This window comes from Streptomyces sp. NPDC049040, from assembly GCF_043197715.1.
Taxonomy (GTDB): Bacteria; Actinomycetota; Actinomycetes; order Streptomycetales; family Streptomycetaceae; genus Actinacidiphila.
Genome location: NZ_JBICTO010000002.1, coordinates 205,617 through 320,959, shown reverse-complemented (window position 1 = coordinate 320,959; position 115,343 = coordinate 205,617). Strand labels below are relative to the sequence as shown.

General features: G+C 73.0%; 89 protein-coding genes and 3 tRNA genes (1 of these 92 only partly in view). 50 read left to right on the top strand and 42 right to left on the bottom strand.

The window, feature by feature from the left end:
* From clpX to ACGFMP_RS06270, 5 genes are all read right to left on the bottom strand, one after another.
* Positions 1–792, bottom strand: partial view of an ATP-dependent Clp protease ATP-binding subunit ClpX gene (gene clpX, locus ACGFMP_RS06290; RefSeq protein ID WP_393670628.1) — the 5' portion only. The gene continues 492 nt to the left of window position 1, outside the view; only the first 792 of its 1,284 coding nucleotides appear in the window; it begins with the start codon at positions 790–792; its stop codon lies beyond the left edge, outside the window.
* Between the two features lie 163 nt (positions 793–955).
* Positions 956–1,630: an ATP-dependent Clp protease proteolytic subunit gene (locus ACGFMP_RS06285; protein WP_393671345.1), complete on the bottom strand. Its 675-nt coding sequence runs from the start codon at positions 1,628–1,630 to the stop codon at positions 956–958.
* 69 nt (positions 1,631–1,699) lie between these two features.
* Positions 1,700–2,308, bottom strand: a complete 609-nt coding sequence (locus ACGFMP_RS06280) for an ATP-dependent Clp protease proteolytic subunit (RefSeq protein WP_393671343.1) — start codon at positions 2,306–2,308, stop codon at positions 1,700–1,702.
* A gap of 378 nt (positions 2,309–2,686) precedes the next feature.
* Positions 2,687–4,084, bottom strand: coding sequence for a trigger factor (gene tig, locus ACGFMP_RS06275; RefSeq protein ID WP_393670627.1), 1,398 nt, complete (start codon positions 4,082–4,084; stop codon positions 2,687–2,689).
* Between the two features lie 191 nt (positions 4,085–4,275).
* A tRNA-Pro gene (locus ACGFMP_RS06270) sits at positions 4,276–4,352 on the bottom strand.
* A 111-nt stretch (positions 4,353–4,463) separates the two neighbouring features.
* Here ACGFMP_RS06270 and ACGFMP_RS06265 point away from each other — a divergent pair.
* A tRNA-Gly gene (locus ACGFMP_RS06265) sits at positions 4,464–4,534 on the top strand.
* 78 nt (positions 4,535–4,612) lie between these two features.
* On the opposite strand, the gene ACGFMP_RS06260 is transcribed toward ACGFMP_RS06265, so the two are convergent.
* Positions 4,613–4,831 (bottom strand): hypothetical protein, encoded by a 219-nt coding sequence (locus tag ACGFMP_RS06260; protein WP_393670626.1) that lies wholly within the window; start codon positions 4,829–4,831, stop codon positions 4,613–4,615.
* Positions 4,832–5,110: 279 nt separating this feature from the next.
* Here ACGFMP_RS06260 and ACGFMP_RS06255 point away from each other — a divergent pair, with 279 nt between their 5' ends.
* Entirely contained in the window at positions 5,111–5,578 is a 468-nt protein-coding gene (locus ACGFMP_RS06255; protein WP_393670625.1) for a cupin domain-containing protein, read from the top strand.
* Positions 5,579–5,666: 88 nt separating this feature from the next.
* On the opposite strand, the gene ACGFMP_RS06250 is transcribed toward ACGFMP_RS06255, so the two are convergent.
* On the bottom strand, positions 5,667–6,119 hold the full coding sequence (locus ACGFMP_RS06250) for an Lrp/AsnC family transcriptional regulator (protein WP_393670624.1): 453 nt from the start codon (positions 6,117–6,119) through the stop codon (positions 5,667–5,669).
* Between the two features lie 179 nt (positions 6,120–6,298).
* Between ACGFMP_RS06250 and ACGFMP_RS06245 the strand changes: the two genes are divergently transcribed.
* Positions 6,299–7,330, top strand: coding sequence for an asparaginase (locus tag ACGFMP_RS06245; RefSeq protein WP_393670623.1), 1,032 nt, complete (start codon positions 6,299–6,301; stop codon positions 7,328–7,330).
* Here ACGFMP_RS06245 and ACGFMP_RS06240 read toward each other — a convergent pair.
* Both ACGFMP_RS06240 and ACGFMP_RS06235 read right to left on the bottom strand, forming a co-directional pair.
* Positions 7,295–7,489 (bottom strand): hypothetical protein, encoded by a 195-nt coding sequence (locus ACGFMP_RS06240; protein WP_327291092.1) that lies wholly within the window; start codon positions 7,487–7,489, stop codon positions 7,295–7,297. The two genes, ACGFMP_RS06245 and ACGFMP_RS06240, sit on opposite strands and share 36 nt — an antisense overlap.
* Positions 7,490–7,627: 138 nt before the next feature.
* On the bottom strand, positions 7,628–8,770 hold the full coding sequence (locus tag ACGFMP_RS06235; protein ID WP_393670621.1) for a PP2C family protein-serine/threonine phosphatase: 1,143 nt from the start codon (positions 8,768–8,770) through the stop codon (positions 7,628–7,630).
* Positions 8,771–8,909: 139 nt separating this feature from the next.
* Here ACGFMP_RS06235 and ACGFMP_RS06230 point away from each other — a divergent pair, with 139 nt between their 5' ends.
* Positions 8,910–10,142 (top strand): GNAT family N-acetyltransferase, encoded by a 1,233-nt coding sequence (locus tag ACGFMP_RS06230; RefSeq protein ID WP_393670619.1) that lies wholly within the window; start codon positions 8,910–8,912, stop codon positions 10,140–10,142.
* 79 nt (positions 10,143–10,221) lie between these two features.
* Here the strand turns inward: ACGFMP_RS06230 and ACGFMP_RS06225 are convergent, their stop codons facing one another.
* The 5 genes from ACGFMP_RS06225 to ACGFMP_RS06205 form a co-directional block, all read right to left on the bottom strand.
* A complete protein-coding gene (locus ACGFMP_RS06225) occupies positions 10,222–11,028 on the bottom strand; it encodes an Fpg/Nei family DNA glycosylase (protein WP_393670618.1) in 807 nt (268 codons plus the stop codon).
* A gap of 7 nt (positions 11,029–11,035) precedes the next feature.
* Complete coding sequence (locus tag ACGFMP_RS06220) at positions 11,036–11,524, bottom strand: ribose-5-phosphate isomerase (protein WP_393670617.1); 489 nt, start codon at positions 11,522–11,524, stop codon at positions 11,036–11,038.
* Between the two features lie 101 nt (positions 11,525–11,625).
* Positions 11,626–12,225 (bottom strand): biotin transporter BioY, encoded by a 600-nt coding sequence (locus ACGFMP_RS06215; protein WP_393670616.1) that lies wholly within the window; start codon positions 12,223–12,225, stop codon positions 11,626–11,628.
* A 439-nt stretch (positions 12,226–12,664) separates the two neighbouring features.
* Positions 12,665–13,051: a VOC family protein gene (locus ACGFMP_RS06210; RefSeq protein WP_393670615.1), complete on the bottom strand. Its 387-nt coding sequence runs from the start codon at positions 13,049–13,051 to the stop codon at positions 12,665–12,667.
* 15 nt (positions 13,052–13,066) lie between these two features.
* Entirely contained in the window at positions 13,067–13,714 is a 648-nt protein-coding gene (locus ACGFMP_RS06205; RefSeq protein WP_393670614.1) for a DsbA family protein, read from the bottom strand.
* Positions 13,715–13,934: 220 nt separating this feature from the next.
* On the opposite strand from ACGFMP_RS06205, the gene pepN (ACGFMP_RS06200) reads away from it, so the two are divergent.
* The 3 genes from pepN (ACGFMP_RS06200) (at position 13,935) to ACGFMP_RS06190 (ending at position 21,456) form a co-directional block, all read left to right on the top strand.
* Positions 13,935–16,562 (top strand): aminopeptidase N, encoded by a 2,628-nt coding sequence (pepN, locus tag ACGFMP_RS06200; protein ID WP_393670613.1) that lies wholly within the window; start codon positions 13,935–13,937, stop codon positions 16,560–16,562.
* A 168-nt stretch (positions 16,563–16,730) separates the two neighbouring features.
* Positions 16,731–17,942 carry a hypothetical protein gene (locus tag ACGFMP_RS06195; protein WP_393670612.1) on the top strand — a complete coding sequence of 404 codons (1,212 nt, stop codon included), beginning with the start codon at positions 16,731–16,733 and terminating at the stop codon, positions 17,940–17,942.
* Between the two features lie 175 nt (positions 17,943–18,117).
* On the top strand, positions 18,118–21,456 hold the full coding sequence (locus tag ACGFMP_RS06190; protein ID WP_393670611.1) for a S8 family serine peptidase: 3,339 nt from the start codon (positions 18,118–18,120) through the stop codon (positions 21,454–21,456).
* Between the two features lie 54 nt (positions 21,457–21,510).
* Here the strand turns inward: ACGFMP_RS06190 and ACGFMP_RS06185 are convergent, their stop codons facing one another.
* A complete protein-coding gene (locus ACGFMP_RS06185) occupies positions 21,511–24,006 on the bottom strand; it encodes an ABC transporter permease (RefSeq protein ID WP_393670609.1) in 2,496 nt (831 codons plus the stop codon).
* Positions 24,007–24,348: 342 nt separating this feature from the next.
* Here ACGFMP_RS06185 and ACGFMP_RS06180 point away from each other — a divergent pair, with 342 nt between their 5' ends.
* On the top strand, positions 24,349–24,603 hold the full coding sequence (locus ACGFMP_RS06180; RefSeq protein ID WP_393670608.1) for a hypothetical protein: 255 nt from the start codon (positions 24,349–24,351) through the stop codon (positions 24,601–24,603).
* 40 nt (positions 24,604–24,643) lie between these two features.
* On the opposite strand, the gene ACGFMP_RS06175 is transcribed toward ACGFMP_RS06180, so the two are convergent.
* A complete protein-coding gene (locus tag ACGFMP_RS06175) occupies positions 24,644–25,417 on the bottom strand; it encodes an ABC transporter ATP-binding protein (RefSeq protein ID WP_393670607.1) in 774 nt (257 codons plus the stop codon).
* A gap of 163 nt (positions 25,418–25,580) precedes the next feature.
* Here ACGFMP_RS06175 and malQ point away from each other — a divergent pair, with 163 nt between their 5' ends.
* On the top strand, positions 25,581–27,635 hold the full coding sequence (gene malQ / locus ACGFMP_RS06170) for a 4-alpha-glucanotransferase (RefSeq protein WP_393670606.1): 2,055 nt from the start codon (positions 25,581–25,583) through the stop codon (positions 27,633–27,635).
* 152 nt (positions 27,636–27,787) lie between these two features.
* Positions 27,788–27,997: a hypothetical protein gene (locus ACGFMP_RS06165; RefSeq protein WP_393671342.1), complete on the top strand. Its 210-nt coding sequence runs from the start codon at positions 27,788–27,790 to the stop codon at positions 27,995–27,997.
* A gap of 115 nt (positions 27,998–28,112) precedes the next feature.
* On the opposite strand, the gene ACGFMP_RS06160 is transcribed toward ACGFMP_RS06165, so the two are convergent.
* Positions 28,113–28,601, bottom strand: a complete 489-nt coding sequence (locus ACGFMP_RS06160) for a MarR family winged helix-turn-helix transcriptional regulator (protein ID WP_393670605.1) — start codon at positions 28,599–28,601, stop codon at positions 28,113–28,115.
* Positions 28,602–28,705: 104 nt separating this feature from the next.
* Here ACGFMP_RS06160 and ACGFMP_RS06155 point away from each other — a divergent pair, with 104 nt between their 5' ends.
* Entirely contained in the window at positions 28,706–30,121 is a 1,416-nt protein-coding gene (locus tag ACGFMP_RS06155) for an MFS transporter (protein WP_393670603.1), read from the top strand.
* Positions 30,122–30,156: 35 nt separating this feature from the next.
* Here the strand turns inward: ACGFMP_RS06155 and ACGFMP_RS06150 are convergent, their stop codons facing one another.
* From ACGFMP_RS06150 to ACGFMP_RS06135, 4 genes are all read right to left on the bottom strand, one after another.
* Entirely contained in the window at positions 30,157–31,584 is a 1,428-nt protein-coding gene (locus tag ACGFMP_RS06150) for an alkaline phosphatase family protein (protein ID WP_393670601.1), read from the bottom strand.
* Between the two features lie 164 nt (positions 31,585–31,748).
* Entirely contained in the window at positions 31,749–32,306 is a 558-nt protein-coding gene (locus ACGFMP_RS06145; protein ID WP_393670600.1) for a GNAT family N-acetyltransferase, read from the bottom strand.
* A gap of 96 nt (positions 32,307–32,402) precedes the next feature.
* On the bottom strand, positions 32,403–34,973 hold the full coding sequence (pepN, locus tag ACGFMP_RS06140; protein ID WP_393671341.1) for an aminopeptidase N: 2,571 nt from the start codon (positions 34,971–34,973) through the stop codon (positions 32,403–32,405).
* Between the two features lie 279 nt (positions 34,974–35,252).
* On the bottom strand, positions 35,253–35,789 hold the full coding sequence (locus tag ACGFMP_RS06135; protein WP_073493871.1) for an HNH endonuclease: 537 nt from the start codon (positions 35,787–35,789) through the stop codon (positions 35,253–35,255).
* Positions 35,790–36,046: 257 nt separating this feature from the next.
* Between ACGFMP_RS06135 and ACGFMP_RS06130 the strand changes: the two genes are divergently transcribed.
* From ACGFMP_RS06130 to ACGFMP_RS06065, 14 genes are all read left to right on the top strand, one after another.
* Complete coding sequence (locus ACGFMP_RS06130; RefSeq protein WP_393670599.1) at positions 36,047–37,090, top strand: mechanosensitive ion channel family protein; 1,044 nt, start codon at positions 36,047–36,049, stop codon at positions 37,088–37,090.
* 166 nt (positions 37,091–37,256) lie between these two features.
* Positions 37,257–38,483 carry an ROK family protein gene (locus ACGFMP_RS06125; RefSeq protein ID WP_393670598.1) on the top strand — a complete coding sequence of 409 codons (1,227 nt, stop codon included), beginning with the start codon at positions 37,257–37,259 and terminating at the stop codon, positions 38,481–38,483.
* Positions 38,484–38,578: 95 nt separating this feature from the next.
* Positions 38,579–39,910, top strand: a complete 1,332-nt coding sequence (locus ACGFMP_RS06120) for an ABC transporter substrate-binding protein (protein ID WP_393670596.1) — start codon at positions 38,579–38,581, stop codon at positions 39,908–39,910.
* Positions 39,910–40,860, top strand: coding sequence for a carbohydrate ABC transporter permease (locus ACGFMP_RS06115; protein ID WP_393670594.1), 951 nt, complete (start codon positions 39,910–39,912; stop codon positions 40,858–40,860). The genes ACGFMP_RS06120 and ACGFMP_RS06115 overlap by 1 nt, the downstream gene beginning before the upstream one ends.
* Positions 40,861–40,863: 3 nt before the next feature.
* Entirely contained in the window at positions 40,864–41,763 is a 900-nt protein-coding gene (locus ACGFMP_RS06110; protein ID WP_393670593.1) for a carbohydrate ABC transporter permease, read from the top strand.
* Positions 41,760–43,037, top strand: a complete 1,278-nt coding sequence (locus ACGFMP_RS06105; RefSeq protein WP_393670591.1) for a 6-phospho-beta-glucosidase — start codon at positions 41,760–41,762, stop codon at positions 43,035–43,037. The genes ACGFMP_RS06110 and ACGFMP_RS06105 overlap by 4 nt, the downstream gene beginning before the upstream one ends.
* Positions 43,034–44,077: an N-acetylglucosamine kinase gene (locus ACGFMP_RS06100; protein WP_393671339.1), complete on the top strand. Its 1,044-nt coding sequence runs from the start codon at positions 43,034–43,036 to the stop codon at positions 44,075–44,077. Before ACGFMP_RS06105 ends, ACGFMP_RS06100 begins: the two co-directional genes overlap by 4 nt.
* 236 nt (positions 44,078–44,313) lie before the next feature.
* Positions 44,314–45,765 carry a hypothetical protein gene (locus ACGFMP_RS06095; RefSeq protein ID WP_393670590.1) on the top strand — a complete coding sequence of 484 codons (1,452 nt, stop codon included), beginning with the start codon at positions 44,314–44,316 and terminating at the stop codon, positions 45,763–45,765.
* Between the two features lie 5 nt (positions 45,766–45,770).
* Positions 45,771–46,781 carry a glutamate ABC transporter substrate-binding protein gene (locus ACGFMP_RS06090; RefSeq protein ID WP_393670589.1) on the top strand — a complete coding sequence of 337 codons (1,011 nt, stop codon included), beginning with the start codon at positions 45,771–45,773 and terminating at the stop codon, positions 46,779–46,781.
* A 30-nt stretch (positions 46,782–46,811) separates the two neighbouring features.
* Complete coding sequence (locus tag ACGFMP_RS06085) at positions 46,812–48,101, top strand: hypothetical protein (protein ID WP_393670588.1); 1,290 nt, start codon at positions 46,812–46,814, stop codon at positions 48,099–48,101.
* A 212-nt stretch (positions 48,102–48,313) separates the two neighbouring features.
* Positions 48,314–50,914 carry a tetratricopeptide repeat protein gene (locus ACGFMP_RS06080; RefSeq protein ID WP_393670587.1) on the top strand — a complete coding sequence of 867 codons (2,601 nt, stop codon included), beginning with the start codon at positions 48,314–48,316 and terminating at the stop codon, positions 50,912–50,914.
* A 4-nt stretch (positions 50,915–50,918) separates the two neighbouring features.
* Positions 50,919–52,193 carry a PP2C family protein-serine/threonine phosphatase gene (locus ACGFMP_RS06075; RefSeq protein WP_393670586.1) on the top strand — a complete coding sequence of 425 codons (1,275 nt, stop codon included), beginning with the start codon at positions 50,919–50,921 and terminating at the stop codon, positions 52,191–52,193.
* Positions 52,194–52,247: 54 nt separating this feature from the next.
* Positions 52,248–53,591, top strand: a complete 1,344-nt coding sequence (locus ACGFMP_RS06070; RefSeq protein ID WP_393670585.1) for a VWA domain-containing protein — start codon at positions 52,248–52,250, stop codon at positions 53,589–53,591.
* Positions 53,592–53,681: 90 nt separating this feature from the next.
* Positions 53,682–54,635 (top strand): FHA domain-containing protein, encoded by a 954-nt coding sequence (locus ACGFMP_RS06065; protein WP_393670584.1) that lies wholly within the window; start codon positions 53,682–53,684, stop codon positions 54,633–54,635.
* Between the two features lie 66 nt (positions 54,636–54,701).
* Here ACGFMP_RS06065 and ACGFMP_RS06060 read toward each other — a convergent pair whose 3' ends face one another.
* Positions 54,702–55,622, bottom strand: a complete 921-nt coding sequence (locus tag ACGFMP_RS06060) for a methyltransferase domain-containing protein (RefSeq protein WP_393670583.1) — start codon at positions 55,620–55,622, stop codon at positions 54,702–54,704.
* 73 nt (positions 55,623–55,695) lie between these two features.
* Here ACGFMP_RS06060 and ACGFMP_RS06055 point away from each other — a divergent pair, with 73 nt between their 5' ends.
* The 4 genes from ACGFMP_RS06055 (at position 55,696) to ACGFMP_RS06040 (ending at position 63,415) form a co-directional block, all read left to right on the top strand.
* Positions 55,696–56,100 carry a globin gene (locus ACGFMP_RS06055; protein WP_393670582.1) on the top strand — a complete coding sequence of 135 codons (405 nt, stop codon included), beginning with the start codon at positions 55,696–55,698 and terminating at the stop codon, positions 56,098–56,100.
* 113 nt (positions 56,101–56,213) lie between these two features.
* Entirely contained in the window at positions 56,214–59,513 is a 3,300-nt protein-coding gene (locus ACGFMP_RS06050) for an FtsX-like permease family protein (protein WP_393670581.1), read from the top strand.
* Entirely contained in the window at positions 59,514–62,294 is a 2,781-nt protein-coding gene (locus ACGFMP_RS06045; protein ID WP_393670579.1) for an FtsX-like permease family protein, read from the top strand.
* Positions 62,295–62,431: 137 nt separating this feature from the next.
* Positions 62,432–63,415 (top strand): ABC transporter ATP-binding protein, encoded by a 984-nt coding sequence (locus tag ACGFMP_RS06040; RefSeq protein WP_393670577.1) that lies wholly within the window; start codon positions 62,432–62,434, stop codon positions 63,413–63,415.
* Positions 63,416–63,513: 98 nt separating this feature from the next.
* Here ACGFMP_RS06040 and ACGFMP_RS06035 read toward each other — a convergent pair whose 3' ends face one another.
* The 6 genes from ACGFMP_RS06035 to ACGFMP_RS06010 form a co-directional block, all read right to left on the bottom strand.
* Positions 63,514–64,215 carry a hypothetical protein gene (locus tag ACGFMP_RS06035; protein ID WP_393670575.1) on the bottom strand — a complete coding sequence of 234 codons (702 nt, stop codon included), beginning with the start codon at positions 64,213–64,215 and terminating at the stop codon, positions 63,514–63,516.
* Positions 64,212–64,637 (bottom strand): acyl-CoA thioesterase, encoded by a 426-nt coding sequence (locus ACGFMP_RS06030; protein WP_393670574.1) that lies wholly within the window; start codon positions 64,635–64,637, stop codon positions 64,212–64,214. Before ACGFMP_RS06030 ends, ACGFMP_RS06035 begins: the two co-directional genes overlap by 4 nt.
* Positions 64,637–66,301 carry an energy-dependent translational throttle protein EttA gene (gene ettA / locus ACGFMP_RS06025; protein ID WP_393670573.1) on the bottom strand — a complete coding sequence of 555 codons (1,665 nt, stop codon included), beginning with the start codon at positions 66,299–66,301 and terminating at the stop codon, positions 64,637–64,639. The genes ACGFMP_RS06030 and ettA overlap by 1 nt, the downstream gene beginning before the upstream one ends.
* A 187-nt stretch (positions 66,302–66,488) precedes the next feature.
* Complete coding sequence (locus tag ACGFMP_RS06020) at positions 66,489–66,911, bottom strand: single-stranded DNA-binding protein (protein WP_393670571.1); 423 nt, start codon at positions 66,909–66,911, stop codon at positions 66,489–66,491.
* Between the two features lie 167 nt (positions 66,912–67,078).
* Entirely contained in the window at positions 67,079–68,959 is a 1,881-nt protein-coding gene (locus tag ACGFMP_RS06015) for an ATP-binding protein (RefSeq protein ID WP_393670570.1), read from the bottom strand.
* Positions 68,960–69,102: 143 nt separating this feature from the next.
* Positions 69,103–70,746 carry a dynamin family protein gene (locus tag ACGFMP_RS06010; RefSeq protein ID WP_393670568.1) on the bottom strand — a complete coding sequence of 548 codons (1,644 nt, stop codon included), beginning with the start codon at positions 70,744–70,746 and terminating at the stop codon, positions 69,103–69,105.
* 423 nt (positions 70,747–71,169) lie between these two features.
* Between ACGFMP_RS06010 and ACGFMP_RS06005 the strand changes: the two genes are divergently transcribed.
* From ACGFMP_RS06005 to ACGFMP_RS05990, 4 genes are all read left to right on the top strand, one after another.
* Positions 71,170–71,242, top strand: a tRNA-Arg gene (locus tag ACGFMP_RS06005).
* A 366-nt stretch (positions 71,243–71,608) separates the two neighbouring features.
* On the top strand, positions 71,609–72,766 hold the full coding sequence (locus ACGFMP_RS06000) for a lactonase family protein (protein ID WP_393670567.1): 1,158 nt from the start codon (positions 71,609–71,611) through the stop codon (positions 72,764–72,766).
* Between the two features lie 294 nt (positions 72,767–73,060).
* Positions 73,061–73,561 (top strand): MarR family transcriptional regulator, encoded by a 501-nt coding sequence (locus tag ACGFMP_RS05995; RefSeq protein WP_393670565.1) that lies wholly within the window; start codon positions 73,061–73,063, stop codon positions 73,559–73,561.
* Between the two features lie 83 nt (positions 73,562–73,644).
* Positions 73,645–74,667, top strand: coding sequence for a sigma factor-like helix-turn-helix DNA-binding protein (locus tag ACGFMP_RS05990; protein WP_393670563.1), 1,023 nt, complete (start codon positions 73,645–73,647; stop codon positions 74,665–74,667).
* Between the two features lie 39 nt (positions 74,668–74,706).
* Here ACGFMP_RS05990 and ACGFMP_RS05985 read toward each other — a convergent pair whose 3' ends face one another.
* Complete coding sequence (locus ACGFMP_RS05985) at positions 74,707–75,528, bottom strand: dienelactone hydrolase family protein (RefSeq protein WP_393670562.1); 822 nt, start codon at positions 75,526–75,528, stop codon at positions 74,707–74,709.
* 293 nt (positions 75,529–75,821) lie between these two features.
* Here ACGFMP_RS05985 and ACGFMP_RS05980 point away from each other — a divergent pair, with 293 nt between their 5' ends.
* Positions 75,822–76,025 carry a MarR family transcriptional regulator gene (locus ACGFMP_RS05980; protein WP_393670561.1) on the top strand — a complete coding sequence of 68 codons (204 nt, stop codon included), beginning with the start codon at positions 75,822–75,824 and terminating at the stop codon, positions 76,023–76,025.
* 3 nt (positions 76,026–76,028) lie between these two features.
* Here ACGFMP_RS05980 and ACGFMP_RS05975 read toward each other — a convergent pair whose 3' ends face one another.
* Positions 76,029–78,269, bottom strand: a complete 2,241-nt coding sequence (locus tag ACGFMP_RS05975) for an MMPL family transporter (RefSeq protein WP_393670560.1) — start codon at positions 78,267–78,269, stop codon at positions 76,029–76,031.
* Between the two features lie 114 nt (positions 78,270–78,383).
* Here ACGFMP_RS05975 and ACGFMP_RS05970 point away from each other — a divergent pair, with 114 nt between their 5' ends.
* A complete protein-coding gene (locus tag ACGFMP_RS05970; RefSeq protein WP_393670559.1) occupies positions 78,384–79,157 on the top strand; it encodes a TetR family transcriptional regulator in 774 nt (257 codons plus the stop codon).
* On the opposite strand, the gene ACGFMP_RS05965 is transcribed toward ACGFMP_RS05970, so the two are convergent.
* The 7 genes from ACGFMP_RS05965 to ACGFMP_RS05935 form a co-directional block, all read right to left on the bottom strand.
* Positions 79,126–79,932 (bottom strand): DedA family protein, encoded by an 807-nt coding sequence (locus ACGFMP_RS05965; protein ID WP_393670558.1) that lies wholly within the window; start codon positions 79,930–79,932, stop codon positions 79,126–79,128. The two genes, ACGFMP_RS05970 and ACGFMP_RS05965, sit on opposite strands and share 32 nt — an antisense overlap.
* A 203-nt stretch (positions 79,933–80,135) precedes the next feature.
* Positions 80,136–80,885, bottom strand: a complete 750-nt coding sequence (locus ACGFMP_RS05960; RefSeq protein WP_393670557.1) for an SDR family NAD(P)-dependent oxidoreductase — start codon at positions 80,883–80,885, stop codon at positions 80,136–80,138.
* Between the two features lie 433 nt (positions 80,886–81,318).
* The gene (locus tag ACGFMP_RS05955) at positions 81,319–82,608 is read right to left on the bottom strand and encodes a citrate synthase (RefSeq protein ID WP_327291045.1); all 1,290 of its coding nucleotides are present in this window, start codon (positions 82,606–82,608) and stop codon (positions 81,319–81,321) included.
* Between the two features lie 124 nt (positions 82,609–82,732).
* Positions 82,733–84,952 (bottom strand): ATP-dependent RecD-like DNA helicase, encoded by a 2,220-nt coding sequence (locus ACGFMP_RS05950; protein WP_393670555.1) that lies wholly within the window; start codon positions 84,950–84,952, stop codon positions 82,733–82,735.
* 317 nt (positions 84,953–85,269) lie between these two features.
* The gene (locus tag ACGFMP_RS05945; protein ID WP_393670553.1) at positions 85,270–86,115 is read right to left on the bottom strand and encodes a sugar phosphate isomerase/epimerase family protein; all 846 of its coding nucleotides are present in this window, start codon (positions 86,113–86,115) and stop codon (positions 85,270–85,272) included.
* The gene (locus ACGFMP_RS05940; protein WP_393670552.1) at positions 86,112–87,266 is read right to left on the bottom strand and encodes a dihydrodipicolinate synthase family protein; all 1,155 of its coding nucleotides are present in this window, start codon (positions 87,264–87,266) and stop codon (positions 86,112–86,114) included. Before ACGFMP_RS05940 ends, ACGFMP_RS05945 begins: the two co-directional genes overlap by 4 nt.
* Positions 87,263–88,414, bottom strand: coding sequence for a Gfo/Idh/MocA family protein (locus ACGFMP_RS05935; protein ID WP_393670551.1), 1,152 nt, complete (start codon positions 88,412–88,414; stop codon positions 87,263–87,265). The genes ACGFMP_RS05940 and ACGFMP_RS05935 overlap by 4 nt, the downstream gene beginning before the upstream one ends.
* A 274-nt stretch (positions 88,415–88,688) precedes the next feature.
* Between ACGFMP_RS05935 and ACGFMP_RS05930 the strand changes: the two genes are divergently transcribed.
* From ACGFMP_RS05930 to ACGFMP_RS05905, 6 genes are all read left to right on the top strand, one after another.
* Complete coding sequence (locus ACGFMP_RS05930; protein WP_393670550.1) at positions 88,689–89,774, top strand: LacI family DNA-binding transcriptional regulator; 1,086 nt, start codon at positions 88,689–88,691, stop codon at positions 89,772–89,774.
* Positions 89,775–89,913: 139 nt separating this feature from the next.
* Entirely contained in the window at positions 89,914–90,834 is a 921-nt protein-coding gene (locus ACGFMP_RS05925) for a GNAT family N-acetyltransferase (protein WP_393670549.1), read from the top strand.
* Positions 90,835–90,924: 90 nt separating this feature from the next.
* A complete protein-coding gene (locus tag ACGFMP_RS05920; protein ID WP_393670548.1) occupies positions 90,925–91,722 on the top strand; it encodes a sugar phosphate isomerase/epimerase family protein in 798 nt (265 codons plus the stop codon).
* A gap of 111 nt (positions 91,723–91,833) precedes the next feature.
* Positions 91,834–92,736, top strand: coding sequence for a LysR family transcriptional regulator (locus tag ACGFMP_RS05915; RefSeq protein ID WP_393670546.1), 903 nt, complete (start codon positions 91,834–91,836; stop codon positions 92,734–92,736).
* 28 nt (positions 92,737–92,764) lie between these two features.
* Complete coding sequence (locus tag ACGFMP_RS05910) at positions 92,765–93,490, top strand: hypothetical protein (RefSeq protein WP_393670545.1); 726 nt, start codon at positions 92,765–92,767, stop codon at positions 93,488–93,490.
* Positions 93,491–93,648: 158 nt separating this feature from the next.
* Entirely contained in the window at positions 93,649–95,469 is a 1,821-nt protein-coding gene (locus tag ACGFMP_RS05905; protein ID WP_393670543.1) for a glycoside hydrolase family 3 protein, read from the top strand.
* A 36-nt stretch (positions 95,470–95,505) separates the two neighbouring features.
* Here ACGFMP_RS05905 and ACGFMP_RS05900 read toward each other — a convergent pair whose 3' ends face one another.
* Together ACGFMP_RS05900 and speB are read right to left on the bottom strand one after the other, a co-directional pair.
* A complete protein-coding gene (locus ACGFMP_RS05900) occupies positions 95,506–99,330 on the bottom strand; it encodes an ABC transporter ATP-binding protein (protein WP_393671338.1) in 3,825 nt (1,274 codons plus the stop codon).
* Between the two features lie 186 nt (positions 99,331–99,516).
* The gene (speB, locus tag ACGFMP_RS05895) at positions 99,517–100,476 is read right to left on the bottom strand and encodes an agmatinase (protein WP_393670542.1); all 960 of its coding nucleotides are present in this window, start codon (positions 100,474–100,476) and stop codon (positions 99,517–99,519) included.
* Positions 100,477–100,775: 299 nt separating this feature from the next.
* On the opposite strand from speB, the gene ACGFMP_RS05890 reads away from it, so the two are divergent.
* From ACGFMP_RS05890 to ACGFMP_RS05880, 3 genes are all read left to right on the top strand, one after another.
* Positions 100,776–101,579: a phosphatase gene (locus tag ACGFMP_RS05890; RefSeq protein WP_393670541.1), complete on the top strand. Its 804-nt coding sequence runs from the start codon at positions 100,776–100,778 to the stop codon at positions 101,577–101,579.
* 85 nt (positions 101,580–101,664) lie between these two features.
* Positions 101,665–102,348, top strand: coding sequence for a response regulator (locus ACGFMP_RS05885; RefSeq protein ID WP_393670539.1), 684 nt, complete (start codon positions 101,665–101,667; stop codon positions 102,346–102,348).
* A complete protein-coding gene (locus ACGFMP_RS05880; protein WP_393670538.1) occupies positions 102,345–103,547 on the top strand; it encodes a sensor histidine kinase in 1,203 nt (400 codons plus the stop codon). Before ACGFMP_RS05885 ends, ACGFMP_RS05880 begins: the two co-directional genes overlap by 4 nt.
* Positions 103,548–103,687: 140 nt before the next feature.
* Here ACGFMP_RS05880 and tesB read toward each other — a convergent pair whose 3' ends face one another.
* From tesB to ACGFMP_RS05865, 3 genes are all read right to left on the bottom strand, one after another.
* A complete protein-coding gene (tesB, locus tag ACGFMP_RS05875) occupies positions 103,688–104,563 on the bottom strand; it encodes an acyl-CoA thioesterase II (protein ID WP_393671336.1) in 876 nt (291 codons plus the stop codon).
* A gap of 5 nt (positions 104,564–104,568) precedes the next feature.
* Positions 104,569–105,726: an acyl-CoA dehydrogenase family protein gene (locus tag ACGFMP_RS05870; protein ID WP_393670536.1), complete on the bottom strand. Its 1,158-nt coding sequence runs from the start codon at positions 105,724–105,726 to the stop codon at positions 104,569–104,571.
* A 61-nt stretch (positions 105,727–105,787) separates the two neighbouring features.
* Positions 105,788–106,399: a TetR/AcrR family transcriptional regulator gene (locus ACGFMP_RS05865; protein ID WP_393670535.1), complete on the bottom strand. Its 612-nt coding sequence runs from the start codon at positions 106,397–106,399 to the stop codon at positions 105,788–105,790.
* A 97-nt stretch (positions 106,400–106,496) separates the two neighbouring features.
* Here ACGFMP_RS05865 and ACGFMP_RS05860 point away from each other — a divergent pair, with 97 nt between their 5' ends.
* The 6 genes from ACGFMP_RS05860 to glmS all read left to right on the top strand — a co-directional run bounded on the left by ACGFMP_RS05860 (position 106,497) and on the right by glmS (position 115,211).
* Entirely contained in the window at positions 106,497–108,125 is a 1,629-nt protein-coding gene (locus tag ACGFMP_RS05860) for a carboxyl transferase domain-containing protein (RefSeq protein ID WP_393670533.1), read from the top strand.
* Positions 108,126–108,130: 5 nt separating this feature from the next.
* On the top strand, positions 108,131–110,206 hold the full coding sequence (locus tag ACGFMP_RS05855; protein ID WP_393670531.1) for a biotin carboxylase N-terminal domain-containing protein: 2,076 nt from the start codon (positions 108,131–108,133) through the stop codon (positions 110,204–110,206).
* Positions 110,203–111,228 (top strand): hydroxymethylglutaryl-CoA lyase, encoded by a 1,026-nt coding sequence (locus ACGFMP_RS05850; protein ID WP_393670530.1) that lies wholly within the window; start codon positions 110,203–110,205, stop codon positions 111,226–111,228. Before ACGFMP_RS05855 ends, ACGFMP_RS05850 begins: the two co-directional genes overlap by 4 nt.
* Before the next feature lie 2 nt (positions 111,229–111,230).
* On the top strand, positions 111,231–112,397 hold the full coding sequence (locus tag ACGFMP_RS05845) for an acyl-CoA dehydrogenase family protein (protein ID WP_393670529.1): 1,167 nt from the start codon (positions 111,231–111,233) through the stop codon (positions 112,395–112,397).
* A 652-nt stretch (positions 112,398–113,049) separates the two neighbouring features.
* Complete coding sequence (locus tag ACGFMP_RS05840) at positions 113,050–113,325, top strand: hypothetical protein (RefSeq protein WP_033172782.1); 276 nt, start codon at positions 113,050–113,052, stop codon at positions 113,323–113,325.
* Between the two features lie 71 nt (positions 113,326–113,396).
* Entirely contained in the window at positions 113,397–115,211 is a 1,815-nt protein-coding gene (gene glmS / locus ACGFMP_RS05835; RefSeq protein WP_393670528.1) for a glutamine--fructose-6-phosphate transaminase (isomerizing), read from the top strand.
* Positions 115,212–115,343: the final 132 nt, after the last annotated feature.

Here is a 115,343-nt window from a genome sequence, read left to right as displayed (position 1 = left end):
GGCCCGCGACTCGATGATCTTCTCGAGACCGGCGAACGCACCGCCCACGATGAACAGCACGTTCGTGGTGTCGATCTGGATGAACTCCTGGTGCGGGTGCTTGCGGCCGCCCTGCGGAGGCACGCTCGCGGTGGTGCCCTCCAGGATCTTCAGCAGCGCCTGCTGCACACCCTCGCCCGAGACGTCCCGGGTGATCGACGGGTTCTCGCTCTTGCGGGCCACCTTGTCGATCTCGTCGATGTAGATGATCCCGGTCTCGGCCTTCTTGACGTCGTAGTCCGCCGCCTGGATCAGCTTGAGCAGGATGTTCTCGACGTCCTCGCCCACGTACCCGGCCTCGGTCAGCGCGGTGGCGTCGGCGATGGCGAACGGTACGTTCAGCATCCGGGCCAGCGTCTGGGCCAGCAGCGTCTTGCCGGAGCCGGTGGGGCCGAGCAGCAGGATGTTGGACTTCGCCAACTCGATCGCGTCGTCATGGCCGGGTCGGCCGTTCTCGCCCGCCTGCACGCGCTTGTAGTGGTTGTAGACCGCCACCGACAGCGCCTTCTTGGCGGGCGTCTGCCCGACGACGTAGCCCTCGAGGAACTCGTAGATCTCCCGGGGCTTGGGCAGATCCTCCCAGCGGACCTCGGAGGACTCGGCGAGCTCCTCCTCGATGATCTCGTTGCAGAGGTCGATGCACTCGTCGCAGATGTACACACCAGGGCCTGCGATGAGCTTCTTCACCTGCTTCTGGCTCTTTCCGCAGAACGAGCACTTCAGCAGGTCTCCGCCGTCACCGATGCGTGCCACGAGGTCTTTCCCCTTCGCCTGGGTTCCGCCGGCCTTCAACGGAGCCTGGTGCTTCTCTCATCGACGGTACCTTGCCGCGCCCCCCGTGTGGGTCCCCCTTGGACGTACTCGCTCATCCGGGTCCGGGGGGACCGCACACGACGTGCACCACCTGCCGGGTGGTTCAGGCGTTCACAGAGGTCTTGCGGGTCGAGACGATCTGGTCGACAAGACCGTAGGACAGCGACTCCTCCGCCGTCAGGATCTTGTCGCGCTCGATGTCGTCCCTGATCTGCTCGATCGGGGTGGTGGAGTGCTTGGCCAGCATCTCCTCCAGCTGCTGCCGCATCCTGATGATCTCGTTGGCCGCGATCTCCAGGTCGGAGACCTGCCCGCGGCCGGTCTCGCTGTACGGCTGGTGGATCAGCACCCGGGCGTTCGGCAGCGCCATCCGCTTGCCGGGGCTGCCGGCGGCCAGCAGGACGGCCGCGGCGGACGCCGCCTGGCCCATGCAGACCGTCTGGATGTCCGGCTTCACGAACTGCATCGTGTCGTAGATCGCGGTGAGCGCGGTGAACGAGCCGCCGGGGCTGTTGATGTAGACCGAGATGTCCCGGTCGGGGTCCATCGACTCCAGGCACAGCAGCTGCGCCATGACGTCGTTGGCCGAGGCGTCGTCGATCTGGACGCCGAGGAAGATCACCCGCTCCTCGAAGAGCTTCGCGTACGGGTCGTACTCGCGCACGCCCTGCGAGGTGCGCTCCACGAAGCGCGGGATGACATAGCGGGCTTCGGCCCCGAACACGCCGGGCCGCTCGGCCTCGGTGCGCTCGTACAGGCCGCTGCCGGGGAAGTTCATGGGGTTCACGTCCACCGTCCTGGTGATGAAGAGCTTCGAGTGATCAGGGGCTCGGCAGGGTGTCCGGGCTCAGGAGGCCGCGCCGGTGCCGCCGCCGCCGGGCACGTGCGCGGCGGAGAGCATGACCCCGTCCAGCAGGCCGTACTCCTGGGCCTCCTCGGCCGAGAACCAGCGGTCGCGGTCGGAGTCCTTGGTGATCTGCTCGAAGGTCTGGCCCGAGTGCTGGGCGATCAGCTCGGCCATGCGGCGCTTGGTGTGCAGCAGCTGCTCCGCCTGGATCTTGATGTCGGTGGCGGAACCGCCGAGGCCCGCGGAGGGCTGGTGCATCAGGATCCGGGTGTTCGGCAGCGCGAAACGCTTGCCGGGAGTGCCGGCGGTGAGCAGGAACTGGCCCATCGACGCGGCCATGCCCATGGCGATGGTCACCACGTCGTTCTTGATGAACTGCATGGTGTCGTAGATCGCCATACCCGCGGTCACCGAACCGCCGGGGCTGTTGATGTAGAGGAAGATGTCCTTGTCCGGCTCTGCTGCCAGCAGCAGCAGCTGCGCGGTGATCTTGTTGGCGATATCGTCGTCGACCGCTTGGCCGAGGAAGATGATTCGCTCGCCGAGCAGTCGGTTGTAGACCTGGTCGCCGAGTCCACCGAGGGTCGGCTCGCCGGCGGCGGAAGGCATCGGAGTCGTCACGTATCCACCTGCTCGTTGTCGGACGGTAGACATGCCGTCACAGGGTCTTCGTCTGGGCCGGGTGCCGTCCCTCGCGGGGGCCGCACCCTTTCTCCTTACGGACCCTAACGCGCGGGTGGGGGCCGACAATCCTGTACGGCCACCTGTTCGCTGTCAGCGCATGGCCTCCACGTCGCCCGGACAAGGGGCCCAGGTCCCCCGGCGGCGCGGGCGGCCCGCCGACGGGGCGCGCGGGTCGTCAACCACTCGAAGGGGCTGTCGCTGTCGCATCCGGGCCACCGGCCGGTGGACGACCGGGGCGCGCAGTCCCCCGCGCCCCTGGGGGCACCCAGCGGCACGGAGGGGACTGCACGACGGGGCAGGGCGTCAGGCCTGCTCGGCCTCGGACTCCTTGGCGGCGTCCGTGGCGGAGGCGTCCTCGGCGGCGGCGTCCGCGGCGGGCTCCTCGTCCTCCTCGTCGGCGAGGTCGACGACCTCACCGTTGGTGTCGGTGACCTTCGCCGCCTCCACCACGACAGCCAGCGCCTTGCCGCGGGCGACCTCGCCCACCAGCATCGGCACCTGGCCGCCTTCGACGACGGCCTGCGCGAACTGGTCGGGGCTCATCCCGGAGGTCGCGGCCCGCCGCATGAGGTGCTCGGTGAGCTCCTCCTGGTTGACCGAGAGCTTCTCCTTGTTGACCAGTTCGTCGAGGATGAACTGGGTCTTGATGCCCTTGACCGCCTGGGTCTCCAGCTCCGCGTCGTACTCCTCGCGGGTCTTGCCCTCGCGCTCCAGGTAGCCGTCCCAGTCCAGACCCATCTGCGGGAACTGGTGGTGCTCCAGGTTGTGGGTCCTGGTCTCGATCTCGTCCTTGAGCAGCTTCTCCGGGATCGGCACCTCGGTCAGCTCGATGAGCGCGTCGAGGACCTTCTCCTGGGCGGCGGTCGCCTGGTCGTACTGCTTCATCGACTCGAGGCGCTTGCGGCTGTCCGCACGCAGCTCCTCCAGCGTGTCGAACTCGCTCGCCAGCTGGGCGAAGTCGTCGTCCAGCTCGGGCAGTTCGCGGGCCTGGACGTCGGAGACGTCGACCTTGACCTCGGCCGGCCGGCCGGCCGCGGAGCCGCCCTTGAGCTGGGAGGTGAAGGTGGCCGAGCCACCCGCAGACAGGCCGGTCACGGCCTCGTCGATGCCGTCGAGCAGCTGGCCGGAGCCGATGGTGTAGCTGACGGCCTTGGCGATGCCGTCGCCGAGCACCTCGCCGTCCACCGAGGCCTCCAGGTCGACCACGACGACGTCGCCCTCGGCGGCCGCGCGGTCCACGGTGGTGGTGGACGCGAAGCGGTCGCGCAGCTGCTCCAGCGACTTCTCGACGTCCTCGTCGGTGACCTCGACCGCGTCGACGGTGACCTCGATGCCGGTGTAGTCCGGGATCTCGATGACCGGGCGGATGTCCACCTCGGCGGTGAACTTCAGCTCGTCGCCGTCGTTGAACTCGGTGATGTCCACGTCAGGCTGGCCGAGCACGCTGAGCTCGCCCTCGTTGACCGCCTCCGTGTAGAACTTCGGCAGCGCGTCGTTGATGGCCTCTTCGAGGACCGCGCCACGGCCGAACCGCTGGTCGATGACGCGCGCAGGGATCTTGCCCTTGCGGAAGCCCGGCACCGTGACCTGGTCGTTGATCTTCTTGTACGCCGCGTCGAGGCTGGGCTTGAGCTCCTCGAAGGGCACCTCGACAGTGAGTCGAACCCGGGTCGGGTTCAGAGTCTCGACGGCGCTCTTCACGGTTGGGTCTCCTTGGGGCTTTACGTTGATGGGGGCGAACCTTCGGTACGACTCGTACATCCGGCACTCGGCCTAGCCGCGTGCCCGGTCGCCAGCGGCCCATCCTACCGGTACCACAAACCCCGCCGGGCGGGGTCGGACCACGGCCCTCCGGCCGCCGCCGCCGCAAGGGCCGGCGCGCGCGGAACTGCTGGTCGGGGTGGCCGGATTCGAACCGACGGCCTTCCGCTCCCAAAGCGGACGCGCTACCAAGCTGCGCCACACCCCGCTGGTGCGACACGTAGAGTACATGCACCGTCGACCGTGGGCAGCCGCTATTCGACCCGCCGCTCATCCGGTTCGACCGGCCACCGTGCGGTGTGCCAGAATCTGAGGCGCTGCGGGCGTAGCTCAATGGTAGAGCCCTAGTCTTCCAAACTAGCTACGCGGGTTCGATTCCCGTCGCCCGCTCTGTACGGCCACGGCCCGGGTGGCGGAGGAATCCGCGACCCGGGCCGTCGGTGTGTCCGAGGCCTTTCCGGTCCTCCGTCACGGGAGCCTGCTCATCACGCGCAGTCCCACCCGGTGGGCGACGGTCCCGACCAGGAGGCTGACGAGCACCGCGACCGTGTGGGCGTGGTCGGGGACCAGCTGTCGCGCCGTTTCGAGAGCCGGCGGCAGGGCGAAGAAGAATCCGCTGGTGGCAGCCAGTACGGCGCCGAGTCTGTCCTTGGTCCACCGCGCCTTCGGCGCAGAAGCGCTGGTCACCCGGAATTTCTATCGGCGGCCCCCGAGAAGCGCAATGCCTGCACGAGCCGTGTGTCGCGAGCCGGCCGGATCCGGCCGGGAGCGGGCCGCCTCGGCGTCCTCGCGGCCCGTGGAATCGACGGCCGGGGCGGGCGCTTCCACTGCCTCGTCGTTCGGATGGGTGCAGGTCCCGCCGATACAATGGCGACGACGGGGATCCGCCGGGCACGGCGTCGCCGGCGACGGCGGCAAGGCGCTCCGCGGACCTCTCCCGCGGTCACCCCGAGCCAAGGAGTCGCCATGGAAGCCAAGGCCACCGCCGTGGTCGTCAAGCCCGGCGAGGCAGGCGGAGCGACGCTGTCGGACGGAGCGTTCGAGCTGCTGGCCGACGGCGGCGCTGTCAGCGCCAGCCGCCTTACGCTCAAGACCGGTGCGGACGGTGCACCTCCGCACCACCACAAACGGTCGCACGAGACCTTCTACGTGCTCGGCGGGACGATGCTCTTCCGCCTCGGCGACACGCTGACGACGGTGGGCAAGGGCGGCCTGGTCATCGTCCCTCCCGGTCTGCCGCACGTCTTCGGGGCCGCCGAGGGTGCGGAAGCCGATGTCTTCGTCGTTCTGAGTCCCGGCATCGAGCGGTTCGGCTACTTCGAGCGACTGGCCGCCATCAGCCGGGGTGAAGCCGAATTCGACTCGCTCCTTCCCGAGCAGGACCGCTACGACGTGCACTTCGAGAACCTCCCCGACTGGCGGTCCGCCCCCTGAACAGCCGGAGGCCACGGCGGGGCACCGCACCGGCCCTCCGGGCTCCGTTCGCGGTCGGCGGGTGCCGCCGGCGGGTGCCGTCGGGGGTTCAGTCGACGGGGATGCCCTGGGGGGACTTGATGCGGCGCATGATCATCTGGGAGTTGACGTCGCTGACGCCCGGCAGGGCGATCAGCTTCTCGGTCCAGAAGCGCTCGTAGGCGTCGGAGTCGGCCACCGCGATGCGCAGCAGGCACCCGGGGGCGCCGTAGAGGCGGTAGGCCTCGACCACGTCGGTGGTGGACTGGACCTCGGACTCGAAGGCGGCGACGGAGTCGCGGTCGCGCTGGACCTCGACCGAGGCGAAGACCTCGAAGCCGCGCCCGACGGCCGCCGGGTCGACCACCGCGCGGTAGGTCTGGATCACCCCGTCGTCCTCCAGCTGGCGCACCCGGCGCAGGCACGGGGAGGGGGTCAGGCCGACCCGCTGGGCGAGCTCCTGGTTGGTCAGCCGACCGTCGGCCTGAAGTTCGCGCAAGATACTTCTGTCAATGGCGTCCATCGGAGCATTATCGCCCAACATCCGCTCCCCCATCGGGCGGGATTCGCAATCATATGGCGGGTCTACGCGCATATCATTGCAGTAGCAGCCGGGTATCCGTGTGCCGCCATGTCCTCGGCGTCACCCGCGGCACCGGTGGGCACGGTCGGCACAACGGCAGCAGTGGAGGCGGAGGCATCGTGCGACACGTCGTGGTCATCAGCACCGGAGGCACCATCGCCAGCCGATGGCAGGGCGACGGCTACGCGGCGGAGGCGGCAGGGCAGGAGGTCCTGGAGGCCGGCGCCGTGCCCGAGGGGGTCGAGGTGCGGGTGGTGGACCTCTTCACCGTCAACAGCTCCCGGCTCACCACCGGCCACCAGCTGCGGCTGCTGCACGCGGTGCACGACGCGCTCGCCGACCCCGAGGTGGACGGCGTCGTGGTCACCCACGGCACCGACACGCTGGAGGAGTCCGCCTTCTTCGTGGACCTCTTCCACGGCGACCGCCGCCCGGTGGTCTTCACGGGCGCCCAGCAGCCGCTGGACGCGGCGGACGGCGACGCGGCGGGCAATCTCTACGACGCGCTGCTGACGGCCGCCTCCGGCCGGGACATCGGCGCCGTGATCGTCTTCGCCGGCCAGGTCTTCGCGGCCCGCGGCACCGTGAAGCGGCACACCGTGGACGCCCGCGCCTTCGGCGACCCGGACGGGCTGCCGCTGGGCCGGGTCGAGTTCGGCCGGGTCAGCTGGGGGCGGCGGCAGCCGCGGCGCGAGGCGCTCGCGCTGCCGGACCGGGACGGCGCCACGCCCCGGGTGGACATCGTGATGCACCACAGCGACGGCGACTCGGTGCTCTTCGACGCGGCGGTCGCGGCCGGCGCCCGCGGCATCGTGCTGGTCGGCACCGGCGCGGGCAACGCCAATCCGGAGATCGCCGACGCGGTGCGCCGGGCCGTCGCGGCCGGCGTGCGGGTCGCGGTCAGCACCCGGGTGGCGGCGGGCGCCGTGGCGCCGCTCTACACCGGCGGCGGCGCGGTGGACCTGGTCGCGGCCGGTGCCCTGCTGACCGGCACGCTGAAGCCGGGGCAGGCGCGTATCGCGCTGGTCGCCTCGCTGCTGAGCGGCGACGGAGCGGCGGGATCCGACGCGGGGCTGCGGCGGATCCTGGACGCCGCTCCTGAGGCGACGCCCGAGTCAGAGCTTTATCTGGTTGATGGTGTCGGCCACTGAGTTGAGGAACCGGTTGATGTCCGGCGCCATGTTGGTGGAGGCGAGGAAGAAGCCGAAGAGGGCCGCGACGATCGCCGGGCCCACCTTTATCGACTTGGACCGGATCATCACCACCAGGACGATCGCGAGCAACAGTGCGGCGGACAGGGAGATAACCACAGCGGATCACTTCCTCTTTCGGTTCCTTGCCGGTCCGGGGACCGCGCCGCGCCCCCGCCTCGCCCGTATCCATGGTGCCACCGGTGACCGACAATCAACGCCCGTACGACACACGGCCCATAGTCCCATTCCCGTGCGCTAGTCGCGGCACACCACGAGCAGCGCCCGGTCGTCGTTGACGTCCTTGGCCACCGCCTCGATCAACCGCCAGGCGGAGCCGCGGAATCCGGTGGCCACGAAGCGGTCCGCCTCGCCGATGAGCCGGTCCATGCCCTCGGCGATGTCCCGCTCCGCGGTCTCCACCAGCCCGTCGGTGAACAGCATCAGGACGTCGCCCGACCGCAAGGTGCCCTTCACGCCGTGGAATTCGGCCCCGTCGTAGACGCCCAGCAGCGGTCCCTCGGCGGCCTTCTCCTCCCACCGGCCGCTGCCCGCGTGCAGTTGGACGCCCGGCGGGTGGCCTGCGGACAGCAGTTCGTAGTCGCCGCTCTCCAGGTCGAGCACCAGGTGCACGGAGGTCGCGAAGCCCTCTTCCCAGTTCTGCCGCAGCAGATAGCCGTTCGCGGCGGTGAGGAAGGCGTGCGGCGGCAGCGAGCCGAGCAGGCCGCCGAAGGCGCCGGACAGCAGCAGCGAGCGCGAGGCGGCGTCCATCCCCTTGCCCGACACGTCGGTGAGCACAGCTTCGAGCACCCGGCCGCCGGAGCTGCGGGTGGCGACCACGAAGTCGCCGGAGAAGGACTGGCCGCCGGCCGGGCGCAGCGACATCTCGGCGTGCCAGCCGCCGGGCAGCCGCGGCAGCCTGCTCTGTACCCGGATGCGTTCCCTGAGGTCGAACAGCATGGTGTGGCCGCCCCGCCACGGCACCCCGACCCTGGCTCTGAACTGCGCGATGACCAGGCCGGTGAGGGCCACGGCCGTCACCACGAGAACGGTGCCAGGGGTGACACGGGCCGGGCCCTCGCGGTAGGGGCCGAGCGCGGCCGACTCGGCGATCAGCGCGACCGCGGAGGCCGCGTAGACCAGCAGCAGGCTGGAGGGGCGCAGCAGCAGGCCGCCGGCCAGGATCGGCAGCACCAGGGCGCTGGGCGGGCACCACTCGGGCGTGACGACGGTGGTGTAGGACAGGATCGGGATGATCGCGACCAGGACGCCGAGGCCGGCCCAGTCGGAGGCGCCGCCGCGGAAGTAGTCGACGGCGGACTTGCGCACACTGAGCCGGGCCCGGTGCAGCCGTCTGCGCCACCTGAGCCCGGGTCCCTCGCCCACCGCCACTTTTGCCATGTTCCGGCGACCCTATCCACGGATGGCCCTGCCGTGCAGGCCGGATGGGCTGTGAGCTGTCCGGGTGAGGCGGAAGAGGACCTGAGGGGCTTGGGAAAATACGTTCGCCTGGCGCCGGGCGTCCTGGTACTCAGGGGGTATGACGATCGATCTGCGGGTGCTGGCGGCCGAGCACTGGGACGAGTTCTACCTACGCCTGCTGCGGGCTTTCGGAGGCGTCGGCGACGCGCCCGAGGAGATAGTGATGTGGCGGGACCTGCTGCCCTTCGAGCGGTCGATCGCTGCCTGGGAGGACGGCGGGATCGTCGGTACGGCGGGCGCGTTCGACTTCAGGATGACGCTGCCGGGCGGCGCGCTGCTGGACACGGCGGGCGTCACCATGGTCAGCGTGCAGCCCACGCACCGCCGCCGCGGGGTGCTCACCTCGATGATGCGGCGCCAGCTCGACGACCTCCGCGAGCGCGGCACGGCCGTCGCCGTGCTGACCGCCTCGGAGCCCGGGATCTACGGCCGGTTCGGCTACGGCACCGCGACCCGGCAGACGCACGGTGTGATCGACACCACCCGCGTCACGGTGGCCGTGCCGCCCGGCGCCGACGCGGTGCGGATGCGGCTGGTCACCCCCGCGGAGGGCGTCGCCGCCTGCGAGGCGGTCTACGCCGCCGTGGTGCCCACCAGGCCCGGCATGCTGGCCAGGCGGCCGGGGTGGGAGCAGCTGCCGCTGATGGACCCGCCCAGGGACCGCGGCGGCTTCGGGTCGCGGCTGTGCGTGCTCGCCGAGGTCGACGGCGAGGTGCGCGGTTACGCGCGCTACAGCGTGAAGGCGGACGGCACAGCGGTCGGCGTGCCCGACGGCACCGTCAAGCTGAAGGATGTCGAAGCACTCGATGCGGTGACGTACGCAGCGTTGTGGCGCTATCTCACCGACATCGATCTGGCCGCCCGGCTCACCTTCCACAACCGCCCGGTGGACGACCCGGTGCAGCAGATCGTCTCCGACATCCGTCGTTGCGGGCTCGGCTGGCGCGACGGCCTTTACGTACGCCTGGTGGACCTGCCCGCTGCCCTCGAAGCGCGTACCTACGCGGCGCCTGTCGACGTCGTGTTCGACGTCGAGGACGACTTCTGCCCCTGGAACGCGGGGCGCTGGCGGCTCACGGGGGACGCCAAGGGTGCGACCTGCGAGCGGACCACCGAGCCCGCCGACCTGGCCCTGACGGCGAAGGAGTTGGGCACGGCCTACCTGGGCGGGCACGGGCTGCGGGCGCTGGCCGGTGCGGGCCTGGTCGCCGAACTGCGGCGCGGCGCGCTGGCCGAGGCCTCCGCGGCCTTCCGCTCGGACGTGGAGCCGTGGCTGCCGCACGGCTTCTAGTACTGCGGCCGCACCAGCCGCCGCGCCGGGCACCGGTCCCGCGCGCGGACGGGTCCCGGGCCGCCGGTCCCGGTCCGGCTCAGGCCTGGCAGCGCGGGCACCAGAAGAGGTTGCGGGCGTCCAGCGGCTGCGTGCGCACCGGGGTGCCGCACACCAGGCAGGGCTGCCCGGTGCGGCGGTAGACATAAACCTCGCCGCCGTGGTCGTCCACCCGCGGCGGGCGGCCCATCGCCTCGGGCTCGTGCTCGGGGCGCACGGTGTCGATCCGGTTGGTGCGCACGCCCTCGCGCATCAGCGCCACCAGGTCGGCCCACATCGCGTCCCACACCGGCCGCGGCAGGTCACGGCCGGGCAGGAAGGGGTCGACGCCGTGCCGGAAGAGGACCTCGGCGCGGTAGACGTTGCCGACGCCTGCGATCACCTTCTGGTCCAGCAGCAGCGCGGCCACGCTGATCCTGGACCTGGCGATCCTGGCGTGGACCCGGGCGGGGTCGTCGCCCGGGCGCAGCGGGTCCGGGCCGAGCCGGTCGTGTATGGCCCGCTTCTCCGGCTCGGTGATCAGCGCGCAGGCGGCCGGGCCACGCAGGTCGGCGTGGTGCGCGGGGGTGGCGATCCGCAGTCGCACGGTGCCGGTCGGCGGCGGCGCGGGGCCGTCGCCGAAGCCGAACTTCCCGATCAGGCCCAGGTGGACGTGCACCCAGCCGGCGCCGCCGAAGCCGAGGAAGAGGTGCTTGCCGTGGGCCTGCGCCCCCGTCATCACCTGGCCGTCGACCAGGGCCGCGCCGTCGGAGAACTTGCCCTGCGGGCTGCTGGCCCTGACCGCCCTGCCGCCGAACCGCTCCTGGTGGTCGGCGGCCAGCCGGTGGATCGTGTGGCCTTCGGGCATCGCCCTGTCAGTCCTGCTGAGGGTGGTGGTCCGGGATCGGCGGAAGCTCGCCGGTGGCCTCGTACGCGCTGAGCATGTCGATACGGCGCTGGTGCCGCTCCTCGTGCGAGTACGGCGTCTGGAGGAAGAGCTCCACGAACTTCAGCGCCTCCTCCCGGGAGTGCATCCGGCCGCCGATGCTGAGCACGTTGGCGTCGTTGTGCTCGCGGGCCAGCGTGGCGGTCTGCTCGCTCCACGCCAGGGCGGCGCGGACGCCGCGCACCTTGTTCGCGGCGATCTGCTCGCCGTTGCCGGAGCCGCCGATCACCACGCCGAGGCTGCCGGGGTCGGCGGCGGTACGCTCCGCCGCACGCAGGCAGAACGGCGGGTAGTCGTCGACCGCGTCGTAGATGTGCGGGCCGCAGTCGACGGGCTGGTGCCCGTTGCCGGTCAGCCACTCCACGAGGTGGTTCTTGAGTTCGAAGCCCGCATGGTCCGAGCCGAGGTACACGCGCATGCGGCCAGTCTTTCATCCCGCGGGCGCCGCCGGTCGCCCGCCACCCCCGGGCCTGTCGTGCGGGTCCCGCGGACGCCGCGAGGACCCGCACCCTGCCGGGCCTACCCGGCGGGGGTGCACAGGCGCCAGGCGGCCGGCAGGGCCGCCATGGCGAGTGCGGCCTTGAGCGCGTCGCCGAGCAGGTAGGGCCGCAGGCCCATGGTGAGCGCCTGGTGGGCCGACAGGTGGGCGGAGGCGGCCAGGTAGGGGACGCCCACGGCGTAGACGACGGCCGAGCCGGCGAGCATCACGCCCGCGGTGCGCAGCACCGTGCGGTCGCCACCGCGCCGGGCGAGGAAGCCGACGGCCCCGGAGGCGAGGAGCATCCCGAGGATGTAGCCGAAGCTCGGCATGGACCAGCCGGAGGTGCCGTCCGCGAACCACGGCAGGCCGGCCGCGCCCGCGGCGGCGTACAGGCCGAGCGAGGCGACGCCGCGCCGGGCGCCGAGCGCGGTGCCGACCAGCAGCGCGGCGAAGGTCTGGCCGGTGACCGGCACGGGGGAGCCGGGGACGGGCACGGACAGCTGCGCGGCCAGGCCGGTGAGTGCGGCGCCGCCGATCACCAGGGTGGCGTCCATGAGCCGGGCGCGGCCGGCGGAGGACGCGGGAAGCAGGTCGGCGAGTACGGTTCCGGCCCTGCCGGGGGCGGTGGTGGCGCTCATCGGTTCTCCGCGGGGTGGGGTGGTCGGGGGGTCACCGTGACGCTAGCCCAGCCCTTGATCACCCTTCATCGTCGGACTCCGACAAAGCCCCGATCATCCGCTTGGAGACTCCCGCGCCCGCGCCGGGAGTCGTTTGGCCAGGTGAAGTGAGCAAGGTCACGCACGGAAGGGGGGGGGGGGGGGGGGGGGGGGGCCCCGCCCCCCCCCCCCCGCCCGGGGGGGGGGCCCCCCCCCCCCCCGCGGGGGGGGGGGGCCCCCCGCGGCCGGCACAGCAGGGTAGAAGGCCACCCCCCCCCCCCGGGTCTGGGGGGGCCCCCCCCCGCGCGGGGGGGGGGGGGGTTGGGGGGGGCCCCCCCCCCCCGCCCCCCGCGGGGGGGGGGGGGGGGGGGGGGGCGCCCCCCCCCCCCCCCCCCGCCTCTTCCTGTGTGGTTCCACCAACTCAGGCCGGCTGGATGAGATCCCACCTGTTGCCGTACAGATCGTGGAAGACGACCACCGCCCCGTAGGGCTCGTAGCGCGGCTCCTCCTCGAAGACCACCCCGGCGGCGACCATCCGCCGGTAGTCGCCGTCGAAGTCCTCGGTGTTCAGGAAGAGCCCGACCCGGCCGCCGGTCTGGTCGCCGATCCTGGCGGTCTGCCCGGGTGTGGTGGCCAGGGCGAGCAGCAGGCCGGTCTCGCGGGCGCCCCGCGGCGCGACGACGACCCAGCGGCCGCCGTCCTCGCGCGGGGTGTCCTCGCGCAGCTCGAAGCCGAGCGCGCTGGTGTAGTAGGCGACGGCCTCGTCGTAGTCCCGCACGACGACGGCCACCAGGCCCAGGTGTGCCATGGTTTTCCGACCGCTCTACTCGAAGCTGGGCCCGGCGGTGCGGGTGCGCTTGATCTCGTAGAAGCCGGGGATGGAGGCGACCATGAGCGTGCCGTCCCACAGCTTCGCGGCCTCCTCGCCCTTGGGGGCGGGGGTGACGACCGGGCCGAAGAAGGCGATCTGCGAGCCGTCGGCGCCGGGGACGGCGATGACCGGGGTGCCGACCTCCTGGCCGACCTTGTCGATGCCCTCCTTGTGGGAGGCGCGCAGCTCGGTGTCGTAGGTGTCGCGGTCGGCGAAGTCGGCCAGCTCGGCGGGCAGCCCGACGGCTTCGAGGGCGGCGACGATGGTCTCCCGGGTCCTGGGGAGGGCCTGGTTGTGGAAGCGGGTGCCGAGCGCCTCGTAGAGCGGGCCGACGACCTCGTCGCCGTGCTGCTGCTGGGCGGCGATCACCACGCGGACCGGCCCCCAGGCGTCCCGCAGGAAGGTGGCGTAGTTCTCGGGGAGGGTGTCGAGCTTGTCCTCGTTGAGCACGGCCAGGCTCATGACGTGCCAGCGCACCGCGACGGGGCGGAGCTTCTCGACCTCCAGCATCCAGCGGGACGTCATCCACGCCCACGGGCAGAGCGGGTCGAACCAGAAGTCGGCCGGGGTCTTGGCGGTCTCGGGGGCGGTCGCGGTCACTGCGTACTCCTCAGGCGGATACGGGGGCGGCGCCCGCGTCTGGCGGGGGCGGCCTGGCAGGGCGTGGAACTCACCGAAGGGCAACGCGGTGGGGGGCGCGAGGCATTCCCGCCCGCTGCGCCGCCGCACGCGCTGGTCGGCGCTCTCCTGTCCTACCACCGTGGAAGGATGCGGAGCGTTGCGTGTCCGTTTCCGGGGGTCATAGACGAAGGAGCCGCCCGTGCCCGGCGAGAACCTGAGCCGCGAGGAGGCCCGCGAGCGGGCCGCGATCCTGTCGGTGGAGCGCTACGACGTGGCGCTCGACGTGCGGTCGGCGGCGGGCGCCGCGCCAGCGGGCGGTGAGCGCACCTTCCGGTCCACCACGGTGATCGACTTCCGCTGCTCGCAGCCGGGCGCGTCGTCCTTCGCCGATCTCGTCGCGTCCGAGGTGGTGTCGGTGCGGCTGAACGGCCGCGACCTGGACCCCGCCGCGGTCCACGACGGCGCCAGGATCGCCCTCGACGGCCTCGCGGAGCGCAACACCCTCGTGGTCGACGCGCGTTGCGCCTACAGCCGCACGGGCGAGGGCCTGCACCGCTTCGAGGACCCGGAGGACGGCGAGGTCTACCTCTACACGCAGTACGAGCCGGCCGACGCCCGCCGGGTCTTCGCGAACTTCGAGCAGCCCGACCTCAAGGCGCCGTTCACCTTCCAGGTGACCGCCCCCGAGAGCTGGACGGTGCTGTCCAACGCCGAGCCGGACGGTGAGCCCGCCGCAGCCGACGGCGGCGGCGCGACGACCCGCTTCCGGCCGACGCTGCCGATCCCGACGTACATCACCGCGGTCGTCGCCGGCCCCTACCACGTCGAGCGCGACCACTACTCGCGCACCTTCGACGACAAGGTGGTGCTCGACATCCCGCTGGGCGCCCTGTGCCGCCGCTCGCTCGCGCGGCACTTCGACGCGGACGAGATCTTCACGGTGACCAAGCAGGGCCTGGACTTCTACCACGACAACTTCGACTACCCGTATCCGTTCGGGAAGTACGACCAGGCCTTCGTGCCGGAGTACAACATCGGGGCGATGGAGAATCCGGGCTGCGTGACCTTCCGGGAGGAGTTCGTCTTCCGCGGCAAGGTGACGAGGGCGTCCTACGAGCACCGGGCCAGCGTGGTGCTGCACGAGATGGCGCACATGTGGTTCGGCGACCTGGTGACCATGCGCTGGTGGGACGACCTGTGGCTCAAGGAGTCCTTCGCGGACTTCATGGCGGCCTTCTCCCAGGTGGCCGCGACGCAGTACTCGGAGGGCTGGATCACCTTCGCCAACCGCCGCAAGGGGTGGGCCTACCGGGCCGACCAGCTGCCCTCCACCCACCCGGTGGTCGCCGACATCCGCGACCTGGAGGACGCCAAGCTCAACTTCGACGGCATCACCTACTCCAAGGGCGCCTCGGTGCTCAAGCAGCTGGTGGCCTACGTCGGCCAGGACGCCTTCCTGGAGGCGGCCCGGCGCTACTTCAAGCGGCACGCGTACGGCAACACGGAGCTGGCCGACCTGCTGTCGGTGCTGACCGAGACCTCGGGCCGCGACATGCCGGCCTGGTCGCGGGCCTGGCTGGAGACGGCGGGCGTCAACTCGCTGACGCCGCAGCTCGCCGTCGACGCGCAGGACAGGATCTCCGAACTCGCGGTGCTCCAGACCGCGGACGACCCGGCGCACCCGCAGCTGCGCCCGCACCGGGTCGCCGTCGGCCTCTACCGGCGGGTGCCGGGCGGCGCGCTCGAACGCTACGCGCGGGCCGAGACCGACGTGGCGGGACCGGTCACCGTCGTCGGCGAGCTGGCCGGCCAGCCGCGGCCGGACCTGGTGCTGGTCAACGACGACGACCTGACGTACTGCAAGGTCCGCTTCGACCCGGCCTCGCTCGACACGCTGCGCGCCCACCTGGGCGACCTGTCCGACCCGCTGGCGCGGGCACTGGCCTGGTCGGCGGTGTGGAATCTGACCAGGGACGCGCTGATGCCGGCCGGCGACTACCTGGACCTGGTGCTGCTCTTCGCGGGCCGGGAGAGCGACATCGGGGTGCTCCAGTCGCTGCACCTCCAGGCGCGGACCGCGCTGACGCACTACGTGGCGCAGGACCGCCGCGAGCCGGCGGCGGCCGAGCTGGCGCAGGGCGCGCTGCACGAGCTGCGGCTCGCGGAACCGGGCAGCGGCCACCAGCTGGCGTGGGCGCGGTTCTTCGCCTCGGTGGCGTCCTCTGCCGCCGACCTCCAGCTGCTGCAAGGGCTGCTCGACGGGTCGGCGAGGATCGACGGCCTGGCGGTGGACCAGGAACTGCGCTGGACCTTCCTCGGCGCGCTGACCGCGCAGGGCGCGGCGGACACCGCGGCGATCGCCGCAGAGCGGGCCAGGGACGACACGGCCTCCGGGCACCGCCACGAGGTGCGCTGCCTGGCGGCGCGGCCCACCGCCGAGGTCAAGGCGAGCGCATGGGCCGACGTGGTGGAATCCGACGCGCTGTCGAACGCCCTGGTGGAGGCGACCATCGCGGGCTTCGCGCAGGCCGGGCAGCGCGACCTGCTCGCGCCGTTCACCGAAGCGTATTTCGCGGCGCTCGAGGAGCTGTGGGCGACTCGTTCCATCGAGACCGCGATGGCCGTGGTCAGCGGGCTCTTCCCGGCCTTCCAGGATGCCGCGGGGACGCTCGCGGCGGCCGACAGGTGGCTGGAGGACCACTGGGACGCCGCGCCCGCCCTGCGCCGGCTGGTGCTCGAGGGGCGCGACGACCTGGCCAGGGCACTGCGCGCACAGAGGTGCGACGCGGATGCGGCGGGCGCCGCACGCTCGGGCGCCGCGATCTGACGGCGGGCGGGGGCCGTCCTGCCTGATGGGGCGGCCCTCGTCACCCGAATAGGGGAAAAGAGCTGATCGGCACCCGAACACCTGGACTTTAGCCCGGTGTTGTCCGGTTTTGTCGACGGGCTCGTAACAGCGGTTAGTGACCGGCGGGCCGCAGGGAACGACGTCGCCATGAACGCGAACCCCGGTACCCCCCACGCCCTGGACCCCCGGCTGCCCGCGGAGCAGCGGGTGCTGAACTTCCGTCGGCTGCTCATGCTCGGCGCCACGCCTGCCGTCGTCGCCGAGCGCTGCCGGCCGGGCGGCCCCTGGCAGCAGCTGCTCCCCCAGGTGTACCTGCTGCACTCGGGACCGCCGAGCAGCCGGGAGCGGCTGCAGGCCGCGCTGCTCTACGCCGGCCGCGACCCGCAGGCGCACGGGCCGCTGGGCGGCGGCCGGGAGGCGGTGCTGACGGGCCCGGCCGCGCTCGCCCTGCACCGGCTCTCCTGCGTGCCGCCGCTGCCGGAACTGCCCCGGATCGACGTGCTGGTGCCGTGGCAGCGCAGGCTGCGGGACGCGGGCGACGTGTCCGTCCACCGCACCCGGGACCTGCCGCGCCCGCAGGAGGTGGCCGGGCTGCCCTGCGCCCCGGTACCGCGCGCGCTCGCCGACGCCGTCGCGGACCTGGCCGACACCGAGACGGTACGGCGGCTGCTCACCGAGGCCGTACGCGGCGGGCACTGCGACGCCTCCGCCATCCTGCGCGAACTCGCGGGCGCGGGGCTGCTGGAGCGCCCGCAGGTGGCCGCGGCCGTGGCGGCGCTGCGCGGCGCCGACCGCACCATGGCGGAGCAGCGGCTCTACGCGATGGTGCGGGGCCACGGGTTGCCCGATCCGGTCTGGAACGTCGACCTGCGGCTGCCCGGCGGCCCGATGCTCGGCGGGGTGGACGCCTACTGGCCCGAGCACGCGGTGGCCCTCGCGATCGACCCGCGGGCGGCCGCGGACGGCTGCGGACCACCGCCCGGCAGGGCCGCGGGCGGCGGCCCCGCGGTGGGACGCGAGGCGCCGCGGGACGAGGACGACCCGGTGGTGGACGACGTACTCGCCGATCCGTTCGGCGGCGCCTACGCCGATCCCTACGCCGATCCCTTCGGCGAGGCCTTCGGTGCCGCGGCGGGCGACGGGACCGGCGGGACGGACGCGCCGTTCGGCGACGACGAGGTGTGGTCGCGCTGCGTCCGGCAGCGCGAGCGGCTCGAGGCGCTGGGGATCACCCTCGTGCACGTCACCGCGGCCAAACTGCGGGACGCCGGCGAGCAGCAGGCCGCGGTGGTGCGGACGGCACTGACGGCGTCGGTGGACCAACTGCCGCCCGCCTACGTCGTGGTGACCCCGCGCTGAACCGGACTCCGGGCGGATTGTGCGGGTCTGCGGTGGTCTGCCAGTGGCGGGAACACGTCACCGAAGACCCAAGGGAAGGTCAACGCACCCCAAAGAGCGGCTTTCCCCGGCAGGGTGACGAGGCATACGGCTCCGTTTCCCGAACACCGACCCGAGGATCCGAACAGGGGTGCCCATGTCACTCGATCACATACCAGGCAAGAGACGCGCGGCCCGGCTGGCGCTCACCGTGGGCCTGGTGGCCGCGCTGACGGCCGCGGGTCCCGCCCTGGCCGCGGCCGACACCGCGCCCACCGCGCCCACCTCCCCCACGTCCCCCGCCACCGGCTCGGACGCCCCCGGCGAGCCAGGCAAGGACGCGGCGGACAAGCTCGGATCCGCCGACGCCACCCTGCTGGCCAAGGCCAAGGCGGACGGCGACAAGAACGTCACCTTCATGATCGCGGGCAAGCCCGGCAGCACCGCCGAGATCACCTCCCGGCTGCACGCCCAGGGCGCCAGCGTCGGCCTGACCTACGACAAGCTCGGCTACGTCCGCGCGACCGTGCCCACCGCCAAGGCCGACGCGGCGATCGGCGCCGCGCAGAAGCTGCCCTCGGTGCTGGCCATCGACCTGCGGCAGGAGGTCAAGCTCGACGACCCGACCCCGGCCGGCGACACCACCGCCGGCGCGTCCCGGCACCCGGGCAAGCCGGCCACCACCTACCCCGGGCCCGACAAGCACACCCCCGCCGCGAACCCCTACCAGCCGTCCTTCGAGACCGGCGCGGTGGACTTCGTCAGGGACCACCCGGCCGCCGACGGCCGCGGCGTGACCATCGGCATCCTCGACTCCGGTGTCGACGTCGGCCACCCGGCGCTGCAGAAGACCACCACGGGCGAGCGGAAGATCGTCGACTGGGTCACCTCGACCGACCCGATACTCGACGGCGACGCCACCTGGCGCCCCATGGTCACCGCCGTGTCCGGGCCGTCCTTCACCGCGGCCGGCCGCACCTGGACCGCGCCCGCAGGGAGTTACCTCTTCAGCACCTTCGCCGAGGCCGCCACCAAGGGCGGCGACATGCTGGGCGACCTCAACCGCGACGGCGACACCACCGACGTCTGGGGCGTGCTCTACGACCCGGCCGCGGGCACCGTCCGGGTGGACCTGGACAGCAACGGCGACTTCACGGGCGACACCGCCATGAAGCCGTACAAGGACGGCTTCCAGATCGGCCACTTCGGCACCGACGACCCGGCCACGCCGATCTCCGAGTCGATCCCCTTCACCATCGAGATCCGCAAGAACGTCCCGATGGACCCCTACGGCGGCGACTGGGTCGGCAAGACGGCCGACTTCGTCAACATCGGCCTGGTCCAGTCCGAGCACGGCACGCACGTCGCGGGCATCACCGCCGCCGACGGCCTCTTCGGCGGCAGGATGAACGGCGCCGCGCCCGGCGCGAAGATCGTCTCCTCCCGGGCCTGCACCTGGTCAGGCGGCTGCACCAACATCGCGCTCACCGAGGGCATGACCGACCTGGTGGTCAACCACCACGTCGACGTCGTCAACATGTCCATCGGCGGCCTCGGCGCCCTCAACGACGGTGCCAGCGCCCGCGATCTGCTCTACCGGCAGCTGATCGACACCTACGGGGTGCAGCTGGTGATCTCCGCGGGCAACGACGGCCCCGGCGTCAACACCATCAGCGACCCGGGGCTGGCCGACCACGTCCTCAGCGTCGGCGCGTCCATCTCCCGCGAGACCTGGGCGGCCAACTACGGCTCGCAGACCACTGTGCCGTACTCGCTGCTGCCCTTCTCCGCCCGCGGCCCGCGGGAGGACGGCGGCCTCGCCCCCGTCATCACCGCGCCCGGCGCCGCCATCAACTCCGTGCCGACCTGGGAGCCGGGGGCGCCCGTCGCCGACGCCGGCTACGACCTGCCGCCCGGCTACGCCATGCTCCAGGGCACCTCGATGGCCTCACCGCAGGCCACCGGGGCCGCGGCGCTGCTGCTGTCCGCCGCCAAGGCGCAGCACCTGAAGGTCACCCCCGCGCAGTTGCGCACCGCGCTGATCAGCACCGCCAAGAACATCCCCGGATTCCAGACCGTCGACCAGGGCGCCGGCCTCGTCTCGGTGGCACCCGCCTGGAACCTGCTGCGCAGCGGCGGCACCACCGACACGTACACCGTCAAGGCACCGGTCGACACCGCCTTGTCGAGCTTCCTGCAGACCCCCGGCTACGGGACCGGTGTCTACGACCGCGAGGGCGGCCTGGCCACCGGCGGGCAGCGTACGTACAACGTGACCGTCACCCGCACCGGCGGCTCCCCCTACGCCCAGCTGCACACCCTGACCTGGGCGCACAACGACGGCACCTTCTCGGTCGCGAGCCCGCTGGTCCTGCTGCCGCTGAACAAGCCGGTCACCGTGCGGATCACCGCGAAGCCGCGGTCCGCCGGGGTGCACAGCGCGCTGCTCGACGTCGACAACCCGCTCACCCACGGCACCGACACGCAGGTCGCGGCCGCCGTCGTGGTCTCCACACCGATCGCGAGCCCGTCCTACACGCTCACCCGCTCCGGCACGATCCAGCGGGACAGCACCCGCTCCTACTTCCTCACCGTGCCGGCCGGCGCGACCTCGCTCGAGGTCGCGATGGGCGGCCTCAAGCCGGGCAGCCAGACCCGCTTCATCTCCATGCACCCCTACGGCGTGCCGCTGGACTCCACCCAGACCCCCGACTGCTACCCGAACTACGACAACCCCGCCAACACCTGCCGCCCCGACCTGCGGTCCTACGCCGACCCGCTGCCGGGCGTGTGGGAGATCGAGGTGGAGGCACGGCGCACCTCGCCGCAGCTCGACAACCCCTACCAGCTGACGGTCTCCGTCCTCGGTGCCGCCTTCGACCCGGCCGTGCAGACGGTGCCGTCCGCCACGGTGGGCACCCCGGCGCCGGTGAGCTGGAACGTCACGAACAACTTCGCGGCGATCAGCGGCGGTTCCCTCAAGGGCGGCCCGCTCGGCTCGGCGCTCACCGCGACGCCGACGATCGCGGAAGGAGAGGCGCGGACCACCTCGCTGACGCTGGGCGCGGGCGCCTCGCGGCTCGACGTCTCCATCGGCTCGCCCTCCGACCCGCAGGCCGACCTCGACCTCTACGTCTACCGCGACGGCGTGCTGATCGCGCAGTCCGCCGACGGTGACGCGGAGGAGGCCGTCAGCCTCACCGACCCGGCGCCCGGCACGTACACCTTCGAGGTGGACGGGTACTCGGTGCCCTCCGGCTCCACGACCTACTCCTACAAGGACGTCTACTACTCGGCCGGCCTCGGCCAGGTCACGGTGGACACCTCCGCCGCGGTCGACCTCCCGCACGGCGCCTCCGCGCCGGTCAGCGCGTCCGTCCTGGCCGCGGCCGCAGCCCCCGCGGGGCGCCAGCTGTTCGGCCAGGTGCAACTTCTCGACGCGCGCGGGACCGCCGCGGGCACCGGAAGCGTGATCATCACGTCGACCACGTCCTAGTCCATCCCCCGGGGGTACGGGCCACCGCCCGTACCCCCGGCCTTCTCCTTGCCTTCACGAACGGCGGCGCAGGATCGCCCGTGCCGGGAGGGCCGTCGCGGCCAGTGTGAGGACGAGCGCGCCGCCCGCGAGCAGGGCCGCGGTCGCCGGGGGCACATAGGGAGCGGCCCCCGTGAGACCGCGCGCGATGGGCACCAGCGTGATCCACGCGATCCCCGCCCCGATCGCAAGACCGGCCACGGCCACCAGAACCGCCTCCCCGCGCAGCATCCCCAGCACCTGCCGCCTGGTCGCCCCCGTGAGCCTCAGCAGCGCGACCTCGCGCCGGCGGTCCAGCACCGTCATGACCAGCGTGTTGACCGCGGCGACCGCCGCGAACCCGCCGAGGACCGCGGCCATCACCCGGTTGGCCCAGGCGTTGAGTTCGAGGTCCCTGTCGGCCTCCGCCCGGTAGCCGGCCCGGTCGGTGACCCGCAACCCCGGGACGCCGAGCCGGCCGAGATCGCGCCCGACGGCGCCCGCGTCGGCCCCGGCCCTGTCGTGCACCAGCACCTCCGTGTCGAAGGCGCTCGCCGCGTGCGGCGCCACCACGGCCCGCGGCAGCAGCAGGGAACCGAGCCCCAGCCCGCGGCCGTACACCGCCACGACCCTCGGCCGCAGCGTGCCGCCGTCGCCGAGCCACAGCGAGATCCGGTCGCCGACACCGACCTCGGCCGTACCCGCGAGCAGCGTGTCGACGGCGACCGTGCGGCCGTCGCCCGTGAGGTCGGCGAGCGAGCCGGTGCGGACCCCGAGCGCGAGGACGCCGGGCAGATCGGCCGGGTCGCCGTCGACGCCGAGCACGCTGGTGGAGTTCAGCGACCCGGCGGCACGGAAGAGGGCGCCGCTGCGCAGCACCCCCACCGCACCGGCCACTCCCTTGACCCGGGCGGCGGCCGACACCGTGCCGGCCGGCAGCCCCGCCGCGTCGGAGCCGATCACCTGGTCGGCGACGACACCCTCCCTGATCTGCCGGGACGACTCGTGCTGTATCGAGCTCTGCATGCACAGCAGCGTCCCTGCGAAGGCGGTGACCAGCACGATCGGGGTGATCGCGGAGGCCAGCCTGCGGGCGTTGGCACGGGTGTTGGCCGCCGCGAGCGCACCGGCCGCGCCGCCGGCCCGCAGCGGCAGCCCGAGCAGCGCGGCGGCGAGCCAGGCGACCACGGGACCGAGGAAGGCGACGCCGACCATGAAGCAGAAGACGACGCCCAGGGCGATGGACGCGGCGGCGTCACCCGTGACGTGCGCGGCGACCGCGGCCAGGACGGCGCCGCCCGCGACGGCCACGACACCCAGCACCGTACGGACGATCCCGGGCCTGCGCCGCTCCACCGCCGCCTCGCCCAGCGCCTGGCTCGGCCTGGCCTTCGAGGGCCGCCTTGCAGCCAGCAGGCCCGCGGCCAGGGCGGCGAGCATCCCGGCGCCGATCGCGGCGACCATCGGGATCCAGCCGACCGCCAGGGTCACCCCGTGCGGGACGGCGTCCCTGTGCACGAGCTGCCCGAGCCACCAGCGGGCCAGCGCGACACCGGGCAGGATCCCGGTGAGCCCGGCGACCGGCGCCACCGTCAGCGCCTCGGTGGCGATGGTGCGGCGGATCTGCCGCGGAGTCGCGCCGACGGCGCGCAGCAGCGCGATCTCGCGGCCGCGCTGGCCGATGGCGAGCGCCACGGTGCCCATCACCACGAAGATCGCGGTGGCGGCCGCGATGCCGCCGAAGGAGCCGCCGATGGCGATCAGCATCTCCTTGGCACCGGCCAGCCGCGGCTGTTCCGCGGCGCCGCGGCCCTCCCCCGTGCGGACCTTCGCCGCGTCGCCGACCGCGTGCCGCGCCTGGTCCGCGACCGCCTCGGTGCCGACGCCGGGACGGGGCAGGACGGCGATGGCGTCGGCGAGTCCCGGGTGACCGGAGAGGCGGGGTGCGGCGGACTCGGCGAAGTAGGCGGTGCCCGTGCCGCCAGCGGTGGCGGTCAGGCCCGCGACCCGGTAGGCGGCGGTGCCGCCGGGCGCGGTCAGGGTGACGCTGCGTCCGATGCCGGTGTGCGCGGCCTGCGCGGCGGCCGGGTCGAGGACCACCTCGCCTGCGGCGGGCGCGTGCCCCTGGACGACCGCGGCGCCGTCGATGGCCCGCGCGTCCCAGTTGCGCCCGGTCAGCGCGGGCATCCGGTCCCCCAGCACCGGGAAGGCGACATCGGGCACGGCGGCGGCCACGCCCGGCTCCGCGGCGATACGCGTGGCGAGGGCGGCGGGCAGCCGCGGGGTGTCGGTGAGGGGTTCCCCCTCGGTGTCGGCGTCGTCGCCGTGTCCGACGGTGATCTCCGCGTCGGGGTCCGGGGCCACCACCACGGGCACATGGGCGTAGCGCACCGGTGCCACGTGGGCGGTCAGCCCGGTCTGCAGCAGCGTGCCGCACGCCATGACGATCGCGGCGGCGAACAGCAGCGCCACGAAGGTCCCGGCGAAGGACGCGGGCCGGAAGCGCACGGACGCGCGGGCGAGGCCGTTCACGCGGCAACCCCTCCCGGGGGGACGGCGGCAGCCCCGGCCCGCGGTGCGAGGCGGCCGTCGGGGACCGGTGCGCCGCCGCGCCCCGCACCCGGGCGGGCAGCGCGGACGCGCGGGCCGGCGGGGTCGTCGGGCATCAGCACCGGCGAACACGCCGCCGCGGGCGCGGGCCCGCACCCCGATGCGGGTGCCGGCGTGGATGCCGGCGGACCCGCCGACGCGGCCACGGGCGCGTCCGGACCCGCTTGCGCCGGCAGGGGCCCGGCCGCAAGCGCACGCACCGACGTGGGCGCGGGCGGACCCGCCTGTGCCGGCACGGACCCGGCTGCAAGCGCACGCATCGCCGTGGGCGCCGGCGGACAGGCCGACGCGGGCACGGGCACGTACACGGGCACGGGCGAGCACCCCGGCGCGGGCAGGGGCCCGGCCGCGAGCGTACGCACCGGCGCGGGCGCGGGCGGACACGCAGGCGCGGGCACCTGGACGGGCGAGCACCCCGGCGCGGGCAGGGGCCCGGCCGCGAGCGCACGCACCGCCGTCGGCGCGGGCGGACAGGCAGGCGCGGCCATGGGCGCGTACGTCGGAGTGGGTGGGTCCTGACCGGCGCGGGGGGCGGGGGTCGCGGGGCGGGCGGCCGGGGTCATGCCGCTGCTCCCAGGGGGGTGTCGCCCGCGCCGCGGGCGGTCAGGGCGACCATGCGGTCGGCCACGGCGGTCGGGGTGGGGGCGCGGAGTTCGCCGGCCAGCAGCCCGTCGGCCAGGAAGAGGACCCGGTCGGCGCGGGAGGCGGCGACCGGGTCGTGGGTCACCATCACCACGGTGGCGCCCATGGTGTCGACGGCCCGCCGCAGCAGGCCGAGTACGTCGCGGGCGGTGCCGGTGTCGAGCGCGCCGGTCGGCTCGTCGGCGAAGATCACCTCGGGCCTGGTGATCAGTGCCCGGGCGATGGCGACCCGCTGCTGCTGGCCGCCGGACAGCTGCGCGGGCCGGCGGCGCCCGTGGCCTTCGAGGCCCACCTCGGCGAGCAGTGCCTGCGCGCGCCTGCGGTCGGGGCGCGCGCCCGCGAGCCGCAGCGGGAGCAGCACGTTCTGCTGGACGGTGAGCGAGGGCAGCAGGTTGAAGGCCTGGAAGACGAAGCCGATCCGGCTGCGCCGCAGCTTGGTCAGCCGGTTCTCGTTCAGGCCGGTGATGGGTTCGCCGCCGAGCAGCACCTCGCCGCCGCTGGGCCGGTCCAGACCCGCCGCGCACTGCAGGAAGGTGCTCTTGCCCGAGCCCGACGGGCCCATCACGGCCGTGAAGCTGCCGCGGGGCAGGACGAGATCGATGCCGCGCAACGCGCGGACGGCCGCTTCCCCGCGGCCGTAGGTGCGGGTCAGGGAGCGGAGCTCCACAGCAGAGGTGCCGGTTGTCGCCATGTCCACGACGCTACGGAGTGCCGACCGGGTGAACCATGGCGTCCGCCCGCCTCCCGAGGGTGGGGAGAACCCCACCGTCACCGGCTGCCACGGGTGTGGCACACCCCGGAAGGGGTAGGGCTCTGGGATCGACCGGAAGAGACCGGGAGAAGACGGAGGCTCGATGGACCGGGCACGGCTGGCGGCGCTGTACGGCGTGGATGTGACGTACCGCCCGGGGCCCGGGCAGGAGGTCGAGGTCGGCGAGGAGACGGTGGTGGCCGTCCTCGCCGCCCTCGGTGTGGACGCGTCCACGCACCGCGCGGTGAAGGACGCGCTGGCCGCCTACGAACTGCGCACCGCCAACCGGCTGCTGGCGCCCTGCACCGTGCTGCGCGCGGGCCGGCGGCTGACCGGCCTGCCCGAGGGCACCGAGGTCACCGTCGAGACAGCGGCGGGTGAGCGGCTGCCCGGCGTGCCCGACACCCCCGGGCGCTACGGCCTGCGGGCGGTCGCCCCGGACGGCCGGGCCGCCAGGGGCGACCTGGTGGTGGCACCCGAGCGGATCGCCGGACCGCAGGACCGGGTGTTCGGCTTCATGGCGCAGCTGTACTCGACGCTGTCCCGGCGCTCCTGGGGCATGGGCGACCTCGGCGACCTGGCGGACCTCGCGGCCTGGTCGGGCCGGGCGCTGGGCGCCGGTTTCGTCCAGATCAACCCGCTGCACGCGGCGGTGCCCGGACACCCCACCGACCCGTCCCCCTACCGCCCCTCCTCCCGGCGCTTCCCCGACCCGGTCTACCTGCGGATCGAGGAGGTCCCCGAATACGCGTACCTGCCGCGGGAAGCCCGCGAGCAGGCCGAGCGGCTGCTGGTCAAGGCCGCGGCGCTGCGGGACAACGTGCTGCTCAAGGACATGCTCATCGACCGGGACGCGGTCTGGGAGCTCAAGGCCCAGGCGCTGGCGCTGCTGCGCGAGGTGCCGTTGAGCCCCGGCCGGCGCGCGGCCTATGCCGACTTCCTGGCAGCGCAGGGCCAGGCGCTCGACGACCACGCCACCTGGTCCGCGCTCGCGGAGATCCACGGCCCCGACTGGCAGAAGTGGCCCGCGGGGCTGCGCGACCCGCGCTCCCCGCAGGTGGCCAGGCTGCGCAGCCGGCACCTGGACCGGGTCGACTTCCACTGCTGGCTCAGCTGGCTGACGGACAGCCAGCTGGCCGCCGCCCAGCGGGCCGCGCGCGACGCCGGGATGCCGGTCGGCGTGGTGCACGACCTCGCGGTCGGCGTGCACCCGGCCGGATCGGACGCCTGGTCGATGCAGGACGTGCTGGCCAGGGGCATGTCGACCGGGGCGCCCCCGGACGCCTTCAACGCCCGCGGTCAGGACTGGGGCCTGCCGCCGTGGCGCCCCGACGCCCTGGCCGCCACCGGTTACGCGCCCTACCGCGACCTGATCGCCCGGATGCTGCGGCACGCGGGCGGCCTGCGGATCGACCATGTGATGGGCCTGTTCCGGCTGTGGTGGGTGCCCGAGGGCCGCCCGCCCACCGAGGGCACGTATGTGCGCTATGACGCGGAGGCGTTGCTCGGGCTGCTGGCCCTCGAGGCGTACGAGGCCGGCGCCGTCGTGATCGGCGAGGACCTGGGCACGGTCGAGCCCGGGGTCAGGCAGCAGCTGGCAGACCGCGGTGTCCTGGGCACCTCCGTGCTGTGGTTCGAGCGCAACTACGAGGGCGAGCACGCCGACCGGCGACCGCTGCCGCCGACCGCCTGGCGCGAGGCGTGCCTGGCCACCGCGACGACCCACGACCTGCCGAGCACCGCCGCCCGGCTCACCGGCGAACACGTGGGGCTGCGGCACCGGCTCGGCCTGCTCACCCGCCCGCTGGAGCAGGAGGAGGCCGAGGACGCGAGCGAGGTCGCCGAGTGGATCGCCCTGCTCGGCCGGCTCGGGCTGCTGCCCGAGGGCGCGGCCGACGAGGAGGCGGTGGTCAGGGCGGTCCACCGCTTCCTGGCCGCCACCCCCGCCCGGATGGTCGGCGTGTGGCTCCCCGACGCGGTGGGCGACCGCCGCCCGCAGAACCTCCCAGGCACGTGGGACCAGTACCCCAACTGGCGGCTGCCGGTGGCCGACCCGGACGGCAATCCGCTCGCCCTCGAACAGCTCGCCGCCTCCTCCCGCCTGCACGCCCTCGCCGACGAGGTCCGCCGCGCCCTGACCCCCGGCGGCGAACCCTAGGCAGGATCCGCCGGAGGGATCGGCCGGACGGATCTGCCGGACGGATCGGCCGGACGGGACGTGCGGACACGCCCTAAAGCACCCCCGGGCGCGCGGGCTCCGATGCCGGTCACTACATTTGTCACGTGGACAAGAAGCTCAACAAGAAGGTCATGCGCGCCGGCGTCGTCACCGCGGCCACCACCGTGATGCTGCTGCTGTCGTCCCCTGCGTTCGCGAACACGCGCGACGACGGCGACGACCCGGGTTCGGGTCTGAGCGTCATCCAGACCCTGGGCCTCTTCGTCGCCATCCCGCTGGTGCTGTTCGGCATCATCGCGGGCCTGGTCATGGCTACCGACAAGACCCGCAAGCAGGGCTGAGGCGGCTCCCCGCTCCCCGCAACACCCCCCGTGGCGCGTGCACGCCTGACCACGCGTCATGGTCAGGCGTGCCGGTGACGGCCGCCGCCTTCCGCCGCGGCGGCTCTGCGCCCGCTCACTGCGAGGCGGCCAGCAGCCGCCGCAGCAACCCGGCGAGGACCTCCGCCTCCTGCCTGTCGAGTACGGACAGCGCGGACTGCTGGACGGCGAGCCCGGCGCTCAGCGCCTCGTCGACGACGGCGATCCCCCGCTCGGTGAGCGACACCCGCAGACCGCGCCGGTCGTGCGGGTCGGGCGCGCGTACCAGCAGCCCGGCGCGCTCCAGCTTGTCGAGCCGCCCGGTCATCCCCCCCGTGGTGAGCATCAGCGTCGCGGACAGCTCGCGCGGCGACAGCGTGTAGGGCGCCCCGGCCCTCCGCAGCGTGCCGAGCACGTCGAATTCGCCCCGCCCGATGCCGTACCGCAGGTATTCGGCCTCCATCCGGTCCCCCATCGCCCGCGCGACGCGGTAGACGCGGCCGAAGACGGCCATGGCGAGGGTGTCGAGTTCCGGCCGCTCCGCGGCCCACTGCTCCGTGATGGCGTCCACGGCGTCGGCTTCCATCCCCCCAGTATCGGCAGCAGGCCGCTCGGTCGCAAGAAACTTGCTTGACGTTAAGTTGCTTAGCGCTAAGCTAGTTAGCGCTGACCTACTCGCGGGAGACCGACATGCTGCCGTCACGTCCACGTACCGCCGCCGCTGCCGCCGCAGGGGCGTCCACCACCGCTGCTCCCCGGCTGCCGGGCGAGCGGGCCATGCTCGGCGCGATGGCCGTGGACGCGGTCGGCTCCGGGATGTACGTCCCCTTCAGCCTGGTCTTCTTCCACCACATCACCGGCCTGTCCTTCGCCGTGGTCGGCGCGGTCCTCACCGCCGTCGGGCTGGTCGGCATGGCGGCGCTGCCGCTCGCCGGCGCGGCGGTCGACCGCTACGGCGCCCGGCGGGTGCAGCTCGTCCTGTACGGGGTGCGCGGCGCCGGCTTCGCGCTGTACCCGCTGGCCGCCTCGCTGCCCGCCTTCGCCACGGTCGCCCTCGGTACCGCGTTCGGGGACCGCGCCTTCCCCGCCGTGCAGCAGTCGTGGATCGGCGAGGTCGCGACCGGCGCCGACCGGGACCGGCTCCAGGCCGCCGCCCGCGCGCTGCGCAACGGCGGGCTCGGCGCGGGCGCACTGCTCGCCTCGCTGGTGGTCACCCTCGCGGGCGACCGCGGCTTCATCGCCGCGGCGTATCTGAACGCGGCCAGTTTCGGGGTCGCGTGGCTGCTGATGCGGCGGGTGCACGCACCGGCCCGCCCCGCGGTGCGACCGGCGACGAAGCAGGAAGAGCCGCCGGCCGCCCGGCAGGCGAGGCAGAAGGGCGCCGGCTACCGTGTGGTCTTCGCCGACCGGCCCTTCCTCGCCCTGACCGGCGCCAACTTCCTGACCGCGCTCGGCTATTCGGCCCTGGCGGTGCTCTTCCCGCTCTTCATCGCCGGGTCGCTGCACGGCGCCCAGTCGCTCACCGGCGCCGCCTTCACCGTCAACACGGTGCTGTGCGCGGTCGGCGGGGTCCACATCGCCCGGCTGACCCGCAGGGGCGGGGCCCGCCGCACCCGGGCGGCGGCGCTCGGCGCGTTGCTCTTCGCGGCCGCCTTCGCCGGACTCGCCCTGCTCGCGACCGTACGCCCGCACGCCGGTTGGGCGGCGGCCGGCCTGCTGCTCGCGCTGGTCACCCTCTACACGGTGGCCGAGACCGTGCACAATCCGGCGGCCGGTTCGCTGGCCGTCGCGGCCGCCCCCGAAGCGCTGCGCGGGCGTTACATGGCCGCCTACCAGCTGTCCTGGTCGCTGGCCTCGATCCTGGCACCCTCGCTGTTCACGACGCTCACCGCCGCCGACGCGCGGCTGCCCTGGCTGCTGCTGGTCGGCACCTCGCTGAGCGCCGCCGCGCTGCTGGTCAGGCTGGAGCGCGTGCTGCCGGCCGAGGCGGTCAGCCTCGCGCCCCGATCCCGCACCCAAAGCGGCCCCGCACCCACCGGCGCGCGGCCGGCGCCCGCACCCGCGCGGGTGCGGGCGCGGGTGCCGCACACCGCCGGGCGCGGCTGAGGACGGACCGGATCCGGGCGCTCGGGGGCCGGAGCCTAGGTATGCGGCCGGTGACCGCGCTCCTGCTGCGGGAAGGGCTGGTCCGCCCCCGGCAGCGCCGGCTTCGGCAGGGTCGCGACCTCCTGCTTCGCCGCGGCCAGCTGCTCGGCTGTGTCGTCGGGCAGCCGCGGCGGCCGCAGCCGCTCGTCCTCGAAGCGGAAGGCCGAGGTCAGGTCGCCGAAGGTACGGCGGCGCCACTGGCTGATGTTGGGCTCCTCGACGCCGGTGAAGCGTTCGAGGAACCGGAGCACCGAGGTGTGGTCGAACGCCTCACCCGCGACCCAGCCGCCCACCGTCCACGGCGACACGACGATCGCCGGGACCCGGAAGCCACCGCCGATGGGCAGGTCCAGCACGAACTCGTCGGGGGTGCCGGGCTTCGGGGTCGGCGGCACGACGTGGTCGAACAGCCCGTCGTTCTCGTCGTAGTTGAGGATGAAGGCGGTCTTGGCCCACACCTCGGGGTTGGAGGCGATGGCTTCGAGCTTGGAGGCCACGAAGTCCGCCCCTGCGGCGGGCAGGTAGGCGGGGTGCTCGGACTGGTGACTGGTCGGCAGGATCCAGGAGACGGCGGGCAGCCGGTCGTTGCGGGCGTCGTCCTCGAAGGTGCCCTCGGGCTGGGTGGCCATGCCGCGGTCGTAGAGCGGGTCGCCCGGCTTGGCGTCCTTGAACCGCTGGAACCACGCGAGCATGTTGGTGCCGTAGTTGTCGGGCTGCTGGTAGACCCGCCAGTCGACGCCGGCTGCCTGGAGGCGCTCGGCGTAGGTGGTCCAGGTGTAGGGCACGGGCGCGGAGTTGGAGATCACGGGGCCGCCCCTGGTGCCGCCGGGGTCGACCGTGCCGGTCATCCAGTACAGCCGGTTCGGCCAGGTCGGGCCCATCACCGAGCAGAAGTAGTTGTCGCAGATGGTGAAGGTCTCGGCGAGGGCGAACTGGAAGGGGATGTCCTCGCGGGTGTAGTAGCCCATCACGTAGGGGCCGTTGGCGCCGTCGGCCTTGCGGTGGGCGGGCAGCCACTGGTCCATCTCGCCGTTGTTCCACGCCTGGTGCTGCACGGCGTAGGCGTGGCTGGTGGACGGGATGGCCTGGGCGCTGGTGGTCTTGGTGTCCAGGTGGAAGGGCAGCGTGTAGCCGTCGGGGTTGGCCGCGTCGGGCTGGTGGAAGACCGAGCGTCCGGTGGACAGCGTCCTGGCCTGCGGGTCGCTGAAGCCGCGGACACCCGACAGGGTGCCGAAGTAATGGTCGAACGACCGGTTCTCCTGCATCAGCAGGACGACGTGCTCGATGTCGCGGAGCGAGCCGCCGCGCGGCGGCCCGGCCGCGACGGCGGCCTGCACGCTGGGGGGCAGCAGGGTCAGCGCCGCGGCGCCGCCCACGGCGCCGGCCGCCGATCCGAGGAGTCTGCGGCGCGTCAGATCGCCCATGGTGGTCCTCCTTGAGCCTCGGTGTGGTCCTTGTCATGGACCCCCGAGACTCTTCCTGGAACCTCTGCGAGCATCGGGGTGCCTGATGGAGACGTGGCCGACATGCGGGAAGCGGCCGCCCACGCTCATGTGATCTTCACCGATCAGGGGCCGGAACCCGCGCTTCACCACACGTCGCCGTCCCGCCAATCGCAGGTCAGCTCGCCGCCGAGGTCGATCGCGGCCACCGGCAGGACGTGGATCCATCCGTCGACGTCCGGTGTCGGCAAGATCCCGCCCGGGGTCAGGGCGCTCGTGCGACCTGCCCAGACCTGCCAGCCGCGGGCCGCGTAGAAGCCGGTCGCCTCGTCCGAGGAGCCGAGCGCGCCCAGGTCGTAACTCCCGCGGATGATCCGCTCCGCGGCCGCCATCACCGTGGCGCCGTGGCCCCGCCGGCGGCGGTCCGCGCGGACGGCGACGGCCTCGACGTAACCGGCGCGCAGCGCCCTGCCGCCGTGCAGCAGCCGGCGCTGCACGACGGCCGAGTGCCCGATCGGCTCGTCGCCTTCGAGGACCAGGGTGTGCAGGCCGCCGAGGGTGTGGTCCCAGTCGGCGTCGGTGAAGTCGCCGTCCGCATGGCCCGCGAAGGCGCCGTCCAGCAGCCGGCGGATCGCGCCGCGCAGGCCGGGGGTCAGGTCGGCGGTGTGCAGGGTTCTGACGAAGGTGTCGGTCACAGCCGACATCCTGCCGCCCCCGGCGAGGTGTCGGTCACAGCCGACATCCTGCCGCCCCCGGCAACGGTACGGGTCCCGGGCGGTGCCGCCCGGGACCCGTGGCGGTCAGCCGGCCGCCGCGTCCGCGGCCTGGGCCCGCAGCGCGCGCTCGACACCCGCGCGGGACTCGATGACCAGCCGGCGCAGCGCGGGCACCGGCTCCTCGCTCGCCAGCCACGCGTCGGTGGCGTCCAGCGTGGCCTGCGAGACCTGGAGCGTCGGGAAGAGGCCGACGACGATCTGCTGGCCCATCTCGTTGCTCCGGTCGGCCCACACCTGCTTGATCGCGGCGAAGTAGCGCTCGCTGTAGCCCGCGAGCAGCTCGCGCTGGTCGGTCTGCACGAAGCCGCCGATGACGGCCTCCTGCATCGCGTTGGGCAGCGAGTCGCCCTCGACGACCGACGCCCACACCCCGGCCTTGGCGGCCTCGGTGGGCCGGGCCGCCCGCGCCGCGGCGGCGTGCTGCTCGCCGGCCGACGTCGGGTCGAGGGCCAGCTCGGCCTCGATCGCCTCCTCGTCGGCGCGGCCGGTCGCGGCGAGCCGGTTGAGCAGGGCCCAGCGCAGCTCCGTGTCGACGGCCAGTCCTTCGTGGGTCACCGTGCCGTCCAGCAGCCCGGCGAGCACGTCCAGCTGCTCCGGGGTGCGGGCGGTGGCGGCGAACGCCCGTGCCCAGGCCAGCTGGTGGTCGCTGCCGGGAGCGGCGGCCGCCAGCTGCTCCTGCGCGGCGGCGGTCCAGCGGGTGAGACCGGTCTCCCGCCACGCCGGGTCGGCGTAGAGGTCGAGGGCCAGCTTCACCTGGCGGTGCAGGGACTGCACCACACCGATGTCGGACTCCTTGCCGATGCCGTGCAGCACCAGCTCGAGGTAGTCGCGGGTGGCCAGCTCGCCGTCCCGCGTCATGTCCCAGGCCGACGCCCAGATCAGCGCACGGGGCAGCGACTCGGTGAAGTCGCCCACGTGGTCGCGGACCACGGCGAGGGACTGCTCGTCGAGCCGCACCTTGGCGTACGAGAGGTCGTCGTCGTTGAGCAGGACCACGTCGGGGCGGCGGGTGCCCGCGGCGAACGGCACCTCGGTGAGCTCTCCGTCCACGTCCAGCTCGATCCGGTCGGTGCGCACCAGCACGCCGTCCCGCAGGTCGTAGAGGCCGACCGCGATCCGGTGCGGCCGCAGCACCGCCTCGCCCTTGGCACCGGCGGGCAGCGCGGGCGCCTCCTGCCTGACCGCGAAGGAGGCCAGCGCGCCGTCGGCGTCCACGGTGATCTCGGGCCGCAGCACGTTGATGCCCGCGGTCTCGAGCCACGCCTTGGACCAGGCCTTGAGGTCGCGGCCCGAGGTCTCCTCCAGCGCGCCCAGCAGATCGGCCAGCCGCGTGTTCCCCCACGCGTGGCGCTTGAAGTAGGCCTGCACGCCCGCGAAGAACTCGTCCATCCCGACGTACGCGACCAGCTGCTTGAGGACCGACGCGCCCTTGGCGTACGTGATCCCGTCGAAGTTGACGAGCACGTCCTCCAGGTCGTTGATCTCCGCCATGATCGGGTGGGTCGAGGGGAGCTGGTCCTGCCGGTAGGCCCAGGTCTTCATCGTGTTGGCGAAGGTCGTCCACGAGTGCGGCCAGCGCGAGCCCTCGGCGTGCGCCTGGCAGGCGATCGAGGTGTAGGTGGCGAACGACTCGTTCAGCCACAGGTCGTTCCACCACTCCATGGTGACCAGGTCGCCGAACCACATGTGCGCCAGCTCGTGCAGGATCGTCTCGGCGCGCACCTCGTAGGCCGCGTCGGTCACCTTCGACCGGAAGACGTACTGGTCCCTGATCGTCACCGCGCCGGCATTCTCCATGGCGCCCGCGTTGAACTCCGGTACGAAAAGCTGGTCGTACTTCGCGAACGGATACGCGTAGTCGAACTTCTCCTGGAACCAGTCGAATCCCAGCCGGGTGACCTCGAAGATCGCCTCGGCGTCCAGGTGTTCGGCGAGCGAGGGCCGGCAGTAGACGCCCAGCGGCACGCTGCGGCCGCCGCCCTCCCAACTGCCGTGCACCGAGGTGTACGGGCCGGCGATGAGCGCCGTGATGTACGACGAGATGCGCGGGGTCGGTTCGAAGGTCCACACGCCCTCCGCCGACGGCTCGGGCGTCGGCGAGTTGGAGATCACCGTCCAGCCCTGCGGCGCCTTCACCGTGAAGGCGAAGGTGCCCTTCAGGTCGGGCTGCTCGAAGGTCGCGAACACCCGGCGCGCGTCCGGCACCTCGAACTGCGTGTAGAGATACGCCTGCTTGTCCACCGGGTCCACGAACCGGTGCAGGCCCTCACCGGTGTTGGTGTACGCGCAGTCCGCCACCACCAGCAGTTCATTGCGCCCGCCGGGCAGCGGGTCCAGCGCGATCCGCGAGTCCTTGAACACCTCGGCCGGGTCGAGCGCCGTCCCGTTCAGCACCACCTCGTGCACCATCGGTGCCACCAGGTCGACGAAGCTCGCCCCACCGTCCCCGGCCACGTCGAAACGCACCGTGGTCCGCGACCGGAACGTGCCGCCCTGCTGGGCGCCGCTCAGGTCGAGCTCGATCTCGTAGCCGTCCACAGTCAGCAGAGCGGCCCGCTGCTGCGCCTCCTCGCGCGTGAGGTTCGTACCAGGCACGGTGGCCCACTCCTTCTCGTCAGGTGAGACGCCCATCCTCGCATGTCACCCGCGCCCCTCGCGGAAACCCTGTGGACAACGCGCACCCCCCGGAACGCCCGTGCGAGGCGCCCGCCCTCCGTGCCGGGAGATGCGGCCGGTGACCGCCTTCGCCGGGTGCCGGGACGCGCTGGCAGCCGCCCGTGACCACTCGCTGTACAGCACAGGGGCATGCTCCGTCACAGGGCGCCCCTGCCCCCGTGCGGGCGAGGGGCCCCGTGACGCACGAAGGCCCGGATCTCAGGCCGATATGCCGTCGATCCGGGCCAGGGCGTCATCCGCGCCGAAAGGTTGCAGATATGGCAGCCAGCGCGGGTCCCGATGACCGGTCCCGATGATCCGCCAGGCCAGTCCCGAGGGCGGGGCCGGTTGATGGCGCAGCCGCCAGCCGAGCTCCGCGACATGGCGGTCGGCCTTGACGTGGTTGCAGCGCCTGCACGCCGCGACCACGTTCTCCCAGGCGTGCTGGCCGCCCCGGCTGCGCGGGATGACATGGTCGACGCTGGTGGCGGCGGCCCCGCAGTAGGCGCACCTGCCGCCGTCCCGGGCGAAGAGCGCCCTGCGGGTCAGCGGGACGGTGCCGCGAAAAGGCACACGGACGAATTTGGTGAGCTTCACGACGCTGGGCGCGGGCAGCGCCTGCGTCTCGCTGTGCAGATAGGCGCCGGATTCCTCTAGGCATACGGCCTTGTTGTTGAGCACGAGGACGAGCGCGCGGCGGAGCGGTACGACGCCGAGCGGCTCGTACGACGCGTTCAGGACCAGGACATGCGGCACGGATGCCTCCTTTAACGCCGGCGGCGCGTGGCTCGCGCCGGGACGATCTGTCTCAGTCTCTCCGGAAGGCGGGGCGCCGCGCCACCATGCCCGGGTAACGGACCGAGAGTGTTTTGGACCACACGACTGCTCCTTCTTCAGGCGCCCCTTCCCTTTTCTCCCCCGGCGGGCGAGGTTCCGCCCCTCGAACGGGGCAACGGAACAGCATCGGTACTTCGTTACTGTGGAGGCTTCGTACACTCCGGAGGTTTCCGCCCGTGTCCACCGCGACGCCCCCCGCCGCCGCCCCCCTCGACAGCGTGTCCCACACCGCCTCCCAGGCAGGCAGCTGGGTGGACGACAACTGGGCCGACTGGCTGAACGCCGGCCTCCAGATCGTGCTGATCCTGGTGATCGCGATCGTCCTGCGCACCGTGGTGCGGCGCACCATCAGCCGGCTGATCGAGCGGATGAACCGGGGCGCGGAGGTCGCCGCCGCCACGGCGCTGGGCGGGCTGCTGGTCAACGCCGAGCGGCGCAAGCAGCGCAGCGAGGCCATCGGCTCGGTACTCAGGAGCGTGGCGTCGTTCGTCATCATGGGCACCGCGGCGCTGACCATCCTGTCGGTGCTGCGGATCGACCTGGCCCCGCTGCTGGCCAGCGCGGGGGTCGCCGGTGTCGCGATCGGCTTCGGCGCCCGCAACCTGGTGACGGACTTCCTGTCCGGCGTGTTCATGATCCTCGAGGACCAGTACGGCGTCGGTGACGTCATCGACGCGGGGGTGGCCTCCGGCACGGTCGTCGAGGTGGGCCTGCGGGTGACGAAGCTGCGCGGCGACAACGGCGAGATCTGGTACGTGCGCAACGGCGAGGTCAAGCGGATCGGCAACCTGAGCCAGGGCTGGGCCACCGCCGTGGTCGACGTCCAGGTCGGCAGCGGCGAGGACATGGACCGTGCGCGTGCGGTGATCGTGGAGACCGCGGACGCCATGGGCAAGGAAGACCCCTGGGACGAGTTCCTGTGGGAGCCGGTGCAGATGCTCGGGCTCGATTCTGTCGGGTCGGACTTCGTGGTGCTCCAGGTGCAGGCCAGGACGATGCCGGGGCAGGCGGCGCCGGTGGCGCGCGAGCTGCGCTGGCGGATCAAGCGGGCCTTCGACCGGGAGGGCATCGCGATCACGGGCACCCCGGGTGCCACGGTGACCGATCCCGCGGCGGTGGCCGCCGAGGGTGCCCCGGTGCCCGACGGGGCCGAGGAGAACGGCCCGCCGCCCGCGCAGCGCTCGGCGTCCGTACCGCCGCCTGCGGCGGGCGAGCCCTGAGCCCTGGCTCACCGCATTTCACCCGTGGGGGGCCGTCTGCCGACGGCCCCCCACGGGTACATAACGAGTTGGCCGCACGGTCTTGTGCACCCCTTGACGCTCCCCTGACGGCGGGCCTACCTTTCGTTGCCAATAGGAAACTTTCCTAACAGTGAACTGAGGGAGGATGGCGCGCATGGCTGGCACCCCTGGCACCCCGCGCGTGTTGCGCGCCATGAACGACCGCGCCGCGCTCGACCTCCTGCTGGAGCACGGCACGCTCTCCAGAACCCGGATCGGCAAGCTCACCGGCCTGTCCAAGCCCACCGCCTCGCAGCTGCTGGCACGCCTGGAGGCGGCCGGCCTGGTACTGGCCACCGGCACCACCGCGGGCCGCCCCGGGCCGAACGCCCAGCTCTACTCGGTCAACCCCGCCGCCGCCCACGTCGCGGGCCTCGACGTGACCACGGAGCGGATCAGGGCCGCCGTCGCCGACATCACCGGCCGCACCGTCGGCTCCTTCCGGCTGCCCACCCCGCACCACCGGGCCGGCAGCGCCGTCGAGCAGGTCGTCCAGGCGCTGGACGGCGCGGTGAAGGCCGCCGGCCTCAACCGCGCCGACCTGCACCGCGGCGTCATCGGCACACCCGGCGCCTTCGACCCCAGCACCGGGCGGCTGCGCTACGCCAGCCACCTGCCCGGCTGGCACTCCCCCGCGCTGCTCGACGAGCTGGCCGCTGCCCTGCCGATGCCGCTCGAATACGACAACGACGTCAACCTCGCCGCGGTCGCCGAGCAGCGGATCGGCGCGGCCCGCGGCCACGACGACTTCGTCCTGCTGTGGAACGAGGAGGGCATCGGCGCCGCCCTGATGATCGGCGGCCGGCTGCACCGCGGCTGGACCGGCGGCGCCGGCGAGGTCGGCTTCCTGCCGGTGCCCGGCACGCCGCTGGTCCGCAATGTGACCAGGACCAACAACGGCGGCTTCCAGGAGCTGGCCGGCTGCAACGCGGTCCTGCGGCACGCCGCGGAGCTGGGCCTGGACATCCCCGAAGGACCGCTCGCCGACGCCGCCGCCGCGGTGCTGTGCCGGGCCGCGGCCGCCCACCGCGAAGGCGGGCAGGACGGCACGGGGCCGCACGCGGAGCTGCTGGCCCGCTGCGCCACCGGCATGGCGGTGGGACTGGCCTCCGTGGTGGCCGTGCTCGACCCCGAACTCATCGTGCTCGCGGGTGACGTCGCCGTCGCGGGCGGCGAGCCGCTGCGCGCCCTCATCCAGTCTGAGCTGGCCGAACTGGCCGTACCCAGGCCCCGGCTGGTGCTCGGCACCGTGGAGATGCACCCCGTACTGAGCGGCGCGCTGGAAAGCGCGCTCGCCACCACCCGCGACGAGGTGTTCGACACCTCGCGCTGACCGCACCACCCGCACCACCCCGACGGAACGGCGCCCCCGCCGTCCCGACGGCACCGCACACCCTCGACCACCCTCGTACCCGGAGGTAAAGAGCAGTGTCCCGTATACGCAAGGCAGCAGCCGCCGTGGCGGCGAGTGCCGCGATCACCCTGCTCGCGAGCGCGTGCACCGGCCAGAGCAGCACCTCGGCGGACGACGACGCCAGCAAGGACGTCACCATCACCTTCTGGCACGGCTGGACGGCCCCCAACGAGCTCAAGGCGATCAACGACAACGTCGCCAGGTTCGAGAAGGCCCACCCCAACATCCACGTCAAGGTGCAGGGCAACATCACCGACGACAAGATCAACCAGGCGCTGCGGGCCGGCGGTTCCAAGGCCCCCGACGTCGTCTCGTCCTTCACCACGGACAACGTCGGCCAGTTCTGCTCGTCCGGCACCTTCGCCGACCTGGCGCCTTTCCTGCAGAAGTCGGGCGTCGACCCGGCCGCGACCTTCCCCAAGCCGATGCTGGAGTACACCCAGTTCGAGGGCAAGCGCTGCGCGCTGCCGCTGCTGGGAGACGCGTACGGGCTCTACTACAACAAGAAGGAATTCGCCGCGGCCGGCATCACCGCGCCGCCGAAGACCCTCAGCGAGTTCAAGGCGGACGCGGTCAAGCTGACCAAGTCCTCGGGGGACTCATACTCCCAGCTCGGCTTCATGCCGGACTTCCACGGCTACGAGTCCACGCCGATGCACGTGGCCGCCCAGTGGGGCGTGAAGTACTTCGACGCCGACGGCAAGTCGCAGGTCGCCAAGGACCCGGGCTTCACCGCGATGTTCGAATGGCAGCAGGACATGGTCAAGGCGCTCGGCGGCTTCGGCAAGCTGGAGAAGTACCGCTCGACCTTCGGTGACGAGTTCGGCGCGAAGAACCCACTCCAGACCGGCCAGGTCGCCATGGGCATCGACGGCGAGTGGCGGGCGGGCATGGCCAAGGACGCCGGCATGAACGACCTGGCCGTGGCGCCCTTCCCGGTGCCCGACGAGCAGGCCGCCACCTACGGCAAGGGCTACCTGTCCGGCACGATCATCGGCATCGCGAACACCAGCGCGAAGAAGAACGCCGCCTGGGAACTGGTGAAGTTCATGACCACCGACACCGACGCGGTCGTCTCCTTCGCCAACGCGATCCACAACGTGCCCTCGACGCTGGCCGCGCTCAAGTCGCCCGCACTGGACCAGGACCCGTCCTTCAAGACCTTCCTCGACATCGCGCAGAACCCCGACAGCACCACCACCCCGCCGAGCGTCAACGGCGGTGCCTACCAGGTGACGCTGCAGGACTTCGGCTACGCCTACGAGTCGGGCAAGTCCAAGGACCTCAAGGCCGGACTCCAGGGCGTCGACACGCAGGTCGACAAGGACATCGCGCAGGCCAAGTGATGAGCGCCGCCGTCCACCCCCTGCTGAGGGCCAGACGCCGCAAGGCGGCACTGCGCAACCTCGCCTTCCTGTCTCCCTGGATCATCGGCTTCGGCGTCTTCTTCGCCTACCCGCTGCTGTCCACCGTCTACTTCTCCTTCATGCACTACAACGGCGTGAACCCGCCGACCTGGACCGGCACGAGGAACTGGTCCTACGTCTTCAAGGACTACCCGCTGTTCTGGCCGGCCCTGCGCAACACCCTGTGGCTGGTGCTGGTGATGGTGACGCTGCGGGTCGTCTTCGGTCTTGGCGTCGGCCTGCTGATCACCAAGATCAAGACCGGCGCCGGCCTCTTCCGCACCGCCTTCTACCTGCCCTACCTGGCCCCGCCGGTCGCGGCGACCATGGCCTTCGTCTTCCTGCTCAACCCCGGCACCGGGCCGGTCAACCACATCCTGGGCGACATCGGCATCCCCACGCCCGGCTGGTTCACCGACCCGAACTGGTCCAAGCCGGCGCTGACGGTGCTTGCGGTCTGGGGCATCGGCGACCTGATGGTCATCTTCATGGCCGCACTGCTCGACGTGCCCAAGGACCAGTACGAGGCCGCGGAACTCGACGGCGCCGGGGCCTGGCAGCGGTTCCGGTACGTGACGCTGCCGAACATCTCGCCGATCGTGATGTTCGCGGTGGTCACCGGGGTCATCCAGACCATGCAGTACTACACGCAGCCGCTGGTGGCGGGAAAGGTCGCCTCCGGGATCATCGGCAACTCCGGCCAGCAGTTCGAACCCGGCTACCCGGACAAGTCGACCCTGACCCTGCCGCAACTGGTCTACGAACGGGGCTTCCAGCGCTTCGACTACGGCTCGGCGTGCGTCATCGCCCTGGTGCTCTTCGTCCTGGCCATGGCCTTCACCGCCCTGCTCATGCGCCGGCGCAACGGCTTCCTTTCAGCGGAGGACTGACCGATGACGACTCTGACCGCCCCCGCGGAGCAGGCTCCCACCCGGCCGGCCGACACCCGCGCCCTGCGCGCCGCCCGCCGCAAGGCACGGCTGCACTGGATCGCCGTGCACTCGCTCGGCCTGGCGGCCGCCGCGTTCTTCGTGCTGCCCTTCGTCTTCGTCTTCCTCACCGCGGTGATGAGCGACAACCAGGCGCTGACCAGGGACCTGTGGCCGCACTCCTGGCAGTGGTCCAACTTCCGCACCGTGTGGGACACCCCGGGCTTCCTCACCTGGTGGCGCAACACCCTGGTCTACGCGGTGTCCGGCACCGTGCTGACCGTGGTGTCCTCGCTGCCGGTGGCCTACGCGCTGGCCAAATTCCGCTTCCGCGGCCGCAACCTGGTCATGGTGCTGGTCATCTCCACGATGATGCTGCCGCCCCAGGTGATCATCATCCCGATGTACCTGTTCTGGACCAAGCAGCTCGGCATGGACGGCACCCTGTGGCCGCTGATCATCCCGATGGCCTTCGGCGACGCCTTCACCATCTTCCTGCTGCGGCAGTTCCTGCTGACCATCCCCAAGGAGTACACCGAGGCGGCCAAGGTGGACGGCTGCGGTGAACTGCGCACCCTGCTCACCGTGATCGTCCCGATGATCCGCCCGGCCATCGCCGCGGTCGCGCTGTTCCAGTTCTTCTACTGCTGGAACGACTACTTCGGCCCGCAGATCTATGCCAGTTCCAACCCGGCTGCCTGGACACTGAGTTACGGCCTGGAGTCCTTCAAGGGCGCCCACCACACCAACTGGAACCTCACGATGGCGGCGACCGTCCTGGTGATGGCACCGGTCATCGTGGTCTTCTTCTTCGCGCAAAAGGCCTTCATCGAAGGCGTGACCCTGACGGGAGTCAAGGGATGAAACTGGCAGTCGTGGGCGGCGGGTCCACGTACACACCGGAACTGATCGACGGATTCGCACGGCTGCGCGACAGCCTGCCCGTCGAGGAGCTGGCGCTGATCGACCCGGACGCGCACCGCCTCGAACTCGTCGGCGGCCTCGCCCGGCGGATCTTCGCCAAGCAGGGCCACCCCGGCCGCATCGTCACCACCTCCGACCTGGAGGCCGGTGTGGCGGACGCCGACGCGGTCCTGCTCCAACTGCGCGTCGGCGGGCAGGCCGCGCGCAACCAGGACGAGACATGGCCGCTCGAATGCGGCTGCGTCGGCCAGGAGACCACGGGCGCGGGCGGGCTCGCGAAGGCGATGCGCACCGTGCCGGTGGTCCTCGACATCGCCGAACGGGTCAGGCGGGCCGCGCCGGACGCCTGGATCATCGACTTCACCAACCCGGTCGGCATCGTCACCCGGGCGCTGCTCCAGGCCGGGCACAAGAGCGTCGGGCTGTGCAACGTCGCCATCGGCTTCCAGCGCCGCTTCGCCGAGAAGCTCGGAGTGCCGCCCGAGCAGGTGCACCTCGACCACGTCGGGCTCAACCACCTGACCTGGGAGCGGGGGGTGCGCATCGGCGGCCCCGACGGCGAGAACGTGCTGCCCAAGCTGCTCGCCGAGCACGGTGACAGCATCGCCGCCGACCTGCACCTGCCGCGCCCGGTCCTCGACCGGCTCGGCGTCGTCCCCTCCTACTACCTGCGCTACTTCTACGCGCACGACGAGGTGGTGCGCGAGCTGCGCACCGGGACCTCACGGGCCTCGCAGGTCGCCGCGATGGAGCGGGAACTGCTGGAGATGTACGGCGACCCGGCGCTCGACGAGAAGCCGGCACTGCTGGCCAAGCGCGGCGGCGCCTTCTACTCGGAGGCGGCGGTGGCGCTCGCCTCGTCGCTGCTGCGGGCGGCGCACGTGCCCGCCGGCGGCGACGTCCAGGTCGTCAACACCTACAACAACGGCACCCTGCCCTTCCTGCCGGACGACGCCGTCATCGAGGTGCCCGCCGTGGTCGACGGCGACGGTGCGGCACCGCTGCCGGTCCCACCGGTGGAACCGCTCTACGCCGGGCTGATCGCGAACGTGACCGCCTACGAGGACCTGGCACTCGACGCCGCGCTGCGCGGTGGCAGGGACCGGGTCTTCACCGCGCTGCTCGCCCACCCGCTGATCGGGCAGTACGACCTCGCGGAGCAGCTGACCGACCGTCTCGTCGCGCACAACCGGGAGTACTTCGCGTGGGCCTGAACATCCCCCAGGGCCCCCGGCCCGGAAGGCCCCAGCCGCCGCTGGTCCCCGGCGGCGTGCTCGCCATCGACGCGGGCAACAGCAAGACCGACGTGGCCCTGGTCGCCGCCGACGGGCGGGTGCTCGGCGCCGCCCGCGGCGGCGGATTCCAGCCGCCGGTGGTCGGCGTCGGCCCCGCCGTCGACACGGTGGCGGAGATCGTGGCGCGGGCGGCGGCGGACGCCGGGCTCGCTCCGCGTGAGGGCGACGGGGACGGCGGACGGCCGCTGGCCGCCTACACCTCGGCGTGCCTGGCCAACGCGGACCTGCCCGTGGAGGAGGAGCGCCTGGAGGCGGCGGTGCACGCCCGCGGCTGGGCGCCCGCCACCCGGGTCGCCAACGACACCTTCGCGATCCTGCGGGCCGGTGTCGACGAGCCGCGCGGAGTGGCCGTGGTGTGCGGCGCCGGCATCAACTGCGTGGGCATGCTGCCGGACGGACGCACCGCCAGATTCCCCGCGATCGGCAAGATCTCCGGGGACTGGGGCGGCGGCTCGGGACTGGCCGACGAGGCGCTGTGGTTCGCCGCAAGGGCCGAGGACGGCCGCGGCGAGCCCACCGCCCTGGCCCGCACCCTGCCCGCCCACTTCGGCCTCGGGTCGATGTACGCGCTGATCGAGGCGCTGCACCTGGAGACGCTGCCGGCCGAGCGGAAGTACGAGCTGACGCCGGTGCTGTTCGCCACCTCGGACGCCGGCGACCCGGTGGCCAGGGCGATCCTGACCCGGCAGGCCGAGGAGATCACCGCACTGGCCGTCGTGGCGCTCGGCCGCCTCGGCCTGCTCGACGAGGAGGCCGACGTGCTGCTCGGCGGCGGGGTGATGGCCGCGCGCAACCCGTATCTGATGGACACCCTGGTCGAGTTGCTCACCGCCCGCGCCCCCAAGGCGCGCACCAAGGTGGTGACCGCGCCGCCCGTGCTGGGCGCGGCGCTGCTCGGCCTCGACGGGCTGGGCGCGCCGCCGCAGGCGCACGCCACGCTGCGGGCGCACTACGGCTGACCCCGGTGCGGTGCCCGCGCGCCGCCGGGCGCGGCGGGCTGCCGGACCGGAGCGCGGCGGAACGGGTCGGCCGCGGCGGGAACCGAATCCGTACCGGGCGCGTGTGACCAGTCGGGGGCGGATGGTGACCGGCCAAGATCACACGGCCGCTGGAGGTATGGAGCCGGCTGCGGCCATACTGCTCCCTGACAGCGTGGCTTCCGCAGACGCGGCAAGTCGGACTCGGGGGAGGGTATGTGACGCACACGCCGACGGGGAGCGCGGTCCCTGACGTTCGCGCGCGCGGGGCGATGCCCGCGCAGCGCGGCGCCGCGCCCTCACCGCCGCCCGGCGCTCCGGGTCCCGGCCGGCGGCGTGCCTGGGCGGAGTACGCGGCCCGGCTGCGGGCCGCTGCCACCACCGAGCCAGGCCGGTTGCGGATCATCGGCGCCTCGCTCGCGCTGCTGGTCGTGGCGTTCGGCGCGGTCACCGCCTGGCAGGTCACCGACCGTTCCACCGCCGCGGACAACGTCGTCAAGCACAGCGCGCCGCTCAGCGCCAGCGCCGCGGAGATCTACCGCTCCCTCGCCGACGCCGACGCCACCGTCACCGGCGGCTTCCTGGTCGGCGGCCAGCAGCCCAAGGACGTCTCCGAGCGCTACGAGAAGGACATCACCACAGCGGCCAAGCTGATCACCGACGCCGCGGCCAACAGCGAGGGGTCCCCGCAGGCCCGCGCCCAGATCACCGCGCTCAACTGGCAACTGCCCAAGTACGTCGAGCTGGTGACGACCGCGCAGGCCGACAACCGGCAGGGCCTGCCGGTCGGCGGCGCCTACCTGCGGTACGCCAACCTCCAGATGCGCAAGGACGGCGGCCTGCTGTCAGCGGCGGACAAGCTCTACCGGATCGAGACCGACCGGCTCGGCAGCGACTACAGCCACGCCAAGGCGCTGCCCTACGTCTCCTGGGCGCTGGGCGCGGTCGCGCTCCTCGCCCTGCTGTGGGCGCAGCGCCGCCACTACCGGCGTACCAACCGGGTGTTCAACCACGGCCTGCTGGCCGCAAGCGCCGCATCGGCGGTGGTGCTGCTGTGGCTGCTGGCCGGGCACACCGTGGCGCGCAACCAGCTCGAACACTCCGACGCCCACGGTGCCCGCTCGATGCAGGTGCTCAACAACGCCCGGATCAGCGTCCTCCAGGCCCGCGGCGACGAGAACCTGACGCTGGTGGCCCGCGGTTCCGGCGGCGAGTACGAGGACAACTTCTCCGACGGCATGGACGCACTCGCGGGCAAGGACCCCCAGGGGGTCGGCGGTGAGCTGGCGCAGGCGCTGGCCCTGGCCGACAACGCGGCGGGCACCGACCCGGTCAACGCCGCCGTCAAGAGCGTCCAGACCTGGCGGGCCCGGCACACCGCGGAGCGCAAGAGCGACGACGCCGGGGACTACACCACGGCCGTCGCCGAGGTCATCGGCGGCAAGGACAGCAACGGCAAGACGGTGGACAAGACGACCGGCAGCTGCTTCGACGCCGTCGACGCCAGCCTGCAGAAGGCGGTCGCGCAGGAGCAGGAGGAGTTCAAGGACGCCGCGAACAGCGGCCGCGGCGCCCTGTCGCTGCTGCCGTACGGCGCGGCGCTGCTCGCGGTGCTGGCCGCGGCCGGGGCGGCGCTGGGCATCGGCCGCCGGCTGTCGGAATACCGGTGAGCGGGATGCCGGCGACATCGCGCACGGGCGCGGCGGAAGGGAGACGGACGGTGAACGGACATCGGCGCGGCTGGGGCGGAGTCGCGGGTATGGCGGTGGCCTGCGCGCTGGCCGTGGCCGGCTCCCTCGTCCCGCTGCGCGACGCCCCGGCCCCCGTCACGGCGGCCCACCCGGGCCAGGTGACCAGGGCGCAGTACGCGGCCGCGCAGGACGGCTCCGACACCTGCGACCGGCCCGAGCGCAGCCTCGACCCGAACAGCGGCAGCCTCTCGGGCGAGGCGGTGGCCCGGATCAAGGCGCACGGCAAGCTGGTGGTCGGCGTCGACCAGAACAGCTACCTGTGGGGCTTCCGCGACCCGGCCACCGGTGACCTCGCGGGCTTCGACATCGATCTCGTCAAGGCCATCGCCAAGGACATCCTGGGCGACGAGAACGCGGTGCAGTACCTGACGGTGCCCACCGCCGACCGGATCCTGGACATCCAGCAGAAGAAGGTCGACATGGTGGTCCGCACCATGACCATCAACTGCGAGCGGATCAGCCAGGTCGCCTTCTCCACCGCCTACTTCACCGCCGGACAGCAGATCCTGACGCTGAAGAACGCGTCGATCACCGGGTTCGACGACTCGCTCGCGGGCAAGACCGTCTGCACCGCGACCGGCTCGACGGGCGCCAAGGAGCTGGGCAAGGGCTCGCACGGTGCCAAGGTGATGCTCGTCCCCAACCAGCTCGACTGCCTGGTGCGCCTGCAACTGGGCCTCGCCGACGCCGTGTTCACCGACAACGCGCTCGGCGCGGGACAGGCCGCCCAGGATCCGAACGTCCACCTGGTGGGCGACACCGTCACCAAGGAGCCGTACGGTGTGGCCATGAACCTGGCCGACACCGACCTGGTGCGGCGGGTCAACAAGGTGCTCGACACCTACCGCGCCGACGGTTCGTGGACGGCGTCGTACGACCACTGGCTGGCGCACGATCTGCCGGGCATCAAACCGCCCACGCCGTTGTACAAATAGGACCAGGGGCAGGTCGGAGGAGAGGGCGTGATGGCGGTCGCTGGACCATCCGGGCCGGTGATGGGACGGGAGGACGTCGACCGTGCCCTGGCGCGGCTCGCCACCGAGCACGAGGCGATCGAGTCCTCGCTGCTCTCGCTCCAGGACCACTCGGGCCGCCGCCTGCTGGAAGGCGCGGAGCTGACCGGCGTGACCAAGGAGCGCTGGGCCGAGACCGACGCGGCGATCACCGCGCTGTGGACGCACTTCGAGGCGTACACCGACGCCCTCACCACCGCCCGTGAGATCCGCTCCCGCCGCCGCTGGCCGACCCAGACCGAGCTGCGGCGGCTCACCGAGCTGCTCCAGGGCGACGGCATCAGCGTGACCGGCGCCGCCGTGCCTGACGCCGCCCGCTCGCTGACGGGACCGGCCCGGCTCACCGAGCAGCTCAGCCTCGAACAGCTGCTCGCCCGCATGAACGGGTGGTACGACCAGGCGATGGAGACCGTCGCCGCCGCCGACTCGGTGTGGTCGGCGCTGCCCGCCCGGATAGACCTGCTGGCCGCCGAGACCCAGCGGGTCCGCTCGCTCGCGCACTCCGTCGGGGTGCGGCCGGGCGCGCACCCCTCGGGCGACGACCTGGAGGGGCTGGTCGCGGACCTGAAGGAGCTGCGGGCGCAGAGCGTGTCCGACCCGCTGGCCTTCTGGCGGGCCCGGCCCACACCCGGCCGCCCCGACACCTCGCGCTACGAGCAGGCGGGCCGTCAACTGGACGACATCCGCCGCGAGGTGGAGGCGGTGCTGCATGTCAGGGAGGACGCGGAGCACCGGCTCGGGCGGCTGCGCGACGTGCTGTCCCGCGCCGACCGCACCCTGACCGAGGCGCGCAGCGCCCGGGTGGAGGTGCTGTCGAAGATCCTCGCCTCCGATGTGCCCGCGGTCAGCGGTCCCGCCTCCGTCCTGCACGAGCAGCTCGCGGCGGCAGAGGAGTTCACCAGGTCGGCGCAGTGGCACCGGCTCTCGCCGCTGCTGGACAGCCTGGAGGGGCACGCCGACGACGAACTGCTGCGGGCCAGGGAGTCGCTGACCGCGGTGACCGCGCCGCTGGCGGTGCGGGCCGAACTGCGCGGCCGGCTCGACGCCTACCGCGCGAAGGTCGCCAGGCTCGGGATGGCCGAGGACCCGCTGCTGATCGAACGCTACGACCAGGCCAGGCGGCTGCTGTGGAGCGCGCCCTGCGACCTGGCGGCGGCCGAGCGGACCGTGCGGCGCTACCAGCAGGCGGTGGCCGAGATCGGCGGGCAGCGCCCGCAGTCACCGCCGCAGGACCGGCGGTGACCAGCGTTGCCCGCGGACGTCCCCCGCTGTTCCCGCGCGATTCGCAACCGTCGCGTACGGTACGACCGTCGTAGCCGGTACGGGCGGCCTCACCGGCTGCCGATCGGGGACGCGGGACGGGCGTCCCGCGGCGGTGGCACACCAGGGGAAAGGCTGAGGGGGACACAGTGAGCAAGTGCCAACGGCCCAATTGCGGCGGCACCTTGGAGGACATGGGCGGCGGCGAGCTGTACTGCGACACCTGCGGTCTCGCGCCCCTTGCGGCCGCCCCCGCGGCGCCCGCGCCGGTGCCCGCCGCCCCGGCCCCGGCCCGCGCGCCGGGCCCTGACTCGGGGCGCACGTCCACCTCGACCTCCTCGCGGTCCTCCAAGTCCTCCTCGCGGGCCTCGCGCCGCTCGGTGTCGGGCCGGCTGTCGCAGTCGCTTGCGGGTTCGGCCACCGGCCGCTCGGTGTCGGTGCGCAGCAGCCGCAGCGGCTCGGCCGGCACCGGGCGCGGCAAGCTCGGCGCCGGGCTGGTCTCCGTGCCCACCGTGCCGCGGCCCGACCCGTCCGCGGCGGTGCTGGACAACCCCGAGGTGCCCGAGCGCAAGCGGTACTGCAGCAAGGGCGACTGCGGGGCCCCGGTGGGCCGCAGCAGGGGTGACCGGCCCGGGCGTACCGAGGGCTTCTGCACCAAGTGCGGGCACCCGTACTCGTTCACACCCAAGCTCCGTGCCGGTGACGTGGTGCACGGGCAGTACCACGTGGTGGGCTGCCTCGCGCACGGCGGGCTCGGCTGGATCTACCTGGCGGTGGACCGCGCGGTCTCCGACCGCTGGGTGGTGCTCAAGGGCCTGCTGGACACCGGCGACGAGGACGCGCTGGCCGCCGCGGTCTCCGAGCGGCGCTTCCTGGCCGAGATCGAGCACCCCAACATCGTGCGGATCTACAACTTCGTCGAGCACCTGGACCAGCGCACCGGCACCCTCGACGGCTACATCGTGATGGCCTACGTCGGCGGCAAGTCGCTCAAGGAGATCGCCAACGAGCGTCGCGCCCCCGACGGCAGGCGCGCCCCGCTGCCCGTCTCGCAGGCCATCGCCTTCGCCATCGAGGCACTGGAGGCCCTGGGCCACCTGCACAGCCGCAACCTCCTCTACTGCGACTTCAAGGTCGACAACGCCATCCAGACCGAGGACCGGCTGGAACTCATCGACATGGGCGCCGTCCGCCGCATGGACGACGCCGAGTCGGCGATCTACGGCACCGTCGGCTACCAGGCCCCCGAGGTCGCCGAGGTCGGCCCGTCGGTCGCCTCGGACCTCTACACGGTCGCCCGCACCCTGGCGGTGCTGACCTTCGACTTCCAGGGCTACACCAACGTCTTCGTCGACAGCCTGCCCGACCCCGGCAACATCGAGGTCTTCTCCCGCTACGAGTCCTTCTACCGGCTGCTGGTGCGGGCCACCGACCCCGACCCCGACAAGCGCTTCGCCTCCGCCGAGGAGATGTCGGACCAGCTGCTCGGGGTGCTGCGGGAGATCGTCGCCCTGGAGACCGGGGTGCAGCGGCCCGCCCTGTCCACGCAGTTCGGCCCCGAACTGCGGGTGGTGGACACCGAGCTGGTACGCGCCACGGCCGGCGACACCTCGGCCCTCGGCGCCGACCGCGCGCTGGAGAAGGCGTCGAGACGCCGCGACAAGGCCGGCGCGAAAGCCCAGGCGCCGGCCGCGGGCAACGGCGCCGGCGGCTACGGCCCGGCTGCACCGGGCCTGCCGCCTGGCGCGATGCCCGCACAACTGCCGGGCCCCGGCAGCCATCCGCCGATGGCGCCCGCCGTGGCCGCACCCGGCTGGGGCCCTTCGCTGCCGGTGGTCGCCCGGCTCGACACCACGGCGGCCGTCCTGGCGCTCCCGGTGCCGCACGTCGACCCCGGCGACCCCAACGCGGGCTTCCTGGCCGGGCTTTCCGCGGCCGCGCCCGGCGAACTTGTCGCCGCCCTCGGATCCGCCACGGTCGACTCGGTCGAGCGGCGGCTGCGCGAGGTCCGCGCCCGGCTCGAACTCGACGACCCCTTCGGCGCGCAGCAGGTGCTGGGTGCGATGGCCGACCCCGACGACAACGCGGACTGGCGGGTGGTGTGGCACCGCGGCCTCGCGGCCCTGTGCACCGGCGACCACGAGACGGCCGCGCTGAGCTTCGACGCGGTCTACGACGCCTTCCCCGGCGAGCCCGCGCCGAAGCTGGCCCTCGGCGTGTGCGCCGAGGTGCTGCGGCAGCTCGACAACGCCGCCGAGTACTACCGGCTGGTGTGGACCACCGACCACAGCTACGTCAGTGCCGCCTTCGGCCTGGCCCGGGTGCTGCTGGCCTCCGGCGACCGGGCAGGCGCGGTGGCCGCGCTGGAGTCGGTGCCCGAGTCCTCCATCCACTACACCGCCGCGCGGGTCGCCGCGATCAGGGCCAGGCTGCGCGACCGCTCGCCCCACGAGGCGCTGCTGCCGGACCTGCGGGCCGCGGGCCTGCAGGTGGAGGCGCTGCAACGGCAGGGCCTCGACTCCGACCGGCGCGAGCAACTGGCCACCGAGGTACTGGGCAGCGCGCTCGACTGGGTGCTCGCAGGCCGTGTCGGGGAGCACACGGCGGCGCCCGCGGGCGTACCGTCGTCGGCATCCGGCGCCCACGTCGTGTTGGGCACCGACATGACCGAGCGGGGCCTGCGGTTCGGCCTCGAACGCTCGTACCGGGTCCTGGCAAGGCTCGCCCAGCAGGGCAGTACGAGGATCGAACTGGTGGAACGCGCCAACCGCTTCCGCCCCAGGACGTGGGTGTAACCAGATGCCACCACTCCCCGAGTCGGCTCGGACGGCACAGTCCGTCGCACCGCCGCTGTGCCCCAACTGCGCTGATCCGCTGGAGGTCGACGACCGCTACTGCGGGCGCTGCGGCCTCGATGTGACGGCGCCGCCCGCGGCCGCCGCGCCCGACCCCGGCGGCCGGGCCGACGGTCCCGCGCAGGCGCCGCCGCCCGCGGAGCCGGGCGCGGCGACGGGTCCTGCGACCGACGCCTTCGTGCTCGCCCCGCCCAAGCCCGTACCGGCCCCGGCCGCCGGAGACGGCGACACCCTGGCGCTCGGCGTCGCGGTGCCCGGCGCCCGGCCGTCCGACCCGCGCGAGGCGCCGCCGGCCCCCGACGGCCCGGTGTGCGTGGCGTGCGGACTCGGCGGGGTGGACGACGACGGCTACTGCGAGCACTGCGGGCACGCCCAGCCGCGCCAGCGGGACCACCAGGAGCAGGAGTTGGAGGGCGTGGCCGCGGTCAGCGACCGCGGGCTGCGGCACCACCGCAACGAGGACGCCTTCGCGGTGGCCAAGGCCTTCCTGCCGGACGGCACCCCCGCGGTGGCCGCGGTGGTGTGCGACGGCGTGTCCACCGCCTACCGCCCCGACGACGCCTCGGCCGCCGCGTCCGCCGCGGGCCGCGAGTCGCTGCTCGCCGCCCTGAAGCGGGGCACCCCGGTGGAGGACGCGATGCGGGACGCGCTGATGTCGGCCTTCGAGGCGGTGACCGCGCTCGCCGCGGAGGAGGAGGCGCCCGGCGCGCCGCCGCACCACAACGCGCCGGCCTGCACCTGCGTCAGCGCCGTCGTGACAGGACCGGTCTTCACGGTGGGCTGGATCGGCGACAGCCGCGCGTACTGGGTCCCCGACGACCGCACGCTGCCCGCCGCCCGGCTGACCGAGGACGACTCCTGGGCGGCCAGGATGGTCGCCGCGGGACTGATGTCGGAGGCCGAGGCCTACGCCGACGAGCGCGCCCACGCGATCACCGGCTGGCTGGGTGCGGACGCGGTCGAGGTCGACCCGCACGTGGCCGCCTTCCAGCCCGAGGGCCCCGGGGTGATCGTGGTGTGCACCGACGGGCTGTGGAACTACGCGGAGTCGGCCGCCGAGATGGCCGAGGCCACACCGGCCGACGCACGCAGCCGCCCGCTGCACAGCGCGCGCACCCTGCTGGGGGTCGCGCTGGACGGCGGCGGCCACGACAACGTAACGGTCGCGGTACTGCCGTTCCCGGCTGCCGCGTCCCGGGCAGGATTCCCCTCCGCGTAGCTCTCGGAAAAGCTGGGCGGGGCTGTGAACTGGCTTTAAGGAGTGCAGGAAGCGATGGCCATTCTTTCCAAAACGAACGTGCCGCAGTTCTCGGTCGACGTCTATCAGAACGAATACCTGCCGGAGGGCGGCCGGGAGGTCAACGCCATCGTCACGGTCACCTCGACCGGCGGCGGCACCACCGGCGGCCACCCGCTGCCCGGCGCCGTACCCGGCACCCAGGCGGGGACGAACGCCGGTGTGGTGATCATGGTCGACTGCTCGGGGTCGATGGAGTACCCGCCGACGAAGATGCGCAACGCGCGGGAGGCGACGGCGGTCGCGATCGACGCGATACGCGACGGTGTCGCCTTCGCCGTGATCGGCGGTACCCACGTGGCGCGCGAGGTCTATCCGGCCAACGGCGGCCTCGCGGTGGCGGATCCGGCCACCCGCGCCCAGGCCAAGCAGGCGCTGCGCCGGCTGACCGCGGGCGGCGGCACGGCGATCGGCACCTGGCTGCGGCTCGCCGACAAGCTGCTGTCCTCGGGCGACGCGGCGATACGCCACGGCATCCTGCTGACCGACGGCCGCAACGAGCACGAGAAGCCTGAGGAGTTGCAGTCCGCACTCGACTCGTGCGCGGGCCGTTTCACCTGTGACGCGCGCGGCGTCGGGACCGACTGGGAGGTCAAGGAGGTGACGGGAATCGCCTCCGCGCTGCTCGGCTCGGTGGACATCGTCGCCGATCCGACCGGTCTGGCCGCCGACTTCCACGCGATGATGGAGAAGACGATGGGCAAGGAGGTCGCGGATGTCAGCCTCCGGCTGTGGACCCCGCAGGGCTCCGAGATCGCCTTCGTCAAGCAGGTCGCGCCGACCGTGGAGGACCTGAGCGGCCGCCGCACCGACGCCGGGCCGCGGGCCGGCGACTACCCGACCGGTTCGTGGGGCGACGAGTCCCGCGACTACCACGTGTGCGTGCGGGTGCCGAACGCAGGCGTCGGGCAGGAGATGCTCGCCGCCCGGCTGTCGCTGGTGCTGCCCCAGCCCGACGGGAGCCCGCAGGTGCTGGCGCAGGGCCTGGTGAGGGCGCTGTGGACGGACGACATGGCGGCGTCCACCCGGATCAACCCGCAGGTCGCGCACTACACAGGCCAGGCAGAGCTGGCCCAGGTCATCCAGCAGGGCCTGGAGGCCCGCAAGTCAGGGGACATGGACGGCGCGACGGCCAAGCTGGGCCGCGCGGTGCAGCTCGCCAGCGCCTCGGGCAACGAGGACACCGCCAAACTGCTGGCGAAGGTGGTCGACGTGGTCGACGCGGCGAGCGGTACTGTGCGACTCAAGGCCCGCGTCGCGGACGCCGACGAGATGACCCTGGAAACGCGGTCGACGAAGACCGTGCGGGTGAAGAAATAGCGCAGGAGGGACGCCGGAGGGCGGCGTCACACAGCAGCTTCGCTCACAACCTGTGGATCCGCCCCGGGGGGCGGAGGGGGAGCCGGCACGATGCTTTGTCCTAACGGCCACGAGTCCACGGCCACCGACTGGTGCGAGACGTGCGGTATGCGGATGCCCGCGCCGCCGTCCTCGTCCTACGGCTCGCGGCCCCCGTCGTCCGCGGCGTCCTCCTCCTCGACGCCGCCCGTCTCCCCGCAGCCCGCCTTCGGCTACGACCCGGCCGGGCCCGGCGGGTCGGGGCCCGCGCAGCTGTGCCCGGCGTGCGGCACGCCCCGCGAGGGGATGGCGCTGTTCTGCGAGGAGTGCCGCTACAACTTCCAGACGCACTCCGCCACCACCTTCGTCCCGCCCGCCGCGGCCGCGCCGCACATCACCCCGACCGCGCCCGACCGGCCGCCCTACCAGCGCTACGACTCCCAGCTGTCGCGGCCCTCCCGGGTCAACCGGCACGCGGAGCCGCTGCCGTCCGAGTCGGTCACGGTGACCTCGGGCTCGGGTGACTTCCTGCTCGATCCGCCGAGCGCGCCGACGGCCGCCCCAGGACAGGTGCCGGCCGCTTCTTCGGGCACGGCCGCGAAGGCCGCGCCCGGCACCGGCACGGCGTGGCTGGCGGTGATCGCGGCCGACCGGGAGTACTTCACCGCGGTGATGGCCCGCAGCGGCCCCGACGCCGGCGGCCTGTTCTTCCCCGCCTTCTCCCCCGAGTTCGAACTCCCGCTGACCGGCCACCAGATCACCATCGGGCGGCAGCGGCACAGCACGGGCGAGGCGCCCGACATCGACCTGTCACGCTCCCCCGAGGACCCCGGCGTCTCCCACAAGCACGCGGTGCTGGTCCAGCAGCCCGACGGCTCCTGGTCGGTGGTCGACCAGGACTCGACCAACGGCACCACGGTGAACCTCGCCGAGGACCCGATCCCGGCCTACACCCCGATCCCGCTGGCCGAGGGCGACCGCGTCCACGTCGGCGCCTGGACGACCATCACCATGCGCCGGCTCTGAACCCGGGGCGGCGGGTCCGGCACCCGGCCCGAGCCGACCGGGAACCTGCGCCCGCTCCCGACCGCCTCAGTGGTGGGCGGCGGGCACCGGCCAGGTGTCGGGGCCCTCAGGGCTGTCGAGCCAGATCCACTGGCGGCGGCCGTCGACCGTCAGGCCGAAGCGGGTGCGTGACGGGTGCCGGTCGAGCAGCGAGGGCTCACCGCCCACCGCGGGCGGCGAGATGCCGGCCGCGTGGCCGCGCAGCGGCACGAAATACGCCGGCGTGGGCAGAAAGCGCCCCTCGGCCCTGCCGGGCCCCAGCACGGTGAGCACCACGAGGCCGGTCGCGAAGGGTGCCAGGATCAGCCCGCCGGGCCGGCACTGCTCGGTCCAGGCCGGCGGGATCGACGGCAGCTCGCAGGTCGCGATCACCCGGTCGTAGGGCGCCCCCGCCGGGTGCCCGAACGCCCCGTCGCCGGTGACGACGGTGACCGACAGGGCCTCCGCGGTGCCGTAGGCGGCCAGGTGGTCGCGCGCCGCCGCGGTGATCGCGGCGTCCAGATCGATCGTCGTCACCGCGCCCGTGCCGCCGAGCCGGTGCGCCAGCAGCGCCGCGTTGTAGCCGGTGCCCGCCCCGATCTCCAGCACCCGCTGGCCCTCCCGGACGTCCAGCGCCTCGCACATCAGCGCCATCAGCGACGGCTGGCTGCTCGACGAGACCAGCTCGCCGCCCGAGACGTGGGTGGCGATCGGCTGGTCGGCGTAGGCGCCCATCAGCCAGCGCAGCCGGCGCCGCTGGTCAGGGTCGTCCGCGCTGTAGCGGCCCCCCGCCTCGTCCGAGGCGCCGCGGTGGTAGACCGGCACGAACAGATGCCTCGGCACCTCGGCGAAGGCGGCCCGCCACGCGGGGTCGGAGAGCCCGCCGCCCGCGACGATACGGCGCACCATCCGGTGCCGCAGCGCACTCGCCGCGGCCCGGAGACGCTGATCACGCGGCGGCCCGGTCATGCCTCCATCCTGCGCCCGCGGGAAGGGTCCTACGACCCGGGTCCTCGGCCGGGGCGTCTGCGACCATGGTGGGGTGACTGACATCCCGCACGGCACGGTCGAGCAGCAGACGTTCTACGAGCTGGTCGGTGGCGAGGACACCTTCCGCCGGCTCGTGCACCGCTTCTACCAGGGCGTCGCGGACGACCCCGACCTGCGGGCGATGTACCCGGAGCAGGATCTCGGCCCGGCGGAGGAGCGGCTGCGGCTGTTCCTGACGCAGTACTGGGGCGGCCCGCGGACGTACAGCGACCAGCGCGGCCACCCGCGGCTGCGGATGCGCCACGCGCCCTTCCGGGTCGACAAGGCCGCGCACGACGCCTGGCTGCGCCACATGCGGGCGGCGGTCGACGAGCTGGACCTGGCACCCGAACACGAGCGGCAACTGTGGGACTACATGGTGTACGCCGCCGCCTCGATGGTGAACACCCCGGGCTGAGCCACCGGCACCCGCGGTCGGTCACGATCGCATTCCGACAATCCTCCACATGTTTCTGCACGCTCCTTTCGCTTGACATCATCCGATCAGCGACAAGGACGGGGGCAGCACGGGTGACCGGATTCGTACTTCTGCGTGTCCGCGCGCACCGGTTGCTGCTCGCCGCCGCACTGCTCACCGTGCTGCTGACCACCTGCGTCCTGGCCACCCTCGCGTCCTACACCGGCGCGATAGGCGACGCCGCGCTGCGCCGCACCCTCCAGCACCAGGCGGCCGACCGGTCGACCTTCGACGTCAAGGCGTCCCTGACCGGCAAGGACGCCGCCGCACTCGACCGGTCCGTGCGCGGCGAACTGGGCGGCGCCTTCGGCGGACTGCCCTCGACGGTCGCCTCCAGCACCAGGTCCGGCCCGTACGGCCTGCCCTTCTCGCTGCGGCCCGCAGGCGTGGCCAAGAGCTCAGAGCCCGACCTGACGCTGCTCGCCACCTTCGACAGGACGCGGCTGAAACTCGTCGGCGGCCACTGGCCCGCCGCGGCCGCCAAGGGCGCGGACAGCGTCGAGGTCGCGGTGCCCGAGACGGTCTCCCGCGCCCTGCACGTCGGTGCGGGCCGGCTCATCACACTGGCCGACCGGCTCGGCGGCCCGCCGCTGCGGATCAAGGTCACCGGCGTCTACCGCCCCGCCGACCTCGGCTCGCCCTACTGGCAGCTCGACCCGCTCGCCGGGCGCGGCGTCCACACGCTGGCCTTCACCACCTACGGCCCGCTGCTCGCCGACCCCGGCACCTTCGGCTCCGGGCGGGTCGCGGCCGACGAGATGTCCTGGCAGGCGACAGGGGACTTCCGCGCGGCGGGCACCGGCAGTATCGACACCCTCGAGGCAGCCGTACGGGACACCACCGCGCGGCTGCGGGCCGGCAAGGACACCGGCGGCGCTCAGGCCACGACCGGGCTGTCCGACCTGCTGGACGGGCTGCGCCGCAGCCTGCTCGTGACCCGCTCCACCCTGCTCATCGGCGCCTTCCAGCTGATCATCCTCGCCGCCTTCGCTCTGCTGCTGGTCGCCCAGCTCCTCGCAGAGGAGCGGTCGGGCGAGACGGCGCTGCTGCGCGCCCGCGGCGGCTCCCGCGGCCGGGTGGCCCGGCTCGCCGCCGGTGAGGCGCTGCTGCTCGCGCTGCCCGCGGCGCTCGTCGCGCCCCTGCTCGCGGGACCCGTCACCCGGCTGCTCGCCGGCACCGGCGCGATGGCCAGGACCGGGGTCACCCTCGGCGGTGCGAGCACCGGCGGCGCCTGGCTGGTGGCCGGCGCCGCCGCGCTGGCCTGCGCGCTCGCCGTGGTGGTGCCCGCGCTTCGCTCCACCGCCTCCACCACCCGCACCCGGCGCGGCGGCCTGCCCGGCGCGCTCCAGGCCGGCGCCGACATCGGGCTGCTCGTCATCGCCGGCGTCGCCTACTGGCAGTTGCAGCGTCGGGCCTCCGGCGGCGGCGCGCTGAATTCCGACAAGTCCGGCGGCCTCGGCATCGACCCGGTGCTGGTCGCGGCGCCCGCGCTGTGCCTGCTGGCAGGCACCGTCCTGGTGCTGCGCCTGCTGCCGCCCGCGGCACGGCTCGGTGAGCGCCGCGCGGCCCGCGGCAGCGGTCTCGCCCTCGCGCTGGCCGGCTGGCAGCTGGCCCGCCGCCCGCGGCGGGGCGCCGCGGCCGCGCTGCTGCTGGTGCTGGCCGTCGCCATGGGCATGTTCTCCATCGGGCAGGGCGCGAGCTGGGACCGCTCGCAGCGCGACCAGGCCGACTTCGCCGTCGGCGCCGACCTGCGGGTGACCGGGATGACGACACCCCCGTTCGGCCAGGCGGGCATCTTCACCGCGGTGCCCGGTGTCACCACCGCGGCGCCCGCCGCCCGCGAGACGCTGCTGCTGCCGAACGAGCGCTACGCCACCGCCCTGATCATCGACAGCGAGAAGGCGGCCGGCGCGATGCGCATCAGGTCCGACCTGGCCGGCGGCCGCCCGCTGCCCGCGCTGCTCGCGCCGCTGCACACCGCACCCGACACCCGGGGCTTCAGCCTGGACCCGGCCGCCCGGCAGGTGGCCTTCGCCGCCACCTTGACGGCCGCGGGTCCCGGCGGCCGGCCCCCGGCAGCCGACGACCAGCCGGACCACGTCAGCGTCGCCGTCGTGGACGCCGAGGGCGTGCCGTACGACTTCGCACTCGGCGACCTGCCGCCCGACGGCCGCCCGCACACCCTCACCCTCGACCTGGCCACCGCGGCGGGCAAGGGCGCCCCAGCGGGCCCGCTGCGGCTGGTGCGGTTCGAGACGTCCTACTCGGTGCCCGGCCGGCCCGAGACCCGGCGCTTCACCCTGTCGTCGGCGCAGGTCACCCTCGCCGACGGCACCGTGGGACCGCTGCGCGCCCAGGCCGGCGGCGCCTGGCAGTCGGCGGCCGACTTCGACGACACCTCCCTCGGCAAGCTCCCCGAGGTGATCAGCCCGACCAGCACGACGCCGCAGACCGGCGGCGGCGCCCTGCTGTCGTTCGGATACGGCACCGGCAGCTTCTCGGAGGGCACCGACCCCTCGCAGATGAGCGGCGGGACCGTACGCGTCCACGTCGACGAGCCCACCCCCGCACGGCTCGCCGGGATCGCCACCGACGGCTACCTGCGGGCGGCGGGCGCGAAGGTCGGCGACACCGTCCGGGTGCAGCTCGGCAACGTGACCGTGCCGGTCAAGATCAGCTCGTCGGTGCACGGCCTGCCGGGCACCGACACGGCCACCGAGGCGGGCGCGCTGCTGCTCGACCTGCGCGCCGTCGACCGGGTGCTGGCGGACGGCGACGGCCTGCCGGTCGAGCCCACCGAATGGTGGCTGGGCACCGCGCCGGGCGCCTCGTCCCGCGCGGCGGCCGCGCTGCGCGCCCGCACCGACGTGGACACGGTGCTCGACCGCGCCGAGACCGCCGCCGACCTGCGGGCCGACCCGCTCGGCGCGGGCCCGCAGTCGGCGCTGCCCGCGGCGGTGATCGCCGCCGCGGTGCTGGCCGCCGTCGGCTTCGCGGTCGGCGCGATGGGAGCCGCCCGCGAGCGCCGCACCGAATTCGCGGTGCTGCGGGCGCTGGGGGCACCGCGCCGCAAACTCACCCGGATGCTGGCCGCTGAGCAGGCCCTGCTGGTGCTGGTCTCGCTCGCCGTGGGCCTGGCGCTGGGCACCTTCCTGACCCGGCTGATCACCCCGCTGATCGTGCTCACCGGCCAGGCCGCCCGCCCGGTGCCGCCGCTGGTGATCGAGCTCCCGGTGGGCCGGCTCGCGGAACTGCTCGCGGTGCTGCTCGCCGCCCCGCTGCTCGTGCTCGTCGTGACCGCAGTGCGCCGCGGCGAACCCGCGGCGGCCCTGCGTCACCAGGCGGAGGACTGAATGCCGCTCACCGACTCCTGGCTGCGGACCCGGCTGCGGGCCGCGCCCGCCGGCGCCCTCGCGCTGGCCGCCCTCGTCCTGGTCACCGCCTTCCTGGCGGCGGCCCTGCCCCGGGCCGTCGACCGCTACGAGGACACCGCGCTGCGGAAAGCCGTCGCGGGCGCGGCCCCCCGCGACCGCGGCATCTCGCTGGCCGACGACTACCGCACCTCCGACGACCCGGCGCAGGACACCAAGCTGGCTCCGGCCACGCTCGACGGCGTGGAGCGGGACTTCCGCGCCCTGCTGAGCCCGCCGCTGCGCATCGACGCCGGCACGGTCGTCCAAGGCGTGCGATCCGGCGCGGAAGCAGAGGTCCCCGACCCCGAACTCCCCCGCACCTCCGACCACGCGCCGGGCGCCGACCTGGTGGCGCAGGCGGGCCTCGCCGGCCATACGACGGTGGTCTCCGGCCGGCTGCCGCGCCCCGAGCCCGCCGGGCCGCCGTCCCTGGCCCTGGAGGGAGCGGTCACCGAGAAGACCGCGCAGGTGCTGCACCTGAAGGTCGGCCAGACGGTGCACCTGATGAAGTTCGGCGCGAAACCGCTGTCGGTCCGCATCAGCGGCATCGTGGCCCCGCGCGACCCGGCGGCCGGCTACTGGACCATGGACGACGACCTGCTCGCCCCGCTGGTCAGCTACCCGCCGCACCTGCCGATCGACCCGCCCCACACCTACTGGCACTTCACCGTCCTGATCGACCGCACCGCCGCCCGCTCCATCCCGCTGCTGGGCACGGGCGCGTCGATGTACTGGCACCACCCGCTCGGGACCGGGCAGCTGACCGCGCACGACGTGCCCGCCCTGCGCGCGGAACTGGCCTCCCTCGGCAACGGGCCGCTCGCCACCCGGCTGGCCGACTCCGCCCAGTCGTCGTCGCTGCACACGGTGGCCGGGGTCGGCAACGTCCTGAACTCCTTCGCCGCCGACCGGGCCGCCGCACAACCGCTGGTGCTCATCGCCGCCGTGGGAGTGGGCACCACCGCCTTCGCCGTGCTGCTCATGGCGGCGGGGCTCGCCACCGACCGCAGGCGTGGCGAGATCTCGCTGCTGCGCTCCCGCGGCGGCTCGCTGCGCGGCATCTTCCGGCGCCTGCTCACCGAGACCTCCGCAGCCGCGGTGCCCGCGGGGGCCGCCGGCACGCTGCTCGCGCTGCTGGTCCTGCCCACCGGTCGGTACGCGACGGCGCTGGCGCTCGGCGCCCTGGTCACCGCCGCGGGGACGCTGGCGATGCCGCTGCGGGCCACCTGGGCGGTGCGCCGTCCCCGACCGGCCGAGCGCGAGGACCTGGTGGCACTGCGCCCCTCCCGCCGGCGGCTGGTGGTGGAACTGACCGTGACCGTGCTGGTGGCCGCCACGGTGGCCACGCTGCGGCGGCGCGGAACCGCCGACGGCTCCGACCCCTTCCTCGCGGCGGCGCCCGTGCTCGTCGCGGTGGCCGCAGCGCTGGTGCTGCTGCGGCTCTACCCGCTGCCGCTGCGCCGGCTGGCACGCCCCGCGGCACGGCTGCGGGGAGTCGTGACGCATCTCGGGCTCGCCAGGGCGGGGAGGACGTCCTCCGGCGGCCAACTGCCGCTGCTCGCGATACTGGTGGCCCTGACGGTGGCCTCCTTCGGCGGCTCGGTGCTCGCCGGGATCGGCCACGGCAGGGACCGGGCGGCCGCGGTGACGGTCGGTGCCGACGCCCGGGTCGACTCGATCTTCCCGCTGGACGCCGGACTGCCGCGCCGGGTCGCGAAGGTGCCGGGCGTCGGCGACGTCGCCGGGGTCAGGCTCGAGGCGAACACCGCGAACCAGGACATCCCGCTGAACTTCTCCCTGCTGATCGTGGACGATCCGGCCGTCTACGCGCGGATCACCCGGTCGGTGGGCATGCCGGCCTTCCCCGCCGACGCCCTCGGGGCCGGCGTCGCCGCGGGCTCGCACGGCCCGCTGCCCGCCGTCGTCTCGCCGAAGATCGCCGCCCTGCTGGACGGCAGGACGAAACCGCTCGCGACCGGCGTCGGCAACAGCGACATCCGGCCCGCGGCCACCCTGCCGTCCACTCCCGCCGTCGACGACGGCGAGTTCGTGATCGTCTCCGGGCGGCAGCTCCACGCGCAGCACCCCGGGCTCGCGGCCTTCCCGCAGTACGGCGGCCCCACCCTGCTGCTGGTCGGTGCCGCCCCCGGCAAGCACGTCGACGCCGCCGCGCTGCGCAAGGTCGCCGCGGGGGGCGACACCATCGCCACGGTGAAGGTGCGCAGCGAGCAGCGGGCGGCCATGGCCGACAGCCCGCTGCAGCACGGCACCCGCACCCTCTACCTTTCAGCGGTCGCCGCCGGGGCCGGCTACAGCGTGCTGGCCCTGCTGCTGTCGCTGGTGGCCGCCGCACCCGGACGGCTGGCCCTGCTGGCCAGGCTGCGCACCCTCGGGATGCCCAAGCGGCAGTCCAGGCGGCTGGTGCTGCTCGAGATGCTGCCGCAGGTGCTGCTCGCCGCGGTCGGCGGGGTGCTGGTGGGTCTCGCCGTCATTCCGCTGCTCGGCCCCGGCATCGACCTGGACGGCCTCACCTTCGGCAGCGGCAGCCACACGGCGGTGCCGTCCGGCACGGGAGTCGGCCTGCGCGCCGACCCCTGGTCCCTCGCGCTGCCCTCCGCCGGCCTGCTGCTGCTGGCCTGCGCGGTGCTGCTCGGCCAGGCCTGGCTGAGCGGACGACGCCACGAAAGCACCGAGTTGAGAGCAGGTGACCGGACGACATGAGCGGACACGGGACGGCTGAGGAGCCGGCCACCGGAGCGACGGGCACGGGAGCGGGTGCCGGCGGGCGCTCGGGCACGGGCTCGGGCGCTGCCACGGGCGCGGGTGCAGGCGGGGGCGCGGCCGGCGGGGTCGGCAGGGTGTCCGCGCCGGCGCCGAGCAGCCTCGCGGAGCTGGAGCGGCAGGTCGCCGAGCGCCGCGACGGGCCCGCGTACGGCCAGGACTCGCTGATCAGCTGCGACCGGCTGGTGCGGATCTTCACCGCCGACGGTGTGGAGGTGCAGGCTCTCCAGGGCCTCGACCTCCTCGTCGGGAAGGGCGAGCTGATGGCCCTGGTCGGCGCCTCGGGCAGCGGCAAGTCCACCCTGCTCAACATCCTGGCCGGGCTCGACGTCCCCACCGCGGGCGCGGCCTCGGTCGGCGGCTACGACCTGCTGGCCATGGACGCCAAGTCCCGGCTCCGCTACCGCCGTGAGGTCGTCGGCTTCATCTGGCAGCAGACGTCGCGCAACCTGCTGCCGTATCTGACCGCGGCCCAGAACGTCGTCCTGCCCATGCAGTTGTCCGGCCGCGGCGGCCTGCGGCAGAAGCGGCAGCGCTCCGCCCGGGCCGCGGAACTCCTCGGCATCCTGGGCGTCTCCCACTGCCACGACCGGCACCCGGGCCAGATGTCGGGCGGCGAGCAGCAGCGGGCCGCCATCGCGGTCGCGCTGGCCAACGACCCGGCGGTCGTCCTGGCCGACGAGCCCACAGGCGAGCTGGACTCCAGCACCGCCGAACAGGTCTTCGGTGCCTTCCGCACCGCCAACGAGCAGCTGGGCACCACCGTCGTGGTCGTCACCCACGACCAGGCCGTCGCCGACGCGGTGCACCGCACGGTCGCCATCCGGGACGGTCGCACCGCCTCCGAGGTGGTCAGGCGCACCGAGATCGACGAGCACGGCCGGGAGTCGGTGGTCGCGCGCGAATACGCCACCGTCGACCGGGCCGGCCGGCTGCAGCTGCCCCGCGACTACGCCGAAGCCCTGGCCATCCGCCGCCGCGTGCTGCTGGAACTCCAGCCGGACCACATCACCGTCCGCCCCGACGACCACCCGGGGCAGCCGGACGAGCAGTCGGGCTGAGCGCCGGACCGGCCGGCGGGCCACGGGCGACCGGGGGCCGAAGGCGGGGTCGAGTCCTGAACCCGGGCCGGGGATCAGGCGGGGGATCAGGCCGTGGATCAGGCGGGCGAGAAGGTCAGGCCCGCCGCGGGCGACTCGCGCCGCACCGCCACCGAGCCGTATCCGGTGCGCAGCCGGGTCCAGGGGCCCGCCGCCAGCAGCGCGAAGGTGTCCTCGCCGTCCCCGCGCAGGAAGCCCAGCGCATGGGCCGCGTGCACCACGCGCAGGGTGGTGCCCTGGTAGGGCCGGGTCCACAGCTCCTCCGCGAGCGCGTCGAGCACCGCCCGGGTGCGCTCCTGCTGCGGCAACTCCTCGGTGCGGGCCCGGAATTCCGCCACCGCCTCGGCCGCCGCCTTGCGCACCTGCTCCGGGTCGAACTCCGCCATCCGCCGCCACCCGCCGCGGGGCGGCAGCAGCCCGGCCCAGGCGGGGCCGGTGACGGACGGCGGCAGCTCGAAGCCCTCGGGCGCGGCGGTCACCACTTCGAGCAGCTGCCCGGCCGACACCGTCGCGTCGACCGCGGCGGCCAGCGCCTCGGCGCCCCGCAGCGCGGCACTGCGCACAGCGAGCACGCCGCCGAACGGCGGGTGCCCGAAGACCCCCAGCGCCGGCTCGTCCCGCGCGGAGCGCAGCCGCACCACGGCCGCCTTGTCCCAGCGCACCAGCCGCCCGAGGAAGGCGGCCAGATCCGCCGCCTCCCCTGCGCCGTCGCCACCGCCGGTGCCGCCGTCGTGGCCGAGGACCAGCCGGACTGCGGTCATACGGCGACGGCTCCGTCGTCGTCGCGGTACTTCTCCAGGAAGGACCGCTCCTCGGCCGTGATCCGCCGGGGCCGCCCCAGTGCCAGGTTGTACGGCACCACGACGGTGGACGCCCGCGCGTAGACCGTCTCCTCGTCCTTCACCTCGTAGCGGACCGTCATCGACGCGGCCGATATGTCGGTCACCCAGGTCTCGACGTCCACCGGGGCATGCCGGTGGACGAGGGGCCGCAGGTAGTCGATCTCGTGCCGGGCGACCACGGAGCCGCCGGTGAAGGACGCGCTCCCCTCCCCCGGCGCCAGGCGGAACATGAAGTCGATCCGCGCCTCCTCCAGATAACGGAGGAAGGCCACGTTGTTGACGTGCCCGAAGGCATCCATGTCCGCCCAGCGCAGCGGGCAGCGGAAGATGTGCCGTGCCATCAGCCGCGCGTCAGCTTCTTGTAGGTGGCGCGGTGCGGCCTGGCCGCGTCGGGGCCGAGCCGCTCGACCTTGTTCTTCTCGTAGGACTCGAAGTTGCCCTCGAACCAGAACCACTTCGAGTTGCCCTCGTAGGCCAGGATGTGGGTGGCCACCCGGTCGAGGAACCAGCGGTCGTGGGAGACGACCACGGCCGCACCGGGGAATTCGAGCAGCGCGTTCTCCAGCGACGACAGCGTCTCGACGTCGAGGTCGTTGGTCGGTTCGTCGAGCAGCAGCAGGTTGCCGCCCTGCTTGAGGGTGAGCGCCAGGTTCAGCCGGTTGCGCTCACCGCCGGACAGCACTCCGGACGGCTTCTGCTGGTCGGGGCCCTTGAAGCCGAACGCCGACACGTAGGCCCGCGACGGCATCTCGACCTGGCCGACGTTGATGTAGTCCAGGCCGTCGGAGACGACCTCCCACAGCGTCTTCTTCGGGTCGATGTTGGCGCGGTTCTGGTCGACGTAGGAGATCTTCACGGTCTCGCCGACCTTGATGACGCCGGAGTCGGCCTCCTCCAGGCCCTGGAGCATCTTGAACAGCGTGGTCTTGCCCGCGCCGTTGGGGCCGATGACGCCCACGATGCCGTTGCGCGGCAGGGTGAACGACAGGTCGTCGATCAGCACCTTGTCGCCGAACGCCTTCGACAGGTGCTGGACCTCCACCACGATGGCGCCCAGCCGCGGCCCCGGCGGGATCTGGATCTCCTCGAAGTCCAGCTTCCGCATCTTGTCGGCCTCGGCCGCCATCTCCTCGTAACGCGCAAGGCGCGCCTTGGACTTGGCCTGCCGGCCCTTGGCGTTGGAGCGGACCCACTCCAGCTCTTCCTTGAGCCGCTTCGCCCGCTTGGCGTCCTTCTGGCCCTCGACCTTGAGCCGCGACGCCTTGTTCTCCAAGTAGGTCGAGTAGTTGCCCTCGTACGGGATCGCCCGGCCGCGGTCCAGCTCCAGGATCCACTGCGCCACGTTGTCCAGGAAGTACCGGTCGTGGGTGACGGCCACGACGGTGCCCGCGTACTTGGCCAGGTGCTGCTCGAGCCACTGCACGGACTCGGCGTCCAGGTGGTTGGTGGGCTCGTCGAGCAGCAGCAGGTCGGGCGCCTCGAGCAGCAGCTTGCACAGCGCCACCCGGCGCTTCTCGCCACCGGAGAGCGTCGTCACCTGCCAGTCACCGGGCGGGCAGCCCAGCGCGTCCATGGCCTGCTCGAGCTGCGCGTCCAGGTCCCACGCGTTCGCGTGGTCCAGCTTCTCCTGGAGCTTGCCCATCTCGTCCAGCAGGGCGTCGGAGTAGTCCGTCGCCATGAGTTCCGCGATCTCGTTGAACCGGTCCAGCTGCGCCTTGATCTCGGCGACACCGTCCTGCACGTTCTCCAGCACGGTCTTGGACTCGTCCAGCGGCGGCTCCTGCAGCAGCATGCCGACGCTGAAACCGGGCGACAGGAAGGCGTCGCCGTTCGACGGCTGCTCCAGGCCCGCCATGATCTTGAGCACGGTGGACTTACCGGCACCGTTCGGGCCGACCACACCGATCTTCGCGCCCGGCAGGAAGCTCAGCGTCACATCATCGAGGATGACCTTGTCGCCGTGCGCCTTGCGCGTCTTGCGCATCGTGTAGATGTACTCAGCCAAGAGAAACCGTCCGGCAGATCGAGAAGGGCCAATGTGCGGCTCCGCCGCGTGAGGGCAGATACACCCCATCTTGCCAGCCGTCCACCCATCGGGGCGAACGGGTGGGCCGACGGCCGCCCCCGGCCCGCGGGTCCGCACCCTCCGAGCGCCCGCCCGCGCGGTGGCCGGGCGGCGTCGGCCGTCCGGATCAGGGCACGGCCACCGCGCCGACCGGTGGTGGAGCCGCCGGCTCCGGGAGGGTCGCGGGCGGCACCGAGGTCCGGCTGAATCGCGCGACGCCGCGTGCCAGGTCGTGCCCGACGGCCACCGCCTCGATCTCCGCCGCCGTGTAGCGGCGGCCGTCCCGCTCGTCCTCACGGATCTTCAGCCGCCCCTGGACGACCAGCGGCTCGCCGAGCCCCACCGACTCCTTGACGTGTCCCGCGAGGGTCCTCCAGGCGCGCACCGTGTAGAAGCTGGTCGCGCCGTCGGTCCAGGCCCCGCGCTCCGCGTCCCAGCGGCGCGCCGTGGTGGCAAGCCGGAAGCGGGTGACCCCCACTCCGGTGGCGGTGGTGTACATCTCGGGCTCCGTCGCCACGTTTCCCACGACGGTCACCAGGGTCTCGTTCATCGCACGGTCCTCGCTCTCTGCGGTGTCCCGCGGTGGGACGCCCTGAGAACATCGTGCCCCGTATCCGGGCAATCACGGAGAGACCCTCTCGAATCTGTGGATAACCGCGTGCCTGTGGACAAACGCGTCACTCGGACGTGGGGGAATGGCATCATCACGCGTGGGGATCATGCCGGGTGGGGATCGCGCGCGTGCGGCGCCCGCGGAGAGGTACCGGCGACCACCGCGAACTGCTCGCGCACCTCGCGGTAGCGCATCAGCTCGGCCGCGACCGGTTCCAGCACCCTCGCCCTGCCGCAGTCGGCGGCGCCGTCCCGCAGCCGCCGCTCCGCGGTCTGGCCGTATCTGCGCGCGGGACCGCGGGCGGCGACCCGGCAGCCCGCGGCGACCAGCGGGCCGCCGATTCCGCCGACCCCGACCATCACCACCGGCACCCACCAGGTGAGCTCGATCGAGCCGACCGCGAGTGTGCTCAGGCACACCGCGCCCGCGACCGCCAGCGCCATCAGCAGCCACTGCACGACTCGGGCCGCCGACCACCAGCCGGGCCGCTCCGACGGCCCCGGCTCCGCCCGCCGCGCGGCGCCGTCCAGCGCCACCGGCAGGCTCTCGCCGCCGCGCCGCGCCGCTTCACGGACCGCCTGGGCCCAGGGCCCCGGCAGCCCCCTGGCGGCGTCGGCGGCCAAGCCGCGCACGGCCTCTCCGACCAGCGGCCGGGAGGCCACGGGCCCGGCGAAGCCGCCCGCGTCGGCCTGGGCGCTCCGCCGTACGAGTGAAGTCGGCGTTTCCCGGAAGCCGGGGGAACCGGCGCCCCCGGCGGTCCGTTCTCCCCTCAGCCGCTCCCACGGTGTGCCGCACGCCGCACGGGCGGCAGCCACCCAGTCCCTTTCGACCGACTGACCCACCCCGGCCGCCCCCACGGCGTCCGCAAGCCGGTCGACGAATTCCTCCCGCGCCGGATCGGTGAGACCGGCGCCGCCCTCGCCCACGTAGAGCGGGTGCAGCCGCAGTGCCATCCGGTCCAGGTCGGCGGCCAGCCGGCGGCCGGCCGCGGTGCGCTCCGCGACGATCTGCGCCAGCACACCCCGCAGGTCGGGCACGCCGCGCCCGGTGAGCGCGGAGGCGGCCAGCACCACCGCACCTGCCTCGCCGTGCTCGCCCACCGCGAGTCCGTCCTCGTCGAGGAGCCGCCGCAGGTCGTCGAGCACCAGGTCCGCCGAGTCCCCCGGCAGCCGGTCGACCTGGTTCAGCACCAGCACCGTCACATCGGCGTGCCCGGAAAGGGGGCGCAGATAGCGTTCGTGCAGCGCCGCGTCGGCGTACTTCTCGGGGTCGAGCACCCAGACGACGACATCGACGAGCTGGAGCAGCCGGTCCACCTGCGCACGGTGCCCGGGGGCGGCGGAGTCGTGGTCCGGGAGGTCGATCAGGACGAGTCCGTCCAGGCCGGCCCGCTCGGCCGGGGCGCCGTCGGCGCGCTCGCCGCCGGCCTCGTCAAGCTGCGAGCCGGCCGCGCACTCGTCGTCACCGACCGGGATTCCGGCAGCGCCGCCGTAACCGCCGCCGGCAGGTCCCCCGTGGTGTGGATCCGCACCGGCGGCACCATCCGCAAGGGCGTCACGGGAGTCGCCGGTGCCGGGGTCGGCGTCCAGGGCGGCCGCCTCGTCGCGGCCCGCGCCACCGGCCGGCGCCGGGATCCGGGCGCTTCGCCGGGCGTAGCGGTCCTGGGGGGCGATGCCGAGCCGGTCCAGCAGGCCCGCTGCCCGATCGGGGTGCCAGGCGCAGGCGATCGGGCGGGCCGTGGTGGGCCTGCGCATGCCGGTCTCGGACAGCGGAAGGCCGGCCAGGGCGTTGAAGAGCGCCGACTTGCCGCTGCCGGTGGCACCCGCCAGAGCCACCACGGTGTGTTCGAGGGAGAGCCGCCGCCGCTCACCGATCCGCTCCAGCAGCTGCCCGGCCTCGGCGAGGGCGTCCGGGCTGATCCTGGTCCTGGACAGGCCGAGCAGTTCGCCGAGTGCGTCCACCCGCGCGCTGAGCGGGTCGGTCACCACGGCTCCCGCCGGCCCCACGGGCCCGCGATCGGAGTGGGAACCTGCTCCCGCGCCCGAAGCGGGGGACACGGGGCCGGGGCGGCCGCGCCCCGCGTCCGGGGTCGTGGCCGGCAGGCCGCTGGTGGTCGAGCGCACCGGGATCACCTCTCCTTCTGCAGTAGGGACAGCGCGGAGATCAGTGCGGCCTGCTGCCCTGCCGTGACGTCGAGGCTGTCGACCGGCGCGAGCCTGCGGTCGCGCTCCCCGTCGAGCAGCCCGGCGACGGCGTCGGCCAGCCGGTCCCGCGCCGCGTCGCGCATGCGGAGGGCGGCCTGGGCGCCGATGGTCTCGGCGAGGTGCTCCCCCGCGACGCGTCCGCGCCGGCCGCCGAGCAGCGCGGTGGCCAGCAGGGCGGCGATGTCCTCGGGTGCGGCTGCCGGGCGCTCGCTGTCGCGTGCTGCCCGCAGATGGGCCCGTGCGAGATCCGTCAGGGTCCGGCACCAGCGGCGTACACCCTTGTCGATCCGGGCGGCGACGGCCACCCGGTCGCGGTCCGGGCGGCAGGCGGGGTCGTCGAGGAGTGCGGGGCCCGCCGGGTCGCGCTGCCAGATGTCGGCGATGCGCTCGTCCGCGGCGTCGGTCTCGGTGCGCACCAGCGCGGCCAGTTCCTCCGCGAGCGCGTGCTGGAGGGTGCCTGCGCCGCAGGCGGGGTAGCCCTGCCAGTGCGCCAGCGCCTCGCCTGCCAGCGGGACCCCGGCCCGCACCGCGGTGTCGATGTGCTTGGCGGCCACCTCGTAGGCGTCCTCCGCGACCCGGGCCAGCCGCAGCGCGGCGGCGTGCTGGGCGGCGGAGGCGTTGGCCAGGGCGGGCATGCGGCTGCGCAACGAGTCGAGGACGCCGGCGGCCGTGCGGCGGGCGGCGTGCTGCCGTGCGGCCGGGTCCTGGGCGCAGTGGGTGAGCCACTCGCGCAGCGCGGCGACGGTGGTCTGCGGCAGCAGTCCCCCGCCGCCGGTCGACTCGGGAAGTTCAGGGATGGTGAAGCGGGGCACGTCGCCGAGGCCCGCCTTGGCCAGCAGGGCGGCGTAGTGCCTGCTGACGTCGTCGGCGATCTGGTGCGGGACGCGGTCAAGGACGGTCGCCAGGGTCACGTCGTACTCCCTGGCGGTGCGCAGCATGTGCCAGGGCAGCGCGTCGGCGTAGCGGGCGGCGGTGGTGACCAGGATCCAGATGTCGGCCGCGCAGATGAGTTCGGCGGCGAGTTCGCGATTGCGGGTGACGAGGGAGTCGATGTCGGGAGCGTCGAGGAGGGCCAGGCCGCGCGGAAGGGAGTCGTCGCACTCCAGCCGGAGTTCGGCCCGGGCGGGCTCGCTGCGGTCGGGAGCGTCGTCGTCGCCCCTGACCCGCTGGCGCACGGCCCATGCGCGGGTCAGTCCGGGCAGCACCCGCGGGTCGGCGAACCAGGCGCGGTCCTCGGGGTGGCAGACCAGGACCGGAGTGCGGGTGGTGGGACGCAGGACACCGGATTCGCTGACACGACGGCTGATAAGTGAGTTGACAAGTGTCGACTTGCCGGCGCCTGTCGATCCGCCGACCACCGCGAGCAAGGGCGCCTCCGGCGCCGTGAGCCGGGGCACCAGATAGTCGTCCAGCTGGGTCAGCAACTCCTGGCGGCTCCTGCGCGCCCGGCCCGCGCCGGGCAGTGGGAAGGGGAAGCAGGCGGCCTCGACGCGGTCACGCAGCGCGGACAGCGCGTCGATCAACTCTGGCCGTACGTCCAAGATCGCCACGTCGGCAGAATGCCCCATATTGGAGCATTTACGAAGCGCATTTCGGGTAATTGGCCGCATTCAGCCCGGATGCGCCCAACCGGCGGCAGCCCGCGCGACCTGCCGCCCGGGGCCCGGGAGCCACTCAAGACCCGCGGAAAGACCGCCCGATGGTCACGGGAGGGGCCGCGGAAGTCCGCCGAATCGCCGCTCCACGGTGTCGCATGATGCTCAGGGGCCGGAATGAGCCACGGGCATAACGAGTGCACAACAGCAGTGTTGCGACCCGTCAAAAGCGATGCGACTTCCGCGCCTGCCTGCGATTATCGGACCGCTTCACCGAACCTCCACAACGTGTCACGCGGGTGAAGCAGACGGCAGCACGGACGCGGCGCCCTATCCTTGACCTCGGTACAGGTCACGGAACCAGCCAGGGGCGAAGACAGCCGCGACCACTGTCCGGCCCCCGTAGCTCAGCGGATAGAGCAGGCGCCTTCTAAGCGCTTGGCCGCAGGTTCGAGTCCTGCCGGGGGCGCTCCCACGCGGCCGACGACCCATCCGGGCGCCGGCCGCCGCCACCGGTGGTGCCGTATGTCGCGGACCACCGAAACGCGGGTCGCCTGGAATGTAACGGGACCCGCGTAGCGACCGTGTAAGGACCGCCTCCCCCACGGCCGGCACACTCCCGCACCCCGCACCGGCATTTCTTACGAACCCCGGACGGTGGGGCGAAATGCCCGTTTCATCACGACAGTGGCGTGTTGCGCGAGTTAGCGTGACGACCGTTCCGGCAGCAACTCCCCGAGTCGCCGACTCCGTTGCCACACACGGCAGTCGGCGGCTTCCCAGGCATGCCGGACGCACCTCGAAAGTGCTTTCCGACCTGTATGAGGAGATCGGTATGTCGTCCACCGTCCGCAAGACCCGCGCAGCCCTCGCAACCGCCGTCGGCACCGTCACGGTGGCGGCGGCCGCCGTACTCGCCGCCCCCGGCGCGGACGCCGCCGCGCCGCGACACACCACCGAGCGCGACAGCGCCCCCGTCTTCGTCCAGAGCGACAACCCCACGGCGAACACCGTCGTGGCCTACCACCGCAACCGCGACGGCTCGCTCGGCCACGGCGAGGTCTACGCCACCGGGGGCCGCGGCGGCGTGCTCGACGGCTCGGTCGTGGACCACCTCGCCTCGCAGGGCGCGCTCGGCTACGACCGCGGGAACGGGCTGCTGTACGCGGTGAACGCCGGCAGCGACACCGTCACCGTCTTCGCGGTCCAGGGCGACCGGTTGCGGCGCCTCCAGATCGTCCCGTCCGGCGGCGACTTCCCGGTGAGCGTCGCCACCCACGGCAACCAGGTGTACGTGCTCAACGCGCGCGACGGCGGCTCGGTCCAGGGCTACGTGTGGGACGGCAGGCAGTTGGTCCTGCGGGCCGACAGGCACCGCGGCCTCGGCCTCGCCGCGGGCTCGCCGGAGTTCACCCACACCCCGGCCCAGGTCGGCTTCACCCCCGACGGTTCGAAGCTGGTCGTCACCACCAAGGCCGGGGCCGACACCATCGACGTCTTCCCGCTCACCTCGTCCGGCGCGCCCGCCGCCCGCCCGGTGGTGACCTCGACTCCCGGCGCGGTCCCGTTCGGCTTCACCTTCGACCGGGCGGGACGGCTGCAGGTCACCGAGGCAGGACCCAACGCGGTGGCCACCTTCACCGTCCACCGTGACGGCACCCTGCACCAGGTCGGCGACGCGGCCACGGGGCAGATGGCGACCTGCTGGGTGGTCGCGACCGGTGACCACCTCTACGCGTCCAACGCGGGCAGCGCGACCCTGTCCGGCTACCGGGTCGAGCGGCACGCCCCGCTGACCGCGCTCGGCAACACCCCGACCCACGACGGCACGGTGGACGCCGCCGCCTCCTCCGACGGCCGCAACGTCTACGTGCAGACCGGCGCGCAGGGCGTCGTGGACGAATTCCGCGTCGGCCGCGACGGCTCGCTCACCCGGATCGGCTCGGTCACGGTGCCCGGCGCGATCGGCGGCGAAGGCATCGCGGCCGGCTGACAGGCGGGCCGCGGCCATCCTGCGCGGCATCCGCCACACACCACGATCGAAAAGGTACGTGTAGTGCACCCGCAGCCTCGCCACTCCCGCCCGCACCACTGGTCGGTGAGGGTGGCGAGGTTTTGCGGAAGTCGTACGAGTCTCTTATGGGGTTGTGAGATGGTGTGCGCCGTAGCCACCTCTGCCGGACCGCAGGTAAGGCGGCCTGTAAAGCGACGGCCGCCCGGCAGTCGCGTCGGGGCCATGGGGTAGTTTGCTTTCTCCGCGTGCTATCGATGCGAGGATCGTTTGCGTATGGATTCCACACTCCCCGGGGCCACGTCGGCCGCGTCGGCGGCACGGCGGCGGAGGCGGCTGACCCACAGGATCAGGGACGGCCTCCGCGATCTGAGCGTCCAGTTGGCACTGCTGAACCACCAGGTCGGCATGCATCTCGACCTGCGGGACGCCGACCTCGAATGCCTGGACCTGATCAGCCGCTACGGGCCGATCGGGCCCACCGCCCTCGCCAAGCGCGCCGGTATGCACCCCGCCACCCTGACCGGCGTGCTCGACCGGCTGGAACGCGGCAACTGGGTGGTGCGCACCCCGAATCCGACCGACCGCAGAGCCGTACTCGTCCAGGTGGTCAAGGAGCGCGCCGATGAGGTCACCTACCTCTTCTCCGGGCTGAACACCGCCGTCGACGGGATCTGCGCCGAATACGACGACGACGAACTCGTGCTGATCGCGGACTTCCTGCTGCGTACGTCACGCGCCGGGCGGATCGCCACCGACGAGCTCGCCGACAGCTGACATCCCGCGCCCGGCGGCGATGTCACACTTCACCGCGGCCCCTCATCTCAGTTGGACAGGTGCGTTCAACGAGGAGGCCACGCATGTCCGACGACCCCGCTGAGCTGCCCGACGACACGGCCACCCGGGTGTTCGCCGCACACCGCGAGCTGCTCTTCTCGGTGGTCTACGGCATGCTCGGCAGCGTCGCGGACACCGAGGACGTACTCAGGGACACCTGGCTCGCCTGGGTGAGCGACGGCGGCCCGCACCCGGCGGAAGAGCACGACCGGGACCCCGGCGAGCTGTACGCGTGCCTGCTGCGGATCGCCGTGGCACGCACGCTGGCCCGGCAGTCCGGCATCAGCCGCCGCCGAGCGGCGTACGTCGGACCCTGGCTGCCGGAACCGCTGGTCACGGAACCGCGGCAGAAGGCGCCTTCCACAGAACCCCCCGCCGGTGGCGTCTCCCGGCCGGCGCCACGGAGCGGGTCGGTGTCGATGGCGCTGCTGATGGTGATGGAGACGCTGCCCCCGCTGGAGCGGGCGACCTTCGTCCTGAACGATGTCTTCGGCTACTCGCACGCCGAGGTCGCCGAGATCCTCGGCCGCCACCCCGGCATCGTCCGGCAATCGGCGCACCGGGCACGGGAGCACGTCCGGTCCCGCCGCCCGTACCACCCCGGGGATCCGCGGCTCCGGCGGCAACTGACCGAGCGGTTCGTCGCCGCCACGATGGCCGGTGACCTTCCCACGCTGCTGGACATGCTCGGCCCTGACGTGACGATGTGGACCGACGGCGGCGGCAGGGTCCGCTCCGCACTTCGCCCGGTGTCCGGACCGGAACGCGTCGCCAGATTCCTCAGCGGCTACGCGGCGTCGCACCCGCCGAGAGGGCTCGACGTGCGCTACCGGCATGTCAACGGCGACCCTTCCGCGGTCGTCTTCTCCGGAGACTCCCCCTACGCCGTCATGGTGCTGGACCTCGGCGCCCCCGACGACAGGGTCACGGGCATCTACCTGGTCACCAATCCCGACAAGCTGTCCCGGGTCCCCCGGCCCTCGGGCTCCAGGCAGGACCAGGTACGGGACCAGGCCCAGGACCCGCCTCCCGGCCGGGACCGCTGAGCGGGCGGCACGCGGCGACCCGTGCGGCAGGGCGGGTGATCAGCCGGCCGCCGGCGCCAGCCGCTCCCGCAGGAATTCCGCCACCCGCTCGCGGGCGGCGAGAGCGGGGTGCCCGGGGGTGTCCCTGACCTCGGCGGTCGGTACGGAGTGCGCCGTGGCCTTGAATCCCCCTTCGTTGCCCTTCGCCGAATCGATTTCGATCACTTCGAAGGCCTCGCCGAGACTGCGGCGCAGGGTCGCGAAGCGGCTTCGCGGCGCACCCCTGTCCTCACTGAAGCGCAAACCGAGCAGGCACAGGCCCGACTCCTTGGTGCGGGCGACCACGGCGTCCAGTTCCTGCGGCGACACACCGGGGTCGGCGGCCCGCCTGGCGCCCACCGGGAGGGGCAGCGCGGGCTGGCTCAGCACCGGTGCGAGCACCACGTCCTCGACTGCGGCGGCCAGCGCGAAGCCGCCGGTGAAGCACATTCCGATCACGCCGACCCCGCGCCCCGGTGTGCGGGCCGCCAGGTCACGGGCCAATGCCCTGAGGTAGTCGGCGAAAGGGCGGTGCGCACCGGTGGCGAACGCCCGGAATTCGGCGGACACGCACAGCCTGGCGAAGGTGGCGGCGGCGTAGCCGGCGCTGACCTTGCGACCGGGCTCGCCGAAGGGGGACGGAATCGCGACGGTGAAAGCCTTGCCGACAAGATGGTCCGCCAGAGCCATCGTCTCGGGAGTCATCCCGGGGACCTCGGGGACCAGCACCACTCCGGGCCCCTCGCCCTTCTCGTACACGTCATGGGTGAAACCGCCGCCGGTGAACGGGCTGCTGCGCCAACCCGTCAAGTCGGAGGCGGGTACTGGTGCGGGGCCGGTCATCAGGGGTTCTCCTCGGCGATCGGTGCGCCCCGTGGCGCACGGCGGTGGCCGCGCCGGCCGGCTGCGTGAAGCCCTTCCCCTGGGAAGGCCGTGGACGCGCATCCCCATACTTCCCGCCCGCCGGTCCGGGCACCCTCTCCACCTGATCGCACTGTCACCCGTTCGCGACTTTTGTCACCGTTACGCGGGTTCCCCGTCACAGAAGATCAACAAGCCCATGCGGCTTTCCCTCACATGTCGTTGGCCCGACAAGTCTGCTGACAGACAGTCACATTCACTCGGAGGTAGCAGACATGCCGGACCGGACCCTGTGGTCGTATGCGGACATCGCCGCGCACATCCGCGTGCAGGTCGACACCGTGCGCTCCTACCGCAAGCACGGGCACTTGCCTGATCCCGACCATGTGGAAGGGGGCAAGCCCTACTGGTACGCGGACACGATCAGGGCATGGAGCGCCCGGCGACCGGGAAACCGCGGCCGCCGGGATCCGGACTGACCGTCAGTTCCTGCCTGCGGGCTCGGGGTCCCGCCGTTCACCGGAGCGCGGGGCCCCGACTGCCGTGTCGGGCTCGTGAGACCCGGCGCCCTCGGATATGCCGAAGCGGTCGTGGAATCGGCGCAGCACCGGCGGGGCCCACCAGGTGGCCTTCCCTGTCAGCCGCATGACCGCGGGCACCAGCAGGGTGCGGATCACCATCGCGTCCATCAGCACCGCCAGGGCGATGCCCAGTCCCAGCATCTTGGTGTTGGACACCCGGGACATGCCGACGGCGACCATCACCACCGCGAGGATGACCGCGGCGGCCGTGATCAGCCCCCCGGTCCTGCGGAGCCCGAAGACGATGGAGCCCTGGTGGTCACCGGTCCTGTCGTACTCCTCCTTGATCCGGGAGAGCAGGAAGACGCCGTAGTCCATGGAGAGCCCGAAGGCCACGCAGAACATCAGCACCGGCAGTGTGGTCTCGATGCTGCCCGTCGCGGTGAATCCGAGCAGCCCGGACAGATGGCCGTCCTGGAAGACCCAGACCACCGCGCCGAACATCGCCGTCAGACTGAGGGCGTTGAGCAGCACCGCCTGGACCGGGACCACCACGCTGCCGGTCAGCAGGAACACCAGGAGCAGCGTGACCAGGCCGATGATGCCCGCCGCCCAGGGCAGTCGCCGCGCTATGGCGTGCTTGGTGTCCACCAGCACAGCGGCCTGTCCGGTGACCGAGGCGCGGAAGCCGCTCGGCACTCCCCGGATCTCTCCGACCAGGTGCTGCGGGCCCGCGTCCACCGCCACGCCGCGCGGGATCACCGTCAGATACGCGGTGCCCGCCTCCTTGCCGGTGACGGGGCCCTCCACCCGTATCACGCCGGGCAGCGCCGCCACCTGGCGCCGGTAGTCGGCCAGCCCGGCCGGGTCGGCACCCTCGGCGAGCACCGTGATCGCACCGACAGGACTGCCGGCGTAGTCCTGCCGGAGGTGCTGCTGCACGGTGTGGGACTCGGCCGTGGCCGGCAGTTGCCGGTCGTCCGCCGCACCGAACCGCACCTGCAGGAAGGGCAGGCCGAGCAGCAGCAGCGCCGCCACCGCACCGACCGCGAAGGCCGGGGCCCGGCGCATCACCAGCCGGGCCAGCGCGGCATAGCGCGCGCCGGACTCCGCCGCGGACCGGCCCCCCGGGCCGCTCCTGCGGCGCAGCAGGCTCCGCAGGTCCAGCGCGTTGACCCGCTCCCCGAGCAGCACCAGCGCGGCCGGCAGCACGATCAGGGCCGCCCCTGCGGCCAGCAGCACCACGGCGACACCGGCATAGGCGAAGGAGCGGAGGAAGTACTGCGGGAAGACCAGCATGGCCGACAGCGCGGCGGCCACGGTGAGCGCGGAGAACAGCACGGTGCGGCCCGCCGTCCGCAGCGTCGTCGCCACCGCCGGGCGTGGCTCGGCGCCGGCCGCCAGTTCCTCGCGGAACCGTCGGACGATGAAGAGGGCGTAGTCGATCGCCAGTCCGAGGCCGAGCGCGGTGGTCAGGTTCTCGGCGAAGACCGACACGTCGGTGAATCCGGTGATGCCGCGCAGCACCGCGCTGGTGCCGAGAATCGCGATGACGCCGATGCCCAGCGGCAGCAGCGCGGCGACGGCGCTGCCGAAGACCATGACCAGCAGGACCAGGGTGATCGGCAGGGCGATCGCCTCGGCCCGCACCAGGTCCTGCTGGATGGTGGTCTGCATCTCGTGCAGGACCTCGGCATTGCCGCCGACGGTCACCCGGACCGGCCCGTGCGTGCCCCGGTAGGCCGAGGCGATCCGCTTGACCTCGGTGGCCACCGCGTCGTCGTCCCCTCGCAGCCGCGCAGTGATCATCGCCGAGCTGCCGTCCTCGGCCCGGAGCACCGGCGCGCGGGTGTCCCAGTACGAGGTCACACCGGCCACGTCGGGGTCCGCGGCGAGGCTGCCGGCCAGCCGCCGCCCCTGCGCCGCGACCGCGGGGCTGTCCGGGTCCGCGCCCCGGGTGTCGACCAGCAGCACGAGATTGGGCTGCGAGTCGGGGAAGTGCTCGGCGAGGGCTGCGGTGGCATACGAGGACTGGGAGCCGGGGGCTTCGAAGCCGCCGCTCGACAGCCGGTCCCCGACACCGTTTCCCGCGGCCACGGCGAGCGCGGTGAACAGCAGCGCCAGCATCAGGACCAGTCGCGGCTTCGCTGTCACGGCCCGCGTCCAGCCCCCGACCGCACCCGTGCGGTTGACATCGGACATGACAGAGGTGTCCTCTCCCCCTAGAACGACATAAAATCACAAACACGAACGACCGCTCGCATTCCAAGAATGCGAGCGGGTGCTCGTGTTTGTCAATCCCCCCTGGGAGTACACGTGTCCGAGGCGGACGAGAGACCGAGGCGGCGCCAGGCGCGCGGCGAGCGGCGCATCACCCAGCTGCTCCAGGCCGCCGCCAGCGTCTTCTGCACGCTGGGCTACACGGCGTCCAGCACCAACGCCATCGCGCGTGAGGCCGGCGTGTCACCCGGCACGCTCTACCAGTTCTTCCCGAACAAGGAGGCCATCGCCGTCGAGCTCGGCGGCAAGCTGATCAGGGAGATGGAGGAGGCGCACGGGCGCGTCTTCACGGCGGAGAACGCCCGGCTCCCGCTGGACCGGCTCATCGACGCGGTGGCCGACCCCTTCATCGAGTTCAACTGCGCCAACCCCGCCTTCCTCGCGCTGATCAAGGGCCCGGACGCGCCTGGCAAGGTCGCGGAGGACCACGACACCCTGCATGCCACGCTGCTCGACGGGGTCTCCTGGATCCTGGCCCTGCGCCGGCCGTCGCTCTCCGCCGTCGAACGCACGCTGATCGCCGAGATGTCCTTCGCGATGTTCAAGGCCGCGCTCGACCTGGTGGTGCAGAGCGAGGGCGCGGAGCGCGCCGCGTACGCCGCGGAGATGAAGAGCATGCTCTACCGCTACCTCGCGCCCTACGTCGGCACCGGGCCGGTGGTCATCGGAGCGGCCGAGACATCGGCGGCGCACGCGGCGCTGGGGGCGACAGCCGCACAGCACGCGGCGGCGGCCGACCGTGCGGCGGCCGCCGCCGACGCCGACAGGGCGCAGGAGGCTACTTCCCGCGCCCTGCCGAGGAGCAGCTGAAAGTGCCGTCGTGACCGTCACGGTCCCCCGCGGGCGGTCCGACCCTGGTCGCTCCGCCCCTGCCCGGCGGTGCGGCGATCCGGGTCGTCGACGCGCCCTCCTCACGGGCGAGTGAGGCCGCCACCACGGCCGAGGGCCGCGCCATACCGGTGCCCTGGCGGCGTTCCCTGGCCCGTGAGGCCCACTGCGCGGCCATGCCGATGCCGGCGACCAGCAGGGATATCCCGAGGCCCAGGGAAAGCGCGTAGAAGGAATTCGACGCGGCCCGCCCGCTCACATACCCGGCACCGACCGAATACGAGGCCCAGACCGCCTCGGCCACCCCGGCACCGATCGCGTAGCGGCGCGCGGGATAGCGCATGATGCCCGCCGCGAGGCCCCCGATCACCCGGCCGCTCGGCAGGAACCGCACACCGATCACGAACGGCACGCCATGCCGCTGGATGCGCATCGCCGCCCACCTGAGCAGTGCCTCACGGCGCGGCTTGCGGTGCATGCGGCTGAGCACCCTGGAGCTGAGCGCCTGCCCGGAGCGGTGCATGACCAGATCCCCGAGCAGCGCGCTGCCGGCGACCACGAGCAGCACGAGGGCGAGATTGAGATGGCCTTCCGCGGCCATCACACCGCCGGTCACGAGCAGCACGGAGTTGGGCACGAGCGGCGGAGCCGTGGTAGCGGCAAGCAGCGCGTACGCCCAGATGACGTGCCCACCCCGCAGGTACTCGGCGAGCCCGGAGGTGAAGTCAAGTGCCGACACACTCAGTGCAACGTCCATCCCGCCGCCCCTCTTCCCCGCCCTTTGTTCAACGCTGACAGCGGGGGGCGGGGACGGCAAGCGGGTTAACCGGTGTTCAGCCGATTCACGGGAAAGGTCATCCTGAGGGCCCAGGAGGGCTACTCCTCAGGTATTACGGCCAACTCCGGTACGCCGTCCGGCGGATGCGCCCCGGGGGAATGCACGCAGGCCTGTCGGACGCCTCACCGGCCGAGGAGTTCGCCGCCGTTGCACTGGAGGATCTCGCCGGTGATGAAGCCGGCGTCGGGCGAGGCGAGGAAGAGCACCGCGGCGGCGACGTCCGCCGGGCGGCCGACCCTCCCGACCAGGGTGCGGCCCGCCCGCCTGGTCAGCTCGGCGTCGTTGAGCCGCGAGCCGAAGAACTCGGTGCCCGCGACCGTGCCGGGCGCCACGATGTTGCAGGTCACGCCCTGCGGGCCGAGCTGCGCCGCGAGCGAGTGGTTCCAGGCGTGCAGGGCCGCCTTCGAGGCGCCGTACGAGCCGCCGCCGCGCAGCGCGGCCACCGAGGTCACCGTCACCACCCGGCCGCTTTCGGTGGTGAAGCGGTCACGGAGCGACTCGGTGATCAGGACCGCGGTGAGGACGTTGCGCTCGAAGTCGCCGCGCCAGCGGGCCAGCACCCCGTGCGGCCCCGCACCGACGGCGAGCTCCCGGCTTCCCGCGTTGTTCACCAGCACGTCGACCCGGTCGGGCAGCTGCGACAGCGCGGCCTCGACGTCGTCGGGATCGGCCAGGTCGCAGACCACCGGCGTGATGTCCAGCCCGCGCTCCGCCCGGATCTCGTCGACGGTGGCGTGCAGTACCTCACGGCGGCGGCCGATGATCGTGACCCGGTGGCCGTCCTCGGCGAAGCGCAGCGAGACGGCCCGCCCGATGCCCGTACCGCCACCGGTCACGACGATGTTGCGCACCGCTGCCGCGCTCTGTGCCATGTGCTCCACCCCTCGAGAAGAGACAGCACGCTACGGGATCCACCCGAACCGGCCGCGAGCGGGGTAGCCTGCGGAAACAGCCTTCGCGAAGAGACGTAGATCACACGGCGGAGAACGTAACCATTACAGTGGTTGGCGGGTCTTATGTCTTGAGCGCCGCGCTCCCGGTGGAGCCGGTGGGGGGCTGTAGGTCGGACCGTCTTGGGGGACGGTCCGGAACGCGTCGCCGGGGCGACACCCGGGGAGCTTGAGCGGCCCTCCCGGGCCGTTTTCGTCCCGGCAACGGCGCAGCCGCCGAAAAGCTCCCGGTCGGACCCGTGGGGGGATCCGTCCGGGGAACGGGGAGCGCCCCGTGCCGGACCCGTGGGGGGATCCAGCGCGGGGCGCTTCCTTTTGCCTGTCCGCAGTGTGCGGTGTGCGGACGCGGGGCTCCTCAGCGGGCCTCGACCGAGACGTAGTCGCGGATCTCGACGCCGGTGTAGATCTGCCGCGGACGGCCGATCCGGGATCCGGGCTCCTTGATCATCTCGTGCCACTGGGCGATCCAGCCCGGCAGCCGGCCGATGGCGAACAGCACGGTGAACATGCTGGTCGGGAAGCCCATCGCGCGGTAGATGAGACCCGTGTAGAAGTCCACGTTCGGGTAGAGCTTGCGGGACACGAAGTAGTCGTCGCTGAGCGCGTGCTCCTCCAGCTTCAAAGCGATGTCCAGCAGCTCGTCGGACTTGCCGAGCGCGGAGAGGACATCGTGGGCCGCCGCCTTGATGATCTTCGCCCGGGGGTCGAAGTTCTTGTAGACGCGGTGCCCGAAGCCCATCAGCTTGACGCCGTCCTCCTTGTTCTTCACCTTGCGGATGAAGGAGTCCACGTCACCGCCGCTGGCCTGGATGCCCTCGAGCATCTCCAGCACGGACTGGTTGGCCCCGCCGTGCAGGGGGCCCCACAGCGCGCTGATGCCGGCCGAGATCGAGGCGAACTGGTTCGCCTGCGAGGAGCCGACCAGGCGGACGGTGGAGGTCGAGCAGTTCTGCTCGTGGTCCGCGTGCAGGATGAACAGCTTGTCCAGCGCGCTGACCACGACCGGGTCGAGCTGGTACTCCTCGGCCGGGACGGAGAAGGTCATCCGCAGGAAGTTCTCGACGTAGCCGAGGTCGTTGCGCGGGTAGACCACCGGCTGGCCGACGGACTTCTTGTATGCGTATGCCGCGATCGTCGGCAGCTTGGCGAGCAGCCGGATCGTGGAGAGGTGGCGCTGCTCGGGGTCGAACGGGTTGTGGCTGTCCTGGTAGAACGTCGACAGCGCGCTGACCACGGACGACAGCATCGCCATCGGGTGGGCGTCGCGCGGGAAGCCGTCGTAGAACCGTTTGACGTCTTCGTGCAGAAGGGTGTGCTGGGTGATCTCGCCCTTGAATTCCGCCAGCTCGTCGACCGTCGGCAGTTCGCCGTTGATCAGCAGGTAGGCGGTCTCGAGGAACGTGCCGCGCTCGGCAAGCTGCTCGATCGGATAACCGCGGTAGCGAAGGATGCCCTCCTCGCCGTCGAGGAAAGTGATCGCGGACTTGTAGGCCGCGGTGTTGCCGTAGCCGCTGTCCAGCGTCACCAGGCCCGTATCGGCCCGCAGCTTTCCGATGTCGAAGCCCTTGTCGCCGACCGTGCTGTCAACCACCGGGTAACTGTGCTCGCTGTCCCCATACCGCAGTACTACAGAGTTGTCGCTCACGTCATTCCCTCACCGACGGTTTTGCCTCTTCTTCGAGGTGCCCTGACTACGTCCACTGTCCCCCATTTGGCGCGCACGCGTGCACTCGGGGTCGGCCATGGGGCCGAAAAGTGGCACGGAGTGCCTATTTTGCGCCTCCGGACAGCCGGTGGTCGAGAGCTGTGAAGCGACGGCCCGCGGAAACCGTGCGTACCGCCTGCCCGATCGCACGCCGGGAGCCGACCAGGACAACCAGGCGTTTCGCCCTGGTCACAGCCGTGTAGAGCAGGTTGCGCTGGAGCATCATCCACGCCCCTGTGGTGACGGGGATCACCACCGCCGGATACTCGCTGCCCTGGGAGCGGTGGATGGTCACCGCGTAGGCGTGCGCCAATTCGTCGAGTTCGTCGAAGTCGTATCCGATCTCCTCGTCCTCGTCGGTGTGCACGGTGAGCCGCTGCTCGACAGCGTCCAGGGCGGTGACCACCCCCACGGTGCCGTTGAAGACGCCGTTGGCGCCCTTGTCGTAGTTGTTGCGGATCTGGGTCACCTTGTCGCCCACACGGAAGGTCCGGCCGCCGAACCGGCGCTCCGGCAGGTCGGGGCGGGCCGGGGTGACGGCCTGCTGGAGCAGCCCGTTGAGCGCGCCGGCGCCGGCCGGGCCGCGGTGCATGGGGGTGAGCACTTGGACGTCGCGCCTGGGGTCGAGGCCGAATTTGGCGGGGATCCGGCGGGCGACCACGTCGACGGTGAGACGGCCCGCCTCCTCGGAGTCCTCCTCGGCGAACAGGAAGAAGTCGGGCAGCCCCTGGGTGACCGGGGGCAGCCCGGAATTGATCCGGTGCGCGTTGGTGACCACGCCGGACTGCTGGGCCTGCCGGAAGATCCGGGTCAGCCGCACGGCCGGCACCGGGCTCTCGGCCGCCAGCAGGTCGCGGAGCACCTCGCCCGCCCCGACGCTCGGCAACTGGTCCACGTCTCCCACGAAGAGCAGGTGGGCTCCCGGCGGCACCGCCTTGACCAGCTTGTTCGCCAGCAGCAGGTCCAGCATGGAGGCCTCGTCGACCACCACCAGGTCGGCGTCGAGCGGCCGGTCCCTGTCGTACGCGGCGTCGCCGCCGGGTTTCAGCTCCAGCAGCCGGTGCACGGTGGACGCCTCGGCCCCTGTCAGCTCCGACAGCCGCTTCGCCGCCCGCCCCGTGGGGGCCGCGAGCACCACCTTGGCCTTCTTCGCCCGTGCCAGCGTGACCACCGAGCGCACCGTGAAGGACTTGCCGCAGCCGGGCCCGCCGGTGAGGACGGCGACCTTCTCCGTCAGGGCCAGCCGGACGGCCTGCTGCTGCTCGGGGGCGAGGTCGGCCCCGGTCTGCCCGGCCAGCCAGCTCAGCGCCTTGTCCCAGTCGACGTCCCGGAAAGCGGGGAGCCGGTCCTCCGGCCCTTTCAGCAGTCGCGCCACCTGCGCCGCGAGCGATATCTCGGCGCGGTGGAAGGGCACCAGGTAGACGGCCGTGACCGGCTCGCCGTCCCCGTCGGGGGCGGGCACGCTCTCACGGACCACACCCTCCTCCTGGGCCAGTTCGCCCAGGCAGTCGATCACCAGCCCGGTGTCCACCTGGAGCAGCTTCACCGCGTCCGCGATCAGCCGCTCCTGCGGCAGGTAGCAGTTGCCGTTGTCGGTCGCCTGTGACAGGGCGTACTGGAGACCGGCCTTCACCCGCTCCGGGCTGTCGTGCGGTATCCCCACGGCCTGGGCGATCCGGTCCGCGGTCAGGAAGCCGATGCCCCACACCTCGGCGGCCAGCCGGTAGGGCTGGTTCTTCACCACGGAGATCGACGCGTCGCCGTATCCCTTGTAGATGCGGACCGCGATGGACGTCGAGACGCCCACCCCCTGGAGGAAGACCATCACCTCCTTGATCGCCTTCTGCTCCTCCCACGCGGCGGCGATCAGCTTGGTGCGCTTCGGTCCGAGGCCGGGCACCTCGATCAGGCGCTTGGGCTCGCCCTCGATCACGTCCAGGGTGCCGGTCCCGAAGTGGTCCACGATGCGCTCGGCGATCCGCGGCCCGATGCCCTTGATCAGGCCGGAGCCCAGATAGCGGCGGATGCCCTGGATGGTGGCCGGCAGGACCGTCGTGTAGTTCTCCACGGTGAACTGCTTGCCGTACTGCGGGTGCGAGCCCCAGCGGCCGTGCATCCGGAGGGACTCGCCGGGCTGGGCGCCCAGCAGCGCGCCGACGACCGTCAGCAGGTCCGCCGAGCCGCGGCCGGTGTCCACCCGCGCGACCGTGTATCCGTTGTCCTCGTTGGCATAGGTGATCCGCTCCAGGACACCTTCGAGTACCGCGAGCCCGCCGTCCGCCACGCCTGGGCCTCCTCCACCGGAACCGATCTGGTCCGAAGGTACCGGCCGGCACGGACACCGCGTCCGTGGCCTGTGGACAACTCCCCCTCGCCCGCGAGGGGGAGCTCTGCCGCCCCGGCCTGGCGAGGTGCGGACGCGCGAGAGGGGTCCGGCGGCTGCCGGACCCCTCTCGCGCTCCCCCTGCTACCCCCGAAGCCCCCCTCGGGCGCATTTCACGCTCGGCCTCCCGAAACCCCTCCCGGAAGCCGTTGTGCCATATACGACAGGCCACCGGCCGTCATGGTTGTCCTACGACCGCCGAAATTCTCAAGATTTTTTCAGCTGACGTGCCGGACGTACCTTTCGGCGATCTCCGCCAGGACCTCGGCGCCGTCCCTCGCCCACAGACCGGGGTTGAAGATCTCGACCTCGATCGCCCCCTCGTAGCCCGCCGCGTCCACCCGCTCGCGCCATGCGCGCAGGTCGATGCAGCCGTCGCCGAGCTGGCCGCGGCCCAGCAGCACTCCCTCGGGCAGCGGGGTGACCCAGTCGGCCAGTTGGAAGGCCGCGATCCTGCCTGCTGCACCGGCCTGCGCGGTGTGCGCGGGCGCCAGGTCGTCCCACCACAGGTGGTAGGTGTCCACCACGACACCGACCTGCTCGGCGGGGAAACTCCCGGCGATCTCCAGCGCCTGGCCGAGCGTGGAGATCACGCACCGGTCGGACGCGTACATCGGGTGCAGCGGCTCGATCGCCAGCCGCACCCCGCGCTCGGCGGCGTAGGGGGCCAGGACCGCGAGCGCGTCGGCGACCCGCTCCCGGGCCGCGGCGATGTCCCGGTCGCCGACCGGCAGGCCGCCCGACACCAGCACCAGGGTGCCGGTGGCCAGCTCCGCGGCCTCGTCGATCGCCGCGCGGTTGTCGTCGAGCGCCCTGGCGCGCAACTCCGGGTCGACCGCGGTGAAGAAGCCGCCGCGGCACAGCGACGTCACGGTCAGCCCGCTGTCGCGCATCAGGCGGGCGGCGCGTTCCACGCCGTACTCCTGTACCGGTGCCCGCCACAGGCCGACCGAGCCGATCCCGGCCGCCGCGCACCCCGCGGCCAGCTCCGGCAGCGACCATTGCTTGACGGTCTCCTGGTTGATGCTCAGCCGCGTGAGGTCGTGCGGCGCGGTTCCGGTCATGCGTCCACTCCGTGCAGCGTGAGCAGCGAGCGCATCCGGGCCTCGGCGAGGCCGGGGTCGGGGAACAGCCCCACCTGGTCGGCCAGCTCGTACGCCCGCGCCAGGTGCGGCAGGGAGCGCGCGGACTGGAGTCCGCCGACCATCGTGAAGTGCTCCTGGTGGCCGGCCAGCCAGGCCAGCAGGACGACACCTGTCTTGTAGAAGCGCGTCGGGGCGCAGAACAGGTGCCGGGACAGCTCCACCGTGGGGTCGAGCAGCCGCCGGAAGCCGTCGGTGTCCCCGGTGTCCAGGGTGCTCACCGCGGCGGCGGCAAGGGGCGCGAGCGGGTCGAAGATGCCGAGCAGGGCGTGGCTGAAGCCCTCCGCGTCACCGGCGATCAGCTCCGGATAGTTGAAGTCGTCGCCGGTGTAGCAGCGCACCCCCTCGGGGAGCCGGCGCCGCAGCTCCACTTCGCGGCGGGCGTCGAGCAGCGAGATCTTCACGCCGTCCACCTTGTCCGGGTGGGCGGCGATCACGTCGAGGAAGGTCCCGGTGGCCGCGTCGAGATCGGCGCTGCCCCAGTACCCCGCGAGCGCGGGGTCGAACATCGGGCCGAGCCAGTGCAGGATCACCCGGTCGGAGGACTGCCGCAGCAGGTGCCCGTACACCTCGAGGTAGTCCTCGGGGCCCTTGGCGATCGCCGCGAGCGCCCGGGAGGCCATCAGGACGGCCTGCGAGCCCGCCTCCTCGACCACCGCGAGCTGCTCCTCGTAGGCGGCGGTCACCTCGGCCAGGGTGGCCGCAGGGCCGGTCAGCTGGTCGGTGCCGACGCCGCAGGCGATCCGGCCGCCGGCGGCGCGCGCCTCTGCGGACGACCGCCGGATCAGCTCGGCGGCCACCGGCCAGTCCAGGCCCATGCCGCGCTGGGCGGTGTCCATGGCCTCCGCCACGCCGAGGCCGTGCGCCCACAGGTGGCGCCTGAAGGCCAGCGTCGCGTCCCAGTCCACCGCGGCCGGCTCGTCCGCCGCGGCGCGCAGCGGATCGGCCACCACATGGGCGGCCGAGTACACGACGCGGCTGCGCAGCGGCAGATCCGTCGGCAGGGCCACCGGCTGGGAACGCGGTGCGTAGCCGCGCAGCACGCCCGATGCGTCGGGCAGTCTGATCGTCACAGCGACAGCTCCGGGACCTCGAAACGGCGGCCCTCCGCGGAGGACTTGAGGCCGAGTTCGGCGAGCTGGACACCGCGGGCACCGGCCGTCAGGTCCCAGCGCCAGGGGTCGTCGAGGGCGACGTGGCGCAGGAAGAGCTCCCACTGGGCCTTGAAGCCGTTGTCGAACTCGGTGTTGTCCGGGACCTCCTGCCACTGGTCGCGGAAGTCCTCCGTGGCGGGCAGATCCGGATTCCACACCGGCTTGGGCGTGGCGGAACGGTGCTGGACACGGCAGTTGCGCAGCCCGGCCACGGCGGAGCCGTGCGTGCCGTCCACCTGGAACTCGACCAGCTCGTCCCGGTTGACGCGGACCGTCCAGGAGGAGTTGATCTGCGCCACGGCGCCGCCGTCGAGTTCGAAGATGCCGTAGGCGGCGTCGTCGGCCGTGGCGTCGTAGGGCTTGCCGCGCTCGTCCCAGCGCTGCGGCACGTGGGTCGCCGCCAGGGCCTGGACCGTGCGCACCCGGCCGAACGTCTCGTGCAGGACGTACTCCCAGTGCGGGAACATGTCGGCGACGATGCCGCCGCCGTCCTCGGCCCGGTAGTTCCAGGAGGGCCGCTGCGCGCTCTGCCAGTCCCCCTCGAAGACCCAGTAGCCGAACTCGCCGCGGATGGACAGGATCCGCCCGAAGAAGCCGCCGTCGACCAGCCGCTTGAGCTTCTGCAGCCCCGGCAGGAACAGCTTGTCCTGCACCACGCCGTGCTTGACCCCGGCGGCGGTGGCGAGCCGGGCGAGTTCCAGGGCGCCTTCGAGCGAGGTGGCGGTGGGCTTCTCGCAGTAGATGTGCTTGCCCGCCGCGATGGCCTGGCGCACCCCGGCCTCGCGGGCCGAGGTGACCTGCGCGTCGAAGTAGATGTCGACGGTCGGATCGGCGAGCACCGCGTCCAGGTCGGTCGACCAGTGCTCGATGCCGTGCTGCTCGGCCATGGCCCGCAGCGCGTGCTCGCGTCTGCCCACCAGTACCGGCTCCGGCCACAGCGTGGTGCCGTCGCCCAGGTCGAGCCCGCCCTGCTGTTGCAGGCTGAGGATCGAGCGGACCAAGTGCTGCCGGTATCCCATGCGTCCGGTGACGCCGTTCATGGCGATCCGCACAGTCCTGCGTGTCACGTGGGGTCCTCTTCTCGGTGGTTCGGCGGGCCCGGCGTGGCGGAGCCCATGGCGGCAAACGGATGGCGAGCGCCGCAGCAAGGCGTACAGCAAGCGCTTTCTTTCAGCTTCACGCTAACCCGCCGCTCTCGATTCGGGCAAGGGTTGCCCAGGAGGTCGAGTAAGCGCTTGCTATGACATCGGGGTACGTTCGCGATGACGCCACCCGGCGGGGATGAGACCATGACCCGCGGAATCCACAGGATCCGCGAAAACGGAGGAGGACCGCAGCGAGATGGCAGTGACTCTGGCCGATGTCGCAGCACGCGCCGGGGTGTCGTCCGCCACGGTCTCGCGCGTACTCAACGGCAACTACCCGGTGGCGGGCAGCACCCGCGAGCGGGTGCAGCGCGCGGTGGCCGAACTGGACTATGTCGTCAACGGCCAGGCACGGGCGCTCGCCGCCGCCACCTCCGACCTGGTCGGCGTGCTCGTGAACGACGTGGCCGACCCCTTCTTCGGGCTCATCGCCAGCGCGCTCCAGGCCGAGGTCGGAGTGGGCGCGGCCGAACCCGGCGGCAAGCTGACCGTGGTCTGCAACACCGGCGGGTCCCCCGAGGCCGAACTCACCTATCTCACCCTGCTGGAACGCCAGCGGGCCGCAGGAGTGGTGCTCACCGGCGGCGCCGTGGACAACCCCGCGCACAGCGCGGCGGTCACCGCGCGGCTCGCCCGGCTCGCCGCCTCGGGCACCAGGATCGTGCTGTGCGGCCGGCCACCGCTGACCCTGCCGGGCGACAGCGGTCCGCTCACCACGCTGGCCTTCGACAACCACGGTGGCGCCCGCCGGCTGACGGAGCATCTGCTCTCCCTCGGCCACCGCAGGATCGGCTACGTGACCGGGCCGAAGGAACGCAGCACGACGGGGCACCGGCTGGCCGGCCACCTGGCGGCGCTCGCCGCCGGCGGCATGGGTCCCGGCACCGATGCGGGAGCGGAGACCGACCTGCTGACGGTGCACGGCGGCTACGACCGGGACGCCGGCTACGACGCGACACTCGAACTGCTGCGCAGGGACCTGGGCGTGACGGCGATCGTGGCCGCCAACGACACGGTCGCGCTCGGGGTGTGCGCCGCGCTGCGCGACCGCGGGCTGGGCATCCCCGGCGACGTGTCGGTGGCCGGCTTCGACGACCTGCCCTTCAGCGCCGACACCTCCCCCGCCCTGACCACGGTCCGCATCCCCTTGCAGGAGGCCGGCGCCAGGGCCGGCCGGCTGGTGATGGGACGGCTCGCCCCGCCCCCCGGCGGGGTGGCCACGATCGCGACCGAGCTGATGGTCCGCGGGTCCACGGCGCCGCCCGCCACCGGCCGGTCCTGAAGTTATCCACAGGCTGGAAAACCCCTCTTCCCTCCGGCCTCGCCGTCGGCCTACCTTTGACTCAGTCAACGATCGACGCCGGGATCGACGTCGGCGATCAGCGTCGATGTCAGGGCGCACGGCAGAACGGGGGACAGTCATGGCCGTCAGGCAGATCCGCGAGTTCAACCGCTTCTACACCAACCTCATCGGGGCACTCGACTACAGCCGCCACCTGCACACACCGTTCACGCTCACCGAGGCGCGGGTGCTGTACGAGCTGGCGCACGGGCACCGTACGGACGCGGCCGACCTGCGGGTCGAGCTGTCGATCGACGCCGGGCATCTGAGCCGGATGCTCGCCAGGTTCGAGGAGCAGCAGCTCGTCACCAGGGGACCGTCCGAGCAGGACGCGAGGCGGCAGCGGATAGAGCTGACGGCGCGTGGGCGGGAGGCCGCGAGCCTGCTGGAGGAGCGGTCGGAGGAGGCCGTGGGGTCGCTCGTCGGCCGGATAGCGCCGGACGACCGGCCGCGGCTGACCGAGGCCATGCGGACGGTGCAGGACATACTGCGCGAGGACAGGCCGGAGCCCGCCGCGGAGCGCGTCAGCTTGCGCGGGCCGCGTCCTGGCGACCTGGGCTGGACCGTGGAGCGCAATGCGGCGGTCTACGCGGAGGAGTTCGGCTGGGACGAGGGGTACGAGGCACTGGTCGCGCGGATCGTCGCGGATTTCGCCGCCACCTTCGATCCGGAGCTGGAGGCCGTGTGGATAGCGGAGTTCGACGGGCTCCGGGCAGGCTGCGTCTTCTGCGTGCGTGACGAGGCGCCCGGCACCGCGCGGCTGCGGCTGTTGCTGGTCGACCCGGCGGCGCGCGGGCACGGCATAGGCAGGCGGCTGGTCGAGGCGTGCATAGCCTTCGCCCGTTCGGCGGGTTACACCGAACTCGTGCTGTGGACCAACGACGTCCTCGCCGATGCCCGGTCGCTCTACCAGCGGGCGGGTTTCGAACTGGTCGCACGGCACCCGCACCACAGCTTCGGCAAGGATCTCGTGGGGCAGGACTGGCGCCTGGTGCTGTAGCCGGCGGGCCGCATGCCGGGCCCGACGCGGGGCGGAGTGTCGAATGGATCACGGTTGACCAGGTCGGATCGGGTGCCTAGTGTCCGGCGAATGAGACTCGCCTTCTCCACCCTCGGTGTTCCCGAACTGCCCGTCGGCCAGGTGGCCCGGCTCGCGGCGGACAACGGCTTCCACGGCGTCGAGCTGCGCGCGAGCCCGGAGGGGCCGGTGCACACCGGCCTGTCCCCGGACGAACGCGCGGGCGTGGCGGAGGAGTTCGGAAAGGCGGGGGTCGAGATCCTCACCGTCGCCGCCTACGCCGAGGTGGCCGCGGCCGGTGACGACGATCCGGTGCTCGAAGAGATCGGCGCCGCGATGACGCTGGCCCACGACCTGGGGGCCTCCTTCGTCCGGGTCTTCCCTGGCGGGGGCGGCCTCGCCGTCGAAGAGGCGGACGCGCTGGCCGCACGGCGGCTCGCCGCCGCAGCGCCGGTCGCGGAGGACCTGGGGGTGCGCGTGCTGCTGGAGACCCACGACTCGCACCGCGGCGGCGCCGACGTGGCACGGGTGCTGGGCACGGTGGGGCACATCGGGGCCGGTGCGCTCTGGGACGTCATGCACACCTGGCTCGCCGGGGAGCAGCCGTCGGAGACCTATCCGGTGCTGGCGCCCTACCTCGGCTACCTCCAGGTCAAGGACATCGCCTCGGCCGCCGACACCACTCCGCTGCCGCTGGGTGCGGGGGTGCTGCCGCTGGCGGAGACCGTCGAGGTGCTCAGCCGGGCCGACTGGGACGGCTGGCTGTGCTGGGAGTACGAGAAGCGGTGGTATCCGCAGGCCGCCGAGCTGCCGGGGCTGCTGGGGGCGGCGCGGGAGCATCTGGCGCGGCTGCTCGCCGAGTCCGCCTGACCGGGCGGGCCGCGGGACGGATCAGGCCGGCCGGGCCGATCAGGCCGGACACCCCGGGCGGAAGGCCAGGAAGGGACTGCGGTCGGGAGCGCAGCGGCGAAGGAGGGACGCATGCTCGATCTGGGGCGCCTGAAGGCGCTGCACGCCGTGCACACCCACGGCTCCATCGGCGCCGCCGCGACGGCGCTCGGCTACACGCCTTCCGCGGTGTCGCAGCAGATCTCGAAGCTGGAGCGGGAGACGCACACGGTGCTGCTCGAACGCCAGGGCCGCGGGGTGGCGCTCACCGACGCCGCGCAGTTGCTGGTCTCGACGGCCGAGCAGCTGCTGTCCATCGTGGAGCGGGCGGAGGTGGCACTCGAGGAGCAGCGGGGCAGGCCGTCCGGCCGGCTGACGGTGGCGGCGTTCCCGACCGCGGCCTGCGGGCTGCTGCCACCTGTCCTGGCGGAGCTCGCGGCCAAGCATCCGTCGCTCGACCTGCGGCTCGTCGAGGTGGACGCCCATCTGTCGGTGGATCTGGTGGCGCGCGGGGTGGTGGACCTGGCGGTGGCGCACGACTGGGACATCGCCCCGCTCCCCGCGCCCGAGGGCGTGGAGCGCGCGGTCATCGGTGACGACAGGTGCGATGTGCTGGTGCCCTCGGGCCACCGGCTGGCGGAACGGGACGGCCTGCTGCGGTCGGACGTGGCGCGGGAGCGGTGGATCTGCCAGCCGCCCGGCTCGGTCTGCCACGACTGGCTGGTGCGGACGCTGCGCGAGGCCGGGACGGAACCCGACATGGCGTACCAGGTCGGCGAGTACCGCACCCAGATGGCACTGGTGGAGGCGGGGCTCGGCATCGCGCTGGTGCCGAGGCTGGGCCGTGGTGAGACGCCGGCGGGGGTCCGGGTGCTGCGGCTCGAACCGGCGCCCGTACGGCGGCTGTACGCGCTGTGGCGGGCGGGTGCGTCGCGGAGGCCGTCCATCGGGGTGGCGGTGGACACGCTGCGGGCCCACTGGCCTGCTGCGGGCTGAAGGGCCCCCGGCACCGCATGATCGGGGCATGCGCCCAGCACACCCCACAGACCGCGGCCGCGGGGACGTCACGCCGCCGGCCCACGACCCGCACCGCCCGCCGCGCCGCCCCCGTACGGAACCGGTACGGCCTGTCGCCCGTCCCATCGGCATGGTGCTGAAGACGGCGGTACGCAGGGCGGTTTCCGGGATGGCGCTCGCCGCGGCGCTCGCTCTGCCGGCCACCGCGTGCGGTGGCGGGTCGGGCCCCGGCGGGGTGGATGCGGTACCCGGTTCGACCCTGACCTCGGTTCCGGCCTCGGCCTCCCTCCCGGCCCCGCCTGCGACGTCGGCCTCCGCTGCGCCCTCGGCGACCCCCTCCGGCAGCCCGGCGGCCGGCGGCGGGACGGCCGCCGACCGAGTGGTCTACTTCTCCGCGGCGCCGCGGGGCCCGGCGGACGGTCACCAGGTGCTGCACGACCGGGCGGAGGTCGACCGGTACGCGGCGGCGTTCGCGGCACAGGACCCGCAGGCCGAGGCGCGGATCGTGGCGGCGGGGCGGAGCACGGACTTCACACGGCGGCTGCTGGTCGGCTGGACCACGACGACCGGGTGCAGCGCTGCCACCGGGGCGGCGCTCGCCGTGTCGGGGAACCGGCTCGAACTGCGGGTCAGCCAGCCCGAGCCGCCGCCGGAGTGCCTGGTGGCCTTCCGGATGTCCGTGGTCTTCCAGGTGGCCAGGGAGCGCATTCCGGCCCAGCCCGTCTTCGGCTGACGGGCCGTCGGGGCGGGCCGGGGGCCGCCGGCACCGCTGCGGTGCTCACGCGGAGGTTCGACCAGGCCATTGACTGGCGAAAACTTCCACGCTATCCGTGTACATCTGGAAATTAGTTTCAGCCGCGTGCACTCTCCTCCGCCCAGAAGGAGTCCGTCTTGCACCACCACCCATCCCGCCGCAGTGTCATCTCCGCAGCCGCGGCCGGCTCCGTCGTCATGGCCACCGCGGCACCCTCCGCCGCCGCCGGATCCGCCCTGAGCGGCGCGGACCGCCGCAGGATTCGCGCGATCATCCAGCGGATGACCCTGGAGGAGAAGGTCGGCCAGCTGTTCGTGATGCGGATCTACGGGGCGTCGGCGACCGACCCCGACCCCGCGGACGTCGCCGCCAACCAGAAGGAGATCGGCGTCTCCGACGCCGCGGAACTCCTCGCGACCTACCACGTCGGCGGCATCATCTACTTCGCGTGGGCCCACAACACGCAGAACCCGCACCAGATCGCCGACCTCTCGAACGGCATCCAGCGAGCCGCGCTCTCACACGGCACACCCGTGCCGCTGCTGATCTCCACCGACCAGGAGCAGGGCGCGGTCGCCAGGATCGGCGCCCCTGCCACCCTCTTCGGCGGCGGCATGGCACTCGGCGCCGACGGCAGTCCCGCCGACGCGCGGACGGCCGCCCGGGTGATCGGCACCGAACTCGGCGCCATGGGCGTCAACCAGAACTACTCCCCCGTCTCCGACGTCAACATCAACCCCGGCAACCCGGTGATCGGCGTCCGCTCCTTCGGCGCCGACCCCGAAGCGGTCGCCGCGCTGGCCGCCGCACAGGTCAAGGGCTACCAGAGCGCCGGAATCGCCTCCACCGCCAAGCACTTCCCCGGACACGGCGACACCGGCACCGACAGCCACTTCTCACTGCCGATCATCACCCACTCGCTCGAGCAGTGGCAGACCGTCGACGCCCCGCCCTTCCGTGCGGCGATCGCGGCCGGCATCGACTCGATCATGACCGCGCACATCCTCGTACCGGCCCTTGACGACTCCGGCGACCCGGCGACGCTCTCGTACCCCATCCTCACCGGGGTGCTGCGGGAACAGCTCGGCTACGACGGTGTGGTGGTCACCGACGCGCTCGACATGGCGGGCGTGCGGGAGAAGTACGGCGACGACCGGGTGCCGGTGCTCGCGCTCAAGGCGGGCGTCGACCAGCTGCTCAACCCGCCGCTGCTGGGCGTGGCCTACCAGGGCGTGCTGGACGCCGTGGCCTCGGGCGAGCTGACCGAGGAGCGCATCGCGGTGTCGCTGGAGCGGATCCTCGCGCTGAAATTCCGCAAGGGCCTGTTCCGCAACCCCTATGTCACCCACGCCGGTGTCGACCGCGCGGTCGGTACGCGCTCGCACCTCGCGACCGCCGACCGGATCACCGACCGCGGCATCACCCTGCTCGCCAACGACGGGCACGCGCTGCCGCTCCCCCGCCGCTCGCACCGGAATCTGCTGGTCGTCGGCGCCGATCCCGCGGCGCCCTCGGGCACCGGAGGTCCGCCGACCGGCGTGCTGGCCAAGGCCCTCACCGACCTCGGCCACCCGGCGCAGGCGCTGTCCACCGGCACCGCGCCCACCCGGGCGGTGATCGACCAGGCGGTGGCCGCGGCCGCGGGCAAGGACGCGGTGATCGTCTGCACCTACAACGTGACGTCGGCGTCGTCCTCGCAGATCGCCCTGGTCACCGCCTTGACCGCGGCGTCGGTCCCGGTCGTGACGGTCGCCATCCGCAATCCCTACGACATCGCCGCCCTGCCGCCGGTGGGCGCCTCGCTCGCCACCTACGGCTGGACCGACGTCTCGATGCGCGCCGCGGCCCGGGTGATCGCCGGGAAGACGTCGCCGACGGGCAGGCTGCCGGTCGCCGTCCCGCGCGCCGACGACCCGGCCACGGCGCTCTACCCGATCGGTTACGGCCTGCGCTACTGACGGCCGGCCGACCCGCGGGTGCGGGCCGGCGGCGCGTCAGGCCGCCGCCCGCACCTCGCCGGTGAAGGTGCGCCACAGTTCGGCGTAGCGCCCGTCGCGGGCCAGCAGCGCCTCGTGGTCACCGTCCTCGACGACCCGTCCATGGTCGAGGACCACGACCCGGTCGGCGCGGGCCGCGGTGCTCAGGCGGTGCGCGACCACCAGGGTGGTGCGGCGCGTCGCGAGCCGGTCGGCCGCCTGGTTGACCAGTGCCTCGGTCGCCAGGTCGAGCGCCGCGGTGGCCTCGTCGAGCAGCAGGATCGCCGGGTCGACCAGTTCGGCGCGGGCCAGCGCGATCAGCTGCCGCTGCCCCGCGGACAGGTTCCGGCCGCGCTCGGCCACCTCGTGCAGATAACCGCCCTCCAGGGTCGCGATCATCGCGTGCGCGCCCACCGCCCGGGCCGCGGCCTCCACCTCGGCGTCGGTCGCGTCGGCCCTGCCGTAGGCGATGGCGTCGCGGACGGTGCCGGCGAAGAGGTACGGCTCCTGGGGGACGACGCCGAGCCGCTGCCGGTAGCCGGTCAGGTCGAGTTCGCGGATGTCGTCGCCGTCCACCAGCACCGCGCCGTCGGTCGGGTCGTAGAACCGGGCGACCATCTTCACCAGGGTGGACTTGCCCGCGCCCGTCTCGCCGACGAAGGCCACGGTCTGGCCCGCGGGGATCCGCAGGGAGATGCCGGCCAGCGCCTCCGTGCCGTCGGCCTGCGGGCCGCCGTAGCGGAAGTGCAGGTCGCGGAAGACGACCTCGCCGCGCAGCGGCCCGACCGGCCGGGGCGTGGCGGCGGCCGGTGTGGTGGTGGGCTCGCGCAGCAGTTCCCGGATCCGGCCGAGCGAGACCGAGGCCTGCTGGTAGCCGTCGAAGACCTGCGAAAGCTGCTGCACGGGCGAGAAGAACAGGTCGATGTAGAGCAGATACGCCACCAGGGCGCCCGCGGTCAGCGTCCCCGCGCTCACCCGGTGCGCGCCGATGATCAGCACGAGGGCGGCGGCCACGCTGGACAGCAGCTGCACGAACGGGAAGTAGACCGAGATCAGGAACTGCCCGCGCACCCGGGCGCTGCGGTAGTCGTCGCTGCGCTGGGCGAAGCGCTCGGCGCCGCGCCGCTGGCCGCGGAAGGCCTGCACGACGCGCAGCCCGGCGACATGCTCCTGGAGGTCGGCGTTGACGACCGCGACCCGTTCCCTGGCGAGTTCGTAGGCCCGCACCGACTTGCGGCGGAAGACCCAGGTGCCGACGATCAGGACGGGCAGGGTGGCGAAGACCACCAGGGCAAGCTCGACGTCGATGGCCAGCAGCGCCACCAGGATGCCGCCGAAGGTGAGCACGCTGACCAGCGCGGTGACCAGTCCGGTCTGCAGGAACGTGGACAGCGCGTCCACGTCGGTGGTCATCCGGGTCATGATGCGGCCGGTCAGCTCGCGCTCGTAGTAGTCGAGGCCGAGCCGGTGCAGGTGCGCGAATATCTTGACCCGCAGGGTGTACAGCACGCGTTCACCGGTGCGCCCGGTGAGCAGGGTGGAGCCCCACTCCGCGGCCCACTGCGTCAGCACCAGGGCCAGGCCGAGCAGCGACGCCGCCCAGACCGCGCCCAGCGCCTGGCGCCTGACACCGGCGTCGATGCCGTGCCTGATGAGCACCGGCAGCAGCAGCCCTGCGAGGGCGTCGACCGCGACCAGCAGCAGGCTCAGCAGCAGCGGGGAGCGGAAGCCGCGCAGCAGGCTGCGCAGGCCGAAGGTGTGGTCCGCCTGCCGCGCGCGCTCCTCGTCGATCTGCGGGGTGTCGTCCGCGGGCGGCAGCGCGGCCACCTTGGCGAGCAGATCCGGGGTGGCGGGCATGCCCGCCAGCGCGCCCGCCATGGCTCCCGGCCCGCCGGCGGGCCGGGGCGCGGCTGCCGCTCCGGCGGCCTGGGCGCCGTCCGCGGCACCGGTCCCCTTACGGCGGTCGGCCGGCCACAGCTCGGGGGTGATGCCGCCCGCGGGGGCGGCGTCCTGGTCCGCGGCCGGACGGTCCGCTGTCACGGCGGGCTCGCCGGCGCGGGCCGCGACGCCTGCCGGGTCGATCTCGACCACGTCGGCGCCGAGCGCGTCCGGGTCGGTCAGCAGGGCGCGGTAGAGGGCGCTGCGCTCCTGGAGTTCGTCGTGCGTGCCGATGTCGGACAGCCGCCCGGCGTCGAGGACGGCGATGCGGTCGGCGAGCGCCAGGGTGGAGCGGCGGTGGGCGATGAGCAGCGTCGTACGGCCGCGCATGACCTCGCGCAGGGCGTCGAATATCTCGGCCTCGACCCGGGCGTCGATCGCCGAGGTCGCGTCGTCGAGCAGCAGCAGCCGGGGGTCGGTGAGGATGGCCCGGGCGAGCGCGACCCGCTGCCGCTGGCCGCCGGACAGGGTGAGGCCCTGCTCGCCGACCACCGTGTCGTAGCCGTCGGGCAGGTCGGTGATGAAGCCGTGCGCCTGGGCGGCGCGGGTGGCGGCGACGATCTGCTCCTCTGTCGCCTCCGGGTGCCCGTAGGCGATGTTGGCGCGCACCGTGTCAGAGAACAGGAAGCTCTCCTCCGGCACCATGCCGATGGCCGACCGCAGGGAGTCGAAGGTCAGCTCCCGCACGTCGGTGCCGCCGAGCAGGACGGCGCCGCCGGTGACGTCGTACAGCCGGGGCAGCAGCAGCGAGACGGTGGACTTGCCCGAGCCTGACGAGCCGACGACCGCGACGGTCTCGCCGGGCGCGACGGTCAGGTCGAAGCCCCGCAGGACGGGGCGCTCCTTGCTGTAGCCGAAGGTGACGTGGTCGAACTCGACGGTGGCGGGGGCGTCCGCGGGGAGTGCCTTGGTGCCCTCCTCCAGGGTCGGCTCGGTGTCGATCAGCTCGAAGACGCGCTCGACGCCGGCCCTGGCCTGCTGGCCGACGGTCAGCATCATGGCGAGCATCCGCACCGGCCCTGTGAGCTGTGCGAGGTAGGTGGAGAAGGCGACGAAGGTGCCCAGGGTGATCTGGCCGCGAGCGGCCATCCAGCCGCCGAGCGCGAGCATGCCGATCTGCCCGAGTGACGGCACCGCCTGGAGGGCCGGGGTGTAGCGGGCACTGAGCCGGACCGTACGCAGCCGGCCGGCGAAGAGCTTGCGGCTGACGGTGGCCAGCTTGCCCATCTCCTGCTGCTCCTGGCCGAAGCCCTTGACCACCCGCACGCCGGTGACGGACCCGTCGACGATCCCGGCGACGGCGGCCGCCTGCCCCTGCGCGTACCAGGTCGCGGGGAAGAGCCGCAGGCGGGAGCGGTTGGCGATGAACCACAGCGCGGGCGCGACGGCAAGTGCGACCAGGGTGAGCAGCGGCGAGAGCATCAGCATGACGACGAGCGAGAGCAGGAAGAGCAGCAGATTGCCGATGACCATGGGGAGCATGAAGAGAAGCCCCTGGATCAGCTGGAGGTCGCTGGTGGCGCGGCCGACGACCTGCCCTGTGCTCAGCTCGTCCTGCCGGCGGCCGTCGAGCCGCAGGATCGTACCGAACATCTCGTTGCGCAGGTCGTGCTGGACGTCCAAGGCGAGCCGTCCGCCGTAGTAGCGGCGCAGGTACGTCAGCGCGTAGACCACCACCGCGGCGGCAACCAGCGCGATCGCCCAGGGCATGAGCGGCTTGTCGTGCTTGACGATGACGTCGTCGATGATCAGCTTGGGGACCAGCGGCACCAGCGCGGTGACCGCCATGCCGGCGAGCGAGGCGCCGAGCGCGAGCAGCACATTGCGTCTGTACCGCCAGCAGTAGCCTGCCAGCCGCCGGAGCCACCCCTGCTCCTGGCCGTCCTTCGCCGCCGTCACCGGCATCGCCGTCGTCACGCGGTCCTCCCACCCCATCCTCTGCCGTCCGCCCACATCCGGTCCCTCACTCCGACGCTGCAACGCGCCAGGCTGCACGTTTCATCCTCCTGCAACAAACCAACGACCAAGGTCGCACACAAGTGCGACCTTGGTCGTAATCCCTTCGGGTGATTCGGCAGCGTCGCCCCGTGCTCAGCGGGCCTCGGCGATCTGCCGGGCCATGATCGTGGTGAGCTCGTAGGCGGTGTGGGAGGCGGCGACCGAGGTGATCTCGGCGTGGTCGTAGGCCGGGGCGACCTCCACGACATCGGCGGAGACCAGCCGGCAGCCGGCCAGGCCGCGCAGGATCTCCAGCAGCTCGCGGGAGGTGAGGCCGCCCGCCTCGGGGGTGCCGGTCCCCGGCGCGTGGGCCGGGTCGAGGACGTCGATGTCGACGGAGACGTAGAGCGGGCGGTCGCCGATCCGCTCGGCGAGCTGCTGGACGACCTCGTCCACCCCGCGGCGCATGACGTCGGCGGAGGTCACGATGCCGAAGCCCATCCGCTCGTCGTCGTCCAGGTCCTTGCGCCCGTACAGCGGGCCGCGGGTGCCGACGTGCGACAGCGCGGAGGTGTCGAGGATGCCCTCCTCGACGGCACGGCGGAAGGGCGTCCCGTGCGTGTAGGCGGCGCCGAAGTAGGTGTCCCAGGTGTCCAGGTGCGCGTCGAAGTGGAGCAGCGCCACCGGGCCGTGCCTGCGGGCGACCGCGCGCAGCAGCGGCAGCGCGATCGTGTGGTCGCCGCCGAGCGTCATCAGCCGCGCCCCGGTGCCGAGCAGGTCGTCGGCCGCCGCCTGGATGGTCTCGACCGCCTCGCCGATGTCGAAGGGGTTGGCGGCGATGTCGCCGGCGTCCGCGACCTGGGCGAGCGCGAAGGGGGACGCGTCCTGCGCGGGGTTGTAGGGCCGCAGCAGCCGGGAGGCCTCGCGGATCGCGTTGCCGCCGAAGCGGGCGCCGGGCCGGTAGGACACCCCGCTGTCGAAGGGGACGCCCACCACGGCGACGTCGGCGCTGCCGACCTCGTCGAGTCGGGGCAGACGGGCGAAGGTCGCGGGACCCGCGTAGCGCGGGATGCGCGAGGAGTCGACGGGGCCGCGCGGCTCTGCGCTGCTCATGGTGGCTGCCTTTCTGCGTGGTCTGCGTGGCCTGCGTGGTCTGCGTGGCCTTCCGAAAGGCCTTCTGCGGGACCTTCTGCGGGACCGGTGCCCGGCGTGCGGGTGTCGGCCGCCCGCTCACCGCCGCGCGCCGGGTGCGCGCTGCCCGCCGGGTGCGGGCGGCACGGGTCGGGCCGACGCTACGCCGGTGCCGTAAGTCCCCGAAATGTACGTTTCCGCACATCGGCATGGTCTATTACGCCTCGGCGTCGATCCGCGGGACGTCGCACGTGGGGGCGCCGGAGCGGGACAATGTCCCCATGCCCAAGGATCCTGCCGCTGCCGCGCCCACGCGCCGCGCCCTCGCCTCCCACCTGATACGCACCCGGATCGCCGGGGACGTCGCCACCAGCCGGGAGAACAACCTCGACCACTACCGCGAACTGGCGGAGGGCAACCGCTACTACTGGTTCGGACTCGACCTCGGCGGCCGCTGGACGGACCGGGCGGCCGTCCTCGACCTGATGGCGGAGCGCTGCGGCGTGGTGGCCGACCCGGGTCACCGCAGCGGGCAGGACACGATAGACCCCGAACTGACGCTGGACGCCCTCGACCGGATGGCCGTGGTGCTGCACAAGGCGGTGGAGAACCGCTCCCGGGTGCTGTTCGCGACCGGGCACCCCGCGGGCCTCTACGCCGTGCACCACGCGCTGGCCGCCGCGCTGCGGGCGGCGGGCTGCACGCTGGTCACCCCGGCCGACCACCTCTACGCCGACGGCGGCGAGATCCGGCACCTCGCCTCGGTCTCGATGCTGCACCGGGCCGGCGGCCTGGTGCACACCCACTCGCCCGACCCGATGCGGGAGATCCTGGCGGCGCTCGAACGCGACGGCCAGGCGCCGCCGGACCTGGTGGTCGCCGACCACGGCTGGGCCGGATACGCCGGTGGGCGCGGCATCGACACGGTCGGCTTCGCCGACTGCAACGACCCGGCGCTCTTCGTGGGCGAGGCGGAAGGCAGCCTGCTGGTGACCGTGCCGCTCGACGACAACGTGCCGCCACACCACTACGCGCCGATGACGGCCTACCTGCTGGCCGCGGCCGGCCTCCGGCAGCCCGCCTGACCTTCCCCGCCGCCCGCGCGGACCTGACGTGTCCCCGATCCCTGGTTACGATCAGTGAACGAGGTCGAGGAAGGCGGGCGGCACAGTGGTCCAGGTAGCGATCGTCGACGACGAAGCGCTGGTCAGAGCCGCCCTGCGGAGCATCCTCGAAGCCTCGGGCGACATCCGCGTCGTCGCGGAGTGTGACGGTCGCCAGGCGCTGGCGGCGGTGGCGGCGGTCCGCCCCGACCTGGTGCTGCTGGACGCCGTGATGCCGGAGCCGGACGACGGCCTGAGCGTGCTGCGGGCGCTGCGGGCGCTCGACGACCCGCCGGTCGTGGCCATGCTGACCGCTTTCGACACCAGCGCGCACCTGCGGGCCGCGATGGCGGCGGGGGCGAGCGGCTTCCTGCTCAAGGACACCGCCGTGGGGACGCTGATCGACGCGGTGCGCGTCCTCGCCTCGGGCGGCACCGTCTTCACCCCGGCGGTGGGCCGGGCGGTGGTGGAGGGCTTCCTCGGCAAGGCGGCACCGTCCACCGCGCCGCCTCCCGCAGGCGGCGCGGTGGACGCCGCGGTCGGCGCCCTCACCGACCGCGAGCGCGAGGTGCTGCGGCTGCTCGCGACGAGCCGGCCGAACGCCGGCATCGCGGACGAGCTGCGGATATCCGTGGGCACCGTGAAGGACCATGTCAGGTCGGTGCTGCGCAAGCTCGGCGCGCCCAACCGGGTCTCGGCCGCCGTGATCGCCCACCAGGCGGGCCTCGTCCGTCCGCCGGAGCTCCCGTGAGGCTCCGCGCCGCGGCCCCCGACACCGCACTGCTCGCCCTGTCCGCGACCGAGGTGTGGGCCACCCGGTCCTTCGGCGGGCCCGTCGCGCTCTTCTTCGCCTGCCTGGGGACGGCGGCGCTGCCGGCGCGGCACCGCTTCCCGCTGACGGCCTTCGCGACGACGCTGCCCGCACTGGCGCTCGGCTACATCTGGTTCTCCCCGATGGGCACGCTCTACGAGATCTCGGCCGGCCGTCCGGGGCGGCTGCCGGCGCGGGGGCCGCGGACGGCACCGGAAGGGACCGGCCCGGAGCGGTGGCTGCCGTTCGGGGCGGTGCCCGCGCGGTCGGCGCTGATCGGCGGCTGCGCGCTGGTCGCGGGGGTGGTGAGCTTCATCCCGTGGCCCTTCCGCGACCCGGTCGGCTGGGCGCTGTCCGACACCATCCTCGCGGTGATGCTGTCCGCGCTGCTGGCCGTCGCCCCGACCGCGCTCGGGCTGCTGGCGTCCTCCCGGCGCGAGCTGGCGGGGCGGCTCGACGAGCTGGCGGCCAGCAGGGAGCGGGAGCGGTCGCTCGCGGCGGAGCAGGCGGTCGTACGGGAGCGGACCAGGTTGGCCCGCGAGATGCACGACACGGTGGCCCACCACCTCAGCCTGATCGCGGTGCAGTCAGGGGCGCTCGAGGTGACGGCGGAGGGCCCGCGGGCCCAGGCGGCGGCGGGCGCCGTACGGGAGCTGAGCCGGGACGCGCTGGACGAGCTGCGGCGCATGGTCGGCCTGCTGCGGCTGCCGGTGGCCGACGGGCAGGATCTGGCAGCCGGTCCCGGGCTCGCCGGCATTCCGGCGCTGGTCGCCGCGGCCGGTCCGCGCACGCACGGCGAGCTCGCCGGGGCGGCGGACGGCGACGCGCCGCCCGCCGAGGTGCAGCACGCGGCCTATCGCATCGTGCAGGAAGCGCTGACCAACGTGCGCAAGCACGCACCGGGAGCACGGACCCGGGTGCTGGTGAGGCGGTCGGACGGCGTGCTGCTGGTCGAGGTCCGCAACGGCCCGGGCGGGCAGGCGCCCCCGTCCGCACTGCCGTCCGGCGGCCACGGGCTGGCCGGGCTCCGCGAGCGGGCGGTCCAGCTCGGCGGCGACTTCGACGCGCTGCCGGCCTCCTCAGGGGGTTTCCTGGTACGTGCCAGGCTGCCGGTCGGCCCGCCAGCCGAGACGGGCTGAGGTCCCCCGGGCCCGTCGAATCCGCGGGCCGGAACCGGAACGCCAGGGCTGCGGCCGGCCCGGGTCGTCGGGGCCGCGCAGGGCCCGGACGCGCCGCCCGTACCCGGGGTCGCGGACCTTGACATCAGGTCCGCGGGACGTCAGGTCCGCGGGACGCGGATCAGTCCCTCCTGGATCACCGACACGGCCAGCCGGCCGTCCTGGGTGTAGATGCGGGCCGTGCCCAGTCCGCGCCCTCCGGAGGCGGACGGGCTCTGCTGGTCGTAGAGCAGCCACTCGTCGGCGCGGAAGGGCCGGTGGAACCACATGGCGTGGTCGAGGCTCGCGCCGACCACGTCGCCGACCGCCCAGCCGCCGCGGCCGTGGGCGAGCAGCACCGAGTCGAGCAGCGTCATGTCCGACACGTAGGTGGCCAGGCAGACGTGCAGCAGCGGGTCGTCGGCGAGCTTGCCGCGGGTGCGGAACCACACCTGCGAGCGCGGTTCGCGCGGGACGCCCGCGGTCAGGAAGGGCGGGTCCTCGACGTAGCGCAGGTCGACCGCGGCGCGGGCTTCGAGCAGCCGGTCGATCACCCGGGGGTCGGGGAACTTGTCCGCGTGGGCCGGCAGCAGCTCAGCGGCCTCCGGCAGCGTTTCCGGGTCGGGTGCCTGCGGCATCGGCTCCTGGTGCTCAAGGCCCTCCTCCGCCGTCTGGAACGACGCGGAGAGGTGGAAGATCGGCTGGCCGTGCTGGACGGCCACCACCCGCCGGGTGGTGAAGGAGCGGCCGTCGCGGATGCGGTCGACCTGGTAGACGATCGGCGCGCCGGGGTCGCCCGGACGCAGGAAGTACGCGTGCAGCGAGTGCGCGCCGCGCTCCTCGGGGACCGTCCGGCCGGCGGCGACCAGAGCCTGCGCGGCGACCTGGCCGCCGAACACCCGCGGGACGACCGCCGTGCGGCTCACTCCGCGGAAGATGTCCTGCTCGATCCGCTCCAGGTCGAGCAGGGCGAGCAGGGCTTCAAGGGGCTCGTTCAGTTCGCTCACAGGCCCATCGACTTGGCGATGATCGACTTCATGACCTCGCTGGTGCCGCCGTAGATGCGGTTGACGCGGTTGTCGGCGTACAGGCGCGCGATCGGGTACTCGTTCATGTAACCGTATCCACCGTGCAGCTGCAGGCAGCGGTCGATCACCCGGGCGGCGACCTCGGTGCAGAACAGCTTCGCCGACGCGGCGTCCGCGGCGGTGAGCTCCCGCCGGTCGTGGGCGTCGAGCGCGCGGTCGACGACCGCCTCGGCCGCGTCCACCTCCGCCTTGCAGGCGGCCAGCTCGAACTTGGTGTTCTGGAAGGACGCGACCGTCTTGCCGAAGACGGTGCGCTCCTGGACGTAGGCCTGGGCGAACCGGATCGCGGCGGAGGCCTGCGCGTAGGCGCCGACCGCGATGGCCAGCCGCTCCTGGGGGAGGTTCTGGCCCAGGTAGGAGAAGCCCTTGCCCTCCTCGCCGAGGAGGTCGTCCAGCGGCACCTTCACGTCGGAGAAGGAGAGTTCGGCGGTGTCCGAGGTCTTGAGGCCGAGCTTGTCCAGCTTGCGGCCCACCACGTAGCCCTCGGACTTCGTGTCGACGACGAAGAGCGAGATGCCGGCCCTGCGGTCGTCTTCGAGGGCCGGCGCGGTGCGGGCGCAGACGATGACGCGGTCGGCGTGCACACCGCCGGTGATGAAGGTCTTGGCGCCGTTGAGCACGTAGTGGGTGCCGTCGGCGGAGAGCTTGGCGGTGGTCTTCATGCCGGCCAGGTCGGAGCCGGTGCCCGGCTCGGTCATGGCTATGGCGAACATCGTCTCGCCGCTGGCGAAGCCGGGCAGCCAGCGCTTCTTCTGCTCGTCGGTGGCATAGGCCATGACGTAGGGCAGGCACAGGCCGGTGTGCACGCTGCTGCCGCCGAAGCTCACCCCGGCGCGGGCGCACTCCTCGCTGATGACGGCCTGGAACTTGAAGCTCTCCTCGCCGGCGCCGCCGAACTCCTCGGGCACCTCGATGCCGAAGACGCCCAGCTCGCCGAGCTTGTGGTAGAAGTCACGCGGGGCCTGGCCGGCGGCGAGCCACTCGTCGTAGACGGGGACGACCTCGGCCTCGATGAAGGCGCGTATCGTCTCGCGGAACGCTTCGTGGTCCTCGTTGAACACCGTACGACGCACAGCGCGCCTCCCGTCGGCGAGTGGTGACTGACCGGGCTGCTCTCAGGTGATAAGCAAGCGCTCAGTAAGTTACCCGCCAGTCGGCGGTGCTGTCCAGAGCGGTCAGGGCGCCGAGGGCGAGCCTGCGCAGCAGCTCCGACATCTCCCGGCGGCCCGGCAGGCTGGACTGGGCACCCAGGTGCGGGGTCGAGTTCAGCAGGCCGAAGACCCCGTGCACGGCGGCCCGCACCTCACGCTCGGTGGCGTCGGGGTGGACCCGGCCGACCACGGCCACCCACTCCTCCACATACTGCCGCTGGAGCTGGCGGACCAGCTTGCGGTCCGACTCGCGCAGCCGGTCGAGCTCGCGGTCGTGCAGGGTGATCAGCGGCCGGTCGTCGATCGCGAAGTCGATGTGGCCGCGGATCAGCGCGTCCAGCGCCTCACGGGGCCCGGCGGCCTCCGCCACCCGCCGCCTGCCCGCGGTCAGCAGCCGGCCGCTGATGCCGACCAGCAACTCGGCGAGCATGGCGTCCTTGCCCGCGAAGTGGCGGTAGAGGCCCGGGCCGCTGATGCCGACCGCAGCGCCTATCTCGTCCACTCCCACACCGTGGAAGCCGCGCTCGGCGAACAGCCGTGCGGCCTCCCTGAGGATCTGGTCGCGCCGGCTGACCGCCGCGTTCGTCGCGTTCATGAGGTCGAGTCTAGACAATCCTGTTAGCGAGCGTTAACGTGGCGTCATCAGGTTAACGCTCGCTAACATCCTCACTCGCACCACCGGGGGCCGAACCGTGGCAGCACCCACCCTGTCCAGCGCCGCAGATCCGGCGTCGGAGGCATTTCGCGTCAACACCAAGGCACACACCGCGCTCACCGCGGATCTGCGCGACAAGCTCGCCGCCGCACGCCTCGGCGGCGGCGAGCGGGCCAGAGCCCGCCACACCGCGCGCGGGAAGCTGCTGCCCAGGGACCGGGTGGACGGGCTGCTCGACCCCGGATCCCCCTTCCTGGAACTCGCGCCGCTGGCCGCGGACGGGATGTACGAGGGGCAGGCGCCGGCGGCCGGGGTCATCGCCGGTATCGGCCGGGTCGCCGGGCGCGAGGTGGTCGTGGTCGCCAACGACGCCACCGTCAAGGGCGGCACCTATTACCCCATGACGGTGAAGAAGCACCTGCGCGCGCAGGAGGTCGCCCTCGACAACCGGCTGCCGTGCGTCTATCTGGTCGACTCCGGCGGCGCCTTCCTGCCGCGCCAGGACGAGGTCTTCCCCGACCGCGAGCACTTCGGCCGGATCTTCTACAACCAGGCCACCATGTCCGCCCGCGGCATCCCGCAGATCGCCGCCGTGCTCGGCTCGTGCACCGCGGGCGGCGCCTACGTCCCGGCGATGAGCGACGAGGCGGTCATCGTGCGCGACCAGGGCACGATCTTCCTCGGCGGACCGCCGCTGGTGAAGGCCGCCACGGGAGAGGTGGTCACCGCGGAGGAGCTGGGCGGGGGCGAGCTGCACTCCCGGGTCTCCGGGGTCACCGACCACCTCGCGGAGGACGACGCGCACGCCCTCGCCATCGTCCGGGACATCGTCGCCACCCTGCCCGCCCGCGGCGCCCCGCCGTGGACCCTGCGGCCGGCCGAGGCCCCCGCCGTCGACCCGGCCGGGCTCTACGGCGCGGTGCCCGTCGACTCCCGCACCCCCTACGACGTGCGCGAGGTGATCGCCCGGCTGGTCGACGGCAGCCGGTTCGCCGAGTTCAAGGCGGAGTACGGCACGACGCTGGTCACCGGCTTCGCCCATGTGCAGGGCCACCCGGTGGGGATCGTGGCGAACAACGGCATCCTGTTCGCCGAGTCGGCCCTCAAGGGCGCGCACTTCATCGAGTTGTGCGACCAGCGCGGCATCCCGCTGCTGTTCCTGCAGAACATCTCGGGATTCATGGTCGGCCGGCAGTACGAGGCGGGCGGCATCGCCAAGCACGGCGCCAAGATGGTCACCGCGGTGGCGTGCGCCCGGGTGCCCAAGCTCACCGTGGTGATCGGCGGGTCCTACGGGGCGGGCAACTACTCGATGTGCGGCCGGGCGTACAGCCCGCGGTTCCTGTGGATGTGGCCCAACGCCAAGATCTCGGTCATGGGCGGCGAGCAGGCGGCCTCGGTGCTGGCCACCGTCAAGCGCGACCAGCTCGCGGCAGCCGGCGAGGAGTGGAGCGAGGAGGCGGAGGAGGCCTTCAGACGGCCGGTCCGCGAGCAGTACGAGACCCAGGGCAACGCCTACTACGCCACCGCCAGGCTCTGGGACGACGGTGTGATCGACCCGCTGGAGACCCGGACCGTGTTGGGCCTGGCGCTGACCGCCTGTGCCAACGCCCCGCTGCCCGCCGCCGATCCCGCCGCGCCCGGCTACGGCGTCTTCCGGATGTGAGAGCGATGACGACCACGAGCAATTCCCCCGCGGCCGGCCCGGCCGGCACCGCCCCCTTCGACACCGTCCTGGTCGCCAACCGCGGCGAGATCGCCGTCCGGATCATCCGCACCCTGCGCGAGCTGGGCGTGCGCTCGGCCGCCGCCTTCACGGAGGCGGACGCCGGCGCCCGGCACGTACGGGAGGCCGACACCGCGGTGCGGGTGGGGAGTTATCTGTCCGCCGCCGACCTGGTGCGGGCCGCGGAAGCCGTCGGCGCCGGGGCCGTCCACCCCGGCTACGGCTTCCTCGCGGAGAACGCGGGATTCGCCGCCGCCTGCGCGAAGGCGGGGCTGGTCTTCATCGGACCGCCCGCCGACGCGATCGAGCTGATGGGCGACAAGATCCGGGCCAAGGAGACGGTGAAGGCCGCCGGGGTGCCCGTGGTGCCGGGAAGCAGCGGCAGCGGACTGACCGACGGTGAACTCGCCGAGGCCGCACGCGAGATCGGCCTGCCGGTGCTGCTCAAGCCGTCGGCGGGCGGCGGCGGCAAGGGCATGCGGCTGGTGCGGGAGGCGGCGGCCCTCACCGAGGAGATCGCCGCGGCCCGGCGCGAGGCCCTGGGGTCGTTCGGCGACGACACGCTGCTGGTCGAGCGCTGGATCGACCGGCCGCGGCACATCGAGATCCAGGTGCTGGCCGACGCCCACGGCCATGTGGTGCACCTGGGCGAGCGGGAGTGCTCGCTGCAGCGGCGGCACCAGAAGGTGATCGAGGAGGCGCCGTCGGTCCTGCTGGACCCGCGGACCAGGGCGGCGATGGGCGAGGCGGCGGTGCAGGCCGCCAGGTCCTGCGGCTACACCGGCGCGGGGACGGTGGAGTTCATCGTGCCGGGGGCCGACCCGTCGGCGTACTTCTTCATGGAGATGAACACCCGGCTCCAGGTCGAGCACCCGGTCACCGAGCTGGTCACCGGGCTCGACCTGGTCGCCTGGCAGTTGCGGGTGGCCGCCGGCGAGCAGCTGGACTTCGGCCAGCAGGACGTCACACTCACCGGGCACGCGGTCGAGGCACGGATCTGCGCCGAGACCGCGCGGCCCGCCGACGGGCGGGTCGACTTCCTGCCCTCGGCGGGGCCGGTGCTGGCCCTGCACGAACCGGCGGGGCGGCCGGGAGTGCGGGTGGACTCCGGCCTGCTCGCGGGTACCGAGGTCGGCACCGCCTACGACCCGATGCTGGCCAAGGTGATCGCGTACGGCCCCGACCGGGCCACCGCGCTGCGGCGGCTGCGGTCCGCGCTGGCGGAGACCGTGGTGCTGGGACTCGACACCAACACCGGCTTCCTGCGGCGGCTGCTCGGGCACCCGGCGGTGGCCGCGGGCGAGCTGGACACCGGACTGATCGAGCGGGAGGCCGCCGCACTGGTGCCGGACGGCGTGCCCGATGAGGTCTACGCGGCCGCGGCGCTGCTGCGGCACGCGGCGCTCGCCCCCGCGGCGGGGCCCGACGGCTGGACCGACCCGTTCTCCGTGCCCAGCGGCTGGCGGCTCGGCGGTGAGCCGGCCTGGACCGTGCACCACCTCCGGGTGCCGGGCCATGAGCCGGTGGCCGTCCGGGTCAGGCAGGGCGAGGTGCGGATCGGCGACGCCCCGGCACGGCCGGCCGAGATCACCGTCGACGGGCAGCGGGCGCGGCTGCGCACCGGGGACCGGGTGCACACCTTCTTCCGGGCGGGCGAGTGGCTGGGCCGGGACGGCGACAGCTGGTGGGTGCAGCCGTACGACCCCGTGGCGGCCGCCCTGCGCGGAGCCGCCCTGGGCGCCGGCGGCGGGGCGCTGACCGCCCCGATGCCGGGCACGGTCACCGTGGTGAAGGTCGCCAAGGGCGAGGAAGTGGTCGCCGGGCAGAGCCTGCTGGTGGTGGAGGCGATGAAGATGGAGCACGTGATCACCGCCCCGCACGACGGGACGGTGACCGAGATCGACGTCGGCGCGGGTTCGACGGTGGCGATGGACCAGGTGCTGGCCGTGGTCACCCCGGCCGAACCACCCGGCGGCGGGGCGGAGTCCGCCGCGGACCGCGCCCCCGGGGAGGCGTCATGACCGCGATCGAGGACGGCGGCAGCTCCGAGGTGCCCGAAGTGGTGCGCCTGGGCTTGCCGAAGGCGGTGCCGATGGAGGGGCTGCCGCGGCAGGTCAGGATCCACGAGGTCGGGGCGCGGGACGGCCTGCAGAACGAGAAGCAGGTCGTGCCGACCGCGGTGAAGGCGGAGTTCATCCACCGGCTGGCCGAGGCGGGCCTGACCACGATCGAGGCGACCAGCTTCGTGCACCCGCGCTGGGTGCCGCAGCTGGCGGACGCCGCAGAGCTGATGCCGCTGCTCGCCGACCTCGCCGAACCGGGCGCGGGACGGCCGGCGGTGCGGCTGCCGGTACTGGTGCCCAACGAGGTGGGCCTGGACCGGGCGCTCGATCTGGGGGTGCGGGAGATCGCGGTCTTCGGCAGCGCCACCGGTTCCTTCGCACGGGCCAATCTCAACCGGACGCTGGACGAGTCGCTGGCGATGTTCGAGCCGGTGGTGGAGCGGGCCAGGGCCGCCGGGGCGACGGTCCGCGGCTATCTGTCGATGTGCTTCGGCGACCCCTGGGAGGGGCCGGTGCCGATCCTGCAGGTGGCGACGGTGGCCCGGCGGCTGTACGCGATGGGCTGCACCGAGCTGAGCCTGGGCGACACCATCGGGGTGGCGACACCCGGCCAGGTCACCGCGCTGCTTGACGAGCTGACCGGCCGCGCCCCGGCCAGAGGGGACGGGATCCCGGTGGAGCGGCTGGCCGTGCACTTCCACGACACCTACGGGCAGGCGCTGTCCAACACGCTGGCCGCGTTGCAGCGGGGCGTCACCGTCGTGGACGCCTCGGCGGGCGGTCTCGGCGGCTGCCCGTACGCCAGGAGCGCCACGGGGAATCTCGCGACCGAAGACCTCGTGTGGATGCTGGACGGTCTCGGCATCAGCACCGGGGTCGATCTCGACCGCCTCAGCGCCACGAGCGTCTGGATGGCGGAGCAGTTGGGACGGCCGAGCCCGTCCCGTACCGTCCGCGCCCTCACCCACCGGGAGCAGTAGCCATGCCGATCGACCACCGTCTGTCCGAGGAGTACGAGGAGCTGCGCGGCACCGTCGCGGAGTTCGCCCGGGATGTGATCGCGCCGAAGATCGGCCAGTTCTACGAGCAGGAGGAGTTCCCGTACGAGATCGTCCGGGAGATGGGGCGGATGGGGCTGTTCGGGCTGCCCTTCCCTGAGGAGTACGGCGGGATGGGCGGTGATACCTTCGCGCTGTGCCTGGTCCTCGAGGAGCTGGCCCGGGTGGACTCCTCGGTGGCGATCACGCTGGAGGCGGGGGTGTCGCTGGGAGCGATGCCGGTGTTCAGGTTCGGCACCGAGGAGCAGAAGCGGGAGTGGCTGCCGCGGCTGTGCTCCGGCGAGATGCTGGGGGCGTTCGGGCTGACGGAGCCGGACTGCGGCTCCGACGCGGGCGGCACCCGTACCACCGCGCGGCTGGACGAGGCGGCCGGGGAGTGGGTGATCAACGGGACCAAGTGCTTCATCACCAACTCGGGCACCGACATCACCGGCCTGGTCACGGTGACGGCGGTCACCGGCCGCACCGACGACGGGCGCCCGCTGATCTCGTCGATCATCGTGCCGTCGGGCACGCCCGGCTTCACCGTGTCGAAGAAGTACAGCAAGGTGGGGTGGAACGCCTCGGACACCAGGGAGCTGTCCTTCACCGACTGCCGGGTGCCCGCGGCGAATCTGCTCGGCGAGAAGGGCCGCGGCTACGCGCAGTTCCTGCGCATCCTGGATGAGGGGCGGATTGCGATCTCCGCGCTGTCCACCGGCCTGGCCCAGGGCTGCGTGGACGAGTCGCTGGCCTACGCGCGGACCAGGGAGGCCTTCGGGCGGCCGATCGGGGCGAACCAATCGATCCAGTTCAAGATCGCCGACATGGAGATGCGGGCGCACACGGCGCGGCTGGCGTGGCGGGACGCGGCCTCCCGGCTGATGCACGGGGAGCCGTTCAAGAAGGAGGCGGCGCTGGCGAAGCTGTACTCGTCGGAGATCGCGGTGACCAATGCCAGGGAGGCCACCCAGATCCACGGCGGCTACGGCTTCATGAACGAGTATCCGGTCGCGCGGATGTGGCGCGACTCCAAGATCCTGGAGATCGGCGAGGGCACGAGCGAGGTGCAGCGGATGCTGATCGCGAGGGAGCTGGGACTGGCCGGCTGACACCCGGCCCGCAAAAACCGGCCGCGGACCGGCCGGGCCCGGCCTGAGGCTCAGCCCGGGACCGCCTGTGGGCCGGCCCTGGACCCGACCTGTGGCCCGGCCCGGGTACCGGCCCGGGACCGGCCTGAGGCCCGGTGGACCCGACCCGGGCTCGGCCCGGGACCCCGACCCGAGTCCCAGCCCTTGACCCGGCCCGAGTCTCGGCCCTGGACCCGACCTGGGACCCCGACCCAGGTCTCGGCCCTGGACCCGACCCGGGACCCCGACCCAGGTCTCGGCCCTGGACCCGACCTGGGACCCCGACCCAGGTCTCGGCCCTGGACCCGACCCGGGGCTCGGCCCGGGACCCGACCCAGGGCTCGGCCCGGGACCCGACCCAGGGCTCGGCCCGGGGCCCGACCCGGGGCTCGGCCCGGGTACCGGCCCGGGACCGGCCTGAGGCCCGGTGGACCCGACCGGGGCTCGGCCCGGGACCCCGGCCCGAGTCCCAGCCCAGGACCGTGCCGGACCGGCCCGGAGCCGGGGGCCGGCACCCCGCCGGACCCTCCCGGGCGCCGCTCGCTTCACTCTTTTGGCCGTTCTTGACCTGCCGTCCTGCCCGGAATCGGGCAGGATTCTTGCAAAGCGAAGATCATCACACGAGTATCAACGGGTGCTCGAACGCCGGACCTCCTACGAAGACCTGATCGACCACCTGGTGCGCACCACGCCGCTGCACCGCGGCGAGGCGTCCCGGGTGGTGCTGGACGTCCTGGCGTACTTCGACGAGACGACCGAGGAGTACGTCCGCCGCAGACACCGCGAGCTCCAGGCGAAAGGCCTGGTCAACGCGGAGATCTTCGAGCGGATCGGCGAGGAGCTGCCGCATCGGGCGGTGGCCCCCGCCGCGCTCTCCCAGCGCCAGCTCCGCCGCATCGTCTACGGCTGAGACCCGCGCCGGTCGGCGCGGGAGAGCACACAGGGCAGGCATACAGGGCGACGGAGAGGGACGAACGGCACATGTGCGGAATCGTCGGATACATCGGCAAGCGCGACGTGGCGCCGCTGCTGCTCGAGGGTTTGCAGCGGCTGGAGTACCGCGGTTACGACTCGGCCGGCGTCGTCATCACCGGCAAGTCGGGCGAGCTGCGTACGGTCAAGGCCAAGGGCCGGGTACGCGAGCTGGAGTCGCGCATCCCGAAGCGCTTCTCCGGGACCACGGGCATCGCCCACACCCGCTGGGCCACCCACGGCGCGCCCAGCGACATCAACGCCCACCCGCACCTGGACGGCGAGGGGAAGGTCGCCGTCGTCCACAACGGGATCATCGACAACGCCTCGGAGCTGCGCACCCGGCTGTCCGCCGAGGGCATCGTCTTCGCCTCGGAGACCGACACCGAGGTGCTGGCCCACCTGATCGCCCGGTCCGCCGCAGAGACGCTGGAGAAGAAGGTCAGCGAGGCGCTGCGCTCGGTCGAGGGCACCTACGGCATCGCGGTGCTGCACCAGGACTTCCCCGGCCGGATCGTGGTCGCCCGCAACGGCTCCCCCGTGGTGCTGGGCATCGGCGAGAAGGAGATGTTCGTCGCCTCCGACGTCGCCGCGCTGGTCGCCCACACCCGGCAGGTCGTCACCCTCGGCGACGGCGAGATGGCCACCCTCAAGGCCGACGACTTCCGCACGTACACCACCGAGGGCTCGCAGACCACGGCGACGCCGACCACGGTGGAGTGGGAGGCCGAGTCGTACGACATGGGCGGCCACGACACGTACATGCACAAGGAGATCTTCGAGCAGGCCGAGGCGGTGGACCGGGTGCTGCGCGGCCGGATCGACGACCGCTTCGCGACCGTGCACCTGGGCGGCCTGAATCTGGACGCGCGCGAGGCGCGCAGCGTGCGCCGGATCAAGATCCTCGGCTGCGGCACCAGCTACCACGCCGGCCAGATCGGCGCCGGGCTGATCGAGGAGCTGGCGCGCATCCCCGCCGACGCGGAGCCCGCGTCGGAATTCCGCTACCGCAACCCGGTGGTGGACCCCGACACCCTCTACGTCGCCGTGTCGCAGTCCGGTGAGACCTACGACGTGCTGGCCGCCGTTCAGGAACTGAAGCGCAAGGGCGCCCGGGTCCTGGGCGTGGTCAACGTCGTGGGATCCGCCATCGCCCGGGAGGCGGACGGCGGCACCTACGTGCACGCCGGCCCCGAGGTGTGCGTGGTGTCCACCAAGTGCTTCACCAACACCGTGGTCGCCTTCGCGCTGCTCGCGCTGCACCTCGGCCGGGTGCGCGACCTCTCGGTCACCGACGGCAAGCGGATCATCGAGGGCCTGCGCAGGCTGCCGGCCCAGATCGAGGAGATCCTCAAGACCGAGTCGGAGATCAAGCAGCTGGCCAAGGCCTACGCGGACGCGCGCTCGATGCTCTTCATCGGCCGGGTGCGCGGCTACCCGGTGGCCCGTGAGGCGTCGCTGAAGCTCAAGGAGGTCAGCTACATCCACGCCGAGGCCTACCCGGCCTCCGAGCTCAAGCACGGGCCGCTGGCGCTGATCGACCCGTCGATGCCGACCGTCGCCATCGTGCCCGACGACGACCTGCTGGAGAAGAACCGCGCCGCCCTGGAGGAGATCAAGGCCCGCAGCGGCCGGATCCTGGCCGTCGCGCACCGGGAGCAGGAGAAGGCCGACCACACCATCGTGGTGCCGAAGAACGAGGACGAGCTCGACCCGATCCTGCTGGGCATCCCGCTCCAGCTCTTCGCGTACCACACCGCCCTGGCCCTGGGCCGGGACATCGACAAGCCGCGCAACCTGGCGAAGTCCGTCACGGTGGAGTAGCCGCGGGGCATGCGGACGTGTGAGTGGGGGGGGGGGGGGGGGGCCGCCCCCCCCCCCCCCGCGGGGGCCGGGGCCCCCCCCCCCCCCGCCGCCCCCCCCCCCCCCCCCCCCCCCCCCGGCCCCCCCCCGCCG

What these genes read in the sequence shown, in the direction of transcription:
- ACGFMP_RS06160 (WP_393670605.1), bottom strand. Translation starts at nt 28,601, where the DNA reads ATGGAAGCCGACGCCGTGGACGCCATCACGGAGCAGTGGGCCGCGGAG.
- ACGFMP_RS06235 (WP_393670621.1), bottom strand. Translation starts at nt 8,770, where the DNA reads ATGGCAAAAGTGGCGGTGGGCGAGGGACCCGGGCTCAGGTGGCGCAGA.
- ACGFMP_RS06220 (WP_393670617.1), bottom strand. Translation starts at nt 11,524, where the DNA reads ATGCGCGTGTACCTCGGCTCGGACCATGCGGGCTTCGAACTCAAGAAC.
- ACGFMP_RS06195 (WP_393670612.1), top strand. Translation starts at nt 16,731, where the DNA reads ATGAACGCGAACCCCGGTACCCCCCACGCCCTGGACCCCCGGCTGCCC.
- ACGFMP_RS05900 (WP_393671338.1), bottom strand. Translation starts at nt 99,330, where the DNA reads ATGCCGGTGACGGCGGCGAAGGACGGCCAGGAGCAGGGGTGGCTCCGG.
- ACGFMP_RS06010 (WP_393670568.1), bottom strand. Translation starts at nt 70,746, where the DNA reads ATGGGGCATTCTGCCGACGTGGCGATCTTGGACGTACGGCCAGAGTTG.
- ACGFMP_RS05985 (WP_393670562.1), bottom strand. Translation starts at nt 75,528, where the DNA reads ATGACCGGCCCCGCACCAGTACCCGCCTCCGACTTGACGGGTTGGCGC.
- ACGFMP_RS06035 (WP_393670575.1), bottom strand. Translation starts at nt 64,215, where the DNA reads ATGACCGCAGTCCGGCTGGTCCTCGGCCACGACGGCGGCACCGGCGGT.
- ACGFMP_RS06075 (WP_393670586.1), top strand. Translation starts at nt 50,919, where the DNA reads ATGCCACCACTCCCCGAGTCGGCTCGGACGGCACAGTCCGTCGCACCG.
- malQ (WP_393670606.1), top strand. Translation starts at nt 25,581, where the DNA reads ATGGACCGGGCACGGCTGGCGGCGCTGTACGGCGTGGATGTGACGTAC.
- ACGFMP_RS05975 (WP_393670560.1), bottom strand. Translation starts at nt 78,269, where the DNA reads ATGTCCGATGTCAACCGCACGGGTGCGGTCGGGGGCTGGACGCGGGCC.
- ACGFMP_RS05945 (WP_393670553.1), bottom strand. Translation starts at nt 86,115, where the DNA reads ATGACCGGAACCGCGCCGCACGACCTCACGCGGCTGAGCATCAACCAG.
- ACGFMP_RS05915 (WP_393670546.1), top strand. Translation starts at nt 91,834, where the DNA reads ATGCTCGATCTGGGGCGCCTGAAGGCGCTGCACGCCGTGCACACCCAC.
- ACGFMP_RS06110 (WP_393670593.1), top strand. Translation starts at nt 40,864, where the DNA reads ATGACGACTCTGACCGCCCCCGCGGAGCAGGCTCCCACCCGGCCGGCC.
- ACGFMP_RS05890 (WP_393670541.1), top strand. Translation starts at nt 100,776, where the DNA reads ATGCCCAAGGATCCTGCCGCTGCCGCGCCCACGCGCCGCGCCCTCGCC.
- ACGFMP_RS05855 (WP_393670531.1), top strand. Translation starts at nt 108,131, where the DNA reads ATGACGACCACGAGCAATTCCCCCGCGGCCGGCCCGGCCGGCACCGCC.
- ACGFMP_RS06000 (WP_393670567.1), top strand. Translation starts at nt 71,609, where the DNA reads ATGTCGTCCACCGTCCGCAAGACCCGCGCAGCCCTCGCAACCGCCGTC.
- ACGFMP_RS06020 (WP_393670571.1), bottom strand. Translation starts at nt 66,911, where the DNA reads ATGAACGAGACCCTGGTGACCGTCGTGGGAAACGTGGCGACGGAGCCC.
- ACGFMP_RS05980 (WP_393670561.1), top strand. Translation starts at nt 75,822, where the DNA reads ATGCCGGACCGGACCCTGTGGTCGTATGCGGACATCGCCGCGCACATC.
- ACGFMP_RS06060 (WP_393670583.1), bottom strand. Translation starts at nt 55,622, where the DNA reads ATGACCGGGCCGCCGCGTGATCAGCGTCTCCGGGCCGCGGCGAGTGCG.
- speB (WP_393670542.1), bottom strand. Translation starts at nt 100,476, where the DNA reads ATGAGCAGCGCAGAGCCGCGCGGCCCCGTCGACTCCTCGCGCATCCCG.
- ACGFMP_RS06070 (WP_393670585.1), top strand. Translation starts at nt 52,248, where the DNA reads ATGGCCATTCTTTCCAAAACGAACGTGCCGCAGTTCTCGGTCGACGTC.
- ACGFMP_RS06080 (WP_393670587.1), top strand. Translation starts at nt 48,314, where the DNA reads ATGGGCGGCGGCGAGCTGTACTGCGACACCTGCGGTCTCGCGCCCCTT.
- ACGFMP_RS05845 (WP_393670529.1), top strand. Translation starts at nt 111,231, where the DNA reads ATGCCGATCGACCACCGTCTGTCCGAGGAGTACGAGGAGCTGCGCGGC.
- ACGFMP_RS05990 (WP_393670563.1), top strand. Translation starts at nt 73,645, where the DNA reads ATGTCCGACGACCCCGCTGAGCTGCCCGACGACACGGCCACCCGGGTG.
- ACGFMP_RS06255 (WP_393670625.1), top strand. Translation starts at nt 5,111, where the DNA reads ATGGAAGCCAAGGCCACCGCCGTGGTCGTCAAGCCCGGCGAGGCAGGC.
- ACGFMP_RS06175 (WP_393670607.1), bottom strand. Translation starts at nt 25,417, where the DNA reads ATGGCGACAACCGGCACCTCTGCTGTGGAGCTCCGCTCCCTGACCCGC.
- ACGFMP_RS05910 (WP_393670545.1), top strand. Translation starts at nt 92,765, where the DNA reads ATGCGCCCAGCACACCCCACAGACCGCGGCCGCGGGGACGTCACGCCG.
- ACGFMP_RS05930 (WP_393670550.1), top strand. Translation starts at nt 88,689, where the DNA reads ATGGCAGTGACTCTGGCCGATGTCGCAGCACGCGCCGGGGTGTCGTCC.
- ACGFMP_RS06190 (WP_393670611.1), top strand. Translation starts at nt 18,118, where the DNA reads ATGTCACTCGATCACATACCAGGCAAGAGACGCGCGGCCCGGCTGGCG.
- ACGFMP_RS05865 (WP_393670535.1), bottom strand. Translation starts at nt 106,399, where the DNA reads ATGAACGCGACGAACGCGGCGGTCAGCCGGCGCGACCAGATCCTCAGG.
- ACGFMP_RS06145 (WP_393670600.1), bottom strand. Translation starts at nt 32,306, where the DNA reads ATGTCGGCTGTGACCGACACCTTCGTCAGAACCCTGCACACCGCCGAC.
- ACGFMP_RS05850 (WP_393670530.1), top strand. Translation starts at nt 110,203, where the DNA reads ATGACCGCGATCGAGGACGGCGGCAGCTCCGAGGTGCCCGAAGTGGTG.
- ACGFMP_RS06215 (WP_393670616.1), bottom strand. Translation starts at nt 12,225, where the DNA reads ATGAGCGCCACCACCGCCCCCGGCAGGGCCGGAACCGTACTCGCCGAC.
- ACGFMP_RS06165 (WP_393671342.1), top strand. Translation starts at nt 27,788, where the DNA reads ATGCGCGCCGGCGTCGTCACCGCGGCCACCACCGTGATGCTGCTGCTG.
- ACGFMP_RS05965 (WP_393670558.1), bottom strand. Translation starts at nt 79,932, where the DNA reads ATGGACGTTGCACTGAGTGTGTCGGCACTTGACTTCACCTCCGGGCTC.
- glmS (WP_393670528.1), top strand. Translation starts at nt 113,397, where the DNA reads ATGTGCGGAATCGTCGGATACATCGGCAAGCGCGACGTGGCGCCGCTG.
- ACGFMP_RS06280 (WP_393671343.1), bottom strand. Translation starts at nt 2,308, where the DNA reads ATGCCTTCCGCCGCCGGCGAGCCGACCCTCGGTGGACTCGGCGACCAG.
- ACGFMP_RS06230 (WP_393670619.1), top strand. Translation starts at nt 8,910, where the DNA reads ATGACGATCGATCTGCGGGTGCTGGCGGCCGAGCACTGGGACGAGTTC.
- ACGFMP_RS06155 (WP_393670603.1), top strand. Translation starts at nt 28,706, where the DNA reads ATGCTGCCGTCACGTCCACGTACCGCCGCCGCTGCCGCCGCAGGGGCG.
- ACGFMP_RS06065 (WP_393670584.1), top strand. Translation starts at nt 53,682, where the DNA reads ATGCTTTGTCCTAACGGCCACGAGTCCACGGCCACCGACTGGTGCGAG.
- ACGFMP_RS06115 (WP_393670594.1), top strand. Translation starts at nt 39,910, where the DNA reads ATGAGCGCCGCCGTCCACCCCCTGCTGAGGGCCAGACGCCGCAAGGCG.
- ACGFMP_RS06105 (WP_393670591.1), top strand. Translation starts at nt 41,760, where the DNA reads ATGAAACTGGCAGTCGTGGGCGGCGGGTCCACGTACACACCGGAACTG.
- ACGFMP_RS06225 (WP_393670618.1), bottom strand. Translation starts at nt 11,028, where the DNA reads ATGCCCGAAGGCCACACGATCCACCGGCTGGCCGCCGACCACCAGGAG.
- ACGFMP_RS05995 (WP_393670565.1), top strand. Translation starts at nt 73,061, where the DNA reads ATGGATTCCACACTCCCCGGGGCCACGTCGGCCGCGTCGGCGGCACGG.
- ACGFMP_RS05925 (WP_393670549.1), top strand. Translation starts at nt 89,914, where the DNA reads ATGGCCGTCAGGCAGATCCGCGAGTTCAACCGCTTCTACACCAACCTC.
- ACGFMP_RS06085 (WP_393670588.1), top strand. Translation starts at nt 46,812, where the DNA reads ATGGCGGTCGCTGGACCATCCGGGCCGGTGATGGGACGGGAGGACGTC.
- ACGFMP_RS06210 (WP_393670615.1), bottom strand. Translation starts at nt 13,051, where the DNA reads ATGGCACACCTGGGCCTGGTGGCCGTCGTCGTGCGGGACTACGACGAG.
- ACGFMP_RS06250 (WP_393670624.1), bottom strand. Translation starts at nt 6,119, where the DNA reads ATGGACGCCATTGACAGAAGTATCTTGCGCGAACTTCAGGCCGACGGT.
- ACGFMP_RS06285 (WP_393671345.1), bottom strand. Translation starts at nt 1,630, where the DNA reads ATGAACTTCCCCGGCAGCGGCCTGTACGAGCGCACCGAGGCCGAGCGG.
- ACGFMP_RS06150 (WP_393670601.1), bottom strand. Translation starts at nt 31,584, where the DNA reads ATGGGCGATCTGACGCGCCGCAGACTCCTCGGATCGGCGGCCGGCGCC.
- ACGFMP_RS06045 (WP_393670579.1), top strand. Translation starts at nt 59,514, where the DNA reads ATGCCGCTCACCGACTCCTGGCTGCGGACCCGGCTGCGGGCCGCGCCC.
- ACGFMP_RS06125 (WP_393670598.1), top strand. Translation starts at nt 37,257, where the DNA reads ATGGCGCGCATGGCTGGCACCCCTGGCACCCCGCGCGTGTTGCGCGCC.
- ACGFMP_RS05960 (WP_393670557.1), bottom strand. Translation starts at nt 80,885, where the DNA reads ATGGCACAGAGCGCGGCAGCGGTGCGCAACATCGTCGTGACCGGTGGC.
- ACGFMP_RS06030 (WP_393670574.1), bottom strand. Translation starts at nt 64,637, where the DNA reads ATGGCACGGCACATCTTCCGCTGCCCGCTGCGCTGGGCGGACATGGAT.
- ACGFMP_RS05920 (WP_393670548.1), top strand. Translation starts at nt 90,925, where the DNA reads ATGAGACTCGCCTTCTCCACCCTCGGTGTTCCCGAACTGCCCGTCGGC.
- ACGFMP_RS06090 (WP_393670589.1), top strand. Translation starts at nt 45,771, where the DNA reads ATGCCGGCGACATCGCGCACGGGCGCGGCGGAAGGGAGACGGACGGTG.